Raw genomic sequence first — 115,343 nt, 5'->3', positions numbered from 1 at the left:
CGTACTGGTCACGCACTGCTGCACACCCTGTATCAAGCCAACCTGAAAGCCAACACCGTATTCCTCAACGAGTGGTACGCGGTTGATCTGGTGAAGAATCAGGATGGCGTCTTCGTTGGCATCATCGCCATCTGCATTGAGACTGGTGAAACCTCCTTTATTCGCTCCAAGGCCACTGTTTTGGCCACCGGTGGTGCGGGTCGCATCTACTCGTCAACTACCAACGCCTTGATTAACACCGGCGACGGTATTGGCATGGCCTTGCGCGCTGGCGTGCCGGTGCAAGACATCGAAATGTGGCAGTTCCACCCAACCGGCATCGCCGGGGCTGGCGTGCTGGTTACTGAAGGTTGCCGCGGTGAAGGCGGCTATCTGATCAACAAGCACGGCGAGCGTTTTATGGAGCGTTACGCGCCAAACGCCAAAGACTTGGCCGGTCGCGATGTGGTTGCTCGTTCGATGGTCAAAGAAATCATCGCCGGTAACGGCTGTGGCCCAGACGGCGACCATGTGCTGTTGAAGCTCGATCACTTGGGCGAAGACGTGCTGCACAGCCGCCTGCCAGGTATCTGCGAGCTGTCGAAGACCTTCGCCCACGTCGACCCAGTGACCGCGCCGGTACCTGTAGTGCCGACTTGCCACTATATGATGGGCGGCGTGCCGACCAACATTCATGGTCAGGCCATCACTCAAGATGCTAACGGCAACGATAAAATCATCGACGGTCTGTTTGCCGTTGGCGAAGTGGCTTGCGTGTCGGTCCACGGCGCTAACCGTCTGGGCGGCAACTCGTTGCTCGACTTGGTGGTATTCGGCCGTGCGGCGGGTCTGCACTTGGAAAAATCCCTGCGCGAAGGCGTTGATCAGCGTGCTGCCAGCACCACCGATATCGACGAAGCCATGGCTCGTTTGAACGGTCTGAACACCCGTACCACCGGTGAAGACGTGGCATCGCTGCGTAAAGAACTGCAAAGCTGCATGCAGAACTACTTCGGCGTGTTCCGCACCGGCGAATACATGCAAAAAGGTATCGCCCAGTTGGCGGGTCTGCGTGAACGCATCGCTAACGTCAAAATCAACGACAAGAGCCAGGCATTCAACACCGCGCGGATCGAAGCGCTGGAGTTGCAAAACCTGCTGGAAGTGGCTGAAGCCACAGCCATTGCTGCCGAGGTTCGTAAAGAATCCCGCGGTGCCCACGCTCGTGAAGACTTCGAAGATCGCGATGACGAAAACTGGCTCTGCCACTCGCTGTACTTCCCTGGCGAGAAGCGCGTGAGCAAACGTGCGGTCAACTTCGCACCGAAGACCGTGCCGGTGTTTGAACCGATGATTCGGACTTATTAAGGGTGGCCGCAATGTTGTTAGTTAGTGTTTATCGCTACAACCCGGATCAAGACGCCGCACCCTTTATGCAGGATTTTCAAGTCGATACCGGTGGTAAAGACCTGATGGTGCTGGACGTGCTGGCGCTGGTTAAGGAACAAGACGAAGGTTTCTCCTATCGTCGCTCCTGCCGTGAGGGTGTTTGTGGCTCCGACGGCATGAATATCAACGGTAAAAATGCGCTGGCTTGCGTCACGCCATTGTCGGCCGTGGTTAAAGGCAACAAATTAGTCGTGCGTCCGCTGCCGGGTTTGCCGGTTATTCGTGACCTCGCAGTTGATATGAGCATCTTCTACAAGCAATACGAGAAGGTGCAGCCGTTCTTGCAGAACGATACGCCGGCGCCCGGCATTGAACGTCTGCAATCGCCCGAAGAGCGGGAAAAGATCGATGGTCTGTACGAGTGCATTCTGTGCGCGTGCTGTTCGACTTCTTGCCCGTCCTTCTGGTGGAATCCGGACAAGTTCCTCGGTCCAGCGGCGTTGCTGCAGGCTTATCGCTTTTTGGCCGACAGTCGCGACACCAAAACTGCCGAGCGTCTGGCTGCTTTAGACGATCCGTTTAGTGTGTTTCGTTGCCGCGGCATCATGAACTGCGTCAGCGTTTGCCCTAAAGGTCTTAATCCGACCAAGGCAATCGGCCACATTCGCAACATGTTGCTGCAGTCGGCTACCTGATTATTGTTTGGTTTTAACCGCAACACACCACGGCTCTGGGGTTACTTTCAGACCGTGGTTTAAAGAGAGCGCAGCTCACAAAGCCGCGCTTTTATATGTCGAAAATATGACGACCAGCAGGGGCATCCGGGCTGGTACCCGGACTATCTGCAGGATCCGTGGTGGCTCTTACCTAGTCGCTACTCTAGGCCTAAGTTTGTGCCGTGCTGCGTATCTACGCCGATGGTGTCCCCTTACCGAGGGTGACCGAGCATGCAAGAAAGCGTGATGCAGCGCATGTGGGACAGTGCCCACCTATCCGGTGGTAATGCTGCCTACGTGGAAGAGCTCTATGAGCTTTACCTGCACGATCCTAACGCTGTGCCAGATGAATGGCGCACCTATTTCCAGAAGTTGCCGGCTGACGGCAGTTCTGTCACCGACGTTTCGCACTCAACCGTGCGCGATCACTTCGTTCTATTGGCCAAAAACCAGCGCCGCGCCCAACCGGTGTCTGCTGGCAGCGTAAGCTCTGAGCATGAAAAGAAGCAGGTAGAAGTCCTGCGGCTGATTCAGGCTTACCGCATGCGCGGGCACCAAGCCGCAACGCTTGACCCTTTAGGCTTATGGCACCGCACCGCACCCGATGATTTGTCGATTAATCATTACGGTCTGACCGCCGCCGATCTGGATACCACCTTCCATACTGGCGGGCTGTGTATCGGTAAAGAAGAAGCGAGCTTGCGCGAGATTCACGATGCGTTACGGCAAACCTATTGCCAAACCATCGGCGCTGAATTTACCCATATCGTCGACTCCGAGCAGCGTAAGTGGTTTCAGCAGCGCCTCGAAAGCGTGCGCGGCCGACCACAGATTTCCGCTGAGGTGCAGAGCCATTTACTTGAGCGCTTAACGGCTGCTGAAGGTTTGGAAAAATACCTCGGCACCAAGTACCCGGGCACCAAACGCTTTGGTTTGGAAGGCGCCGAGAGCTTGATCCCGATGCTCGATGAAGTGATCCAGCGTTCGGGCTCCTACGGCACTAAAGAGATCATCATCGGCATGGCCCACCGTGGCCGTTTAAACGTGCTGGTGAACACCTTCGGCAAGAATCCGCGGGATTTATTTGACGAGTTTGAAGGCAAGAAGAAAGCCGAGCTTGGCTCCGGCGACGTCAAATATCACCAGGGTTTCTCCTCCAATGTGATGACCAGTGGCGGCGAAGTCCACTTGGCGATGGCGTTTAACCCATCCCACTTGGAAATTGTCTCACCCGTGGTTGAGGGCTCGGTACGCGCTCGACAGGATCGCCGTCTGGATGCCACCGGTGACATGGTACTGCCGGTATCGCTGCACGGTGACGCGGCGTTTGCCGGTCAAGGCGTGGTGATGGAAACCTTCCAGATGTCGCAGACCCGTGGTTTTAAAACGGGCGGCACCATCCATATCGTCATCAACAACCAAGTCGGCTTCACCATCAGCAACCCGGAAGACTCGCGCTCCACCGAGTACTGCACGGACGTTGCCAAGATGATTCAAGCGCCGATTTTGCATGTTAATGGTGATGATCCGGAAGCCGTGTTGTTTGTCACGCAACTGGCAGTCGATTACCGCATGCAGTTCAAGCGTGACGTGGTGCTTGACCTGGTTTGCTACCGCCGCCGCGGGCATAACGAGGCTGATGAGCCGAATGGCACCCAGCCAATCATGTATCAGCAGATCGTTAAGCAGCGGACCACGCGCGAGTTGTATGCCGAAACATTGGTTCAGTTTGGCAGCCTCGATAACGAGAGCGTACAGGCCAAGGTGGATGAATACCGCAACGCGCTGGATAACGGCTTGCACGTGGTTAAAAGCCTGGTTAAAGAGCCCAATAGCGAGCTGTTCGTCGATTGGCGCCCGTACCTGGGTCACGCCTGGAATGCCCGGCATGACACCCGCTTTGAGCTGAAAACCCTGCAGGAACTGGCGGCTAAGCTGCTGGAAATTCCGGACGGTTTTATCGTTCAGCGACAGGTCTCGAAGATCCTCGAAGACCGGCAAAAAATGACCGCCGGCGCCTTGCCGATCAACTGGGGTTACGCCGAAACTTTGGCCTACGCGACCCTGTTGTTCGAAGGCCATTCAATCCGCTTAACCGGTCAGGATGTTGGCCGTGGCACCTTCTCGCACCGTCACGCGGCGCTGCACAACCAGAAGGATGGCTCGACCCATATCGCCTTGCAGCACCTGTTCAAAGATCAACCCCGCTTCGATCTGTATGACTCGCTGCTGTCGGAGGAGGCCGTGCTGGCCTTTGAGTACGGTTACTCAACCACCACGCCGAATGCCTTGGTGATTTGGGAGGCGCAGTTCGGCGACTTTGCCAACGGTGCCCAGGTGGTGGTCGATCAGTTCATCACCAGTGGTGAGCACAAGTGGGGCCGTTTGTGCGGTCTGACCATGTTGCTGCCACACGGTTATGAAGGGCAGGGGCCAGAGCACTCATCGGCACGCCTTGAGCGTTACTTGCAGCTATGCGCCGAGCACAACATTCAGGTGTGTGTGCCAACCACCCCGGCGCAGGTCTACCATATGCTGCGTCGCCAGGTGATTCGCCCGCTGCGTAAGCCTTTGGTCGCATTGACGCCTAAATCGTTGCTGCGGCATAAGATGGCTATCTCGACACTGGAGGAGTTGGCCGAAGGTTCGTTCCAGACAGTAATAGGTGAGACTGATCCGCATGACGCGAAGAAGGTCGAGCGGGTCGTGCTGTGCAGCGGCAAGGTCTATTACGACTTGCTGGAAAAACGCCGCAACGAAGGCCGCGAAGACATCGCTATCGTCCGTTTGGAGCAGCTGTATCCGTTCCCGGAAGAGGATTTGGCGGAAGTCTTAGCGCCCTACAAAAACCTCAAGCACATTGTTTGGTGTCAGGAAGAGCCAATGAACCAGGGCGCTTGGTATTGCAGTCAGCATCACATGCGGCGGATCGCCACTGCGCACAAGAAAACCTTGTTTCTTGAGTACGCCGGCCGTGAGGGCTCGGCAGCACCGGCCTGTGGTTATGCCTCGATGCACGCGGAGCAGCAGGCCAAACTGTTGCAAGACGCTTTTACTGTTTAACGCCCTCGTCCAGAACGAACCGAATTTAAGGAATTACACACAATGGCTATCGAAATTAAAGCCCCCACTTTCCCCGAGTCGATTGCCGACGGCACCGTAGCCACTTGGCACAAGCAGCCGGGCGATGTTGTTAAGCGCGATGAGCTGCTGGTTGATATCGAAACCGATAAAGTGGTTTTGGAAGTGGTTGCGCCGGCGGACGGTGTGTTGGTTAAAGTGCTGAAAAATGAAGGCGACACCGTGCTCTCCGCAGAGCTGATTGCTTTGGTTGAAGCCGGTGCCGTTGGCTCAACTTCGGTCGCCGCGCCGCTGGTTGCCGCGCAAGCCGCAGCCCCGAGCACTTCGGCTGAGCTGCTGGCAGCACCTGCTGCACGTAAATTGGCCGAAGAAAACGGCATCGACATGAGCCTTATCGCCACCACCGGCAAAGATGGCCGGGTGACCAAAGAAGACGTGGTTGCCGCCATTGCCGCGAAAAAAGCCGCCCCTGTTGCGGTGGCTAAACCAGTTGCTGCAACCGTTGCCGTGGTGCAAACGGCGGCCGGTGAACGGGTCGAAAAACGCGTTCCCATGACCCGCGTGCGGGCTACCGTTGCCAAGCGTCTGGTTGAAGCTCAATCGAACATGGCGATGCTGACCACCTTTAACGAAGTCGACATGACCGAAGTCATGGCCCTGCGTTCGAAGTACAAGGACCTGTTCGAGAAATCCCATAACGGCGTACGCCTGGGCTTTATGTCGTTCTTCGTGAAGGCGACCACCGAAGCGCTGAAACGCTTCCCGGCGGTCAACGCTTCGATCGACGGTACCGACATCGTTTACCACGGTTACGCCGACGTGGGTGTTGCCGTGTCCAGCGACCGTGGCCTGGTGGTTCCGGTGCTGCGTAACGCAGAACTCATGAGCCTGGCTGAAATCGAAGGCGGCATCGCCACCTTCGGCAAGAAGGCCCGCGACGGTAAGCTGTCGATGGACGACATGACTGGCGGCACCTTCACCATCACCAACGGTGGTACTTTCGGCTCGATGATGTCGACGCCGATTGTTAACCCGCCGCAAGCAGCGATCTTGGGCATGCACAACATTCTGCAGCGGCCAATGGCGATCAATGGTCAGGTGGTTATCCGGCCAATGATGTACCTGGCGCTGTCCTACGATCACCGTTTGATTGATGGCAAGGAAGCCGTGACCTTCCTGGTCACCATCAAGAACTTGCTGGAAGATCCGGCGCGTTTGCTGCTGGATATCTAAGCCAGTTCTTTGTCGGCGGCCTCCACCAGAGACCGCCTGGTTTTACCCGAGAAGGAAAGAGTTATGACGCAGAAATTCGACGTGGTAGTGATAGGTGCCGGTCCCGGCGGCTATGTGGCTGCCATCAAGGCCGCGCAACTGGGTCTCAAAACCGCCTGTATCGAACGTTATCAAGACAAAGACGGCAAAGTTGCCCTCGGTGGTACCTGCCTGAACGTCGGTTGTATTCCATCGAAGGCATTGTTGGATAGCTCGTATAAGTATCACGAAGCCCACGTTGGTTTTGCCATTCACGGCATCGAGGCCACCGGCGTGACTATGGATGTGCCCGCCATGGTTGCGCGCAAAAATAGCATCGTGAAAAACCTCACCGGTGGTGTAAGCACCCTGTTGAAAGCCAATGGCGTGACCCTGCTGGAAGGTCACGGCAAGCTGTTGGCGGGCAAACAAGTTGAAATTACCGGTTCCGATGGCAAAACCCAAGTAGTTGAAGCCGCCAACATCATCATCGCCTCGGGCTCGCGGCCTATCGATATTCCACCGGCGCCGGTTAACCACGACACCGTGGTCGACTCCACTGGTGCGTTGGATTTCCAGTCAGTACCGAAGAAACTCGGGGTAATTGGTGCCGGCGTTATTGGCCTGGAGTTGGGTTCGGTGTGGGCCCGTTTGGGCGCTGAAGTGGTGGTGCTGGAGGCGCAAGACAAGTTCCTGCCATCGGCCGATGATCAGATCGCCAAAGAAGCCTTGAAGATTCTGACCAAGCAAGGCTTGAACATTCGCTTGGGCGCCCGGGTTACCGGCTCGGAAGTGAAGAAGAAGCAAGTCATCGTTAGCTTTATCGACGCTGAAGGCGAGCAAAAGCTGACCTTTGATAAGCTGATTGTGGCGGTTGGCCGTCGTCCAGTGACGCAAGACTTGCTCGCCAGCGACAGCGGCGTAACTCTGGATGAGCGTGGTTTCATCTTTGTTGATGATTACTGCGCCACCAGCGTTCCAGGCGTATATGCAATCGGCGACGTGGTGCGTGGGCCAATGTTGGCGCACAAGGCTTCAGAAGAAGGCGTAATGGTTGCCGAGCGTATCGCCGGGCACAAAGCGCAGATGAACTACGACCTGATTCCTGGCGTGATCTACACCCATCCGGAGATCGCGTGGGTAGGCAAAACCGAACAAGCCCTGAAGGCTGAAGGCGTTGAAATCAACGTCGGCACCTTCCCATTCGCGGCCAGTGGCCGGGCAATGGCGGCCAACGATACTGCCGGTTTTGTCAAAGTAATTGCCGACGCCAAAACCGACCGCGTTTTGGGTGTGCACGTGATTGGCCCGAGCGCTGCCGAACTGGTGCAGCAGGGTGCAATTGGTATGGAGTTTGGTACCAGCGCCGAAGACTTAGGCATGATGGTTTTCTCCCATCCAACCTTGTCGGAAGCCTTGCACGAAGCTGCTCTGGCGGTGAATGGCCACGCCATTCATATGGCCAACCGTAAAAAACGTTAATTGAAAAAGCGTAAAAATAATAATAAACGCGGCTAGCGGACTGCGGTGAGTCTTGAGTTCAAGATTCACCGTGGAATGATTGTCGTACTGTTCTGATCACGCAAAGTAGTCCCAGGTGGCGCCGCGTCACAAGCGCAGCGCCGTATGCGCAATACTTAAACGAAGACGGTAGATAAGCATGAATCTCCACGAGTATCAGGGTAAGCAGCTGTTTGCTGAATATGGTTTGCCGGTGTCTATTGGTTTCGCGGTAGACACCCCGGAAGCGGCCGCCGAGGCCTGCGATAAAATTGGTGGCACCGAGTGGGTGGTTAAAGCCCAGGTGCATGCCGGTGGTCGCGGCAAGGCGGGTGGCGTTAAGCTGGTTCGCAATAAGGACGAGGCCAAGGCCTTTGCCCAGCAATGGTTGGGTAAGCGTCTGGTGACTTATCAGACTGATGCTGCGGGTCAGCCGGTAACCAAGATTCTGGTTGAGTCCTGCACCGACATCGCCAAAGAACTGTATCTGGGCGCTGTGGTTGATCGCTCTAGCCGCCGTATTGTGTTTATGGCCTCCACCGAAGGTGGCGTGGACATCGAGAAAATCGCCCACGACACCCCGGAAAAAATCCTTAAAGCCACGATTGATCCGCTGGTTGGCGCGCAACCTTACCAAGGTCGTGAGCTGGCATTTCAGCTGGGTCTGAAGGGCGATCAAGTTAAGCAGTTCACCCATATTTTTATCGGCTTGGCGAAGTTGTTCCAAGACTACGATCTGGCCCTGCTGGAAGTGAATCCGCTGGTAATCAAGGCGGACGGCAATCTGCATTGCCTGGACGCCAAGATCAACATCGACGCCAACGCCATGTACCGCCAGCCAAAACTGCGCGCCATGCACGATCCATCGCAAGATGATCCGCGTGAGGCTCACGCCGCCAAGTTCGAACTCAACTACGTGGCTTTGGATGGCAACATCGGCTGCATGGTTAACGGTGCAGGCCTGGCCATGGGCACCATGGATATCGTCAATCTGCACGGTGGTAAGCCAGCCAACTTCCTCGATGTGGGCGGCGGCGCAACCAAAGAGCGGGTTACCGAAGCGTTCAAGATCATCCTGTCCGACAGCAATGTTGCGGCCGTATTGGTCAATATCTTCGGCGGCATCGTACGTTGCGACATGATTGCCGAAGGCATCATCGGCGCAGTCAAAGAAGTCGGCGTGAAGATTCCGGTGGTCGTGCGTCTGGAAGGTAACAATGCAGAACTCGGCGCTAAAGTGCTGGCTGAAAGCGGTTTGAATATTATCGCGGCCACTAGCCTGACCGATGCCGCTCAACAAGTTGTCAAAGCTGCGGAGGGCAAATAATGAGCGTCCTGATCAATAAAGACACCAAAGTTATCTGCCAGGGTATTACCGGTTCGCAAGGTAGTTTCCACACCCAGCAAGCCATCGAATACGGCACCCAGATGGTTGGCGGCGTGACACCAGGCAAGGGCGGCACCACGCACCTGGACCTGCCGGTGTTCAACACAGTGAAAGACGCGGTAGCTGCCACTGGCGCCACTGCCAGCGTGATCTACGTACCGGCACCGTTTTGCAAGGACTCGATCCTGGAAGCGGCGTTCGGCGGCATCAAGCTGATCGTCTGCATCACCGAAGGCATCGCGACGCTCGATATGCTGGAAGCCAAGGTTAAGTGCGACGAGCTGGGTGTGGTGCTGATCGGCCCTAACTGCCCAGGCGTTATCACTCCAGGCGAATGCAAGATCGGCATCATGCCAGGTCACATTCACTTGCCAGGCAAGGTCGGGATCGTTTCGCGTTCCGGCACCCTGACCTATGAAGCGGTCAAGCAGACCACTGACGCAGGTTTCGGTCAGTCCACGTGCGTGGGCATCGGTGGTGACCCGATTCCGGGTTCCAACTTCATCGACATCCTGAAATTGTTCCAGGCCGACCCAAAGACCGAGGCGATCGTGATGATCGGTGAGATCGGCGGTTCCGCTGAAGAAGAAGCGGCGGCCTACATCAAGGCTCACGTGACCAAGCCGGTGGTGTCCTATATCGCCGGTGTAACTGCTCCGGCAGGCAAGCGTATGGGCCACGCCGGCGCGATCATCTCCGGCGGCAAAGGCACAGCGGATGAGAAGTTCGCCGCCCTGCAAGACGCCGGGGTGAAAACCGTGCGTTCGCTAGCTGACATCGGCAAAGCCTTGGCCGAGCTGACCGGTTGGGCGATTAAGTAAAACCTCGCGGTCGCACACATTAGGCCACCTTCGGGTGGCCTTTTTGTTTACTAGACTACCGCTATGCCATTTTGCCAGTACCGCCAAAATCGGCTTTACCGGCTGGCCCTTAGGGGGCGTTGTTTTACTAACTACTGGGGTAATCAGCCTATGCAATGGTTTACTGATCTGCGCATCGCTTACAAAACCGCCATAGTGCCGCTGGTGTTATGCATCTTACTGGTGGTGCTGGGGCTGGTCTCGACCTCGTCGTTGCGCAGTGTCGCCAGTGGTGTCGATGTAGTGACGCAAGACCTCGGCCCGAGCATGGACAACCTGGCGCAGATAACCGATGCCATGGCGCGCTTGCAACTCAGCGTGCGCCATTACGCGCGCAGCGCCGACCAAGGTTCCGAGCAGCAATTCAGCGAGCTTGATCAACGCCTGAACCTGGCGCTGCAGCAGGCGGATAAACGCATCCAGGATCCTCAGCGGCGGCAGTTGTTGGCTGAGATAGGGCGCCTGCACGGCGAGTACAGCCGCTTGTTTCGTGAGCAACTGGTGCCTATCAGTCAGCAGCGCCAGCAACTGATGGTCAGCCAGTTGGATGTGCATGGGCCGGCAGTCGAAAAAATTCTCTCCTCGGTACTGGAAAACGCGCAACAAGACTTCAACCTCGACGCGGTGTTTTATGCCAGTGCCGGCATGCGAAACCTGCTGCTGGGCAGTCAGTACCTTTACCAGTTTCTGCAAGAGAACCAGCCAGAGCAGGTCAAGGCGTTTCAGCGCGAGTTAGGCAATGCGCAAAATGTCATTACGGTACTGCGTGATCGCACCAGCAGTGACAGCAGCAAAGCCAAACTCAACCAAGCCTTGCAGACGCTCGATCTGTACAAGGCCGCCGCCAGTAAGTTGGTGTTGCTGGTGCAGGCCCGCAATGATGCCGTTTCGGCAATGGATAAGCTTGATCCGCAGATTGCCGATTTAGCCCAGCAATTACAGCAACATATTATGCAAGCCATGCAGGACGCCGCCCGTGCGGCAAACGCGACTGTGATCTCGGTGAGCCAGCTGTTTTGGGGCTTGGTGCTGGCCGCGATCTTGTTCGGTGGTTTGCTGGCCTATGGGGTTGGCAGCGCCTTGGTCCGCGCTTTGGGGCAAATCAATCGAATGCTGCAGGACATGGCGCAGGGCGAGGGCGACCTGACCAAACGTTTGCCGGTGCACGGCAAGGATGATTTGGGCCGCTTGGCCCTCAGTTTTAATACCTTTGTAGAAAAAATCCGTCGCACCGTGGCGTCGGTCGCGCAGGCGTCACACACTTTGGAGAGCGCCGCGCAGGTGTTGCAACTGAACGCCAAAGCGGCCGCCGCGGATGTTGAGCAACAACGCCATGAGAGTGCGCAAATTGCCGTGGCGATGTCCCAGGTGGCGGCCAGCGCCGCGCAGGTGGCCGACACCGCGCAGTTAGCCGCAAAGCTGTCTCTTGATGCGCGCCAATCCGCCGACCTTGGTCTGAGTCGGGTGCAGTCCAATAATGCGTCGATGCTCAGCCTGACTGAAAAAGTCAACAAACTGGCTGGAGTGATTGAGTCATTACGCAGCGACAGCAGTCGGATTGATTCGGTGCTTGAAGTGATTCGCTCGATTGCCGAACAAACCAATTTGCTCGCCCTAAATGCCGCTATTGAAGCCGCGCGCGCGGGTGATCAAGGCCGTGGCTTTGCGGTGGTGGCCGATGAGGTGCGCTCATTAGCGCAGCGCACGCAGCACTCGACCAAAGAAATCCATCAAATCATTCAAGCTTTGCAGCAGCGCACGCTGGCTGCGATCGAGATGATGGCCGACAGCCAAACAGCAGTCAGTCACGCCAGTGCCAGCACCGAGCAAACCAGTGAGTCGTTGCAGGCGATTACCTCGGCGGTGGATGCCATCGACAGCAATATTCAGTCGATGGCCCGCGCCGCCAGTGAGCAAGCACGGGTCGCGACAGCGGTTGGTGTCGGGCTGGCGCGGGCTAACAGCATCAGTGAGCACACCGTCAGCACGGTTGCGCAAACCCGTGCGGCGGCCAGTAGCATCCTCGAGCTGGACAGCCAGTTAAGTCGCTTGATTGAGCAGTTTCAGACCTGAACTTAGTGTGTCCAAAGTGTTTGGACGGCTGCAGGGCAAACCCTGAGCAATGTTTTTTAGTCGGGCTGAACAGCCCGCACGCTATATAGTGGACGCCTGTTTACGCCTGGAGGTTGCATGCAGTTACCGGATTACTTTGCCGACTTATTGGCCGTCTGTTGGTTTGCCCTGTGTTGGTGGGGTTACACCCGTTATGCCCACTGGCAAGGCCTGCGCACGCCGTGTTTGTCGAGTGTGTTGCACCTGTACCGGGAGGATTGGATGCAGCGCTTATTGCTGCGTGACAATCGGATTGCCGACGCCAGTGTGATCGGTAATCTTGAGCGCAACGCCTCGTTTTTCGCCTCCAGCACGCTGGTTATTCTCGCCGGCGTGCTCACCGTACTGGGCTCCTCTGATCGCGCGGTGTCTTTGCTGGCGGATTTACCTTTGGTGGCGCCGGTCAGTCAGAGCGTTTCCGAGTTGAAGCTATTGTGCTTGGCGATTGTATTTGTCTACGCCTTCTTTACCTTCAGTTGGTGCATGCGCCAGTACAATTTTGCCGCCGTGTTAGTCGGTTCGGCGCCGATGGCGGGCGAGCGCAATGTGTCTGAACTGGAGCGTAAGGCGTTTGCCCAGCGTGCCGCCCGCGTTATCTCAATGGCCGCCAATACCTTCAACTTTGGCCTGCGCGCCTATTACTTTGGGATGGCGACTCTGGCGTGGTTCGTTAATCCTTGGTTTTTTATCTTGGTGACTGCAGGGGTGGTGCTGATTTTGTATCAGCGCGAGTTTCATTCCGATGTGTTGCAGGTGATGGGTTCGACCCAAGCGCCGGCGCTTGAGCCTCGCACAGACAAAAACGATTGATTTTTCCAGTACTTAGCGGTGCTTTGTCGGCGCAGGCAGTGACGAGCAGTTATGATGCGCGCCTGTTTTTTACCGCGAGATTTGATCCATGAGCGATAGCTCTATCCTTGGCCGTGCGCAGCAGTTTCTGACGGCCTTGCGCCATTGTCAGGTGCTTGGCATGCAAATCCATAGCGCCGTGCCCAGCGGGTTGACGCTGCGCCTGCCCTATAGCGCGCACATTGTCGGCAATCCCGAAACGGGCGTGATTCATGGTGGCGCCATTACCACGCTGATGGACACTACCTGCGGCATTGCTACCGTCTGTGTGCTGGCGGAGTTCGAGATTTGCCCAACCATCGACCTGCGCATTGACTACATGCGCGCCGCCAAACCCAACCAAGACGTGTTTGGTTTCGCCGAGTGTCATCGCGTCACCCCCGATATCATTTTCGTCCGTGGCTATGCCTATCAGGATGATGAGAGCGAGCCCATCGCCCATGTGGTCGGCACCTTTATGCGCATGGGAAAAACCAATAAATCGATGAAACTTGAGCAGCCGGGTGCTACGCAATGAGCGGTTTGAATCTCAATGAGTTGGTCCGCCAAGCCCAGGAAAAGAACGACTTCGATTCGCTGCTCAGTTTGATTCCTTACGCCAAGTTGATTGGCGTTGAGTGTCTGCGCCTGGGCGATGACCTGGTGTTTAGGCTGCCCGCCAACCGGGACAATATTGGCAACCCGACGCTGCCGGCGATTCATGGCGGCGTTATCGCCGGCTTTATGGAGCATGCGGCGATGTTGCATTTGCTGATGTTTATGGGCATCCCACATTTGCCTAAAATCATCGACTTCTCGATAGATTACCTGCGCGCCGGCCATTATCGTGACACCTACGCCCAGTGCCGTGTTTGGCGCCAGGGTCGGCGAGTGGCGAACGTTGCCATCACCGCTTGGCAAACCACACAAACCGAACCTATTGCCACCGCCCGTGCACACTTTAAGGTCGATGAGCCTTATGTCGCCCCGATGGATGCAAGCTAGCCCAGGTTTAAGGACAGGAATTTTCGATGGATGCGCTGCTGATTCTCAGTGGGTTACTGCTGATGCTGTTTGGCTTGGTCTGGTTGATCATGCTGGCGTTTGGCAGCAGCCTATTTTGGGGGCTTGGCAGTTTGTTTCCACCGCTGACGCTGGTTTACGTGGTGCGCCATTGGCGCATTGCCCGTAAGGCCGTGCTACTCAGTGCCCTGGGTGGCATCCCGTTGGTGGTGGGCTTTGTGTTGTTGGCCAGTAATGATCCGGCCCGCTTTGAGGCCATTGCCAGTCTGCGTTGGTTAACGCCTGCGCCAATCAAACCCAATGAGCTGGCGATTGAGTTGCGCGGGCAGTTGAATGGCGAGCCCTTTGCGCCGCAACAAGGCGAGCTAATCGATGGCGTGCTGAGCCTGCGCGAAGGTCAGGAGTTCTTTGCGCAGCGCGCGGTCAATATCCATTTGCCGACTATGATCAATGGCGCTGTGCATCTGAACGTATTACCGACCGATGCCCAGCCATTGCCCGACGTTGAGATCAGCTGGTTATTGCCTGAGCATGATTTGCCGGAAGCACGCCGTTTGAACCACGGCTACACGCTGTATCTCGATTTAAAACCCTTGGCGCCAAACAAAATGGTGGGTGATTTCCACTTGGTGTTGCCTGCGCAATTTAACACCACCCTCAGCGGTAAAATTGAGCTGTTTACCAATCGGTTGCGCTATATCGATGGCCAAGTGGATGCTCACTTTGATTCGCGCGACACCCTGAGTTACGTGCTGGAGGACTATTTACAACGCCGTTACGCCAGCCGCGCGGTACGGCTAGGCAAGCTGCCAGCGCTGAGTTTTCCGGCCAGCAGCTTGGAGCTTGAGGTCGAGGCGCTGGTCGATGGTCAGCCGCAATCGCTAACTCTGCTGTTAAGCAAAACCGAGGCCTATGGTTGGGCGGTGCAAGGTGATCAATATGCTCGTGTTGCTGAGCCTGCAGTGCTTACCCCCGCGCCCAGTGTCAGCAGTACAACCACGACGCCGTCGGTGCGCAGCACGGTTGATCGCCGGCTGCGGTTTTCCCTCGAGCGTCTGCAGCGCACCCCAGAGCAATACAGCAACCTGCTCATCCGGGTTACGACCGCACAGGGCAGTACCGCGCAAGGGCGTTTTGCCGGGATTAATGCCAATGGGCGGATTGTTATTCGTCGTGAAATTACTGGGCCAGGGGAGGCCAGCTATATTTTGCGTCCTGACGACATCAGCCAAATCGAGCTGCTTGAGCCCTAACGCTGCTCAGGGTTGTGCCTTTAACTGACAGGCGCTTGAAATCCAGGGCCAAGCCCCCATCTTGATGACATCCGTCGCCGTTGCGGCTTATGCCATTAGTGTGGAGTTCAAAGCGTATGAGTGTCGAAACTCAAAAAGAAACCCTTGGCTTTCAGACCGAAGTTAAACAGCTGCTGCAGCTGATGATTCACTCCTTGTATTCCAACAAGGAGATTTTTCTGCGCGAGCTGATTTCCAATGCCTCGGACGCCGCCGATAAGCTGCGCTTCGAAGCCTTGGCCAAGCCTGACTTGCTCGAAGGCGGCGACCCGCTAAAAATTCGGATTAGCTTCGACAAAGCCACCAAGACCGTCACCCTTGAAGACAATGGCATCGGCATGAGCCGCGAGGATGTGATTGCGCATCTGGGTACCATTGCCAAGTCGGGCACTGCCGACTTTATGAAAAACCTGTCCGGCGACCAGAAGAAAGACTCAACCCTGATCGGTCAGTTCGGTGTGGGCTTTTACTCGGCCTTTATCGTCGCCGACTTGGTTGAAGTCTTCACTCGTCGCGCCGGCTTGCCGGCCAGCGCGGGCGTGCATTGGAGCTCCAAAGGCGAGGGCGATTTCGAAGTGGCTACCGTTGAGCAAGCCGCTCGTGGCACGCGCATCGTCATGCACCTGAAATCCGGGGAAGAAGAATTCGCCGATGGTTGGCGTCTGCGCAACATCATCAAAAAGTATTCCGATCACATCGCCTTGCCCATCGAGTTGCCAAAAGAGCAGCACGGTGAAGAGCCCGCCAGCGAAGTCGAGTGGGAAACCGTCAACCGCGCCAGCGCCCTGTGGACCCGTCCACGGACTGAAATCGGCGACGAGGAATATCAAGAGTTCTACAAGCACGTCTCCCATGACTTTGAGAACCCGCTGGCCTGGAGCCATAACAAGGTCGAGGGCAAGCTGGAATACAGCTCCTTGCTCTATGTGCCGGGTCGCGCGCCATTTGACCTGTATCAGCGCGAAGCGCCGCGTGGCTTGAAACTCTATGTGCAGCGCGTGTTCATCATGGATCAAGCCGATGAATTTTTGCCGCTGTACCTGCGCTTTATCAAAGGAGTAGTGGACTCCAACGACCTGTCGCTGAACATCTCGCGGGAGATTCTGCAGAAAGATCCGGTGATCGATTCGATGAAGTCAGCGCTGACCAAGCGCGTACTGGACATGCTGGAGAAACTGGCGAAAAACGAGCCTGAGAAATATCAGGGCTTCTGGAAAAACTTTGGCCAGGTGATCAAAGAAGGTCCGGCCGAAGACTTTGCCAACAAAGAGAAAATCGCCGGCCTGCTGCGCTTCTCCGCCACCAGCGATACCAGCGGCGAGCAAAGTGTCGCCTTGGCCGATTACCTGGCGCGGGCTAAAGAGGGCCAGGACAAGATTTACTTTCTGTCTGGCGAGAGCTTCGCCCAGGTTAAAAACAGCCCGCACCTTGAGGTCTTCCGCAAGAAAGGCATTGAAGTGCTGCTGTTGACCGATCGCATCGATGAGTGGCTGATGAGCTATCTCACCGAGTTCGACGGCAAGAGCTTTGTCGATGTAACCCGCGGTGATCTGGATCTGGGCAAACTCGACTCCGATGAAGAGAAGCAAGCCCAGGAAGAAGTCGCCAAGAGCAAAGAAGGCTTGCTCGAGCGTTTGAAAGCCACCTTGGCGGATGCCGTGAGCGAAGTGCGGGTTTCCCATCGCCTGACCGATTCGCCGGCCATTCTGGCCATTGGCGAGCAGGACATGGGCATGCAAATGCGCCAAATCCTCGAAGCCAGCGGGCAGAAAGTCCCGGAGTCGAAGCCGATCTTTGAGATCAACCCGGCGCACCCGCTAATCGAAAAACTGGATGCCGAGCAGAGTGAAGATCGCTTCGCCGACCTCACGCATATCCTCTTCGATCAGGCCGCCTTGGCCGCCGGCGACAGCTTGAAAGATCCGGCGACTTACGTACGCCGCTTGAACAAGCTGCTGGTTGAATTGACCGTCTAACGACTAAGTCTAATCAACCTGCAAACGGGGCCTTTTTGGCTCCGTTTGCATTTATGCAGAGCCAAAATTTGCGTGCTGTTTGCTACTTGATGTGGCCCCAACTGTCATATGGCTGTCATGTCAGTGTCATACGCTGGGTCATCCTCAATCCACTTTAAAACGGGAAGCAAGCATGCACTCTATTCGTCTGATAACCCTGGCCGGAAGCCTCTTGTTGTCTGGTTTTGCTAGTGCGCAAGTGCGTGTAGAAGGGCCGGTTGAATACGGCATTTTCAACAGCGAGTATCAGGATTTTCAGCCCGGCGAACGGGTGCTGACCCACACCAATCAGACGATTGAAACCACTACCAATATTCCGGCCAAGCTTGGCATGAAGTTCGGTATGCGCTATAGCCTGACGGGCAAAATCGCTAAGGATCAACCGCTGACCTTGCTTTACCTCACGCCTGGGGTGACGACCCCGGATGGCTTGCGGCACGACAAGTTCGTCGTCGAGCAAACCCTGCTAGCGAATTCACCGCAAGATTTGATGGCGTTTGAGTTCACCGAAAATTACGAAATGGTGCCTGGCGAATGGCATTTTATGGTGTTTCAGGGTGATCGACTGTTGGCTGAACAACGCTTTAACGTTCGCTAATTATCAGCCATAAAAAACGGCGCTCCTCACGGGCGCCGTTTTTTATGCGGGTAATTATTTATTCTTCCATCTGGCCCATGGCGGTGGTGTTGAAACCGCCATCGACGTAGAGGATTTCACCGCTGATGCCGGAGGCCAGGTCCGAGCAGAGGAAGGCGCCGGCGTTGCCGACTTCTTCGATGGTGACGTTGCGGCGCAGCGGGGTTTGCTTCTGGTTGGCCGCCAGCATTTTGCGGAAGTTTTTGATGCCAGAGGCGGCGAGGGTGCGGATCGGGCCGGCCGATACTGCGTTGACTCGGGTGCCCTCAGGGCCGAGGCTGCCAGCCAGATAGCGCACGCCGGCTTCCAGGCTGGCTTTGGCCATGCCCATCACGTTGTAGTTAGGCATGGTGCGTTCGGCGCCCAGGTACGACAGGGTCAGGATGCTGCCATTACGGCCCTGCATCATCGGCCGGCCGGCCTTGGCCAGGGCGACCAGGCTGTAGGCGCTGATGTCGTGGGCAATGCGGAAACCTTCACGGGTGGTGACTTCGGTGAAGTCGCCATCCAGTTGATCGCCCGGGGCGAAGCCTACCGAGTGGACGATGATGTCCAGCGCATCCCATTTTTTACTAAGCGACTCGAATACCGCGGCGATGTCGGCGTCGTTGGCCACGTCGCAGGGAAAGCACAGTTCGGCATTGGAGCCCCAGCCGGCGGCGTATTCTTCTACCCGGCCTTTGAGCTTGTCGTTCTGATAGGTGAAGGCCAGTTCGGCACCTTCGCGGTGCATGGCTTCGGCGATGCCTGAGGCAATCGACAGTTTGCTGGCGACGCCAACTATTAGTACGCGTTTACCGGCGAGAAAACCCATGGTGCTATCCCTCTTGCTGTTTTCAGGTTGTTGTTTACAAGAATCAGGCGGTTGTCTGCGGCGCCATCAAGGCCGCCTCGAGTAACTGCTGGGTGTAAAGATGTTGCGGTGCGGCAAAAATAGTGGCTGCCGGACCTTGTTCAACGACCTGGCCTTGCTTGATCACCAGCAACTGGTGACTGAGCGCCCGGACCACCGCCAGGTCATGGCTGATAAACAGATACGTCAGGTTGTACTTACTCTGCAAACTGCGCAGTAACTCGACCACTTGGCGCTGCACTGTACGGTCCAGCGCGGAAGTTGGCTCATCCAGCAGGATCAGCTCCGGCTTGAGTACCAAGGCCCGGGCAATTGCAATGCGCTGGCGTTGTCCGCCAGAAAACTCATGGGGATAACGGTGGCGCGTCTCGGGGTCCAGGCCGACTTCGAGCATGGCGGCAATGATCGCCTGCTGTTGTTCTGCCTCGCTGCCCATCTGATGAATCTCTAATCCCTCACCAATAATCTGGCTCACCGACATGCGTGGACTGAGGCTGCCATAGGGGTCTTGAAACACCACCTGCATTTGCCGGCGAAACGGCCGGATGGCACTTTGCGACAAGCCTTGCAGCGATTCACCGCGGTAGCGGATCGCGCCTTGGCTGTTGAGCAAACGCAAAATTGCCAAGCCCAGGGTCGACTTCCCCGAACCACTCTCGCCAACAATGCCCAGGGTTTGTCCCTGCGACAGACTAAAACTAACCCCGTCGAGGGCCTTTACATGATCTACCGTACGGCGCAGCAAGCCTTTTTTGATCGGAAACCAGACCCGTAAATCTTCAACTTCCAGCTGTGTACTGCCAGGCACATTGGCCACCGGCTCACCGCGCGGCTCGGCGCCGAGCAGTTCCTGGGTATAAGGATGCTGCGGGGCGCGGAACAGTTCGGCGCAATCTGCCTGTTCGACGACGCGACCGTGCTGCATGACACATACCCGCTGGGCAATTCTGCGCACCAGGTTGAGATCATGGCTAATCAGCAGCATCGACATGCCTAAACGCGCCTGTAAATCCTTGAGCAATTGCAGGATTTTCAGCTGCACGGTGACGTCCAGGGCGGTGGTCGGCTCATCGGCAATCAGTAGTTCTGGCTCGTTGGCCAGCGCCATGGCGATCATCACCCGCTGGCGTTGCCCGCCCGATAACTCATGGGGATAAGCCTTCAGGCGTTTCGCTGGCTCATTGATGCCGACCAGCTCCAGCAGCTCCAGGGTGCGGCGGCTGGCGGCTTTGCCGGTCAGGCCTTTGTGCAGGCGCAGCACTTCATTAATTTGTTTCTCGATGCTGTGCAGCGGATTGAGCGAGGTCATCGGCTCTTGGAACACCATGGCGATTTTATTACCACGGATGCCGCGCAGCTTGGCCTCGCTGATTTTCAGTAAATTTTGCCCGGCATAGGTGATGCTGCCCGCCGGATGACGTGCCAAGGGGTAGGGCAGCAGGCGCAGGATCGAGTGGGCGGTGACCGATTTGCCCGAGCCGCTTTCGCCGACTATGGCCAGGGTTTCCCCGCGGCGGATATCGAAACTGACGCCCTCAACCACCCGCTGAAGCTGATCGCCACTGACAAACTCGACCGCCAGGTCGCGCACTTCGATCAAGTTGTCGCTGCTCGGGCTCTGGTTGCTATGGGGCTTAAAACTAAACTGCTCGCTCATATTATTTCCTAGGATCAAATGCATCGCGGGCAGCTTCGCCAATAAATACCAGCAAGCTCAACATCAGGCCAAGCACCGCAAAGGCGCTGATGCCCAGCCAAGGTGCCTGCAGGTTGGACTTGGCTTGCGCCATCAATTCGCCCAGGGACGGCGCGCCTGCCGGCAGGCCAAACCCGAGAAAGTCCAAGGCGGTCAGGGTGCCAATGGCGCCGGTCAGAATGAACGGCATAAAGGTCATGGTGGAGATCATCGCGTTGGGCAAAATATGCCGGTACATGATGGCGCCATTGCGCATGCCCAGTGCGCGGGCGGCGCGCACATACTCCAGGTTGCGGCCACGGAGGAACTCGGCGCGTACCACATCGACCAAACTCATCCAGGAAAACAGCAGCATGATGCCCAGCAGCCACCAGAAATTGGGCTGCACGAAACTGGCCAGAATAATCAGCAAATACAGCACCGGCAGCCCCGACCAGACCTCTAAGAAGCGCTGACCGAGCAAGTCTACCCAGCCGCCGTAAAAGCCCTGTAGCGCGCCGGCAAATACGCCAATGATTGAGCTGAACAGGGTCAGCGTCAGGGCAAACAATACGGTGATGCGAAACCCGTAGATCAGCCGCGCCAACACGTCACGAGCCTGGTCATCACTGCCCAGCCAGTTGGCAGCTGAGGGCGGGGCCGGGGCCGGGACCCTGAGGTCGTAGTTGATGCTGTTGTAGCTGAACGGGATGACCGGCCAGAGCATCCAGCCGTCTTTGGCGCTGATCAGTTCGCGTACATAGGGGCTCTTGTAGTTGGCTTCCAGGGGGAACTCGCCGCCAAACACGGTTTCTGGATAGCGCTTGGCAATGGGAAAGTACCAGTCGCCCTGATACTCCAGCAGCAGCGGTTTATCGTTGGCGATTAACTCGGCGCCCAGGCTCAGGGTGAATAGAGCCATAAACAGCCAGAGCGACCACCAGCCGCGTTTATTGGCTTTAAAGCGGGTAAAACGCCGGCGATTGAGGGGAGACAGGGCCATCTCAATTCTCCCGGCTGCTGAAGTCGATGCGCGGATCGACCAGGGTATAGGTGATGTCGCTGATCAGTTTCATGATTAAGCCGAACAGGGAGAAGATAAACAAAGTGCCAAACACCACCGGATAGTCGCGGTTGACGATCGACTCGAAACCCAGCAGGCCGAGGCCGTCGAGGGAAAAGATCACCTCGATCAGCATCGAGCCGGTAAAGAAAATCCCCAGCATCGCCGCCGGCAATCCGGCGATCACCAGCAGCATCGCATTGCGGAAAATATGCCCGTACAGCACGGCGTTTTCGGTCAGGCCTTTGGCGCGGGCGGTGACCACGTATTGCTTGTTGATCTCATCGAGAAAGCTGTTTTTGGTCAGGAAGGTCAGGGTCGCGAAGTTGCCAATTACCAGGGCGGTGACCGGCAGCGCCAGGTGCCAAAAGTAGTCGCCAATTTTGCCCAGCAGGCTCAGTTCATCGAAGTTGTTGGAGGTCAGGCCGCGCAGCGGGAACCAGTCAAAGTAACTGCCGCCGGCAAACACCACGATCAACAAGATGGCGAACAGAAAACCGGGAATCGCGTAGCCGATGATGATCGCCGAGCTGGTCCAGATATCGAAAGTGCTGTTGTGGCGGGTGGCCTTGGCAATCCCCAGGGGGATGGAAATCAGGTAGGTGATTAACGCGCTCCACAGTCCCAGGGAGATCGACACCGGCATCTTCTCGATTATCAGGTCGGTGACCTTAGCATCGCGGAAAAAGCTTTCGCCAAAGTCCAGGTGCAGGTAGTTCACCAGCATCAGCCAGAAGCGCTCGGTGGCCGGTTTATCGAAGCCGTACATGTGCTCGATTTCGCTGATCAGCTCAGGGTCCAGGCCCTGTGCGCCGCGGTAGTTGGAACCGCCCACGGCGACCTCGGAGCCGCCGCCGGAGATGCGCCCAGTGGCACCACCGGCCGCAGCTTCAAAGCCTTCGAGCTTGGCGATCATCTGCTCGACCGGGCCGCCGGGTGCGGCTTGGACGATCAGAAAATTGATCAGCAAAATGCCAAATAGAGTGGGGATGATCAGCAGCAAACGACGAACAATATAGGTCAGCATCTTATTGCTCCGTGCTTGCAGATTGAGCCGCTGGCGCCGGCTCGGCAGTCGGCTTCGCCCACCAGGTCATCAGGCCAAGGTCATACAGGGGCGTTACCTTGGGGTGCTCAAAGTGGCTCCAGTAAGCCACTCGCCAGGTTTTGATATGCCAGTTGGGGATCACGTAGTAACCCCACTGCAGGGCGCGGTCGAGGGCTTTGCTGTGGTCAATCAGGTTTTGCCGGGAGTCGGCATTAATCAGGCCCTCGACCAGGCTGTCGATGGCCTGATCTTGCAGGCCAATAAAATTGCGGCTGCCGGGTTTGTCGGCGCTGGAGGAGTGCCAATACTCGCGCTGCTCATTGCCGGGGGAGTTGGACTGGCCGAAGCCGCCGACTATCAGGTCGTAGTCGCGCGAACGCAGGCGGGTGATGTACTGCGACACATCGACCCGGCGAATTTCCAGCTCGATGCCGAGGTCGGCCAGGTTGCGTTTGAACGGCAGCAGCACTCGTTCGAAATCGATCTGGGCGAGCAAGAATTCAAACTTCACCGGTTTGCCGCTGGCGTCGACCATATGGTCATCGACAATTTTCCAGCCGGCTTCTTGCAGCAATTGGTAAGCGCGCCGCTGCTGGTCGCGAATGATGCCGCTGGCATCGCTGGTCGGCAGGCTAAAGGCTTGGGTGAATAATTGCGGATTGAGTTTGTCGCGCAATGGCTCGAGGATTTTCAGTTCATCGCCAGTCGGCAGACCATTGGCGGCCAGCTCGGAGTTTTCGAAGTAGCTGCGGGTACGGGTGTAGGCGCCGTTAAACAGTTGCTTGTTGGTCCATTCGAAGTCCAGTAGCAGACTCAGCGCCTCGCGCACGCGGCGGTCTTGAAAAATCGGCCGACGAATATTGAAGACAAAGCCCTGCATGCCGGTGGGATTAAGGTTGAGGATTTGCTCCTTGAGCAGGCGACCGTCATTCACCGCCGGGGTGTTATAGGCCGTGGCCCAGTTCTTGGCACTGATCTCCAACCAAAAATCAAACTGCCCAGCCTTCAGGGCTTCCAGGGCCACGCTGCTGTCGCGGTAGTAGTCGATGACCAGGTTGTCGAAGTTGTAAAAGCCGCGGTTGACCGGCAGGTCTTTGCCCCACCAGTCCTTAACCCGCTCATAACTGATGCTGCGCCCAGGCTCCACTTTGGCCACCCGATAGGGGCCGCTGCCCACCGGGATCTCCAGATTGCCTTTGGTGAAGTCGCGGTTGGCCCACCAGTGCTTGGGCAGCACGGCCAATTGGCCGAGGATCAACGGCAGTTCGCGGTTGTTGCTGCGTTTGAAATCAAAGCGCACCCGCAGTGGGTCTTCGGCGGTGGCTTTGGCGACATCGGCGTAGTAGCCCTTGTACTGCGGTGCGCCATCTTTCATCAGGGTTTCAAAGCTAAACACCACGTCGGCGGCGGTAACTGGTTGGCCGTCACTGAACCGCGCCTCTGGGCGCAGATAAAAACGCACCCAGGTTTTGTCCGGCGCCACCTCGATTTTACCGGCCAGCAGGCCGTACTCGGTAAAGGGCTCATCCAGACTATGGCGAGTCAGGGTGTCGTAAATCAGGCCGATGTCGTCGGCGGCCACGCCTTTGTTGATAAAGGGATTAAGGCTGTCAAACCCCCCCAGGCCGGATTGGCGCAAAGTGCCGCCCTTGGGCGCATCCGGGTTTACAAACTCGAAGTGGTTAAAGTTGCTCGGGTATTTGGGCGGCTCGCCGTAGAGGGTGATGGCATGCTGGCCGGCAGCCTGGGCCAAGCAACTGACCATGGCCAGCAGGCTGGCGGTGCGCACTAGCAACGTGCGTAGAGGAAGCGTCATAACCGGTTCTCCGAAGGCGTTAGCCACCAGGCACGCAGCCCTAAGGTGTAGGGCGGCGTGGATAAAAAACTAAAACGCTTGCGGTAGGCAAGCCGGTGCTTATTCAGGTACCAATTGGGAATGCTGTAATGCTGCCACAGCAGCACCCGGTCGAGGGCACGGGTGCTGGCGACTTGTTCATCGCGGCTGTGAGCGACCAGTAGTTTGTCGAGCAGTGCATCGACCACTGGGTTGTTGATGCCCGCATAATTTTTGCCACCCTTGATGTTGACCTGGCTTGAGTGAAAGTACAGCCGCTGCTCAAGACCAGGGCTAAGGCTTTGCGGCAGGGTGGTTAGAATCATATCGAAGTCATATTGATCCAGGCGTTGTTTGTACTGGGCCGGGTCAACCGTGCGCAGGTTGACCTCGATACCAATGCGCGCAAGGTTCTCGGCATAGGGTTGAAAGATCCGCTCCAGATTGGGATTAACCAGCAAAATCTCAAAACGCAGCGGCTCGCCACGGGCGTTTAGCAGGCGTTGGCCGGAAAGCGTCCATCCGGCGGCTTTAAATAGACGCAGAGCGCTGCGCAAAGTTTCCCGTGGAATGCCATTGCCGCTGGTTTGCGGCATGCTAAAGGGATGGGTAAACAGCGCCTTGGGTAATCGTTCACGATAGGGGGCCAGCAGCAACCACTCGCGCCCTTCGGGTTTGCCGGTGGCGGCAAAGTCACTGTTGGGGTAGTAGCTGCTGGCGCGCAGATAGGCATCGTTAAACAGCGTGCGATTGGTCCACTCAAAGTCAAATAACAAGCCCAGCGCTTGGCGCACGTGACGCTGGGCAAAGGCGGGGCGGCGCTGGTTCATCATCAACGCTTGGGTTTGTGCCGGGATTTGGTGGGGGATTTCGGCGCGGATAATGTCCCCCCGGGCTACCGCCGGAAACTGATAACCACTGCTCCAGTTTTTCGCCTGATGTTCGATATAAAAATCGAATTCACCGGCTTTAAAGGCCTCGAAGGCGACATTGCTGTCGCGATAAAACTCGACCTCGACTCGCGCAAAGTTGTACTTGCCACGGTTGACCGGCAGGTTTGCGCCCCACCAGTTTTTCACGTGGGTAAATACCAGGCGCTGCCCAGGAATTACCTGGGTGATGCGATACGGGCCGCTGCCCAGCGGTGGCTCGAAGGTGGTGGCTTTAAAATCGCGATTCTTCCAGTAGTGCTGCGGCAAAACCGGCAACTCACCAAGGTGCAGAATCAGCAGCGGATTGTTGGCTTGCTTGAAGACGAAGCGAATGCGCTGGCGGTCGAGAATGTCGACGCGTTTGACCTCTTGCAGATTGGTCCGGTATCGCGGATGCCCCTGCTTGATCAGCAGCCGATAAGAGAAGGCCACGTCATAGGCGGTGATGGGCACACCGTCATGAAACACCGCTTCCGGGCGCAGGTTAAACACCACCCAGCTACGGTCTGGGCCGTATTCCAGCGACTGGGCAATCAGGCCATAGCTGGAGGAGGGCTCATCTCCAGAGGGGTCATATTGGCCAGTCCCCACCATCAGCGGCTCATTGAATTCACTCACCCCGTATTGCCAGTAGCCCGGTGTTGAGATGGGGCTGCTGCCTTTAAAGGTATAGGGGTTGAGGGTATCGAAGGTGCCGGACGCCATCAGCCGCACAGTGCCGCCTTTTGGGGCGCTGGGATTGACCCAGTCAAAGTGAGTAAAGGATTCGGGGTATTTGAGTTCGCCAAATTGCGCATAGCCATGATTTTGGCTGATGCTGGCCTGCGCGCTGCCGCTCATCAATAAGACAGTTAGCAGCAGGCAGTTGATCGCGCGCCTGGCTGCGCGGTTGTGCGCGACGCAACAATTGCTCAGCAAGCTGGTTAACAGGAGGGGGCGCATTAGGCGCAAATGGCGATCCATGGCAGGTTTTTGAGCTTCTTGAACCTTACAGTAACAGCTTGTATCAACAGGAAAAAGACTGGCTGTTTGGCTGGCGGTGCCATCATTTTGACTACACTGAGCAAAACAACTGAGGGTTCTCTGGTGGAGCAAGGAAGTTATGGTTTACAGGCATGGCTGGAGCGTTTAAACGACTCCGATTTGCCGGCGCTGGCGGCGGTGGTAGTGGATTTACAGCGCATGGCCGAAAACGACAGCGCCTCGGTGCAGCAATTGGCCGATGTGTTGCTGCGCGATGCCTCCCTGACTTCCAAGGTGCTGCGGGTGGCCAATAGCGTTTATTACAATCCGGCCAAAGAAAACATTCGGACCATTTCGCGGGCCATAGTGCTGACCGGTTTTGAGAGTATTCGTCTGATCAGTCTGTCGGTCAGTTTGATTGATGGTTTGCTTAGCCGCGCACCGCGTTATCAGCTGCCAGAATTATTGGCCCGCTCTTTTCACGCCGCCGTGCAGGCGCGCAATGTCGCCGGTTACCTGATGTCGAAAAATCAGGAAGAGGTGTTTATCGCAGCCCTCTTGCATCATCTGGGCGAGTTGGCGTTTTGGGGTTGCGGTGGTGCTCAGGCGGATGAGTTAGGTGATGCCTTGGCTGAGCCTGGCGTGGATGTCAGCGCGGCGGTGCTGAAAGTCTTAGGCACCAGTTTTAGTCAGTTGACCCAAGGTTTGGTCAAAAGCTGGAATCTTGGCTCGGTGGCTAATCTGGCCCATGAGCCTGGCAGCGCCAAGACCCCCGCCGCGCTGGCGGTGCATCTGGGGGTGCGGATTAGCGAAGTGGCCTTGGACGGTTGGGACTCGCCAGAAATGGAAGACCTGGTGCAGCAATTTGCCGTATTGACCGATATTTCCACTGAGGATGCCATGCAGCAAGTGCTGGCCAGCGCCGAGGAAACGGTCAAGGTCGCGGCCACCTTTGGTGCCAGCAAGCTGTGTCAGTTGATTCCCAATACCGATCCTGAGCAAATCCGCATCCAGCGCGAGCAGCGCAAAGCGCGCTTGCTGCAACCTAACCTACAGACGATGCAGCAAGCCTTACAGGATCTTGGCTTGATGATTTCCGCCCGCGCCGATGTTGGGCTGATACTCGATACTTTGCTCAAAGGCCTGCATCAGGGGGCGGGGCTGGAGCGGGTGATGTTGGCGGTGCTGGCCGATGGTCAAACCCGTTTTCGGGTAAAACGCGCGGCGGGCGAGGGCACTCAAGCCTGGCTGAGCGACTTTCAGTTGCCGGTTGAGCCGCACGCCGAGCCGCATATCTTCAGTTATGTGTTGCGCAATAAAGAGGCGATTTGGATGGGGGTGCCGGCCAGCTATAACTTTAACGACCTGGTGTCCTTGCCGATGCGGCAAAGTCTCGGTTCAGGCATGTTTTTTATCGCGCCGTTGCTGGCCGGTAAACGTGAAATCGGCGTGCTTTATGCCGATTGCCGGCTATCCGGGCGCGCCCTTAAACATGAACAGTTCGTGGCCTTTAAGCGCTTTACCGAGCTGACTGGCCGCTGCCTCGAGGCGCTGAGCCAGCGCAAATAGTTATTTGTCGGTATACAGGGTCAGGGTCTGGCCGAGCTTAAGGGCGTGGGTGGTGCTGGGGTTCCAGTTTTGCAGTTGCTGCAAATCGACCTTAAAACGCTTGGCGATCTGGTACAGCGAATCGCCCTGTTGCACCTTGTAATAAGTCACCATTTGCCGGTTGGCAGCTTTGCTCGAGAGGTTGGTTTTACTCGCGCTCTTGCTGCTGGCAAGGCTCTTGAGTGCGGCGGTCACCGGGCTCTTGCTCTCCTGCAAAACCAAGACTTGCCCCAGTTTTAGGCGGCTGTTAGACAACTTATTCCAGCGCTGCAGTTCCTGGATTTTAACCTTCTGCTGTTTGGCAATACTGTCCAGGCTGTCGCCTTTGCGCACCACATAGCGCTGTGGGGTTTTGTTTATGAGTGGTTCGCGAGGCTCTGGCTGCGGGCTAAAGGTTTGCCCTGGCGCAACGGCAATGCTCAGTACTTGCCCAGGTTTTAGATGATTGCTGGCCAACTGGTTGAGGTCTTTGATGCTGTCAGTTGAGGTTTTGTAGCGATTGGCAATGCTGGCCAGGTTTTCACCTTTGCGAACCCGGTGCTGACGCCAGTCAAGTTGCTCCTGGGGCTTCATCAGCAATAAGTTCGCGGCAAGCAATTCGGCTTTTTCACTGGGCACCAATACGTGCTGTGGGCCGTCAATGGTTACGCCTTTTTTGAAGGCCGGATTGAGCTGAATGATTTCCGCTTCTTCAACCTGGGCCATTTCGGCAACGCTGGACAACTGCAGGCGTTGCTTGAACTCCACCACTTCAAAGTAAGGCTGATTGGCAATCGGGTTGAGGTCGATGCCATAGGCTTGCGGGCTGTTGATCACTTGCGACAGGGCCAACAACTTTGGCACGTAGTCTTGGGTTTCTTTGGGCAGCGACAGGTTCCAGTAATCGGTCGGCAAACCGAGCTTCTGGTTGCGCTCAATGGCCCGGCTGACAGTGCCTTCGCCGGAGTTATACGCGGCCAAGGCGAGCAGCCAATCGCCGTTGAACATGTCATGCAGGCGGGTGAGGTAACTCATCGCAGCATGGGTTGAGGCCATGATGTCGCGACGGCCGTCATACCAGTTGGTCTGGCGCAAATTAAAGCTGCGTCCGGTCGCCGGGATAAACTGCCAGATACCAGCGGCGTTAGCGGGCGAATAGGCCAGTGGGTTGTAGGCGCTTTCAATTATTGGCAGCAGCGCCAACTCCATGGGCATGTTGCGTTCATCGAGTTGCTCGACCACATAATGAATATAGGGACTGCCGCGTTGGCTCGACCTTTCAACCGACACTGGATTGCTGGCAAACCACAGGCGCTGGCGCTCAATGCGTGGGTTGATGCCGATTTCGTCCTGTAACTGGTAACCGCTGCGAATGCGCTCCCAAACATCGGTCGGCTCTTGCGGTTTAGCGGTTTCGCTCCAGTTGATGGGCTGTTCAAGCGCCTGATGGTCGCTGTCAACTTGCGGACTGGGAGGGCGGTTGCCTTGCACCTGGCAGCCGGCCAAGGTCAGTGCGATGCACACACAGAGTGTCCGCCCGCTACGTGCAAATGCCTTTGGGTCGATGGTTTTGCGAGTCGAACTGGGCATTAGTAGGAGGGTGGTCCACGCGGAAAGTGTGGCGATTCTAGGAATCGCCTCCGGGGTGGTCAAGCTATCCTGGTTGGCGCGGCTTGAGCTGGGCTGGCTCAAAAGTGGTTTTTCCACGCCCGCAAGCTGGCAAATACGGCCTCTGCGTTGGCGTGCTGGCAATTGTCCCGCTGGTCGATTTGTTGTTTCACGGTGTTTTCATGGCAGCGTAAAAAAGGGTTGGTGGCATGCTCCAACGCCAGGGTGGAGGGCAGCGTAGTGTGTCCTTCGGCCCGCAAGGCGGTGACGCTGGCTAAACGTTGGGCAATCTCGGGGTTGTGCGGCTCAACGGCCTGGGCAAAGCGCAGGTTGCTCAGGGTGTATTCATGGGTGCAGTAAATCAGGGTGTTGCTCGGCAGTTGCGCCAGGCGCTGCAGGGAGTGGTGCATTTGCGCCGGTGTGCCTTCAAACAACCGGCCACAACCGCCGGCAAATAAGGTGTCGCCACAAAACAGCAGTGGCTCCTCGGCCGCATGGTAATAGGCGATATGGCCGAGGGTATGGCCGGGGACTTCGAGCACTTTAAAGTCGAGGCCGAGCACCTCAATGCAATCGCCTTCAAGCAGCGCCAGATCGCGCCCTGGAATACTTTCTTTGGCCGGGCCAAGCACGCGGGCGCCAGAGTGGGCTTTTAATTGCAGCACGCCGCCAATGTGGTCGGGGTGGTGGTGAGTGATTAAAATGTCAGTTAATTGCCAGTCGGGATGCGCCGCCAGCCAAGCCAAAACCGGCGCAGCATCACCCGGATCAACTACGGCGCAGCGTTTGCTCAGTGGCTCTTGCAGCAGCCACAGGTAGTTGTCGGTAAAGGCGGGCAGAGCATCAATTACGATCATGGCCAGGTTCGCTAAGCTTAAGTGATGGCGCATCTTAGCAGTCCGTTGAAAAATGTAGCGAGCGACGGCTAGGCAAGGCGAAACCAGCCGAAAAAGCGCAGTGTACGAGCTGTACATGAGCATTTTGAGGCTGATTTCAACGCTGCATAGCCGAGCGCAGTAGTTTTTCAACGGACTGCTAGGCCTATAGCATGATGTCGGGCTATGCCTTGCACGCTGCAACCAAGGTTGAGGAGAGGAGCATGTTCGAGCAACCGTTCGCCCAAGCAGATATTGACTGGTTAGAGTTGCAGGACCAAGCGCGGCACTGGCTGGCCGGCCCACTGGGGCAATTGCTGTTGGCCGATCAGCAACGTTTGCTGGAAACCGAATTGGCGCGGTTCTTTGGCGGTTATCTGGTGCATTACGGGCCCGAGATCGCCGCCTTACCCAGTGCCACGCAGATCCAGCGCAGTGTGCGGCTTGGCGCGCCGTTTAGCGGGGTCGAGATTGCCTGCGAAGAGCAAGCTTGGCCATTGAGTGAGCATGCAGCGGATGTGGTGGTGCTGCAACACGGGCTGGACTTCAGTCTTTCCCCCCATGGCCTGTTGCGCGAGGCGGCCCGCAGTGTGCGTCCCGGCGGACACTTGCTGATCGTCGGAATTAACCCGTGGAGCAGTTGGGGTTTGCGCCATTTAATCGCCCGCGATGGCCTGCGCCAAGCCCGTTGCATTGCCCCGGCACGGGTTACCGACTGGTTGCGCTTGTTGGGGTTTGCGCTGGAGAAACGCCGCTTCGGGTGCTATCGTCCGCCGCTTTCTGGGTCCGGCTGGCAAGCGCGCTTGGCCGGTTTGGAGCGTTTCGGCGGTGCCGGGCAAATACCCGGTGGCGGCTTCTATTTATTAGTGGCGCGAAAATTAGTGGTTGGCTTGCGGCCCTTGCGTCAGCCCCGGCGGGCGGCAATGGGCAAGCTGCTGCCGATGCCGGTGGCCAAGGTCAGTCGACGTGATTCTGAGAAGTAAAACTAAACATGAGTGAACAAATCGAGATTTTCACCGACGGTGCCTGCAAAGGTAATCCGGGACCGGGCGGCTGGGGTGCCTTGCTGATTTTCAAGGGTGTCGAAAAAGAGCTGTGGGGCGGCGAAGCGGCCACCACCAATAATCGCATGGAGTTGATGGCGGCCATTTGTGCCTTGGCCGAACTCAAGCGCGAATGCCAAGTGCGCTTGGTGACTGACTCGCAATATGTCATGCAAGGCATCCAGGAATGGATGCCGAACTGGAAAAAACGCGGTTGGAAGACCGCCGCCAAGCAACCAGTCAAGAACGTTGACTTGTGGCAGCGCCTCGATGAGCAAGTCCAGCGTCATCAGATCACCTGGCAATGGGTGCGTGGTCATACCGGCCATCCGGGTAACGAGCGGGCCGATCAACTGGCCAATCGTGGCGTGGATGAACTGAAATTGCGTTAGCAGATCGTTGAAAAACTACTGCGCTAGGCTATGCGGCGTTGAAATCAGCCTCGGAGTGCTCATTTACAACCCGTAAACTGCGCCTCCTCGGCTGACTTCGCCTTGCCTAGCCGTCGCTCGCTACCTTTTTCAACAAACTGCCAGGAGTTTTTTTATGCGTAGCGTCGTCCTCGATACAGAAACCACCGGCATGCCGGTCACCGATGGTCATCGCATCATCGAAATCGGCTGTGTTGAACTACAGGGCCGCAAGCTGACGGGCCGGCACTTTCATGTCTACCTGCAGCCGGATCGGGACATCGATGAGGGTGCTCTTGCGGTGCACGGCATTACCTCCGAATTTCTGACCGGTAAACCGCGTTTTCGTGAGGTCGCCGATGAGTTTTTTGAGTTCGTCAAAGGCGCGCAGTTAATCATCCATAACGCCGCTTTCGACCTGGGCTTTCTTAACAACGAGTTTGCCTTGCTCGGTCAGCAAGAGCGTAGCGATCTCAGCGAGCACTGCACGGTACTGGATACCTTGATGCTGGCCCGTGGTCGCCATCCGGGCCAGCGCAACAATCTCGATGCTCTGTGCAAACGCTATGGCGTGGATAACTCCGGGCGCGATCTGCACGGCGCCTTGCTGGATGCCGAGATTCTCGCCGACGTTTATTTAGCCATGACCGGCGGCCAGACCAGTTTGTTATTGGCCGGCAACGCCAGTGATGGCGAAGACTCGGGTAACAGTCAGCAGGCCAGTGAAATTCGTCGCTTGCCGGCAGAGCGTAAACTCACCCAGGTGATTCGCGCCAGCGAAGCCGAATTGGCTGAACATGCCGCACGCTTGGCGATCATTGCCAAAGCTGCGGGTGCACCGGCGTTGTGGGCGCAACTCGAGGCACCCGCGAGCGAGGGTTAAGCGGCGCAGAGTTATCGCCTCGCGACTTTTTCGTACAGTCTGACGCTTGTGGGGTTTCGCCGTTTGGGGCCAGCCTCTAACCTGAGGCGATAGGCAGCATCTGACTGCCCGCCTCAGGACGCCACAATGTATAAAGACTTAAAATTCCCCGTCCTTATCGTGCACCGCGACATCAAGGCCGACACCGTTGCCGGTGATCGGGTGCGCGCCATAGCCCGCGAACTTGAGCAGGACGGTTTCAGCATTCTCTCCAGCGCCACCTCGGCGGAAGGCCGTATCGTCGCCTCGACCCACCATGGTTTGGCCTGCATTTTAGTGGCCGCCGAAGGTGCCGGGGAAAATCGGCACTTGCTCGAAGACATGGTCGAGCTGATTCGAGTGGCACGTTTGCGGGCCCCGCACTTGCCGATTTTTGCCTTGGGCGAGCAGGTAACCATCGAGAACGCCCCGGCCGAGGCCATGGCCGACCTCAATCAGTTGCGCGGCATTCTGTATCTGTATGAGGACACGGTGTCGTTCCTGGCGCGGCAAGTCGCTAGGGCTGCGCGCAATTACCTTGAACGACTGTTGCCGCCCTTTTTCAAGGCGCTGGTGCGCCATACCTCGGAGTCCAATTACTCCTGGCACACCCCTGGCCACGGCGGTGGCGTGGCCTATCGCAAGAGCCCGGTGGGCCAAGCCTTTCACCAGTTTTTCGGCGAGAACACGCTGCGCTCGGACCTTTCTGTGTCGGTGCCCGAACTCGGCTCCTTGCTCGATCACACCGGTCCCCTGGCCGAGGCCGAGGCCCGGGCTGCGCGCAATTTTGGCGCCGACCACACTTTCTTCGTGATTAACGGCACCTCGACGGCGAACAAGATCGTTTGGCACTCGATGGTGGCCCGCGATGATTTGGTCTTGGTGGATCGCAACTGCCACAAGTCGATTTTGCATTCGATTATCATGACCGGCGCCATCCCGCTGTACCTGTGCCCGACGCGCAACGAACTGGGCATCATCGGCCCCATTCCGTTATCTGAATTTAGCCGTGAAGCGATCCAGGCCAAGATCGACGCCAGCCCGCTGGCCCGTGGCCGCGAGCCCAAGGTTAAGTTGGCGGTGATCACCAACTCGACTTACGACGGCCTCTGTTACAACGCCGAGCTGATCAAGCAAACCCTGGCCGGTAGCGTCGAAGTGCTGCACTTTGACGAGGCCTGGTATGCCCATGCAGCCTTTCACGAGTTCTATGCCGGCCGTTATGGCATGGGCACCAGCCGTGAGGAAAACGCCCCGCTGGTGTTTACCACCCACTCGACCCACAAAATGTTAGCGGCGTTTAGCCAGGCGTCGATGATTCATGTGCAAGACGGCGGCGCGCGCCAGCTCGACCGCGACCGCTTTAATGACGCCTTTATGATGCACATCTCCACCTCGCCGCAGTACAGCATCATCGCCTCTTTGGATGTGGCTTCGGCAATGATGGAAGGCCCGGCTGGGCGCTCGCTGATCCAGGAAACTTTCGATGAGGCGCAAAGCTTTCGCCGCGCTCTGGCCAATCTCAGTCAAAATCTGCCGCCGAATGATTGGTGGTTCAGCATTTGGCAGCCAACCATGCCCGAGGGTGTGGAGCCGACCGCCACCGCCGATTGGTTGCTGACACCGGGCGCAGACTGGCATGGCTTTGACGAGGTGGCCGATGATTATGTGTTGCTCGATCCAATCAAGGTCACGCTGGTCACGCCGGGCTTGACCGCCGGCGGCGCGCTGAGTGATTGCGGGATTCCGGCGGCGGTGGTCAGCAAGTTCCTCTGGGAGCGGGGCTTGGTGGTGGAAAAAACCGGGTTGTATTCCTTCTTGGTGTTGTTCTCCATGGGCATCACCAAGGGTAAGTGGAGCACGCTGCTGACCGAGTTGCTCGAGTTCAAGCGGCGCTACGACAGCAATGCCGCGTTGCTTGACGTTCTACCCTCAATCGCTACTGCCGGCGGCGGGCGCTACAACGGCATGGGCTTGCGCGATCTGTGTGATCAGTTGCACAGCTGCTACCGCGAAAACGCCACCGCTAAGGCGCTCAAACGCATGTACACGGTGCTGCCGGAAATCGCCCTCAAGCCGGCTGACGCCTATGACAAGTTAGTCCGTCGCGAGATCGAGGCGGTGCCGGTTGATCAACTCGAAGGACGCATCGCGGCGGTGATGTTAGTGCCCTATCCGCCGGGTATTCCGTTGATTATGCCGGGTGAGCGTTTCACCCAAGCGACGCGCTCAATTATTGATTATCTGGAGTTTGCCAAGACTTTTGATCGCAGCTTCCCAGGCTTTGATTCGGACGTGCATGGCTTACAGCATCAAGACACTGCGCAGGGTCGTAGCTATAGCGTCGACTGTATTAAGGAGTAAATCAGCCTGGCTGTTCAGGCGCATTTGCATGCGGCTGAACAGCCAGATAGAAAACCGCAAATACAATTCGCAGCCCTTGCCTGACTTGTGCAGGATCAAGGAGTTAAGGCTAGTATTGAAAAAACGACTCGAAGTGTGAGTGCGTGTCCTAGATCACAGTGGCCAGCATCGACATTTAGCTCATGCTTGTTATAGTTGGACGATTATTTCGATAACAAGATCTGTGCGCGTTTGCGTGTTTTTTGCTGAGGAAGCCTGCTGTGTCCGACTACAAAGCCTTCTCGGGTAAGTGCCCAGACAGCCGCTTTCTGCTGTGCAGCACTGCTGCTGGCAGAAGCGCCGCGCAATTGCCGCCCCATCTAATCGCTATAAATGTGCCAATAGACGCAGGCAGCGCCCAGTCGCAACAGTATTTCGCGCGGGAGGCGCACTAGCCAATGGTTACTGGAGTGACTTCCTTAAGCGTGGTTCGTGATGAGTTATTCACCACCATCGATGAAGCGGAACTGAGTCTTGAACAGTTTATTGCTGAGCGTGATAACGGCAGCCTGTTGCAACAAGCAGTGGAAAACCTGCAGCAGGTGCGTGGCACGCTCAAGTTAATCGAGCTGGCCGGTGCCGAAATGCTCGCCCAAGAGGTGCTGCAGCAGGCCACCGACATTCCCGCCGGCGCAGGCGAGGAGCGTGACGGTCAGTTGTCGGCATTAAGCAACGCTTTGCATGTGCTGCGCCGCTATCTTGAAATAGTCGATGCGCACCGTCAGGAAGTGCCGGAGTTGTTGTTGCCGGCCATCAATGAATTGCGCCAAGCCGGTGCTCAGCCGGTGTTGCCAGAAAGCTTCTTTTTCAGCGTGCGCCTCGATCATGGGCGCCCCGCGAGCAATCCACCGGCGGTGGCCTTCGATCCGCGCAGTGTTGAGGTCAAGCGCCTGCGGCATATGTATCAGATTGGCCTGCTGGGCTTCTTGCGTGAGGAAAATTCCACCGCCAGTTTGAAACTAATGCTGCGCGCCATGGCGCGGCTCGACAGTTTGCTGGCCAATGACGAGCGCGGTCGGTTGTGTTGGATCGCCGCCGCGGCGCTTGAGGCGCAAGTCGATGGGCAGTTATTGCCGCGTAAAACCCGCAAGGTTTTGTTTTCCCGGCTTGATCGCGAGCTTAAGCAGCTGTTGCTTTCGGCCAGCTATGAAGCGCCGCGCAATCTGCTTAAAGAGTTGCTGTACCTGGTGGTGCTGGCCGACAGTCGCGGTGCGCGCGCCACGCAAGTGCGCGAAATCTTTAGCTTGTTGCCGCTGCCCTTTACCGATCACTTGCTGGAGGAGTCCTATCAGCGCTTGGCCGGCCCTGGACAGGCGGTCATGCGCTCGTTGTCCTCGGCCATTCGCGATGAGCTCAGCGGCCTGAAAGACCAGTTGGACCTGATTGAACGCGGCACGGTAAGTGCCGATGGCCTCAGTCATTTGCATGCGGTGCTGGGCAAAATGGCCAAAACCTTAGGCATGGTCGGTTTGTCTTCGGCGGGTAATGCCTTGCAAGCACAGTTGCCGGTAGTCACCGGCTGGATCGATCAAGCGCCGATTGAGCCCGGGCAACTACTGAAACTGGCGGATGCGGTGCTCTATGTCGAAAGCATGGTCGCTAGCCTCGATCACGACGCGCGTTACGACAGCCGTTCGAGCGAGGCCAAGCCCGGTGATGAGGCCACTTCGTTCGCCAATCACCAGCTAAACGAGGCGCGCATTGTCGTTATCGATGAGGCGCTGGGCGGTTTGGCGCTGGCTAAACGTTCGATTACCGCCTATCTCGAATCAAACGGTGAAAAGCTCAACCTGGCCAATGTGCCTTTTAGCCTGCAAGCCGTGCGCGGCGGGTTGTGGTTCCTTGATCAACCACGGGCCGCCGTGCTGGTTGGGGCTTGCGCCGATTACATCGAAAAACAGATGCTGGAAACCCAGCAGATGCCGTCCGAGCAAATGTTGGAAACCCTGGCCGATGCGTTGACCAGCTTGGAGTATTACCTGGAAGGCGGCGCGGTGTTGCGCCCTGAAACCAGCCCAAGTGTGCTCGATCTGGCGGCAGAAAGCGTCCGCGCCTTAGGTTTATCGGTGGCGGCCTGATGCCGGCGCGCTGGCAACCGGCGGTACTCGACAGCCGCGAGCCGGGCGGTTGGGTGCTGGCTCATTGTCAGCAGGATTTTCTGGCCGACAGCAATGGCGTGCTGTTTCCCCGTGAGTGGCTAAAGCGTCAGGATTTGCCGATCCTCGCCGAGCACGGCTTGGGCTATTTTGCCGGTGATCCGATCTATCTGCTCGAACTGCAGCAACCGGTCGAATTAGCCGGTTGTAGCTGGCAGGGCTTGCGCCAGTTGATGCTGCAAGGCGACGCCAGCACCTTCAAGATGCTGGGTTTTGCCAGTCAAATTGGTACTTGGGCCCGGCAACATCGCTTTTGCGGCAGTTGCGCCGGAGCCATGCAGCCGGTGGCCGGCGAGCGGGCGATGCACTGCCCAGCTTGCGCAATCCAGCATTATCCACGGCTGTCGCCGAGCATGATTGTGCTGGTGACCCGCGGCGATGAAGTTCTGCTGGCTCGCTCGCCGCGGTTTAACCAGGGCGTGTACAGCACCCTGGCCGGTTTTGTTGAGGCGGGGGAGTCGGTTGAAGACTGTGTCGCCCGTGAGGTGTTCGAGGAGGTCGGCCTGCAGGTGCAGAACCTGCAATATATGGCGAGCCAGGGCTGGCCGTTTCCGCACTCGCTGATGCTGGGTTTTCATGCCGAGTATGCGGCTGGCGAAATCGTTATGCAGGCTGAGGAAATTGAGGATGCGCGCTGGTTTGCCCTCGACGATTTACCGCTGCTGCCACCGCCGAGTTCAATTTCCCGTTACCTGATCGATTTGTATCTGGCGCGCCGCTCAGGCCAGCCCGAACCAGTGCTGCCAGGCTAGGCGCGCGGTTAAACCCAGAACTACCAGAATAAACACCGGGCGGATAAACCTATTACCGCCTTTGATCGCCGTGTGTGCGCCAATAAAGGCGCCGGCCATCAGCGCCAAGCCCATGCAGATGCCGAGCAGCCAAGCCACCTGGCCGCTGACAATAAACACCCCCAAGGCCACGGCATTGCTGACAAAGTTCATGCTGCGTGCCACGCCACTGGCGCGCAGCAGGTCGAGCGGATAGAGCAGCAGGCTGCTGACGGTCCAAAATGCACCGGTGCCCGGCCCGGCAACGCCATCATAAAAGCCCAAACTCAAACCTTGCGGCCACTGCCGGCCGGTGGCGATAACCTGTTGTTCTGAATGCTCGGTTGGCGTTGGCTGACTAAACAGCAGGTACAGGCCGCAGGCGAAGACGATCACAGGCAGCATCTGGTTAAGCCACTCGGCCGGCAACCAGTGGGCGAGCACGGCGCCCAACAGCGCGCCGATGGCCGTCGCCAACAAGGCATTGCGCCAACGCCTGGGTTCGAACAGCTTGCGTCGATAGAAGGTGTAGCTGGCGGTTGCCGAACCGAAGGTGGCGCAGAGCTTGTTGGTGCCCAGCACTAGATGCGGCGGCAAGCCGGCCGTCAGCAAGGCGGGAATCGTTAACAGGCCGCCGCCGCCGGCGATGGCATCAATAAAACCGGCCGTGAAGGCCACGCCGACCAGCAGCAATAGGGTAATGGGTTCTAGCGTCAGCTCGGGTGCAAACAGCATAAAAGGTCGACCTGTGTGTGTTTGTGCGTTCACGCCCTTGGCCGGGTGCCGGGTAGTTGCGCATAATGCCGGCTTAATTACCCAGAAGGAATTGAACCTATGCAGTATGACGGCCTGGCCTTGGGTGTTGCGCTGTTGGCATTACTGGCGCTGCTGATCGCGGCGCGGATCTTGTTCAATCCTAATTGGTTTATGGGCTGGCTGCGTGGCTGTTGTGGTTTGGCCTTTATTGGCGTGGCGGTTTTTATCGGTTTAATTGCCAATGACGTGCGCAGTTACCAGGCGTTGCCCCAGGACAAGCCGGTGCTTACCGTAAGTTTCCAGGCGCAGGGCCCGCAGAGTTACCAAGTTAACCTGCAAGAAGGCGCCAATGAGCGGCAGGTCAGCCTGGACGGTGATCTTTGGCAGCTGGATGCGCGCTTGTTGCAATGGAAAGGCTTGGCTGGCTTGATCGGTTTGCAGCCAGGCTACCGACTGGAGAAATTATCTGGGCGCTTTTTGGCCATCGAGCAACAAGACATGGCCCAGCATACAGTCGCCAATTTGGCGCAAAGCCCCTATGGCATCGACCTGTGGCGCTGGTTACGCGTCGGTCAGCATGATCTGTTTTTGCTGGATGCCAAAGCGCGGCGGGTGACCTATCTGCCCATGGCCGATCAGGCGGTGTATTCGGTGAGCCTGACGCCGACTGGGCTGTTGGCGCAGCCACTCAACCAGGTCGCAACTCAGGCGTTGAAAGACTGGCAATAAATCATTAGCAAATTCAGCAAATAAAAAAGGCGACCCGAGGGTCGCCTTTTTGCTCCGCGTGAGTTAGACCGAGATAATCCCAAGGGGAAACGTGAGATAAACCGGGATACGCTGGCATGGCGTGGGATTCGTCGCAGGCGGATTTGCAAAACTCTTGCAGCTAACACAATTCGAGCGCGGCGATTTTCTAGGCCGGATTTCCCACCTGCCGACAGCGGCGACTGGGTAGTTTTAATGCGGTTTAAATTACTTTAGGAAACCGCCGCGCAACACTGGCTCCGTGTTCAAAAGCACAACCAACCACGGAGCAAAACATGCACAAGTATAACCTCAAATACCCCTACACCATGCCCGGTGGCGCGCGTCTCGAAACCGTCGAGATTCGCCGCCTGACTCGTGGCGATATCCGCAAGGCTCACCACTACGCCAAAGACGATGACGTTGGCCAGGAAAGCTTCCTGCTGGCTGCGATGGTTGGCGTTGTGCCTGAAGATCTCGACCCAATGGACATTGCCGACTCTAAAGCACTGGTCGAGTTTTTTCGCAATATGGTGGAGTCTAAGGGCGACGCTACCAGCGACTGATGAAGCCCTTCTGTATTGGCTGCGCATGCAGCCATCAGAGATAGACCGGCTGGATATGGAGGACTACATGGATTGGGCTGACTTCGCCTTGCGGATATGGAAGGCCAATACCACTGAGTAAGCGCAGCACTCCAGCGCATCAGCGGCAATATCCAGCCACTCAACTGCCGCCGTCTGGCGGCAGTTGTCCTTCTGCCCTTCCGTAGACCTTCCCTGACCAGCTCAAGCCGCGCAGAGCGCGTCATTGAACAGGGAACTACCACATGGCAAACACCGTAATCGCCGGCCTCCGAATCGCCGCCTCTGCCACCGGCATGGGCGTGTTCGGCAGCGTCAAGAAAAGCATCCTAGGGCTTGAAAGCGTTACCAAAGATCTGCGCCTCAAACACGAAGAACTGGGCGCATCCATCAAACGCAACATGGGCACGCTCGCCCCACAAACCCTCGCCGCGCTGAACACCGAATACGTTCGCCTGGGGCAAAGTATCGACCGCGTGCGAGGCAAGCAGGAAAGGCTCCAGGAGCGTCTCGCCCGTCGTGACCAGTTGCGCAGCCAACGCGCCGATCTTCGCTCCGGCGTGATGGAAACACTGGCGGTTGGTGCCACGGCTGCGCTGCCGGTCAAACTGGCCATCGACTATGAGTCGGCGATGGCCGACGTGAAGAAGGTCGTTAACTTCAGCTCGCCGGATGGCTTCGGCAAGCTGAGCGGTGAGCTGCTGGAGCTGACCCGCACGCTACCCCTCGCCGGCACCGAGCTGGCCAAAATTGCCGCGAGCGGTGGGCAATTGGGCGTTGCCGAGCAGAATATCAAGCCGTTCACCGTGACCGTGGCGAAGATGGCCACCGCCTTCGACATGTCGGCCGAACTGGCCGGCGACTCCATGGCCAAGCTGGCCAACGTCTACCGCATCCCGATTAATCAAATCGACCGTTTGGGCGATGCCATCAATGAGCTGTCCAACAGCTCGCCCGCCAAGGCCAGCGATATCGTCAATGCCCTCGGGCGGGTCGGCGGCGTGGCCAAGGCGTTCGGCCTCACCGAGACGCAAGCGGCAGCGCTGAGCAATACCTTTGTCAGCCTGGGCAAGACGCCCGAGGTCGCGGGCACCGCCATCAACGGCATGCTGATCAAGCTGCAAACGGCAGACAAACAGGGCCTGGGCTTCCAAGACGCTCTGTGGTCTATGGGCATGAACGCCACCAGCCTCAAGCAGTCCATAGGTCGGGATGCCCAAGGCGCGCTCACCGGCTTTCTCAACACCGTTGCCAAGGTGCCGAAAGCAGATCGCATGGGCATCCTGGTTGACCTCTTCGGTCTGGAGTACGCCGACGACGTAGCCGTGCTGGCCGGTTCGATGGATACCTATGCCAGCTCGCTCTCCCTGGTGAAGGACGCCAGCAACTACAAGGGTTCGATGGAGAAAGAGTTCCAGGCCCGCGCCGCCACCACGGCCAACAACCTGCAACTGCTCAAGAACGGCCTTACTGAACTGGGCATCAACATCGGCTCCGCCGTGCTGCCGGGCCTCAATGAGCTGGTGGCAACCATTCGCCCAGTTATCACCCGCTTCGCCACCTGGTCGAAGGAAAACGCCGCCCTGGTCAGCGGCGTGATCAAGCTGGTGACCGGCGCGGTCGCGCTCAAACTCGGCTTTGTCGGCCTGTCCTATGGTCTCAGTCTGGGCGCTTCGGCGCTCAATGGTGTTGGCATTGCTATGGCGCTGGTATCCGGCAAAGCCACCTTGCTCAATCATGCCCTGGTCGGCACACGCCTAGCGCCGTTCATCTCCGGCATCGGCAGCCTGACCGCCATGCTGCCCAGTCTGTCCGGTGCCATGGCTGTGCTCGGTGGCGTAATCGCCGCAACGCCCATCGGCTGGTTGATTGCCGGTGTGGCGGGTGTCGCGGCGGCGGCGCTGCTGATCTACAAATACTGGGAGCCGATCAAGGCTTGGACGGGCGGCTTCTTCACTGGGCTGATGGAAGGCCTGAAGCCGATTGGCGATGCCTTCTCGACGGCTTTCGCACCCTTGATGCCGCTGCTCTCCAGCCTCGGTACCCTGATCCGCCCCGTGATTCAGTGGTTCGGCGAACTGTTCACCCCGGTGCAAATGACCGGCGATGCCCTCGGCCGCGCGGGTTCGTCGGGCATGCAGTTTGGCAGGACGGTGGGGGCTGTGCTGTCCGGCCTGATGGCACCGCTGCGCTGGGTACTAGAAGGCATCGGCGAAATCCCGAAAGCGTTCAACGGTGGGCTGGGCAGCATGGCGGCGCTGATCGTCAACTTCTCCCCGCTGGGCCTGTTCTACCGCGCCTTCTCCGGCGTCATGAGCTACTTCGGCGTAGAGCTGCCGGCCAAGTTCACCGACTTTGGCGGCATGCTGGTCACCGGCCTTATCAGCGGTATTTCAAACATGTCCACGTCACTGAAAGACAGCGTGGTTGGCATGGGAGACTCGATCAAAGGCTGGTTCACGGGCGAGGTGCAAATCAAGTCGCCCAGCCGTGTCTTCATGGGCTACGGTGCCAACATCAGCGAGGGCGCCGCCATCGGCATTACCTCGAAGGCTGCGCAGGTGCGCAAGGCGGCGCTGGGCATGGCAGCCGCCACGGCGGTGACCATGGGCATGCCGCAGTTTGCCGCCGCCGACTTGGCCGCTAGCACCCGTCCAGCGGCCTTGGCAGCGCCTGGGGCTGGTGGCGGCATGACCATTAACCTGACGCAGAACTTCACCCTAGGCGGCGCGTCCGGTGGCAACCTAGAGGCCCAAGCCAAGCAGGCCGCGCAAATCAGTTACGACGAGTTTCGGCGGCTGCTGGATCGCGCAGAGCGGGATCGGCGGCGCACTGCTTACTGACCAAATCGTGCGACGGCGCACGATTTTAAATGTTGCGTCAACGCAACATTTGGCTGAAAGCCCTCAGGTTAAATGTCCCGACGTCGAGACATTTGGAATGTTGCCGTCAACGGCAACTATGACTGAAATCAGCGTTCTGGTCATATGGTGCGACGGCCCACCATTTAAAATGCGGCGTCAACGCCGCATATGACTGAAGTCGTATTTCTGGTCATACCCGACATCGATGTCGGGTTTGCCGAATCTGAAAACCCCAACCCGTTTGGGGTTTTCTGCTTTCTGGGGGATGGGTTTCGGGGCTTGCGGGTGGGTTTGAGGCCAAACGGTTTGGGATTTTTCCGCACTGGTGCGGAAAAACTAGAAACGTTTCGACTTTTTCTATCGCGACAGGCCAGTAAACATGCGGTATTGCGGGGAGTGAGTCAGAAACGGTTTCTGAAAAAACTCCGCACCGTGCGGAGTGCTCACCGTGACTAAAATTGCCGACGTCGGCAGTGCAGAAAACAAGAGGTCTTGATTTTACTGGGCTGTAGCCATGTCGTCGGGGTGAAAACTCCTTACGTCGGCAGTTTTCGGCCTGCCAGTTCACTGAAGACAGTCTTCAGTCTCCGAAGAATAAAAATCCCGGACGGTAGGGGAAAGTTGGAAACAGGCTCAGTAGCCACAGCCCAGTAAATTCAGCGCCTACAGCGCGTTTCAATCTTCTTGGGACATTGTAAAAACTCCTGACAGTCAGGACTTTTCCAGTTTCGCCACACCGTCAGCACTGAAGACTGTCTTCAGTGCTGACGGTCAGCGGTTTGCTCAGCCTAGGAAAGTGCTAACCGTTAGCAGGTGTAGCCGACTGTCGGCTACACAAAATGACCTAACACGTTGAATATTAAGGCCCAGCAGTAGGTTATTAGCCGACCGTCGGCCATCAGAACTGCTAACAGTTAGCAGTTTTTCACCGCTTCAAAGTGCTGATGGTCAGCGGTGAGAACCGCGCCCGTCGCGGTGGCGAGCATACCCGACGGTCGGGTATTTTTCCGAACGTGTTCGGAGTCAACTGGCTAGTTAAGGCCTTAATCCATGGGCCTTTCAGCCTTATTTCACTCCGAAAGGTTCGGAGTTTTACCCCCGACCCTCAGGTATGCGCGGACGCTGCAAGCCGCGATGCTCGAGGTGAGACCAAAAGCGCCGACGTCAGGAGTTCACCGGAGCTACAACTATGTAAATCAAAGGCTTATGGCGATAAAAGTGCCGACGTCGGGATTTTTGGAACACCTGAGTAATGCATCGGCTATTGCCTTCCAAAAGCAGGGGTAATTTGGAACAGGTCGGCCAAGGGGCATTTAGGGGGTTCCAAGCTAAAACGGCAATCGATTGCCGTTTTAGCTTGCAGGCTCTGTGAGCCAGTGCTAGCCTCAGCTTCGTCACGGTAAATCCCGTGACCGGGTGTGGAAGCCCGAGCAAGCAAAAGGCGCACAAGCGCCACCGAAGAAATTGCAGGCGCTTTTTTTACGCCTACAAAAAACCTTATGGTGGCTGCGTGCGGGAGGGCTTCGGCCCTGCCGGGTCCCTTTTGCCCCGGTCTTCCACACCCGCACGTAGCCGCCACCCATCATGTGGAAGTGATGTTGGCGGTTCCTCAGCAAAAGGAGCCGATTCAATGAAACATGCCCAAAATCTGTTCACGCTTTCCAGCCGCATCGCCGCACACAAGAAAATGGCCTGCGCGGCCCTCTTCGCCGAGTCCAGCGCCCGCATCCGCCTTAAACGCTATCGCCACCATATGCACCGTGCCCGCTCCCTGGAGCTATTGGCCGACCTTGTGCTCATGCTACGCAAAGGCGGTGCTCAATGAACGCCGCGCAACTGCTGTTCACGTCCATCGTCTGCGGCGTCACTCTGCGCGTGCTGGGCTTCGCCGATAGAGCCTGGTTGGCTGCCGATGACTTGGCCAAGGTGCTGGAGTATCGCTCTTCCGACTCTGTTCGAGTCGCCTTTAGCCGCCACAAGGACGCTTTGGCAGCACATAGCGTGTTAGCTAAGATCGACAGCGAAGGCCACGAGGTGCGTTTGTTTGATTACGTCGCTGTGCGTTATTTTTGCGAGCATGCCAAACGCCCCGGCGCTGTTGCCCTATGGCGCTGGCTGAATGATGGAGGCATGGGCCGCACTATCGATTTAAGCGCATTCGAAGAGTACGCCAAGGGGCTAAAAGCGCCGATCACTCCAGCCACCGTAGATAACGTGGTGGCCTTCAAGGCACCAGACGCCACGTCGCCAGCAGGTCGCACCGAACGCCAGAAAGCCTACTGCCGCGAGCTGCTGAAAACCTTGCTGCGTTATGCCACCAAGGAAGAGACCGAGGAATTGGTGCACACCATCGAAACCGAGGTTATCGACCTGCTCAACCATCGCCACTGCCCCGGCCTGAACGATGCGCGATACGAGCTGTTCCGCCGTTTCTGGCTGCAAGGGGGTGACGTATGAGCGCCGTCCTGCTGGCTTTCCGCAGCCCGTTGACGCTGGCCAGGCGCGAGCCGGCCCTGGTTACGGTGGAGTATGTGAGCGCCACCGAGGATAGTAAAAAGCTGCTGCTGATCGACCGGGCATTGGGCACAGCCCTGGGCTACGCCGACCCGCTGGCAGCTATGGACGCCCTTTACTCCGCGCATGAAGAAGAGTTTGTCGGCCACTCGGGCATGATCCAGCCTCACCAGCCTGAACCCTCGGGCCGAGACGTCGTGCGAGTGTTCGACCTGGAGGGCGCTATGCGCATGTGCCGGCTTGCGCTCACACCTTTGTCCGGCGTGGTGTTTGGCAATATCAAGGGTACTGAGACAGGCTGTGCGGTGCGCGCCTTCGAATCGGCCAGCATGCTATCGGCGCAGATACTGCCGTTTCCGCTTGGCGGCAAGCCTGGAAGGGAGGAGCCGCAATGACTGCCTGCGTGATTCCCTTCCCCGCGAGCCGGGCAAAGCGACCGCCGTCCACTGACCCGCTGGACGCTCTGGCGGATCGACTCACCCGGAGCATCGCCGAGCTACCACCCGCCGATGCTGACGCCAGCACCCTCAAGCTGCTGCGCGCCATCGACACTAAGCTAGGGCGGTTAGTCAAAGCCCTTGAACCGCCACGCTAAGCCCATCATCCCTCCAAGCGCCCGCACTCCGGGCGCTTTTCGTTTGCAGTCTTTAAAGCCCATTAAGTATCCGGGGCTAGGCACTCTCGCCGATCATTTCCCCGCGGTTTTCCCTGTTTCGGCGCGGCGCGCTGAGCGGCCCTGAGAGCGCGTTCCGCGATTTGCGGTAGCGCATGGGCAAGCAACCGCCAGAACGCCGCCGTAAACGCTTTATAAAGCCGGCGTGCGGTGCTCGATGCAAAGGGGAGACGAAAAAAAGCGCGCCACTAAGGCGCGCCAAAAGAACCACACACGGAATGCGCCACCTGCACAGCAACGCAAGGCCACACGGTAAGGCTGGGTGTGGCAGGCGGCTCGTAATCCGGTTTATCAGGCCAATCAAGGGCAGGGGACATCCATGCGACCAAACGAGTTTGTAGATATGAGCCGATCCGGAGCGGTAAAGGGCTCCGAGCTGGCGGCGAGCATGGCAGCGGTCATTGGTGACCGGCTACGCAAGTGTGGGGTAGATGAGCACCGGGCTGACCGGATCGCCCTGGAGGTATTGGATGAAGTTCGCAGCCAATACGGCGGCCAAAACGTCTATTTTGCACGCGACACTCAGTCAAAAAGCTCAGCGCGGGACAACGAAATTTTCGACCGTTTCGACCGCAACGAACTGACCATTCCGGGAATCGTTGAGCAATATGGCATCAGCCTGCAATGGGCCTATCAAATCATTCGTAAGATTCGGGCTGCTCGGCGAGAAGAGCGAGAAGCCATCGCTGCCAAGGCTCGCGAACTCAGCCAGGAGCGCTGGAAACGTGAGGGAGGTATCGGCCATGACCTCTGATCTCAAAGTTTTCCAGATATTCAAGGCGGGCAGTCATACCACCATGGGTGGCGTGACTCTGGAGTTCACCGAGCACGATCTGGCCACAACTGTGGCGGTTTACCAGCCGACCAGAAACAAGGCACCTCTGTGCCTAGGGCATCCTGCCGACGATAGCCCAGCCTTTGGCGAGGTGGTTGGTATGTTCGTGAAGGATCGTGTGCTGTATGCGCAGGCCCGCGTCGGAGCGAAGCTAACCGACCTGGTGCGCGAGGGTAGCTATCGCCAAGTTTCGGCAGCCTTTCACCATCCTCTGCATCCTAACAATCCCCAGCCAGGCAGCTATTACCTACGCCATGTCGGCTTTCTGGGTGCGGTGCCACCAGCCGTCAAGGGGTTGGCCCGCCCTCAGTTCGCTGAGCCTGACGATGCCATTTGCTTTGCCGAGGGGTATGAGCAGAAGACCGCACTTGTCTCGGCTAAGAGCTTCTTGCGCGCAGGAGGATCGCTTGACGATGACCGGGCCACTCTTCACCGCCTCGCCCTTGACCATCAAGGGGCGAATCCAGAGCTGACCTATGGGGAAGCCATTCAACAAATACGCTATCTCGAAACCACCCTGCCAGTGAGTGCATCGCTTGATGAAGGCCGGATGGCTCTCCATGACCTTGCCCTCAATCACCAATTTGCATGCCCAGGGCTGAGCTATGGCGAAGCCATCCAGCACGCCGGGCACGTACTGACCTTCAACTGACAATCAAGGAATCACCACATGGATATTTCACAGAGCCTCACTGCCCTTAAATCCGCAATGGCGGACATCGACAGCAAGCTGGATGGTCTCAATGAAGAGCTGAGCGGCGTCGAGCACCAAGTCAGCGACCTACGCAAGGCCAAGGCCGATCTGTACGCCGCTCCGCTCCGGCTGAGCGACCACAGCCAGTATCTGAAAGAGGCTATTCAGCAGCATGGCAAGGGCGTCGCCAGCGTGTGGGCACGTGAGCGCTTCGGATGGTCGGCGTGCTATGGCACTCCGTATGCCGAAAAACCATGGGAAAGTTTTGAGGGCGTAGATGGCGTCTTCAAAGATATAGGCCAGATGGTATCTGCCGCCGGCGAAGCGACTAACACGTTCAAAATGCTGTGCTTCTTCACGCCGGATGCGGTGCATGAGAAGTTGATGGCGCGCCTTCACGAAGTGGTCGGTGAGAATATGTGGGGGAACCTGGAGCATCCGACCATTGCTGAACGCCGCAAGCTGATAGCCGAGATCGATGCCAAGGTGGAAGATCTAGGAGAACGGCGCGGGGAGTTGAAAACCGAGATTCAGGAAATCACTTCAGCCTTCAGTCGCTGACCAAAAACAACAAGCGGCACCTAGGTGCCGTTTGTTTTGTACTGCGCAATTCCTTTGCTCATTCTGCAATACTCGCGAAATCGATTCATCTCACCGAAAGCCGCGAATTTTTCGCGCGCGGCGTCATCCGCGCGCTTACGAGAGGAAGCCGCCATCGACGTTCAGCGACACGCCGGTGGTGTAGCTGGAGGCGGAGCTTGCCAGATACAGCACCGCACCGGCCATTTCGCTTGGGTCGGCGACGCGCTTGAGTGGAATGCGCTGCAGGGCGATGTTCAGGATGCTGTCGTTCTTGGTCAGGGCCGCGGCAAATTTGGTATCGGTCAGACCCGGCAGCAGGGCGTTGCAGCGGATATTGAACTGCGCGCACTCCTTGGCGAAGACCTTGGTCATGCTGATCACGGCCGCTTTGCTGACCGAGTAAATGCCTTGGAATTCGCCCGGCGTGACGCCGTTGATCGAGGCCACGTTGATGATGCTGCCGCCGCCGCTTTCGCGCATCAGCTTGCCGCCTTCAATCGACATAAAGTAGTAGCCGCGAATATTAACGTCGACCGTCTTCTGGAAAGCCGACAGGTCGGTATCCAGCACATTGCAAAACTGTGGGTTGGTGGCGGCGTTATTGACCAGGATATCCAGGCGGCCAAACTTCTCCCGAATTTGCGCAAATACGCTCTGAATCTGCTCCATTTCGCCGATGTGGCAGGCGATGGCGGTGGCTTGACCACCCTCGGCGATGATGGCATCAGCCACACCCTGGCAGCCGTCGATCTTGCGGCTCGAGACGATCACATGGGCGCCTTGCTGGGCCAGCAGTTTGGCGATGGCTTCACCAATGCCACGGCTGGCACCGGAAACGAAAGCGATCTTGCCATCAAGGTCGAACAAGTTGGTTTTGGACATGCGCTGCTCCTGATTGAGTGGGCTTAACGGTGTGCGTCTTACAGGCGCGATTGCTTGATGACCTGCAGGCTCATCTGTTCGAGCAGTTTGTTCATGTGCACGAACTGCGCGAAGCGTTTGTCCTGGGTCTGGCCATGATAGAAGCGGTAGTAAATCTGCTGGACGATGCCGGCCAGGCGGAACAGACCGTAGCAGTAGTAAAAGTCGATGCAGTCGATTTTTATCCCGGCCCGTTGTGCGTAGTAATCGGCAAATTCTTGGCGGGTCAGCATGCCCGGCGCGTTGCTCGGCTGGCGGCGCATCAGCTGTACCGGGGCAGGGTCGCTGGCCTCGATCCAGTAAGCCAGGCTGTTGCCCAGGTCCATCAGCGGGTCGCCCAGGGTGGTCAGCTCCCAGTCCAGCACGCCGATGATCTGCTGTGGATTGTTGGGGTCGAGCAGCACGTTATCGAAGCGGTAGTCGTTGTGTACGATGCTTGCGCGCGGATGATCGGCCGGCATCTTGGCGTTCAGCCAGGCCTTAACCTCGGTCCAGAGTGGCGCATCCGGGGTCAGGGCTTTTTCGTATCTGTCGCTCCAGCCACTGATTTGCCGCTGCACATAGCCTTGCGGCTTGCCCAAATCGCCAAGGCCGCAGGCGTTGTAATCAACCTGGTGCAACTCCACCAGCTTGTCGATAAAGCTTTCGCACAGTTGGCGGGTTTGTTTGGCGTCGAAATTCAATTCGCTGGGCAAGTCGGCGCGCAAGATGATGCCGTTAACCCGCTGCATCACATAAAACTCGGAGCCAATCAGCGACTCATCGGTGCAGTGCACATAGGCCTTTGGGCAGTAGGGGAAGCCGGTATTGAGCTGGTTGAGAATGCGGTACTCGCGACCCATGTCGTGGGCCGATTTGGCCTTGTGACCAAAGGGCGGTCGGCGCAGTACCAACTCGCGCTCGGGATATTGCAGCAGGTAGGTCAGGTTCGAGGCGCCGCCTGGGAACTGACTAATGACTGGCGTACCGCTCAAGCCATCAATATGCGCTTTGAGGTAGGCGTCAATAATGCCAACGTCGAGTTCTTCGCCTGCGCGGATAGGTGTGGATTGATCAGTAAGCGCCATGCTTATCCCTTTTGCTTATGATGGGGGCTTGAGATTATTGGTTAATCTAATGCTGCTCAGCCTAGCTCACAAGCTGCGGTTGCTGTTATTGGTGAGCGTGTTGCAGCGTAATCAGTCGGCTGGATTGATGGATTAAGGTTTTCCAGGCGAAAAAAAACCGGAACCCAAGGGCTCCGGTTTTTCAGCGGCCAGTAACAGTCAGAAGCTTAAACTGGGAAGAGTTCGCCCAGTTTCATAGCCAACATCATGTCGCCTTCAGCGCGCAGTTTGCCGCCCATGAATGCTTGCATGCCGTCGGTTTCGCCGGTGGTGATGCCGCTCAGGGTTTCGGTGCTCATGATCAGGGTAACGTTGGCAGCAGCCGACTCACCTTGGCTCATTTCGCAAGCGCCATCTTTAACGGTCAGGAAGAAGTTTTCGCCGTCTTCGATGTTGAAGCCAAATACCAGGTCCAGGCCAGCAGCAGCGGCAGCGTTGAACTTGGATTGCATGGTTTGTGCGATATCAGCAACTGAGGTCATGGTTCTATCCTTTGGTTTCAGGTTTTGTTGGCGACCTTGCGGGTCACAGTGAGCTGGAGCTCATCGAAAGGTGATGAGCTCCGGCGCCTTTAACAGCTGTAAATGCACCTGGCTGTTAAAGGAAGCTAGGGCCACTTCAGTCGCGCGAAACTTCAAGCGGCTGAGTGAGGTATTGACGATTTGCCAGTTAAGCTCGAAAGCCTTCTCGGCCGGTACCGCCGTAATCAGGCGCAGCATGGCCGTAATAGTACCGCCGGAGGTGAACACCGCGATGTTATCTTTGCTTTGCGCTTGTATCAGTATGCGTTGCAACCCGTCGGCAACCCGCTCAACAAAGCTGGTCCAGCTTTCCAGGCCGTCGGCCGGGTAATCGCCACTGACCCAGCGCTGAATGATTCGCGCAAACAGGCGCTGAAATTCCGCCCGATTTTGTGGGCCGTTGCGCAAAATCGCCAGTGCCTGTGGCTCTTCTGGCAGCAGTCCCGGCAGCAAACTGCGAACTACCGCATCGGCATCGAACTCATTAAAAGCACTGTCGATTTCAAGGCTTGGGGCCATCCAGCCGCTCGCGCTGAGTTGGTGCAGTGTGTGTTTGGCGGTGTCTTGCTGGCGGCGTAAATCGCCGCTCAAGCAACGGTCAAAACGGATCTCCAAATCGCTCAGGTGCTTGCCCAATACTTCGGCCTGGCGAATCCCGATGGGCGAAAGCACATCGTAGTCGTCGGCGCCGAATGAGGCCTGGCCATGTCGAATTAGATAAATACTGCCCACGTTTTGGATTGTCCGTTGGGGGTAAAGTGAGCCGAGGTTATGGGGATAGAAACAGCCTGTCAACGTAAAAACATACGCTTGTTTGAATTGCTCGAGCAGAGACTTGCTGAATAGGTTTGCGGCTGGTCGACGGCCGGTAGCGCCGGTATGCTGAGTGTCTAGTGTCGTCGCCGCTAAACGCGCTGATATGGATAAAACGAAAGGGGATATGTGTGGAGTTTTTTGCTGAATATGCAGGTTTTTTGGCCCGCACCGTCACAGTGGTGGTTGCTGTGGTGTTGGTGCTGCTAGTGATTGCCGCGTTGCGCGGCAAAGGCCGCCAGGGTGGTCGCGGTCATTTACAGGTGCTAAAGCTCAATGATTTTTACCGCAGCCTGCGTGAGCGTCTGGAGCAGACGGTGCTCGACAAGCAGGAGCTGAAGGCACTGCGCAAGCTTGAAGGCAAGCAAGCCAAACTGAAAAAACGCGCTGGCGATAAAAAAGCCCGTGTCTTTGTGCTGGATTTTGATGGCGACATCAAGGCCTCGGCCACCGAGCATTTGCGCCATGAGATCACCGCGTTACTGGCCATCGCCACCGCCCAGGATGAAGTGGTATTGCGCCTGGAGAGCGGCGGCGGCATGGTCCATAGTTACGGGCTGGCATCTTCGCAGCTGGCGCGGATTCGCCAAGCCGGTGTGCCGCTGACAGTCTGCGTCGACAAGGTGGCGGCCAGTGGCGGTTATATGATGGCCTGCATCGGTGAGAAAATTCTCAGTGCACCCTTTGCCATACTCGGCTCGATTGGCGTGGTGGCACAGGTGCCGAACGTGCACCGCTTGTTGAAAAAACACGAGATCGATTTTGAAGTGCTGACAGCCGGCACCTATAAGCGCACCTTGACGGTGTTTGGCGAAAACACCGAAAAAGGTCGGGAGAAATTCCAGGAAGACCTGGAAACCACTCATACCTTGTTTAAAGGTTTTGTCTCGCGCTACCGGCCGCAATTAACGATAGATGAAATCGCCACCGGCGAGGTGTGGCTCGGGCTGGCGGCATTGGACAACAAGTTGGTCGATGAACTGAAAACCAGCGATGAATACCTCGGTGAACGCGCCCGCGAAGCCGAGTTGTTCCACCTGCATTACGCCGAGAAAAAGACCCTGCAGGAGCGTTTCGGTATGGCGGCCAGCGTGGCCATTGACCGGGTGTTACTCAATTGGTGGAGCCGACTTAGCCAGCAACGCTTTTGGCAATAAAGCCGTGTTGAGCATTAGCACCACTGAATAAAAGAAGGAGAACCGCATGACTAGTTTTCAAGCACTGGTGGTGAGTGAACAAGCCGATGGCCACTTTGTTTCGCAGGTGCAGACCCGCGAAGTGGCTGACTTGCCCGCCGGCGAAGTATTGATCCGCGTGCAGTACTCCTCCTTGAACTACAAGGATGCGCTGTCGGCCAGTGGCAATCGCGGGGTGACCAAGCGCTATCCACATACTCCAGGCATCGATGCGGCGGGGATTGTTGAGCAGTCCAGTGCTAGCGAGTTTGTTGCCGGCGATGAGGTGATAGTCACGGGTTACGATCTGGGCATGAACACCTCCGGTGGTTTTGCCCAGTACATTCGGGTGCCGGCGGCCTGGCTACTGAAGCGCCCGCAAGGCTTGTCACTGCGTGAGGCGATGCTCTTGGGCACCGCCGGGCTGACGGCGGCGCTCTGCGTGGCCAAGCTGGAGCAGGCCGGGCTCACTCCGGACGCGGGCCCGGTCTTGGTCACCGGTGCTACTGGCGGTGTTGGCAGTATTACCGTGGCCTTGCTGGCCAGCCTGGGCTATCAGGTGGCGGCGGCGACCGGCAAGCCTGAACAGGCTGAGTATCTAAAGAGCCTCGGCGCTACGCAGATAGTCAGCCGCAGCAGTCTGCTGGAGGGTACCGACAAGGCCATGCTCAAACCGCAATGGGCGGGGGCGGTGGATACCGTCGGCGGCGATATCTTGTTTAATGTGGTTAAAGCGCTGCACTACGGCGGCAGCCTGGCCTGTTGCGGGCTGACTGCTGGCATTGGCTTTAACGCCAGCGTGTTGCCGTTTATCTTGCGCGGGGTCAACCTGCTCGGGGTTGATTCGGTCGAGCTGCCCTTGGTGGTCAAGGCCTCGATGTGGGACAAGCTGTCGTTGCAGTGGAAACTCAGCAACCTGGAAAGCTTGGCTCATGAGGTGACGCTGGCGCAGGTACCTGCGGCGATTGAGCAAATGTTGGCGGCTAAGAGCAGCGGCCGAATCTTGGTTAATTTGACCTGAAGCTGGGTGCGGCTGGTTGTTTTAATTAAGCCACCACGCAGAAAAAAGCCCTGAACTTCAGGGCTTTTTTGCAACTAGCGGGTTGCTACACAGGCATTAACAGGTCGTTGAAAAATGTAGCGAGCGACGGCTAGGCAAGGCGAAGTCAGCCGCTACGCAGCGAAGCGGAGTAACAGCCGCAGGCTGGCCTGCAGGGCGAACGTAGTGAGTCAAAAGCGCAGTGTACGAGTAGTACATGAGCATTTTGAGGCTGATTTCAACGCCGCATAGCCGAGCGCAGTAGTTTTTCAGCGGTCTGTTAAGCGCGGCGGCGAAACAGCGGCAGTGGCTGGTCGCTTGAGGCCTGGTAAACGTGGGTGAATTCGCTAAAGGCTAGCAAGGCGTCTTCAACGTTCATGTCCGCGCGCAAGGCGAAGGCATCGAAGCCGCAACGCTTGAGCGCAAACAATTGATCGCGCAACACGTCGCCAATGGCGCGTACTTCACCCTGGTAGCCGTAGCGCTGGCGCAACAGGCAGGCGGTGGAGCAGTGGCGGCCATCGGTGAAGCTGGGGAAATTCAGGGCGATGACCTGGAAGTTACGCAAATCCTCGGCGATTTCCTCGATTTCCTCACCGGCTTCCAGCCATACACCCAAGCCACCATCACGGGCTTTCAGCGCATTCGAGTGCTCGACCCACAGCGCCAGCGGCACAATGATGTCGTCGCAATTGGAGATGCCGTCGAGGCTCGCGTCCTTGGGTAGCAGGTGCCAGGTCTCGTCGATGATCTGGCCGCTTTTAATGATTCGCTGCATATACGCGCTCCTTGAATGGGTCGATACCGATACGGCGGAAAGTATCGAGAAAGCTTTCTTCGGGGCTGCGTTGCTCGATGTAGACATTGATGATTTTCTCGATCACATCGGCCATATCCTCTTCGGCGAAGGATGGGCCGAGGATTTTAGCCAGGCTGGCGTCGCGGCCCGAGCTGCCCCCTAGGGAGACCTGATAGAACTCTTGGCCTTTTTTGTCGACGCCGAGAATGCCGATGTGACCGACGTGGTGGTGACCACAGGCGTTCATGCAGCCGGAGATATTCAGCTCCAGCTCACCGATGTCAAACAGGTAATCCAGGTTGTCGAAGCGCCGTTGAATGGCTTCGGCCACCGGGATCGACTTGGCATTGGCCAGCGAGCAGAAGTCGCCACCCGGGCAGCAGATCAAGTCGGTCAAGAGACCAACGTTAGGCGTGGCAAAACCCAGTTCGCGCAGCTCACCCCATAGGGTAAACAACTGGGTTTGTTCAATGTCGGCAAGGATGATGTTCTGGTTGTGGCTGTTGCGCACCTCGCCAAAGCTGTAACGCTCGGCCAGGTCGGCAATCGCATCCAGTTGCTTGTCGGTGACATCGCCGGGCGCGGTGCCGGTGGGTTTTAGCGACAGTGTCACCGCCACATAGCCGGGTTTTTTGTGGGCGAAGGTGTTGCGCTGACGCCAGCGGGCAAAGCCTGGGTGCTCGGCGTCCAGGGCGCTCAACGCGGCCTGTTGGTCTACCAGTGGTAGATACGCCGGATCGACGAAGTATTGGGCGACGCGCTGTACTTCGGTGTTGTCCAGGGTGGTTGGACCATCTTTAATGTGCGCCCACTCGGCGTTGACGCGCTCGGCAAACACCTCAGGGGTCAGCGCCTTAACCAGAATCTTGATCCGTGCCTTGTACTTGTTGTCGCGCCGGCCATAACGGTTGTAGACCCGCAAGATGGCCTCAAGGTAGCTGAGCAGGTGCTGCCACGGCAGAAACTCATTGATAAAGCTGCCGACTATCGGCGTGCGGCCCAAACCGCCACCGACCGACACGCGGAAACCCAGTTCGCCGGCGGCGTTGTGCACGGCCTCCAAACCGATGTCATGCACCTCGATTGCGGCGCGGTCGCTGATCGAGCCGTTGACGGCGATCTTGAATTTGCGCGGCAAGTGGGTGAATTCGGGGTGGAAAGTCGACCACTGACGGATGATCTCGCACCAAGGGCGCGGATCAATCAGCTCATCCGCGGCCACACCGGCAAACTGGTCGGTGGTGGTGTTGCGGATGCAGTTGCCGCTGGTTTGGATCGCGTGCATTTGCACGGTCGCCAACTCGCCAAGAATAGCCGGCACGTCTTCCAGCTCGGGCCAGTTGAACTGTACGTTCTGGCGGGTACTGATGTGCGCATAGCCCTTGTCGTAGTCGCGGGCGATCTTGGCCAGCATACGTACTTGGTTTGAGCTGAGCAGGCCGTAAGGCACGGCAACCCGCAACATCGGCGCGTAACGCTGAATATAAAGGCCATTCTGCAGGCGCAGTGGGCGGAAATCTTCGCCTGACAGCTCGCCAGCCAAGAAGCGCCGGGTTTGATCGGCGAACTGCTTAACGCGGTCCTCGACGATCTGTTGGTCGTACTGGTCGTATACGTACATGAAATGTCCTGTTTTCAGGCTGCTACAGCTGATCTGCGCGCACGGCCGCGCACTCCCTAAATTGGAGCGGGGGCACGATACCAGCTCAGGGTTATGCGCAAAAGTGATGTTTTAGTATATGGCCCGAACTTCGAGTGCTAACCAATCAGCGGCCGGGCTTGAGCAAGCGGCTGCCGTGGTCTTAACTGCAAGGGCAAGTGGTCGACAGCGGCCACTATCACAAGAATAACTACCTCCAAGGGGACGCCATGACTGATCACTCTGAGCCCGATAATCGCGATAGCGTGGTCGATGCCCGCGCTATTTTTGTTTTGATCCTGTTAGTGGTAGTCACCGCGGTTTACTGGGTCAGCCATCAATAAACGTCGCTTGTAAGCCTTTAAACGCCGCCCTTGGTCAGCTGCCAACGGCGGCGTTGTTGTTTTACCGTACTATGTGGCGATGGTTGCATAAGGCCACTAGTAAGGCCGCGACTTTTACCAACTTGTTCATGGGTGCTGAAATTGAAATGCGTTGTACGCTGGGGCTTTGCCTTGTGCTTGATGCTGGCGGGCGGTTTTGCCGGCGCGGCCAATGTGGTGTTTCTTAACCCCGGCAAATCCAATGAAGCTTACTGGGTCAGCTACACCCAGTTTATGCAGGCTGCCGCCGCTGATCTGGGCATCAACTTGCAGGTGCTGTATGCCGAGCGCGATCCGCCCAAGATGCTTGAACAAGCGCGGGCCGTGCTGCAGGGGCCACAGCCCCCGGATTACCTGGTCTTCGTCAATGAGCAATATGCCGGGCCGGAAATTTTGCGGCTGTCCAAAGGCACCCAGGTCAAGCTGTTTGCGGTTAACAGCACCTTGACCCCAGACCAGCAAAGCCTGATCGGCCAGAGCCGAGAAAAATACCCCAACTGGATTGGCAGCCTGGTGCCCAATGACGAGGAGGCCGGCTACATCATGGCCAAGGGTTTGATCACACAGGCGCAGCGCGTCAACTCCCAGGCGGCGCTGCAGATGCTGGCGTTCTCCGGGGTCAAGCAAACGCCGGCAGCGCAGCTGCGTGAGCGTGGCTTGCAGCGCGCCTTGGCCGAACACCCGCAAGTACGGCTACAGCAACTGGTGAACAGTGAGTGGAATCGTCAGCGCGCCTATGAGCAAGCGCAAGTGTTGCTGCCGCGCCATCCGGGGGTCAGTTTGATTTGGTCGGCCAACGACGAAATGGCTTTCGGGGTTATGCGCGCGGCGCAAGAGCTGGGCAAAACGCCGGGGCGGGAGCTGCTGTTTTCAGCCTTGAACAACTCGGTTGAGGTGCTGCAAGCGCGTCTCGATGAGCGCGTCAGCGTACTGGTCGGTGGGCACTTTACCGCGGGTGGCTGGGCGCTGGTGCTGTTGCACGACTACGACGCCGGGCTGGATTTTGCCCAGCGCGGCGGTAAAGACCGGCAAGACCCACTGTTTATGCGTTTGGACAAACCCCAGGCGGCGCAGCTGCTCAAACGCATTAAAGAGCAGGGCTATGGGCTGGATTTTCGCCGTTTTAGTGCCGTTACTCAGCCCCAGATGCGCGACTACCACTTCTCACTGCAAGCCTTGCTCGACTAGCGGCCAGGGGCCTAGAGCAAGTCCACGCCAAAGCGTTTAACCAGCAGCGCAAACAAACCGAAGCAAACGCTGCTGATAACTGCGCAGGCCAGCAAGGTGGGCCAAAACCCCCAGCGCGGTAGCAACAGTGGAAAGGCCAGAAACATCGGCAGCGTTGGCACTACATACCAGAAGGTGTACCAGGCGTGGTTGGCGATTTTTTCGGCTGATTGGTTTTCCAGGTACAGCCAGATCAGGCTCAATATGGTGATCAAGGGCAGCGCGGCAACCAGACCGCCGAGTTTGTCGCTGCGCTTGGCCAGCTCGGAAACCAGCACCACCACCAGCGCGGTGAGCGCGTATTTGCTGATGATCCACGCCATTGGCAGCTCCCGTTACGCTTGAGTGACTGAACGTTGTTGAGCCTTGTTGCATCAAACCTGTTCGTGCGACATCGCCCAGACGGCAGCCTCTACCCGTGAGCGCAGGCCGAGTTTGTGCAGCAGGTTTTTCACATGCACCTTGACCGTGCCCTCGGTGATGCCCAGTTTGCGGCCGATCATTTTGTTGCTGTTACCGCCGGCGATCATGCGCAGTACTTGCTGCTCACGTTCGGTCAGTTCGACCTGATTGGCTGCTTGTGGGTCGCGCAGGGCTTGGGCCAATACGCGGGTCAATCCTGGGCTGATCACCAGTTCACCGTGCAGGGCTTCGCGCACCTGCTGGATGAGTTTTTCCGGCTCCATGTCTTTCAGTAGGTAGCCGTCGGCGCCAAAGCGCAGGGCGTCGCGCACGTCTTTCTCGGCATCGGACACGGTAAACAACAAGACCTTGCCGCTGTAGCCAATCTGCCGCAGGCGCTTGAGGGTTTCGATGCCGTTGAGTAGCGGCATGTTGTTGTCGAGCAAAATCAACTGCGGTTGCAGGGCCTCCAACAACGCTAAAGCTTCTTCGCCGTTATTGGCCTCGCCGACTATTCGAAAGTCGTCCTCTAGCTCCAGTAATTGGCGAATGCCACGGCGCATCATCGGATGGTCATCGACCAACATCAGGCGAAAGCGTGGGTCGGTGTCGGGGCTGTTCATAGGGGGGATTCCTCTGCATGGCGACCGAGAAATCCCGGTTGAAATCTTAAATGGATGCGGGTGCCGTGAGGCTCGCAGGCGCTAACCTGGAGTTGCCCCTGCAGGCTGCGCGCCCGTTCTTGCATGATGGTAAAGCCGTGGTGTTGGCGCGGGTCGCTGCTTGGACCTATGCCGCAGCCGTCGTCCTCGATCAGCAGTTCGATGTGCTCGCCCTGTTGGCGCAAATGCACCCGCACCTGCTTGGCGTGGGCGTGGCGGGCGCAGTTGGACAGCGCTTCGCGGGCGATTTGCAGCAGGTGAATCTGTTCACTGGCATCCAGGGTAAAGGCCAGGGGTTCGACCTGCAGTAGCACCTCAAAATTGCCCCGTTCGGCAAATTCGCGCACCGTATCGTCCAGCGCCTGATCCAGCCCGCTGCCCTGAATTTGCAGGCGAAAGGTGGTCAGCAGTTCGCGTAGTTGGCGGTAAGCGTTGTTGATGCCCTCGCGGATTTCCTCGCTGACGGCAAATAATTGCTCGGCGGACTCGCCCCGGCGCATCAGGGTTTGCAGGCGGCTGACTTGCAGTTTCATATACGACAGGGCCTGGGCCAGGGAGTCATGCAGCTCGCGGGCGATGATGGTGCGCTCTTCTAGCAGCAGCAAGCGGTGGTCCTGCTCACGCTGACGTTCCAGGGACAGGGCGGTGCCGACCAAATCGGCGAGCGCCTGGATCAGTTCGGTTTCCCAACTCAACGGCCGATGACCATCGTCAAAGTTGGCGCGCAGCTCGCCGAGGCTGTTGCCCTGGTTGTTGATCGGGTAGGTCTGCAGGTTTGGCTGTTGCAAGCGCTCGCAGGTGGCGCAGTCATTGCGCGAGCAGATTTCCCGTAGCTCGCTGCCGTGCAGGGCGATCAGCTGTTCGGCGGGGGTGTTAGGGCTGCCGTGCAAGCACAGGGTCAGGCGCAGGCCGGGGATCAGGGTCTGGAAATTGTCGATCAGCAGGTCCAGCTGCTCGGCACTGCTCAGCGTGCTGGCCAGGTGCCGGCTGCTGAGAAACAGCAACTGCAGGGCGGCATTGGCCTGGGCCAGGTTGGCGGTTTTCTGTTCGACACGGCTTTCCAGGGTGCGATGGGATTCTTCGATGGTATCGGCCATGGCGTTAAAACTCATGGCCATCTGCCCCAGCTCGTCCTCGGACTGAAACTCGACCCGTGCCGAGTGATCGCCTGCGCGAAAGCGCTCGGCGGCGGTGCTCAGATACTGCAATGGATTGATCACGTTGGTCTGCAGTTCATACATGCCAATCAGCAGAATCAACACCGTGATAAACAGCGCCGCGCCCTGAATGTTTTGTTGCCAACCCTGTTTGCGTTCGCTGCTTTGTTGCAGCAACAACACGAAGCGGCTCAGTTGTTCGACGAAGTTATCGGCCTGGCTGAGAAACAGTTGCGGGTTGCCGGCGGCCAAGGCCGGCCGTAGTTCCTGCTGCCAGCGCTGTTGCAGTTGCAGGTAAGCGCTGCGTAATGGCGCCTGCGGATCGCTTTCTAGCACCTTGTGCAGGTCTTGGCTGTTGAGTCGCTGTTCGAGGTTGGCCACCTGCGCCTTGATCTGCTCGGCCGGCGCCTGGGCCTGGAGTTTCCAGCTCAAGCTATAAGTCGCCATGCGCAAGGAGCCGGCGGTATTGATGGCGGCGGCGTCGTCCTCGCTGAGCCAGGCGATCAAGCCGGCGCTCATGGCGCTGGATAACGCCAGTACGGCAATCAGCAACACCGCGAGGCCGGCCCGGGCTGGCAGTGAGCTGCGCAACCATTTCAGTACCAGCATGGGTTTACTACCTCTAATGATTTGGACTTGGCGAAAGGGCTGCCAAGGGTTCTTCTTTGTTTGTCTAACATATTGTTTATAAAGCATTTTTTGTTAAATGTCGGAGCTATCACTTAAGAGGTAGAGCGGCTAAGGGTAGGACATGGCGGCGGAGCTTTACTTGATCCAGGTCAGTTTTAGTCGGCGCTTGACTGCCTAATGTCGCAGTCATGTTAACCGTAGAAGGGCTCTGTCATGGCGAGTGTAAAGGTACAACAGGGGTTGGTGTTGGGGATGAGCACCCTGGCGTTTACCGTCTGTTTTATGGTCTGGATGATGTTCGCCATCCTCGGCGTGCCGGTCAAAGAACTGCTGCAACTGAACGAAACCCAGTTTGGCTTACTGGCGGCCACGCCGGTGCTAACCGGCTCTTTGGTGCGCTTGCCGCTGGGCTTGCTGACCGACAAGTTTGGCGGTCGGATCGTCTTCTTTATCTTAATGCTGGTGTGCGTACTGCCGATCTACCTGATCAGCCTGGCCACCGAGTATTGGCACTTCCTGGTGTTGGGGCTGTTCGTCGGTCTGGCCGGCGGCTCCTTCTCGGTGGGCATCGCCTACGTGGCCAAGTGGTTTGATAAGTCCACTCAAGGCACCGCCATGGGCATCTTCGGCGCCGGTAACGCCGGCGCTGCGGTGACCAAGTTCGTCGCCCCGGCGATCATCGCCGCCGCCAGTTGGCAGATGGTGCCCAAGGTCTACTCGGCCATTATGTTTATCACCGCGTTGCTGTTCTGGTTTCTCACCTACGAGAAGAAAGAGCACCTGGTACCCAGTTCGGTGTCGCTGAAAGAGCAACTGCTGACCCTGAAAGACCCGAAGGTCTGGCGCTACTGCCAGTACTACTCGATCGTCTTCGGTGGTTATGTGGCCCTGGCGTTGTGGATGACCAAGTACTACGTGCAGGAGTACGGCTTCACTCTGCAGACTGCAGCCTTGCTGGCCGCTTGTTTCTCCTTGCCGGGCGGCGTGTTGCGCGCCATCGGTGGCTGGATGTCGGACAAGTGGGGCGCCCAGAGTGTGACCTGGTGGGTGATGTGGGTGAGCTGGATCTGCCTGTTCCTGCTGTCCTATCCGCAGACCGACCTGGTGGTGCAAACCGTCAATGGCCCGCAAAGCTTCCATATCGGCCTGAACGCCACGCTGTTCACCGTGCTGCTGTTTGTCATGGGCATCGCCTTCGCCTTCGGCAAGGCCTCGGTGTTCAAGTACATCTCCAATGACTACCCGGACAACATGGGCGCCATCTCCGGCATCGTCGGCCTGGCCGGCGGCCTCGGTGGCTTCGTGTTGCCGATCATGTTCGGCGCCCTGGTGGACCTCACCGGCGTGCGCTCTTCCTGCTTCATGTTGATGTACGGGGTGGTCTGGATCTCCTTGATCTGGATGTACCTCAGCGAAGTACGCAAAACCCCAATTATGGGTACGAAAATGACGGGCTCCGGTGCGCTAAGCCCGTTGCCTAGCGACGCTTGATTCGTTCACGGTTTTTGATTAGTTCTAGGAGCACGACCATGTCAGCCACAAACAAAGCGGTGACGGGCCAAGCGCCCAAACAGGGGCCGGTGATTACCGACTGGCGTCCGGAAGACAGTCATTTTTGGGCGACCACCGGCAAGGCTATCGCCACCCGTAACCTGTGGATCTCGATCCCAGCGTTGCTGCTGGCCTTTGCGGTGTGGATGGTCTGGAGCACGGTGATCGTCCGTCTCAACAGCATCGGCTTCACCTTTACCACCGATCAGCTGTTTTGGCTGGCGGCCTTGCCGGGCTTGTCTGGTGCCACGCTGAGGATCTTCTACTCCTTTATGGTGCCGATCTTCGGTGGCCGCCGTTGGACCGCCCTGAGCACCGCGTCATTGCTGATCCCGGCGCTGTGGATGGGGTTTGCCGTGCAAGATGCCAGCACGCCCTACAACGTCTTCGTGCTGATCGCGTTGCTCTGTGGTTTTGGCGGCGGCAACTTCGCCTCGAGCATGTCCAATATCAGCTTCTTCTACCCCAAAGCCCAGCAGGGCACTGCACTGGGGATGAATGCTGGCCTGGGTAACCTGGGCGTGTCGGTGATGCAGTTCGGCGTGCCGTTGGTGATTTCCCTCGGCATCTTCGGCGCCCTGGGTGGCGCCCCGCAGTCCCTGCCAGATGGTAGCCAGCTGTGGTTGCAGAACGCCGGCTTCATCTGGGTGCCGTTTATCCTCGCGGTAACCATCGCTGCCTGGTTTGGCATGCATGACCTGTCCAGCGCCAAGGCCTCGTTCAGCGAGCAAGCGGTGATTTTCAAGCGCAAACATAACTGGTTGATGTGCTGGTTGTATCTGGCCACCTTCGGCTCCTTTATCGGCTTTGCCGCCGGCTTCCCGATGCTGATCAAGACTCAGTTCCCGGGTGTTGATCCGCTTAAATTCGCCTTTCTCGGGCCGTTGGTGGGTGCGCTGATTCGCCCCGTCGGCGGCTGGTTGGCGGACAAAATGGGCGGCGCTCAGGTCACCCTGTGGAACTTCGTGCTGATGATCGCGGCGGTCTTCGGTGTGCTGCACTTTCTGCCAGTGGGCGGTGAGGGCGGTAACTTCTACGGCTTCTTGGCCATGTTTATGCTGCTGTTCGTTACCACCGGGATCGGCAACGGTTCGACCTTTCGCATGATCCCAGTGATCTTCCGCACCCTGCACGAGCGGCTCAGCGCCGGCAAGAGCAAGGACGTGCAAGAGCAGGCCAGCAAGAGCGCCGGCAAAGAAGCCGCCGCAGTACTGGGCTTCAGCTCGGCCATCGCCGCTTACGGTGCCTTCTTCATTCCGAAGTCTTTCGGCACCTCGATGGCCCTCACCGGCGGCCCGCAAATGGCGCTGTATGTGTTTATCGGCTTTTACGTCAGCTGCATTTTGCTGACCTGGTGGAGCTATGCACGCAAAGGCGCAGAGATGCCTTGCTGAAACTCGTTCAAGAGCTGCTGCGCTCGGTCAGGCGGCGTTAAAAGTGTTTTCGGAATGCTCATTTACAGAACGTAAATTCCGCTTCCTCAACCACTTTTGCCTAGCCTGACCTTCGCTCGCGACGCTCTAGAACGAGTTTTATACACAGATTGAAACCGTTATTGACTGTGCCAGCTGCGACTAACCCGCAGCTGGTCTGAGAGGAAAGAAGATGAGCCATTTACTCGACCAACTGCGTTTTTTTAACCGCAAGCAAGGTGAGTTCTCCGAAGGCCACGGCGAGGCCCGTATCGAGTCGCGCGACTGGGAGAACGTTTACCGCTCACGCTGGCAGTACGACAAGATCGTGCGCTCCACCCACGGGGTGAACTGCACCGGGTCTTGCTCCTGGAAGATTTACGTCAAGAACGGCCTGATCACCTGGGAAACCCAGCAGACCGACTACCCGCGTACCCGTAACGACCTGCCCAACCACGAACCGCGCGGCTGTCCCCGTGGTGCCAGTTACAGCTGGTACATCTACAGCGCCAATCGGTTGAAGTACCCGAAAATCCGCAAACCCTTGCTGAAACTGTGGCGCGAAGCCCGGCTGACCATGGCGCCGGTGGAAGCCTGGGCCAGCATCGTTTCCGACCCGGTCAAGGCCGAGTCGTATAAGAGCAAACGCGGCATGGGCGGCTTTATCCGCTCCAACTGGGAGGAGGCGAATGAAATCATCGCCGCCGCCAACGTTTACACCGTTAAAGAGCACGGCCCGGACCGGGTAGTGGGCTTCTCGCCGATCCCGGCCATGTCGATGGTCAGCTACGCCGCCGGTAGCCGCTATCTGTCGTTGATCGGTGGCGTGTGTCTGTCTTTCTACGACTGGTACTGCGACTTGCCGCCGTCGTCGCCGCAGGTCTGGGGCGAGCAAACCGACGTGCCGGAATCGGCCGACTGGTACAACTCCAACTACATCATCGCCTGGGGCTCTAACGTGCCGCAGACGCGCACGCCGGATGCGCACTTCTTCACCGAAGTGCGTTACAAGGGCACCAAAACCGTGGCCATCACTCCCGATTACTCGGAAGTGGCCAAGCTTACCGATCTGTGGCTGAACCCTAAGCAAGGCACCGATGCGGCGCTGGCCCAGGCGTTCAATCATGTGATCTTCAAAGAGTTCCACCTCGACAAGCCGAGCGCTTATTTCAAGGATTACGCCAAGCGCTACACCGACTTGCCGATTCTGGTGCTGCTCAAAGAACACGCAGGCGCCACCCCAGAGCTGAGCGGCTATCAGCCGGATCGCTTCCTGCGCGCCTCGGACTTGACCGACAACCTCGGCCAGGAAAACAACCCGGAATGGAAAACCATCGCCCTGGATGCCAACAGCAATCAGCTGGTCTCGCCCCTGGGTTCGATTGGTTATCGCTGGGGCCAGAAGGGCAAGTGGAACATTCAGGCCATCGAAGGCGGCGAAGGCCGTGAGATCGACCTGCAGCTGAGCTTGCTCGGTGAAGGCGTGGCCGAAGTGGCGTTCCCGTATTTCGGTGGTCAGACCCACGAACACTTCCAGCACGTGGCCGGTGAAGCCGTGCAACTGCGTCGGGTGCCGGTACGCACCATCACCCTGGCCGATGGTAGCCAGGCGAAAGTCGCCACCGTATTCGACCTGTCGGCGGCTAACCTGGCCATCGACCGTGGTCTGGGTGGCAGCAACGTCGCCAAGGACTACAACGACGCCAGCGTTCCGGGCACTCCGGCCTGGCAAGAGCTGATTACCGGCGTTAGCCGTGAGAAAGCCATCCAGATCGCCCGTGAGTTTGCCGACAACGCCGACAAAACCAAGGGTCGTTCGATGATCATCGTCGGCGCGGCGATGAACCACTGGTACCACATGGACATGAACTACCGTGGCCTGATCAACATGCTGATGTTGTGTGGCTGCGTGGGGCAAACCGGCGGTGGCTGGGCGCACTATGTGGGCCAAGAGAAACTGCGTCCGCAGTGCGGTTGGTTGCCATTGGCCTTCGGTCTGGACTGGAGCCCGGCGCCACGGCAGATGAACGGCACCAGCTTCTTCTACAACCACTCATCCCAGTGGCGGCATGAAAAAATGAGCATGCACGAAGTGCTCTCGCCATTGGCCGACAAGTCGCAGTTCCCCGAGCACGCCCTCGATTACAACATCCGCGCCGAACGTGGCGGCTGGTTGCCAAGCGCGCCGCAGCTGAACCGTAACCCGTTGCAGATCACCCGTGACGCCGCTGCTGCGGGCATGTCGCCGGTGGATTACGTCACCAAGTCATTGCAAGACGGCAGCCTGCGCTTTGCCTGTGAACAGCCGGACAACCCGGTGAACTTCCCGCGCAATATGTTTATCTGGCGTTCCAACTTGTTGGGCAGCTCGGGCAAGGGCCACGAGTACATGCTCAAGTACCTGCTGGGCACCAAAAACGGCGTGATGAACGAAGACCTCGGCAAACGTGGCGGCGTTAAGCCCAGCGATGTCGAGTGGGTAGACGAAGGCGCGATCGGCAAGCTCGATCTGGTCACTACCCTGGATTTCCGCATGTCTTCGACCTGCGTTTACTCGGACATAGTGTTGCCAACGGCAACCTGGTACGAGAAAGACGACATGAACACCTCGGACATGCACCCGTTCATTCACCCACTGTCGGCGGCGATTGACCCAGCGTGGGAATCGCGTTCCGACTGGGAAATCTACAAAGGCATTGCCAAACGCTTCTCGGAAATGGCGGTGGGTCATCTGGGCGTCGAGCAAGACTTGGTCACCACCCCCTTGCTGCACGATACCCCGGGCGAATTGGCCCAGCCGTTTGGTGGCACCGATTGGAAAACCCAAGGCGTGGCGCCGGTACCGGGCAAAAACTGCCCGAACATGCGCGTGGTCGAGCGCGACTACCCGAACGTGTACAAGAAGTTCAGCTCGCTCGGGCCATTGCTGGATAAAAACGGCAACGGTGGCAAGGGCATCAACTGGAACACCCAGCATGAGGTCGATTTCCTCGGCGAGCTCAACTACAAGGTCCGTGAAGAGGGCGTGAGCCTTGGCCGGCCGAAGATCGACAGCGCCATCGATGCCTGTGAAGTGATTCTGTCCCTGGCCCCGGAAACCAACGGCCATGTGGCGGTTAAAGCCTGGGCGGCACTGTCGGAATTTACCGGTCTGGATCACAGCCACCTGGCCGTGCCGAAAGAGCACGAAGCCATACGTTTTCGTGACATTCAGGCGCAGCCGCGCAAGATCATCTCCAGCCCGACTTGGTCTGGTTTGGAAGACGACAAAGTCAGCTACAACGCCGGCTACACCAACGTCCATGAGTTCATCCCGTGGCGCACCATCACCGGTCGTCAGCAGTTCTTCCAGGATCACCCGTGGATGCAGGCCTTCGGTGAGGAGCTGATGAGCTACCGGCCGCCGATCAACACCCGCACCATCGATTACGTGAAGGGCAAGCGGCCGAACGGCAACACCGAGATCGTGCTGAACTGGATCACCCCGCACCAGAAGTGGGGCATCCACAGCACCTACAGCGACAACCTGATCATGCTCACCCTGAGCCGTGGCGGGCCGATTGTCTGGCTGTCGGAAACCGACGCTAAACGTGCCGGTATCGAAGACAACGATTGGGTCGAATGCTTCAACGCCAACGGCGCCCTCACTGCCCGTGCGGTGGTCAGCCAGCGGGTCAAGGACGGCATGGTGATGATGTATCACGCCCAAGAAAGGATCGTGAACGTACCGGGCTCGGAAACCACCAAGACCCGTGGCGGTCACCACAACTCGGTTACCCGTGTGGTGTTGAAACCGACCCATATGATCGGCGGCTACGCGCAGCAGTCTTATGGCTTCAACTACTACGGCACCGTGGGCTGTAACCGCGATGAGTTTGTGGTGGTGCGCAAGATGGACAAAGTTGATTGGCTGGATGGCACCGATGGCGATGCCTTACCGCAACCCCTGCCGACCACTATTGACTGAGGATTGATGCCATGAAAATTCGTTCACAAGTCGGCATGGTCTTGAACCTCGACAAATGTATCGGCTGCCACACCTGCTCGATCACCTGCAAAAACGTCTGGACCAGCCGTGAAGGCATGGAATACGCCTGGTTCAATAACGTGGAAACCAAGCCCGGGATTGGCTACCCCAAAGAGTGGGAAAACCAGGACAAATGGCGCGGCGGTTGGGTGCGCAACAAAGACGGTTCGATCAATCCGAAGATCGGCGGCAAGTTCCGGGTGTTGGCGAACATCTTCGCCAACCCCGATCTGCCGACCATCGACGACTACTACGAGCCGTTTGATTTCGACTACCAGCACCTGCACACCGCACCACTGGGTGAGCACCAGCCAGTGGCCCGGCCACGCTCGGTGATTACCGGCAAGCGCATGCAGAAGATCGAATGGGGCCCTAACTGGGAGGAAATCCTCGGCACCGAGTTCGCCAAACGCCGTAAGGATAAGAACTTCGACAAGATCCAGGCCGACATTTATGGCGAGTATGAAAATACTTTCATGATGTACCTGCCGCGTCTGTGCGAGCACTGCTTGAACCCAGCCTGCGCGGCGTCTTGCCCGAGCGGGGCGATCTACAAGCGCGAAGAAGACGGCATCGTCCTCATCGATCAAGAGAAATGCCGCGGCTGGCGCATGTGCATCAGCGGCTGCCCGTACAAGAAGATCTACTTCAACTGGAAGAGCGGCAAATCCGAGAAGTGCATCTTCTGCTACCCACGGATCGAAGCCGGTATGCCGACCGTCTGTTCGGAAACCTGTGTCGGCCGTATCCGTTATCTGGGCGTGCTGCTGTACGACGCCGACCGGATTCTGGAAGTGGCCAGCACCCCGAACGAGCAGGACCTGTACCAGAAGCAATTGGATATCTTCCTCGACCCGTTCGACCCAGTGGTAATCAAGCAAGCCTTGCTCGATGGCGTACCGCAGTCGGTACTGGACGCCGCGCAAAAATCCCCCGTCTACAAGTTGGCGGTGGACTGGAAGCTGGCGCTGCCGCTGCACCCGGAATACCGCACCTTGCCGATGGTCTGGTACGTGCCGCCACTGTCGCCGATTCAGAACGCCGCCACCGCCGGTACCGTGGGCATGAACGGGGTGATCCCGGATGTCGACAGCCTGCGCATTCCGCTGCGTTATCTGGCTAACCTGCTGACCGCAGGCGATGTAGCGCCGGTGAAACTGGCCCTGAAGCGCCTGCTGGCGATGCGTGCCTACAAACGCTCCGAGCAAGTGGATGGCGTGCAAGACCTGAAAGTGCTGGCCGATGTTGGCCTGAGCGTGGCCCAGGTGGAAGACATGTACCGCTACTTGGCGATTGCCAACTATGAAGACCGTTTCGTGGTGCCCAGTGCGCACCGCGAATCGGCCTCCAGCGATGCCTTTGCCGAGCGCTCCGGTTGTGGCTTCACCTTCGGCAGCGGTTGCAGCGGCAGCTCGGACACCAACATGTTTGGCGCCAAGAAGGCTAACAAACGCGACATCCTGAAAACCGTACAGTTGTGGGAGGACTGAGCATGCAAATCCTCAAGGTAATTTCCCTGCTGCTGGATTACCCCACCGAGCAATTGGTGGCCGGGCGCGACGAGTTGGACCAAGCCATCACCAGTTGCCGGGATATCAGCCCGGAGCAACGCAGTGCGCTGCACGAGTTGCTGGCGCTGATCTGCGACCACGACCTGATGGACGGCCAGGAGCACTACGGTGCCCTGTTCGGCCGCGGTCGCTCGCTGTCGCTGTTGTTGTTTGAACACGTGCATGGTGAGTCCCGTGACCGTGGTCAGGCGATGGTGGACATGCTGGCGCAGTACGAAGAGGCCGGTTTTGCCATCGGCGTCAAAGAGCTGCCCGACTACATCCCGTTGTACCTGGAGTACCTCTCCACCTGTGCAGATCTTGAGGCCCGCGAGGGCCTGGCGGATGTGGCGCATTTGCTGGCGATCTTGGCGGCGCGTTTGGATGAGCGCGAAAGCGCTTATGCCGGCTGCTTTCGGGCGCTGCTGCAAATTGCCGGCGTCGAGCCGCAGGTGGCGGTGGCCGAGGTGCGCGAGCAAGTGGCGGCCGAGGTGCGCGACGACTCGCTGGAAGCCCTGGACAAAATCTGGGAGGAGGAGGCCGTGGACTTTATGCAGGCCGAGCAACAGGACCGCTGCCCAAGCATGGCCAGCGCCCCCGGCAAGGCCCGCGAAGAGTCGGCAATTCCGCTGCATTGGGTCGATTTCCAACAGGACGGGGTAGCCATTGAACTGCCCCTGGAGGCACGTCATGTCTAGCTTCAACTTAATGGTGTTCGGGGTTTACCCCTATATCGCGCTGGCCATCTGCCTGATCGGCAGCTGGGCGCGCTTCGATCTGTCGCAATACTCCTGGAAGGCCGGTTCCAGCCAGGTGTTCAACCGCAATGCGGCCGAGCAGCGTTATATGCGCATCGCCAGCAACCTGTTCCACGTCGGCGTGCTGTTCGTGCTGGCCGGACACTTTGTCGGCCTGCTGATGCCGGAGTCGCTCTACCACTATGTGATCAGCACCGAGAACAAGCAGTTGCTGGCGATGGTGTCCGGTGGCTTCTTCGGCACCCTGTGCCTGATCGGCTTGCTGATGCTGGTCAAGCGCCGCCTGACCGACCCGCGCGTGCGGGCCTCGTCGAGCACCTCCGACATCATGATCCTGCTGGTGTTGTTGGCGCAGCTGGTGCTGGGCCTGCTGACCATCTTCGCCTCGACCAAACACATGGACGGTTCGGTGATGGTGCTGCTGGCCAACTGGGCGCAAAGCACCGTGACTTTGCAGCCGGTGCAAGCCGCTGAAGCGATCGCCTCGGTGGGCTTGGTGTACAAGCTGCACGTGTTCCTCGGCCTGACTCTGTTTGTGCTGTTCCCGTTCACCCGTCTGGTACACATCGTTAGCGCACCGGTTTGGTATCTGGGCCGGCGTTACCAGATCGTCCGTCAAAAGGCTTAAGAGAGATCGGCTGCGCGTCGGCCATGTGTAGGGTGGGCAACCGCGAAGCGTTGCCCACCACGAACATCCGGTGGATAAGGCTTCGCCGTTATCCACCCTACGTCTCACATACAAATCAAGTTCGTAGGGCGGGTGCAACCCGCGCGGGTTTCATCCGCCCTACGTGATTTTCGGAGGTTGTCATGGCTTGTGGATGTGGTGGTACTAACGGCGGTACGGGTGGTTGCGGCGGTGCTGATAAGCCGCCAGCAGCGCCAGTCGTCGAAGCGACTTTGGCACAAGAGCTGGCCCATGAGTTGCCGCCGGTAACAACTGCGGCGAGTGGCGTGGTGGAGTTCACGCCGCCAGCTCTGGCTTCAATCGGTGAGCCCGAGCCGTTGCTGATTGCCAGCAGCGAGCAGGACTGGCCACGCATTCGCGTCAATGGCGTGGCCATCGAGCCCGATGCCATGGCGCAAGAACTGCAATATCACCCGGCCGACGAGCAGAGCGAGGCGATGTTTCTCGCCGTGCAAGCGCTGGTGATTCGCGAGCTGCTCGAGCAGCGTTGCCAGACACTGGGTCTGCAGGTTGAGGCCGGTGCCGGCGAGAGCCAGGAGGAGGCGGCGATCCGCAGCCTGATCGAGCTGGAAGTGCCGGTGGCCGAGGCGGATGAAGCGGCCTGCGAGCATTTCTATGCCAGCAACCTGCCGCGTTTTGTCAGCGCGCCCTTGTTGGCGGCGCGGCATATTTTGCTCGCCTGCACCCCGGAAGATGCCGAGGCCCGCAGCGTTGCCCGCGAGCAAGGCCAAGCCTTGTTGCTGGAGCTGCAGCAAAACCCGGCGCGCTTTACCGAGCTGGCTTTGGCCCATTCGGCGTGTCCATCGAAAGAGCAGGGCGGCGCGCTGGGGCAGCTGAGCAAGGGCCAGACAGTGCCGGAGTTCGAGCGGCAGTTATTCCGTCAACCGCAAGGTTTGGTCAGCCAGCCGTTGGAAAGCCGTTATGGCTTCCACCTGGTGTTTGTCGATCAGCGTCTGGACGGTGTGCAATTGCCCTACACGGCGGTGGCCAGCAGCATTCGCAGCGAGCTGTATCAACGGGTTTGGCAAAAAGCCGTGGCGCAATACTTGCAGACTCTGGTTGAAGCTGCCGACATTGAAGGCATTCATTTAGCCGGCGCGGCATTGATGCCTGGGCAATAAACCGTTGGAGTAGTGGCAATGGGCAGCATGTTGCAGGACGGCTTTGGCCGCGAGATCGATTATGTGCGCATGTCGGTCACCGATAGATGCGATTTTCGCTGCGTGTATTGCATGGCCGAGGACATGACCTTCCTGCCGCGCCAGCAGGTGCTGGGGCTCGAAGAGCTGTACCTGCTGGCCGAGCAGTTTGTTCTACTTGGGGTGAAGAAAATCCGCCTCACTGGCGGCGAGCCGCTGGTGCGCAAAGGCATCGTTGGCCTGTGCGAGCGCATCGCCGGGTTGCCGGGCTTGCGTGAGTTGGTGCTGACCACTAATGGCTCACAACTGCAGCGTTATGCCCAAGGATTGCACAGCGCCGGGGTCAAACGCCTGAACATCAGCCTCGATAGCCTCGACCCCGAGAAGTTTTTGGCCATCACCCGTAATGGCGATCTTAACCAGGTGCTGGCCGGCATTCAGGCCGCGCAGGACGCGGGCTTCAAGCACATCAAACTCAACGTGGTGGTGATGAAAGGCCGCAACGACAGCGAAGTGCCGGCCCTGGTCGATTACGCCGTGGCCAACCAACTGGACATCTGCTTTATCGAGGAAATGCCCCTGGGCACCATCAGCGAGCACAGCCGCGCCGAGGCGTTCTGTTCCAGCGCCGAGGTGCGGGGACTGATCGAGCAGCGCTACAGCTTGGTGGAATCGGCCGAATCGACCCAGGGGCCGTCGCGTTACTGGCGCATTCCTGGGGTGGAAAACACCCGCATCGGTTTTATCTCACCCCACAGCCATAATTTTTGTGGCAGCTGCAATCGGGTACGGCTCACCGCCGAAGGGCGTTTGTTGCTATGCCTGGGGAATGAGGACGGGTTGGACTTGAAAGCCATCTTGCGCCGTTATCCCGGTGAACCGGCGCGCATTCGCGACGCGCTGCTGGGCGCTATCGCCCGCAAACCCTGGGGCCACGAGTTTCGTCTGAATGACGAAGTGCAGGTGCTGCGCTTTATGAATATGACCGGCGGCTAAACCGCTGATGTGTAGGGCGTTACTCGCCCGCAGGGCAGTACGGCGCGTTTAGGTGACAAAATAAGGCTATATCCCAGTTATGCGTTGCGAGGGAGCGAAAATTTTCGCGAGAGGAAATTAGCCTTGATACCCGTGCTGTCTGCACCGGCCAATCGCGGATAAATCCGCTCCTACAGGGTTGGCCAGCCGATGAAGTTATTGCAGGTGCCGGGCTTGTGTAGGAGCGGCTTTTGGTAACAAAGGGCACCGCGAAGCGAGCGCGAGCACACTGGCAATCCTGCAGGGCCACAACCGCTCTTTGTCCCACCTTCATCTGGGTCACGAACCAGAGACTACGAGACTTGCGCGCTACAACACGTAACTGGGGCATAGCCAAAATAAAGCGTCCCCATTATTAGATGGACACCCGCACCTGATCCGCCTCGACCCGGTTGCGGCCGGCGGCCTTGGCGCGATAGAGCGCCCGATCGGCGTCCTGCAACAGGTCCTGGGCCGAGCTGTCGGCAGTGGGAATCAGGGTGGCGATGCCCAGGCTCAGAGTCAGGTAGTGGGCGGTTGTCGAGTCGCTATGCTCGAGCTGTAGTTCATACACCGCGTTACGCATGGCCTCGGCCTCGGCCATGGCGTAGGCACCTGCGGCCGTGGTGTCCGGCAGGATGATCACGAATTCCTCGCCGCCGTAGCGGGCCAGCAGATCCGGTGGGCGCCGTATCTGGGCCTGGAGCTGCGCGGCGACCCGTTGCAGGCAGTGATCGCCGGCCGGGTGGCCGTAGCGATCATTGTAGGCCTTGAAATTATCGATATCGGCCATGATCAGGCTGAGTGGGCTGCCCTGGCGTTGTGCGCGCCGCCACTCCAGGCTCAGGGCGCGCTCGAAGCCGCGGCGGTTGGCGATTTTGGTCAGCGGGTCCTGGGTCGCCAGCAGTTCGAGCCGGTCGTTGGCCGAACGCAGGTCGACTTCCACCTGCTGGCGCTCGAGCATTTCTCGTTCCAGGCTCCGGTTGATCAGGCTCATCTCCTGACTGAGACTTTGGGCTTGCTCCCGGGCGCGGTGCAGGCGGCCGACCACCAGGGCCAGAAGGGTGGAGAACAGCGCCAGGATGCTCAGGCTGACGATGGCGGTTTCGATCTGCAGGGGGCGGGCGCTGAGCCCGGCGCTGTCGAGTGGTTGCTCGACCTCGAGGATGCCGCGCACATCGCCGACCTTCCAGTCACGCCGGGGCGAGTCGGCGTGGTTATTGTGGCAATCGACGCAGGCCTCGCGCAGCCGGTCGGCGGTGGCATAGCGCAGCACCAGCTGATCGCCCCGGCGCTCGAAACGGTAGAACGGCTGCTCGGGAGCGGCTTGCAGGGCTTGCCAAGCCTGTTGGCCGAAGTCGTCCTTGAGACCACCCTCCTGCGCGCGCCAGGGGAAAGGGTAGGGGCTGTACAGCCTGGTGCTGGCGCCGGAACTCTGCTGGCCTAGGCGGTTGCCGAGCAGCATGCTCAGGGTCGCGGGCAAAGGGATGGCCTGGGGGTTGCCCTGGTAATCGTGGGTGACGGTCATGCCGTGGGCACTGGCGCGGGCAACCACCTCGGAGGTGTAAAGGCTGCGGAACTCGCTGAGGATGGTCGTATACAGCTGGGCGTTCTTGAGGGCGGCGTTTTGCAGTTGCTGGTTAAACGCCTGGTGCAGGCCCCAACTCAGGCCGCTCAGACTGAGCAGCAGGATCAGCGCCATGCCGAGCACAGCATGACGCTGGAACAGGTCGAGGGCTCGATCCAGCCAAGAGCGTGGGAAAGGCATCGTTCGTACGGCGTCCAGGATAGGGGGAGCGGCATGCTCAGAGTATAGGCACAGCCCTCTTTATATCACTCGCGATCTTGGCCTACGAATCGATTGAAGATGGTTGCGCGTGCGGCGCAGTACGCCGCAGGCACTGAATGGTGCCTGCGGCATCTGTAGTAACGGCAACGGCTGACCACGGCCCTGTCGGCACGCTGTTATCCGCGATTGGTCGTGTAGACAACCCAGACTTCAAGGCCCCTGCAGTAATCAGCCTGCGGCTGCTAGAGGCTTCCAGCTCAGCAGTTACAGCAAACGGCGCCGGTCCTCGCGGCTGATGATTACCGTGGCCGAACGTGGGCGCTTACCTGGGCCGTCTGGCCAGGTGCTCAGTAGGTTGGTGGCGGTGGAACCTTCACCGGGATGCTGGATGTTGATAAACAGCGTGCGCATGTCCGGAGTGGCGGTGATGCCGGTGATTTCCGCGCCGAGCGGGCCGACTAGAAAGCGTTTCATCTCGCCGGTTTTCGGGTCGGCCACCAGCATCTGGTTGTTGCCGAACGGGCCGCTGGCCAACTGGCTGCCGCTCATGTCGGTCTGAATCCATAACCGCCCTTCGGGGTCGAACCACAGGCCGTCCGGGCTGGCGAGCATATTGCTGGCGTCCAGTGGCTGGCCTGTGGGGCTGCGACTGTCGGCTGGCGGGCCGGCCAGCAGGAACAGGCTCCAGGCGAAATTTGTGCCCGCATGGTCGCGGGACTCTTCGCGCCAGCGAATGATGTGGCCATGGGCATTGGCCACCCGTGGGTTGGCCGCATCGGCGGTGGTGCGGGCGGTGTTGTTGGTCAGGGTGAAGTAGATCTCGCCGGTGTCGGGATGCACCGCGCCCCATTCCGGGCGGTCCATTTTGGTCGCGCCCACCACGTCGGCGGCCAGGCGGGTGTTGATTAGCACGTCGCCCTGATCGGCAAAGGTTACCCCGGCAGTCGTACAGGCGGCTTGGAAGGCTGGGTCGTTAACGTCCAGCGCCAGCCACTGACCGCTGTTGTCGGCATTGAAGCGGCCGACGTAGAGGGCGCCGTTATCCAGCAGTTGGCTGTTGCTGCGGCCGGGACGGTATTTGTCGCGGCTGACGTATTTGTAGATGTACTCGTTCTGCGAGTCGTCGCCGGAGTAGCAGACCACCCGTTTGCCGGCACGCACTGGGGCGAATACCAGGCCTTCGTGGGCGAAGCGGCCCAGAGCGGTGTGCTTGACTGGCACCGAGTCGGGGTTGAAGGGATCGATTTCAACAATCCAGCCGAATTGGTTGGGCTCGTTGCGGTAGTCGCCGCTGGCGTTTTCGGCCTTGCGGGTGGCGTCGAAACGTTCGAATTCATCACCGGGCAAGGTGTCCCAGCCGAAGCGGCTGGTGCTGCGCAGGCCATAGCGTTTTTGCTCGCGGGGCAGTGTGGTGTCGCGATTGGCGAAATAGCCGGCCCAGTTTTCTTCACAGGTCAGGTAGGTGCCCCAGGGCGTATGGCCGTTGGCGCAGTTGTTCTGGGTGCCGCGCGCTGCGGTGCCATCGGGGCTGTGGCGGGTGCGCAGCAGCGCGTGGCCACGGGCCGGGCCCTGGATCTGCATCGGCGTGGCGGCGGTGATGCGGCGGTTGCGGGCGCTGGGCATTACCTCCCAGTCGCCGCGTACGTTGCGGCGGATTTCCACCACCGAGACGCCATGGGCGTTGATCTCTTTGCGTACTTCCTCGGCGCTGCTGCGTTTGCCGGCCACCACCGTTGGGCCGTTGGGGTGCAGCAGAGGCGCGTCGATGTATTCGTGGTTGAGCACCAGTAAGCCGTGGTTGCTGTTGTGACCGTGGCCATGGCCGCGCTGGGCGTCGATGGGGAAGAAGTGCATGCCGTCGTGGTGCATGCCGATCTGTTCGGCTTGGTCTTGGGCACTGTTGCTGGCGTCATCGAGAAACGCCGGGTAGCGGCCGGTGATCGGCGTACCCCAAGGAATAAAGGGCGTGGCCTTATAGCCCGCCGGCACGCTGATGCTGTCGGTGCGACCAATGGCCACCGGGCTGAAGGGCAGGCGCGAGCGCGGCGCAAAGGGGAAACCCAAGGTCTGCGCGGCAGGTTCGGCGGCCTCGCTGCTGCCCGGCAAGCTGACGCCGAAAAACGCCAGCGCGCCCAAGGCCGCACCGCCCGCCAGCACTTGGCGGCGGTTCAGTTCGCCGATCAATTCATTCATATGGGGGTTGCTGGAGTGGTTGCTGGGCAACTCATCGCCGCTGCCAAACAGTGCATTGTCTTTGTTGTGAGTGGTCAAGGTCGGGTTCCTCAAGGCTAATAGACGGAGCCTTGACGCTACTGAGCAAAAGCGACCGGGTAATGACAGTTTTTATTTGCTTGGCTAAAGAGTGCGACCTGCTTGGCAAGTTGACCGATGAGTTAGGGGTTAATGCCCAAACGCTGCGCCACTTGGCTGTCGAGCCCGGCCAGAAAAGCTTCAACCGCTTGGGTGTAGTCGTTGGCGAGTCCCAGGTCCTGATTGATGGCCTGGTGGCTGCGATCCTCAGGCCGCAACTGCGCGCGGATGCCTAGGCGTTGGGCTTGCTCGACAAAAGCTCGGGCTGGCGGGCAGGAATCGTTGCGTTGGCTGGAGCAAATCAGTAATAAGGGCGTGGCAGTTTTCTTGAGTTGCTTGAGCGGGGAGGCCGTGGCCCAGTAGTCGGGCGCGGCGCCGAAGGCCTTGTCGTAAAACCGCGCATGGGGCCGTTGCATGATCTGCTCGACGTCCAACGCTGCGCTGTCCAGGGCGACAGTGCCGAGCCAGGTTTGGGCACCGAGGGCTTTGGCTCGTGCGGGATCGGCGGCCAGCAGGCTGACCAGATGGGCGCCGGCCGAATGGCCGAGCAGAATAAATTTGCTCGAGTCGCCGCCCCAGCTGGCCGCCTGCCGCTGGGCAAAAGCCAGGGCGCGGGCGACGTCTTCGGCTTGTTGCACCGGCGTGGTGTCCGGCAGCAGCCGGTAGTTGAGCGAGACGAAGATAAAGCCCTTGGGCAACCAGCGTTTGATCTTGTTGTCGACCACCGCAGCGGCGCCTTTGTCGCCAATGCGCCAGGCGCCGCCATGCACCATCAGTAGCACCGGGGCATGCTCGCGATTGTCCGGCAGGTAAACATCCAGCTGCTGCAGCGGATCGCTGCCGTAGGCGAGATTACGCAAGACTTTCGGCGCGTCGGCGCTGGGGTTGGTGGTGCTTTGTCGTTGCGTGCGGTGCTCCTGCCATTTATCCAGCAGCGGGCCGGCGACGGTGATTTGTGTGCTTGTCAGCAGCAGGGCCGCGAGCAACGGATTGAACACTTTATGGTCCATAGGCCGGTCACCTCCATGGGTTGTTTGCAACCTTCAGGTGACCGTGACAGCTGCAAACGGCGGCAGCCGCTGCCAGCCTGCGTGCAGCCGCGAGTATCAGGGCTTTTCCGCCCGAATGACCATGGCGGTGGTGATGCGGATGATCACCAAACTGCCCACCGCGGCTTCGTTTAGGGTCACATCCGGACGCACGGCGATGATGCGGCTGCGACCGTCGGGGTATTGCAGGGTGGCGCTGTGCTGGGCCAGGTCAACGCTCTGCACCCGCACGGTGACTTGTTCGCTTTCGCTCAGGGCCAGCCCCGGTTGGTCCCCTTGGGCGTCTTTGAGCAGGCGCTGGATAATCCCATCATCGGCGCTGGCGCCTTGACCTTGAAGGAATACCTGGGTTTCTTCGGCGGCGCTGGCATGCACGCGATCACCGACTTTCACTTGCTCAAGATGCATCACCCGTGGTCCGGCGTGCAGGCTGCGTTGGTTGCCTTGGTCGTCTTTGAGGGTCACCTTGCGGGTTTTGTAGTCGATGGCGCTGACCGTCGCGGTGATCTTCTCCAGGTTGGTGCGCACCCCACCGGGTACGCCTTCAACATGGATGCTGCTGCTTTTGCTGCTGCTATTAAGACTGGCGTCGGTTGGCGCGGGGCTGGCGCAGGCCACCAGCAAGGTGGTTGCCAGTGCCAGCAGGCAGAGCTTGGCGGGTTGCTGTGGGGTGAGCTGCATGGGGAAGCCTCTTGGCGCGATGATTGATCAGTTCAGCATTTGCCCGCGCAGCGCGCTTCTAAGCTGCACGATGCATTAGTCGGCAGTTTCACCGCAGTAACCTGGCCGCGTCTAGCCAAGGACGAGGTTTAGTTGTTGCGATTCTTTGCTTTGATCCATTGCGCCATGTACTGGGTGCTCTTGTGCTGCTGATGACTTTATACACACGCGGGTTTTTGTTGGCTGCATGGTTAAAAGATAAATGGGAGAATCCGGTAGCGCACCTCGCTCATATATTCATGGTATAGCGGGTCAAGCGCGAGGTGTCGTTCTTCTTGGAATATTCGCGCGCAAAGAAGCCCGATTGTTATTAGGTAAATTGCCAGGTTTATGCTTGTTGTGTTTGATAGTATGTATCCGGTATATATCAGGCAGTAGCTGGCGTAAATCGGATGGCGAACAATACGATACATCCAGCCTGTTTTTATTTCTCGTTTTGCTGCAACAATTGCAAAGCTGCGATTGAGGGAAATCAATCCGAGTATTTGCATGCCAGTGCCGACGGAGATGGCAATGCTGGCCATTGGTAGCAAACCCCATGAGTGTGGGCGTAAAAATAACGGTGCGATAGTTCCGGCTATGGCAATCAGCCAATCGAGGGGCAGGATTGAAACGGTTCTTGGCTCGCTGCGGAAAATATAAAGTGCAGCGGTCAGTGTTTCAGACAAGCAAAACATTAACAGGGATATTTCGCCAGTTCGAAAAAACGCCAATATGTGTGTATAAGCGAAAACTCCCAAGAGGCTCGCCAAGAAAATACCGCTATAAAAGCTGGTTCGGCCCGACTGCAGTACTGCTGATAATGAGCTCATGGAGGCATGCTCTTCGGTTGAGTTTTTTATTTTGAAACTTTATAAAGTATTGCTGTTGCAGTATTAATGTTCTCTGGGGGGGGTGTCAGGACTCCAGTCTTGCCAATCCCTACAAGGTTCAGTTTGAATAGACGGTCCCAAGTTTGTCGTTTCACCAGTCAATCAGTGAGGTGAGCGGTGAAACGGCAAGAGCTATCTCAGACCCTGGTTAAATGTAGCGAGCCAGCCCTGCTGGGTTAGTAGCCTCGAAACTTGCGGCGCTGATGACGAGTCGAGAGGCTGCGTCTCTTGCCGAAAATCACTGGGGCTGCAACCGAAATATTGCTTGAAGGCGCGGGGAAATAGGACGGATCCTGAAACCCTACGGCATAGGCGATGCTGGTAACCGGCATCTGGCTGTTGCACAGCAGCTCTTCGGCCTTCTCCATGCGTTTACACAGGACGAACTCAAGGAAGCCAACGCCGTAGGTCTGTTTGAACAGTCGGCTAAAACGGAAAGGCGTCATGCCACAACGCTGGGCCATCTCCTTTTGCTCAAGGTGCTCCTGAAAGTGTTCTTCGATGTAGTAGACCGCGCCTTGCAGGGGTTGCTGGTGCTGATATTGGGTGGTGAGGCGCACGCATTCGGGTAATGCGTTGCTGCGTGATAACGGTTGTTTCCTGGCTGACGCTTGCGGGTTACGGCGCAACTGGCAGAGTTCACGCAAGGCCCGCAGGTAGCAACTTAGCTCCGGTTGCAGCACCGGCAAGAGCAAGTATTCCCACACCCCCGAACGGAAGGCCCAGACCGCCAACTCCTCTGAGTGCTGCACCGTCAGCATGGTGATCGGGATGGAGGGTGCGGAGCGTTTTACTTGCTGCAACAGATCGAGGCCTAAGGCATCGGGGCGGTCGTAGTGCATGCAGATCATGTCTGGTGGCTGCCTGGATTCAGCCTGCAACGCGCAGGTACTCAGATCCTGTACCTGATGGATTTGGCATGCGTTCGCGAACGCAGGCATGCAGCTTGCGGCCGATTGGTCATGTGTGAGGTCGAACCACAACAACCGCGGCACTGTTACAGCGTATGAGTTCATATGCACCACTAGCACTTATGTGTTGAATTCAGGGCAAATGATCCATTTTCTTACATCAAGTGACACTTCCTTCTTACACCTAAGAGGTAAAAAGCTGCCAGCGCAAAGAACAACTCTTCATAAGGTTAATAACCAAGTGTGCAGTTGCTGTTTGCCCAGGTTTTCAGCTGCCTGGCGAGCCAAGTACGGCCTTTCTGCCTTGGGTTGCCTTCGCGCGTTGCACCCGTGGCCCGTTTTTAATCGTCCGTCGCTGCGCCGTCCGTCGCCTAGCAACGGTCTTAGTCTCCCTTATGGGCGCTTGAAAGTGGCTGTAGTGGCCATCCGCCAGTTTTTCGCGGGTCGGTGCGCAAAAAAATGCTGGTGATAGGCAAAAAACTCCTAACCCATCGATTATCGGGTAACTAACGTTGAGGCAGGCGGAGCAGATAGCGACGCTTTCTCAAAATGCGTAGTTGAGCGAGGTGGACGAAATGACTTTGCAAACAATCAAAACGTCGGTGCTGAAGTTCGTCAACGACGAAGAGGGTCTAACGGCCGTGGAATATGCGGTGGCTGGTGGGCTGGTGTCTTTGGGGGTGGTTGCTGCATTTACCAACCTCGGCGCTGCAATTAGTACTGTGATTGCTAACTTGATAGCTGCAATGTAGGGCTGCAATTACTTCTGCCGCGTAAGGCTGGCAGTTTCCGGCCTTGTATTACGTGCTAAAACGGAGGTGGCTTGTATGGATATTATATTGAGCACCTCCGTTTTTATTTTTCTCGGAATTGCAGTGCTCACCGATTTAAGCGCTCACCGTATCTCTAATGTTCTGGTCCTGGCAGGTTTGGCCAGCGCGATTGTGATTCAAAGCTGGGTTTCCGGTTTCTCTGGAGTGACGGTTTGGCTGACAGGGTTGATAGTTGGATTTTTAATTTTTCTGCCGTTTTATGCCTTTGCCGGGATGGCTGCCGGGGACGTTAAGTTAATGGCCATGGTGGGCAGTTTTCTTGGCCCCGCTAGTGTTCTTTGGGCCGCCGCTTTTAGTCTGATGGCGGGCTCTGTGTTGGGTGTTCTGGTTTTGCTCTACAAGAAACAGTTATTCCGTTTTTTGCAGCGCTGCTGGGCGATGGCAAGTTTAAGAGCCTATATCGATCCGGCTGCCGATGATGCCGCGCGGCAACGATTCCCCTATGCCATTGCCATTCTGTTCGGCAGCCTGATCAGTGTTTATTTTAATCTTGCAAGTGTGGGGGGCTAACCCATGCCAGCGCTGAATTCGGTAAGCATCTATCAACAACAAGAGCAAACCGAGGCACTGCAGTTACTTGCACCGCAGCCGTGCAGTGTCGCGGGCACCGGCCTAGCAGAAAATCTGTTGGGTGATCTGCTCTGCAAACATTTGCATGACGCGGGCGTATTAGATATGCCGCAACTGGTGACGCGCTTGGCGCTAACGGGTTCTGTGCTGGAGGAGTTGCTGGCGTTTTTGCGTAAAGATGGCCGTATTGAGGTGCTCGGTCAGACGACGGGCCAGGGCCTGCGTTATGCCTTGACCGAGCGTGGTCGCAGTGCGGCCAAGGATGCCTTGGCGCGTAGCTGCTATATAGGTCCAGCACCCTATCCAGTGGAGCGTTATCGGCAGTTGTTGCAGGCGCAAACGGTGCACCAGAGCCGGATCAATGCTCAGGCTATGCGCGAGACTTTTGCCGGCATCGTCATGCGCGACGAGCTGCTCGATCAGCTTGGCCCGGCAATGAACTCCGGGCGGGCCATCATGATTTACGGACCGCCCGGCACCGGTAAAACCTATATTAGCCAGCGGCTGATCCGGCTGTTCAGCGATGCAGTGTGGATACCCTATGCCATCGCCATCAATGAGGCGGTGCTGGAGATTTTCGATCCGCAGGTGCACAAGCCGCTGTCGGTCGAGCTCAAAAAAACCAATCTGCGCCTCGATCAAGGTGTCGACCGGCGTTTGGTGCAGTGTCAACGGCCGATCATTATTACCGGTGGCGAGTTGACCATGGACATGCTGGACGTGCGCTTTGACCCTTACAGCCGTCAGTACCAGGCGCCGCTGCAACTCAAGGCAAGCAACGGCATTTTTATTATCGACGACCTCGGTCGACAGCGGATGGCTCCAATCGAGCTGTTTAATCGCTGGATAGTGCCTATGGAAGAGAAGAAAGATTTTCTTAATTTGGGTGGCGGACGTCACTGCGAAATCCCCTTCGATCTGGTGTTGGTGTTCTCAACCAACCTCAATCCATTGGAATTGGCCGATGAGGCCTTCCTACGGCGTATCGGTTACAAAGTGCATTTCGATCATCTGCAACCCAGTGAATATGCACGCATCTGGCAACAGGAATGCGCGAAATGGGTTGTGCCTTACGACCCTGCGCTGGTGACGTATGTAATCGAACAGCTGCATCTGCCCACGCAGACGCCACTCTTGCCTTGCCATCCGCGCGACCTGTTGGGTATGGCGCTGGACCGCCAGCGTTACCTGGGCCTGGAAGTAACGGCGAGCCTCACGCCTGAGGTATTGCTGTGGGCTTGGCGGAACTATTTTGTCGCGCTCGAAGCTGGTTAACTCAAGGAGATATCGACATGAACTCACGCACCCTTACATTGATCGGTCTGTCGCTGATTCTCGGATTGGGCGCAGCCTTTCTGGCCAATAATTGGCTGATTGCACGGCTGGATGCCAGCCCCGATGACAACTTGCAAAGCGTGGTGGTGGCCACGGTAGAAATTGCCTTCGGACAGATGATTGAAGCTCAGCAGATCGGCGTAGTGCGCATGCCCAAGGGTACGGTGCCGGACGATGCCTTCGACGCCAGTGACAAGGTGGTCGGCAAAATCGCCACTTTCGACATCTTGCGTGGCGATATCGTTCGCGGCGCACGCTTGGCCGAGCACCTTGGCGGCAGCACCTTGGCTTCGTTGATTGCACCGCAAATGCGCGCCATCTCGGTGCGGGTGGATGATGTGGTCGGCGTCGGTGGTTTTCTGCTGCCGGGCAATAGGGTCGATGTACTGGCGACCAAGAAAATCGGTAACACCAGCGATGCCGAGTCGGAAACCATTCTTGAGGATTTACGCGTACTGGCGGTGGATCAGACGGCCGGCACCGATAAAACTCAACCGGTGGTGGTGCGCGCCGTAACCCTGGAAATGACCAGCGCCGAGGCAGAGATTTTGGTCAAGGCGCAAACCGAAGGCAAGCTGCAACTGGCCCTGCGCAACCCTCTGGATAACCAAAAAAAGCCACTGCCTGCCCCGTTAGCAACCGCAGTCGCGGCAGTGGAACAACCAGCCCCCGCGCCTATAGTCGTCAAGCCAGTAGTGCGCCGCAAAGCGGGTGGCGGCGGTGTGACCATTATCCGCGGCACCAAAATTGAACAGGCAAAAGCACAACTGTAGGCCGGTGTCAGGCAGGCGCAGGAAGGCAGTGAACCGCCGGTCAATTTTTGAAGTGCCGCGATTGATTGGCGCAGGGCGCTAGCGCGATTGCGCTTATGGGGCCGGTTGTATTCGGGCCATCGCGCAATAGTTAACTAGGCTGTGAGCAAGTAACTCGCGATAGCAACCAAGGAGTAACGCATGACTATCATCGAAAAGCTCAGTATCTATTCGCTGCAATTTTTAGCTGTAGGTTTGCTACTCAGCAGCAGTGCGCAAGCGGCGCAACTGCAGCCGCCGGTGAGTGCTATGCCAGCAGCCAATATCAGCACTATCCAAGTGCCCATTTATAAATCGCGCGTGCTGAGTACCCGTGCGCCGGTGAAAAAAGTCTCGGTGGGCAACCCGGAAATCGCCGATATTTTAATCACCAGCCCGACTCAGTTGTACTTGCTTGGGCGCACGCTGGGCAGTACTAACGTGCTGCTGTGGGACGGCAGTAATCGGCTGATCGACAGCCTTGATGTTGAGGTCGGCCATGATCTGAGCAGCCTCAAGGACAAACTGCATCAATTAATGCCCAACGAGAAAATTGAAGTGTTCAGCGCTCAGGGTGCGCTGGTATTGCGTGGCCAGGTTACCAGCGCGGTTGCCATGGACACGGCAATCAAATTAGCCAAGACCTACACCGCACAAACTTCCAGCGTGGTTCAGGGGGAGGGTGAGGCTGCGGTGGCGACACCGACCCAGGCACTGGACGTGATCAACTTGATGACCATCGGCGGCAGCCAGCAGGTGATGCTGGAGGTCAAAGTGGCGGAAGTGCAGCGCAGCTTGCTGAAGAGCATGAATATCAACTTCCTCGCCTCAGGCACCGGTGCGGGCAACTGGACCTTGGGTGGCGTCAATACCGGCATCTCACCGGGCAGCGGTAAAGCCCTGCTGGCTAACTTTCTTTCCGATAGCTTTAAATTCAATCTGGTGCTGGACGCCGCTAAAAACAATGGTTCAGCCAAGGTTTTGGCCGAGCCGACCCTGACCACCCTTAGTGGGCAGCAGGCGGAGTTTATTTCCGGCGGCGAGTTTCCAATTCCGGTCAGTGACGGTGATGACGGCACCACCATCGAATACAAAGAGTTCGGCGTCGGCCTTAAATTTATTCCAGTGGCGCTGGATTCCGGGCGCATCAACCTCAATTTGAATGTTTCAGTCAGTGAAATTGCCGATAGCAACACCTTGTTGCTGGATACCGGCGCAGGGGCAATTGGCGGCGCAATTGGCGGGGTGACCCAGATAGTGCCCTCGTTAACCAAGCGCAGCGCGCAATCCACCCTCGAGTTGGGCGACGGTCAGACCATCGCTATCGCCGGGCTGATCAGTGAGAACAGCCGTGATCTGGTCAATCGCTTCCCAGGCTTGGGTGATATCCCGGTGCTTGGTTATCTGTTTCGTAGCCAGGAGTACCGCAGTGGACAAACCGAACTGGTGATTTTGGTTACCCCGCACTTGGCCAAACCGGTTGATGCGAAAACAGTGCTGCTGCCCACGCAGAATTTCGTCGAGCCGAGTGACCTCGACTTTTATCTAATGGGTAAAACCAAGGCACCGGGAACGGGGCGCGCTGTGCCCGTCAGCCTTGGGGTATCCGGCGGCCATTTTGGCCATGACCTTAACTAATTGGAGGCCGCAATCATGAACCGCATGATTAGCTTGTTGGCTTTGTCGCTGTCCCTTCTAACTGGTTGCATGATTTACGAAGAGGGTCGGGTCGGACCATTCGGCTCCAGTGTTAACCAAACGCTCTATCAGCAGATCGCCAATAAAGAAGTTGCCGCCAAGCCTGGCACCGATATTTCTCCGGTTGGCACTGATGGTCCGTTGACTGAGAAAGTATTGGACAGCTACCGCGGCGTGACCGGCGAAGCGGAGCAGGTTGCCCAACCGATTCAGATCAATATCGGCAGCAGCAACTGAGGCTTACCGCCATGAACCTCTGGATGCAGCAACCGTTGAACATGCCCCCAGAGCAGCAGCGGGGGGCTGTGTTGGTGATGGTGGTGATTGCCATGGCGGCCATGCTGCTGATGGCCGCGCTGGCGCTGGATGGTGGCCATGTGCTGGTCAATAAAACCCGCCTGCAAAACACTGTGGATGCCGCCGCTTTAAGTGGCGCGAAAACCTTGACTCAGGTATTCGGCACGGCTAATGCCGCGACCTCCACGCGCAGTGCCGCGTTAGCAACCTTGAGCTTAAACGCCAATGCCAGTGGTAATAGTGAACTGGCGGCCGCGATGGCCGCTGCTGGGGGAGCCGGTGCTTTTGCTGTGGTGGAGTTGGCCAATAACGTCTCAGGACCATTTTCTTTCCCCGGACCTGCCGATGCCAGTTTTGTTCGGGTAACGGTGCCGACCTACTCGTTAACCGGGTTTTTCTGGAACTTTGCGCAGAGCTTTGGCAATGGCACTGTGCCGGCCAAGGCCATCGCAGCCTTGGCCACGGCTGGGGCGAGTTCGAGCAGTGCCTGCGAGCTGGCTCCGCTGATGGTCTGTGGTGACCCGGCCCTGCCCGACACCAATTGGGGTTTCGGCATGGGCCAGCTAACAGTATTGAAAACGGCGAAAAACAACACCTCGGGCATCGGCCCCGGTAATTTTCAGTTACTCGACTTTGGTGCCGGTGGCCAGACGGTTAGAGAGTTACTGGCCGGTGGTGGCATGCTCTGCCCGGAAGTCGGTGACAACGTGGCGACTAAACCCGGTAATACCGTAGGGCCGTCCGTGCAGGGCTTTAATACCCGGTTCGGCGAGTATTTGGGCCCTATGAGCGGCACTGAGGCCCTTTACCCGCCGGATTTGGTGACAACGTATGACCAGCTCAATAATGGCAAGGCGGCACTGACTGTCGACTTGAGCAATGACAGTGTCAGCTATCTCGGCGCTGGTGGTGGCCAGGTGAGCTCCGACCCGGACGGCAATATGAGCAGCTCTGGCAATGCTGGACTGTTTGATCTCAACGACTGGAAGAGTGGCTCGGCATCTTGTGTGGCGACTCCAGGCAGCAGCGGTTGCCAGACTAGCGGTGCTTACGGACGACGCATGCTGACGGTTGTTATCGGTCAGTGCAGCGGTACCGACGGTGGTACGGCCTCGGTGCCGGTGCTGGGCTTCGGTTGCTTTTTTACCCTGCAACCTATGGATCAAAGCGGTGGTCAGGCCTGGCTGCTCGGGCAGTTTGACAGCCTATGCGATGGCGGCGGCCAGCCCGTGCCGGTGAACACCGCAGGGTCGAAAATCATTCAGTTGTACAAAAGCTATATCACCAGCTCGACGCTGAGTCCTGATTCGTAGGAGGCGCTATGGAGCTTCAAGGTTTTAAGCCGCAGCGTGGCGTAGCCATGGTGGAGTTCGCGATCACCTTGCCGTTGTTGCTGTTGTTGCTGCTGGCCATCGGCGAGATCGCGCGCATGCTCTATCAGTACAACAGTCTATTGCAGGCCAGTCGTGATGCCGCGCGGTTTGTCGCCATCGGCGCTTGGAATTCTACGCAGGGAAAGATCGACCTTACGAGTGATCCGCAGCTTGTGCTACAGACCAAGAATCTTGCCGTTTATGGTGTGCCGGGTAACACCGCAACCCCGTTGGTATCAGGGCTCACCAGCGCCAATGTGCAGGTCAGCGCCCAGGGCGCTGAGCATGTAAGCGTGACCATCAGCTATACCTTTGTCCCGGTCATAGGTAACGGTATTCCGGCATTTATCGGCAGTGGCACGGCGCTGAATTTTCCGCTGGTCGCCACTACCGTGATGAGGGCACTGTGATGAACAGAAAACGCATGCAGGGAGTTTATGTGGTGGAGTTCGCCATCATCGGCTTGGTGCTGTTCACCCTGCTGTTCGGCGTACTGGAAATGGCTCGTTTGTATTTTACCGTCGAAGCGCTGAATGAGGTGGTCCGCCGAGGCGCCCGCTTGGCAGTGGTATGTGAGATCAGTAGGCCAGAGATCTTACGTCGGGCGATTTTCAACGCGGCGACCGACAGCGGGGCGAGTAGCCTGATCAATAACCTCGACACCGCCGACTTGAACTTAACGTATCTGGATCAAAACGGCGCAGTGGTGGCCACTCCGAATGATGGCGGTGCGGGGTTTGACTCTATCCGCTACGTGCAGATCAGCATCCCAAATTTCAGTTTCAATTTGTTGATTCCAGGGTTCGGTGCGGGGATCACCTTGCCGCCATTCAGGGCGACCTTGCCAAGAGAGAGTCTTGGCTATGATGGCGCCAGCGGGGTCACCCAATGTTAAATTCCAAAGAACTCACGCTACCCCACGGCACGGCAAGCAAGCAGCTCTTGCGCCTATTGATTAGCAGTCGCGATGCTAAAGCTTTGCAGCATTTAGAGAACATCTGTCAGCACGCTACCAGCGTGCAGGTCAGCACACGTTTGGTGAGTAATGGCCATACCGATCCACTCTATGGACTGACACAACTTCCGGATTTTTTGTTACTGCGGGTCAGTCACCTGTGGCGTGAAGAGTTAGCCGCGCTGTTGCAGCGTCCAGTGCATGAGCGCCCACCGTTGCTGATCTGTGGCCCGTTGGATGAGCGTGAGGGGATTCGTCTGGCGATGCAGGCGGGCGCTCGCGACTTTCTCCCAGAGCCGGTGGCTGCCGAGGAGTTGTTGGGAGCCTTGAATCGGATGGTCAAGGAGGCGCACGGCAACAGTGCTGGCAACGGAAAATTGCTGGCGGTAATCAATGCCAAAGGTGGTTCGGGGGCCACTTTATTGGCCTGTAATCTGGCTCACCAACTCAGTGTCAAAGGCGGTAGCACTTTGTTGCTGGACCTCGATTTGCAATTTGGCAGCGTGGCCCATTACCTCGATGTGCAACCCAGCCATAGTCATGTCGAGGTACTGCAACAGATCGAGGGCATGGACAACGTGGCCTTGCGCGGTTTCTGCAGTCACTTTAGCCCGACACTGCATGTGCTGGGCGGGCGCGAAAATGAATTGTGCCTGCCAATGGATATCCGTCACGAACAACTCGAAGCCTTGCTGCATTTGGCTCGCAGCAGTTATGACTGGGTGGTGGTGGATTTGCCACGGCAGATTGATCACCTCACCGGCATCACTTTAGAGCAGGCCGACCAGGTGCTTATCGTGGTGCAGCAGAGTATCAGCCACCTTAAAGATGCCAGTCGCCTCGCACGCATATTGCGCGATGACCTCGGCGTGCATAAAAGCCACATGCAAGTGGTGGTCAACCGCTACAACAAAGCCTCACCTATTACGTTGCACGATATCGCTGCGGCGCTGCAGTGCAACGAATTGCAAAAGCTGCCCAATGACTTTGCGGTGGTCAGCGAGAGTCAGAACTCCGGTGTGCCGCTGGACTTGCAGGCGCCGCGTGCGCCTATCACGGTGGCCCTGCATGAAATGACGGTGGGGTTGTTGGGCAATACAGTGGTCCGTGAGCAAGGTTTGTTAACGCGCGCTTTCAGTCGTTTGTTCCGGGAGTGAAGCATGCTTAGTGACTTTCGTAATCGCTTGCGTCAGCAAGACAGCAAGACGGGGGCCGTGCTGGCATCCGAACCAAGTGTTAATGGGGGCGCTGATGCCCTGTTGGCTTGGGAGCACATTACCCCCGAATCGCTGTACGAAACCAAAACCCAGCTTTCGCCGGTGGAAAGCGAGTGGCGGGAAAGAATCTATCAGCAGTTACTTAAAGTGATGGATCTGTCCCTGCTCGACTCGTTGGAACCGGCCGATGCGGTGCGGCAAATTCGTGATATCAGCACCCGCCTACTGGACGAACATAGCGCTCCGGTGAGCACCGCCAGCCGGCAATTAATTATCAAGCAAATTGGCGACGAGGTACTCGGCCTAGGGCCATTGGAGCCGCTACTGGCTGACCATAGCGTGTCCGACATCCTGGTCAATGGTCATGCCTCGGTGTATGTCGAGCGCTTTGGCAAGCTACAGCGCACCGATGTGCGTTTTCGTGATGACCAGCATCTGCTGAATATTATCGACCGTATCGTTTCCAGTCTGGGCCGGCGTATCGATGAGTCTTCACCGTTGGTGGATGCTCGGCTCAAGGACGGCTCACGGGTCAATGCGATCATCCCGCCGCTGGCCATTGACGGGCCGAGCATGTCGATTCGCCGGTTCTCCGTGGACCTCCTCAATACCGAGAGTTTGGTGCAGTCCGGAACCCTGACCCCAGCCATTGCGTTGCTGCTCAAGGCCATTGTCCGTGGGCGCTTGAACGTGCTGATTTCCGGCGGCACCGGTAGCGGTAAAACCACCATGCTCAATGTGTTGTCCAGTTTCATCCCGCTAAACGAACGGATAGTCACTATCGAGGATTCGGCTGAACTGCAGTTGCAGCAACCCCATGTGGTGCGTCTGGAAACCCGGCCGGCAAATATCGAGGGCCGTGGTGAGGTGAGCCAGCGCGAACTGGTGCGCAACAGCCTGCGCATGCGCCCCGACCGCATTGTTATTGGCGAGGTGCGCGGTGCGGAGGCGTTGGACATGCTCACGGCGATGAACACCGGCCACGATGGCTCGCTGACGACCATTCATGCCAATACCGCGCGCGATGCCTTGGGCCGGGTTGAGAATATGGTCTCGATGACCGGTGCGACCTTTCCAATCAAAGCCCTGCGCCAGCAGATCGCCTCGGCCATCGATGTGGTGATCCAGTTGGAGCGTCAGGAAGATGGCAAGCGGCGGTTGATCAGCGTGCAGGAGATCAACGGCATGGAGGGTGACATCATCACCATGACCGAAATATTTGGCTTTGTTCGTCGCGGTATGGGCGAGCAGGGGGAAGTGCTCGGCGAGTTCAGGCCTACGGGCATGGTGCCGGCTTTCCGTGATGTGCTGGCCAAGCGCGGAATTGAATTACCGCTTAATTTGTTCCGTCCTGAGTGGATGGAGGCGCAGTCATGAATCAGATCCCCAGTGAGTACATCCTGGCTTTTCTAGGCATGGTGTTTGCCGCCGTTTTTCTCCTGACTCAGAGCTTGGTAGTGCCGGTATTCGGTGAGGCCAGTAAGGTGCGCAAGCGCATTCGCAACCGCCTAGGGGTGCTGGAACGGGCTGGCACCCAGCCGAACATGCAAATAATGCTGCGCCAGAAATACCTAAAGCGTTTAACCCCAATGGCGGCACGGCTGGAACAATTACCTGCGATGGAGGGCTTGGGGCAGCTGATTGAACAGGCAGGGCATCACTACCGTGCTTACCGAGTGGTGCTGCTCGGTTTGATTCTGGCGGTGCTTGCGGGTGTTGCGCTGTGGGGGCTTACGCTGCTTTGGTGGGTGGCCTTGCCTGTGGCTGTCGTGGCCTTTTGGCTGCCGTTGTTAAAAATAGCCAGTGACCGCAACAAACGTTTCGCACTCTTCGAAGAAGGCCTGCCGGATGCCCTGGATGCGATGTGCCGAGCCTTGCGCGCAGGGCATCCGTTCAACGAGACCTTGCAGCTGGTGGCGGAAGAACATAAAGGCCCGGTTGCCCATGAGTTCGGCCTGACCTTTGCCGACATCAACTACGGTAACGATGTACGCCGGGCCATGCTCGGTTTGCTGGAGCGGATGCCGAGTATGACGGTGATGATGTTGGTGACCTCGGTACTGATTCATCGCGACACCGGCGGTAACCTGACCGAGGTGTTGGAACGCTTGAGTAGTTTGATTCGTGGCCGTTTTCGCTTTCAACGCACGGTTAAAACGCTCTCGGCCGAGGGGCGCATGTCGGGCTGGATACTCGTCAGCATCCCTTTTCTGTTAGCCGCAGGCATTGTATTCACCAGCCCCAATTATCTGCCGATGTTAATCAAAGAACCCCTGGGACAGAAACTGATAGTGGCGGCTTTTGTTGGCATGCTGGTGGGGATTCTGTGGATCCGCAAAGTCATCCGCATAGAGGTTTAACTGCTCGATAACCGAGTGAGGTCAAAGACCATGGAGTATCTACTGAGTCTGCTCAATGGGGTGGTGGGTAATGAAATCTTGGCGCGCTTGCTGTTTATCACTGCCATTGGCCTGAGCACTGCACTGGCAGTGGCGACAGTGACGCTGTTGGTGCTGGCCCTGCGCGATCCGTTTCGACGTCGACTTGGCCTGATCACGCATGCACGGGATGGCAGCAGTTATGGTCAGGAGACACCGAGTAACTTGCAGTTAATGCTGGAGCAGTTGGGCCAGCGGTTTACCTCCGCAGAACAACACAATACTTCGGCCACCCGTGCGCTGCTGACCCATGCGGGATATCGCACGTCTGCGGCGGTGCAAGTGTACTGGTCGGTGCGTTTGTTGTTACCGTTATTGCTCTTGGGCGTGATGTTGCTGGCCTTGCCGTTTGTGCCCAAGTTGTCGATGGGTGTAGGTATTTGGCTGGTGGCTGCCGCCGTTGGGGTGGGCTGGTTGGCCCCATCAATTTATGTCAATAACCGCAAACAAGGACGCATGACTCGTCTGCTGGTGGCCTTTCCCGATGCCTTGGATTTGATGGTGGTCTGCGTGGAGTCGGGCCTGGCCCTGCCGCAAGCCATCGAACGGGTCGCCGACGAGATGGCGGTCAGCCAACCCGAGTTGGCTTTGGAGCTGGCCCTGGTAAATGCGCAAATACGCGCCGGTATTCCCAGTACCGAAGCGCTGAAACAGTTAGCCGAGCGCACAGGGCTGGAAGATATTCGTGGGCTGGTCAGCCTGCTGGCGCAAAGCATACGGTTTGGTACCAGTGTGGGTGCCACTTTGCGCATTTATGCCGAAGAGTTCCGCGACCGGCGGACTCAGCTTGCCGAGGAAAAAGCGGCGAAAATCGGCACCAAGTTGATATTCCCACTAATCTTCTGCTTGTGGCCGAGCTTTTTCCTGGTGGCCATTGGTCCTGCAATTATTGGCGTGCTTAAAGTCTTCGGGAAGCTATGACATGAATAAAGTCAGTTTGCTGTTGGTCGCTATTGCCGTGTTATCCGGCTGCAAGAGCATGAGTCCGGAGCAGGCAAGCGCTGACCACTCGATCTACAACGGCAACAATTCGGTGCTTTACCAGGCAAAACAGGAAATAGGTTCAGCCGATGAGGCCATGCTAATTGCTGCGCAGGCATACCGCGCAGGTGATCTAGACCAGTCGTTGTTCCAGTATTTACGCGCGCTGGAACTAGACCCGAAACGCTATGAGGCGTTGGTTTGGGTGGGACGTATCCACCGTGAACGGGGTAATACTCAGCTGGCAGAACTGGCTTTAAACGAGGTGCTAAGCAACGCGCCGGGGAACCTTGACGGGCTGACTGAGATGGGCCTGCTGAGCTTGGCAGGGCGTGATCATGCGCGTGCGCAAGAGATGTTGTTCAAAGCGGTGGCGGTGGATCAGCAGCGTCTTGCTAATAGCAAAGGCAGTAATCCAGCAAATGTGGCTGAGCTTAAGGTCGACAGTCGCTCGCCGGTCAAGGTTTACAACGGCCTTGGGGTGCTGGCGGATCTGCGCAATAACTTCGTAGAAGCTGAGGCTTATTACCGGCTGGCCATACAGATCGAACCCCGTTCGGCGTTGGTGCAAAATAGCCTCGGCTATTCCTTCTACCTCAATGGGCGCTGGGAAGAGGCCGCCCGGGCCTACCAGCAGGGTATTACTTACGATCCCAGCTACAAACCCTTGTGGCGCAACTACGGGTTGTTGCTGGCGCGTAATGGCCGATATGAAGAAGCCCTCTCGGCGTTCGAACGGGTTGAGAGCCGTGCCGAAGCCAGCAATGATGTGGGCTATGTTTGCTTGATTGAAGGCCAACTAGATCAAGCTGAACAGTTTTTGCGCAGTGCTATCGAACAGTCACCGTCGTATTACAACATTGCCTGGGACAACCTCAATCGCGTGCAGCAAATCAGAAAACTTCGCCAGTCGGCGGCTACTACCCACGGCGCTGCAGCAGTGGCCGTGGCGCGGTGAAGTTGTCCGGCAGACTGCTGCTGCCGGCGTCAGTGGGTAGTGGAGCACAGGCTTAACCCGCTGACGCTGACCAATCGGGCGCCATTAGTGGCGATTCTTGGCCTCGATCCATTGCGCCATGTACTGAGTGCTCTTGTGCAGATGATGGCGCAGCATGCTGCCGGTAAAATTGTTGCGCCGCTGCTCAGCCAGATTAGCCCGGCACTGGGCGATTCGCGCCAGTAGCAGGGCGGCAAAGTGCGTGCACTCGTAACGGGCAGCCAGCAGCGTCCAACCGTGGTTTTGCGCTTGTTGCCAGACGGCTTCATCGCGGTACAGCCGCACCGCCGCGTCGGCGATGGCCTGGGCGTTGCTGGCGATTTGGCCGGGCCAGGGTAGCTCGCCGTGCATGCCCTCGCTGCCAATCGGGGTGGTGACATTGGGGGTGCCGCAGAGCAGGGCGTCGGCAATCTTGCCCTTGATCCCGGCGCCGAAGCGCAGCGGCGCCAGGCAGACACGGGCGTTGCGCATTACCTCCAGGGCGTCCGGTGCCCAGTTCAGAATATGAAAACCTTGGGCGGCGTTGTGCAGGGCGGTGGCCTTGGGCGGCGTGTAAGAGCCATAAATATGCAGCTGGGCCTTGGGCAGTTGCTGGCGAATCAGCGGCCAGATGCTGTTTTTCAGCCACAGCACCGCGTCCCAATTGGGCGCATGGCGAAAGTTGCCGATGCTGATGAAGTGCTCGCGTTGGTCGAAGCTGGGTACCGGCTGCGGGGTGCTATCCAATAGCAATGGGCAGTGCAGCAACAAGGCCGGCGGCAGTTTGAATTGTTCGGTGAGCAGTTCGATCTCAGCATCGGAAATCATCAGGCTCAGGTCGCAGCGGTAGATCGCGGCTATCTCCCGCTGCGCAATATCGCTGGCGGCCATGCGCTGGAACAGCTCGGTTTGGTTGAGGCTCAGCAGTTCAGTGAAATCGTCGTTGTTACCGGCGGCTAGCTGCTCTTTCAGCGCCTGCTGACGGGCGTCACGTAGGCTTTGCAGGTCCGAGGTTTCCAGCATCCGCAGGGCATTTGGGCAATGTTTCTCGACCCGCCAGCCGAATTGCTCCTCCATCATAAAACGGTCGAACAGCACCACATCTGGCTGCAGCTCGGCCACGAAGCGGTCGAAGCTGCTGTTGTTCAGTTCAATGCTTTGCTCGGCAATGCCGAGGCTGGCCAAGTCGGCCTTGTGTTCGCCCTCGCTGGCCGGGCTGGTGAAAGTGATCTGCCAGCCGCTTTCCAAAAAGCATTCGAGCAATTGCAGCATATGGCCGCCGGCGGCCGATGAGCGCGGCTCCGGCCAGACATAACCGATGACCAGCAGTTTGCCGGGGGCGGGTGCAGTGGTGTGGTTCAACAGCAAAATTCCTTCCGAGGTGACTGACTCAAACGCCTGTGGGCGCGGTGTGGCTGGGCGCAATTATGCGCGATAGCGCAACGGCTGGCGCCTGGATTGGCGCGGCTGCAGCGGGTATTGATGCAAGGCGTTGCGTCGCGGTGTCGATACCAGGGCAGGCGGGCTATGGTTATAACTGGACCAACCGCCCAGGTTGTTATCCGGCAGACAGGAGCAACGCAATGCAAATCGGCATGATTGGACTCGGGCGCATGGGCGCCAGCATGACCACCCGGTTGCTGCGCGGCGGCCATGACTGCGTTATCCATGGTCGCCACCCGGAGGTGGTTGCGCGGCTGGTGGCCCTCGGCGCGCAAGCCAGTGACTCGCTGCCACAACTGGTCGCGGATTTAACCGCACCGCGGGTGATCTGGCTGATGGTGCCGGCGGCGGCGGTCGATGACTTAGTCAGCGAATTGCTGCCGCATTTGGCCGCCGGTGACATTTTGATCGACGGTGGCAACTCCCACTATCAGGATGATTTGCGCCGCGCCGCAAGCCTGCAAAAAGCCGGTATTGAGCATGTGGATGTCGGTACCAGTGGCGGGGTGGCCGGGCTGGAGCGTGGCTATTGCCTGATGATCGGCGGTGCGGAGGCGACTGTGCAGCATCTGGCGCCGTTGTTCACCACCCTGGCTCCAGGGGCGGGCACTGCTGCGCCGACTCCCGGCCGCCGCGCCGATGCCGGCACGGCCGAGCAAGGCTGGCTGCATTGCGGGCCCCACGGCGCCGGGCACTTTGTGAAGATGGTGCATAACGGCATCGAGTACGGGCTGATGGCGGCCTATGCCGAGGGGCTGAATATTTTGCGCAACGCCAATATCGGCAAACGCAGCCATGCGCTGGATGCCGAGACCACCCCGCTGCGCCAGCCCGAGCTGTACCAATACGAAATGAACCTGCCGGAGATCACCGAGCTGTGGCGGCGCGGCAGTGTGGTGGGTTCCTGGCTGCTCGATCTGACCGCCGCCGCCCTGGTAGCCGACCCGCAGTTGGACAGCTTTGCCGGGCGGGTGTCGGACTCCGGCGAAGGCCGTTGGACCCTGCAAGCTGCCATCGACGAGGCCGTGCCGACCCCGGTGCTGAGTGCGGCCTTGTATGCGCGCTTCAGTTCGCGCGGTGAGGCCGACTTTGCCAACCGTGTGCAATCGGCCATGCGCCATCAGTTTGGCGGCCATGTCGAAGTCCCCGTCAGCCCTGTCAGCGGTAAGGTGTGAGATGACTTACGACAGCCCAATCACACCGATAGCCGCCGATGCCCTGGTGGTCTTTGGCGCCACCGGCGACCTGGCCCGCAAGAAGATTTTCCCGGCGCTCTATGCCTTGTGTAAACGCGGCGCCCTGACGGTGCCGGTGATCGGCGTGGCCTCATCGGTCATGAGCAGTGAGGAGTTTCGCACGCGCGCCAAACACAGCATTGAGTCTGATTCGGCGGACTGCGATCCGCAGGTGTTGGATCAGTTGCTGTCGTTGTTGCAGTACGTCAGCGGCGATTACCAAGCGGCGACCACCTTTGCCGGGCTCAAGCGCGCGCTCGGTGGAGCGTTGCGCCCGGCGCATTATTTGGCCATTCCGCCGGTGTTGTTTGCCACGGTGATTCGCGGTCTGGGCGCCGCCGGGTTGGCTAAGGGCGCGCGGGTGATAGTGGAAAAACCCTTTGGTCGCGACCTGGCCTCGGCCCGTGAACTGAACGGCATTGCGCTGGAAGTCTTCCCTGAAGAGGCGATTTTTCGCATCGATCACTTCCTCGGCAAGGAAGCGATCATGAATATTCTGTATTTTCGCTTCGCCAATTCATTTCTCGAACCGATCTGGAACCGCAGCCATGTGGCCAGCGTGCAGATCACCCTGGCCGAACGCTTTGGCGTGCAGGGCCGTGGCGGTTTTTACGAGAGCGCCGGCTGCCTGCGTGACGTGCTGCAAAACCATCTGTTCCAGATTGTCGCACTGCTGGCCATGGAGCCGCCCGGCAACCGCCATTTCGCCGCGGTGAATGCGGAAAAGCTCAAGGTGTTTGAGGCCATGCGCCCGTTGCAGCAGGCCGATCTGGTCCGTGGCCAATACCTGGGTTATCGCGACGAGCCGCAGGTTGACCCGCACTCGGAGGTGGAAACCTACTGCGCCATGCGCTTGCACATCGACTCCTGGCGCTGGGACGGAGTGCCCTGGTACCTGCGTTCGGGCAAGTGCCTACCCGAGACCGCCTGCGAGGTGCTGGTGCGCTTGAAGCCGCCGCCTTTGCGCCTGTTTGCCGATGCGATTGCCAGTGACGCCCAGGCCAACTACCTGCGGTTTCGCCTGTCGCCGCACTCTATGATTGGCCTGGCGGCCCGGGTGAAGCGCGCCGGCAAAGCCTTTGTCGGCGAGCAACACGAGCTGGTCCTGAGCGAAGACGGCGCCAGCGAGCAAGCCCCCTACGAGCGCTTGCTGGCCGATGCACTGGCGGGTGATCCGGCTTTGTTCACCCGCGAAGATGCGGTGGAGGCGGCTTGGCGGGTGGTCGAGCCGGTGCTCAGCCAGCCTACACCGGTGATCCTTTACCCGCAGGGCAGTTGGGGGCCGTTAGCCGCTGAGCGGTTGATTGCCGACGATGGCGGCTGGCAAAACCCCGCTGCCGCGCCTTGAGCGATTGAACTGCCGCCAGCACAACCACTAGCCCGCGCACCTACAACGCTGTTGGTAACCGCTGGCAGGCATTTATTGCGTACCGAACATGGCCGTCCAGTAGATTCCCGCATCACTCTTGGGATCAACCGCATAGGCGGCGCCCAGCTCGCGAAACTCCGGGTTCATCAGGTTGGCGCAGTGGCTGGGGCTGGCCAGCCAGCCATCGACCACTTTGCGCGCGCTGTCGTGCCCGGCGGCGATGTTCTCGCCGATCTGCTGGCCGACGTAGCCGGCCAATTCAGCGCGATCCCCCGGCGTGCGGCCATCGCGGTCTTTGTGATCGAAGAAATTATTATTGGCCATGGCCCGCGCATGGTTTTCGGCGGCAGTGGCCAATGTGGCGTTCCAGGTCAGCGGGGTGGTGGCGGCAAAGGCTTGGGCGCCGCATTGGCGCGATTGCGCGCGGGCACTGTTGAGCGTTTCGAGGAGTTTCTGGCCCTCCGCTTGCCAGTCAGCCAGGCGTGCCGAGAGCAGCTGACGCGCCAGTACGATGCGCCACTCGCGGTCTTCGCGGCGCACGCCGATATCGACGAATTGTGGGTCCAGCAGCACCCGGCAGAAGCTCTCTTGCAGCGCTGTCATGGCCGACTGCGCATTACGCGGCCCGGATAAGCTGATCGCCTGCACGCTGGACATTGGGTAACTGGCGCGTGCCAGCGCTTGCTGCAGGTCCCCGAGGGTATTCAGAGGCAGCACCAGGCGCGGATCGGCGGCCAGCGGTGGCAGCTCCTGGGACGCCTGACCCGCGCAGCGTTGTACCTGGCTGCGGTAGGCGTTGATCGACTCGATCAGCTGCGTCTCTTCGGTGGCCATGGCCGTGGCGGCGAACAGCAACGCCAGAGGCAGCGCGGCAAGACGCATAACGGAGGATAGAACGCGCATGGAGGTCTCCCTTGAGTTGACTGCGTCCATGATGCGCGATTTCGCCCCGGCCCGCGCAAGACCTTTTTAGTCTCGCCCGCACTGCGGCCGCTTGCCTAAAACCCTCGAATAGTTCTCACGGGCTTTCTCTTCGACTTGACGCCAGTCAAGTTCAGTACGGCGCTTGCGGCGTAGATTCACTGCATCTTGTGTTTCTTAGCTGCATTTAATCAACATATTGTGTTGGAGCCGAATATGCCGAGCTTGCCCTATAGCAGTCGTCCGGTGTCGTTGCGCAAGCGTGACGGCCGTTTAGTCGCCTTTGAACTGGGCAAGATCCAGACGGCGATTGCCGCCGCCGGTATCGCCAGCGGCGAGTTTGCCGGTATCCAGGCCGGCCCCTTGGCCGAGCTGGTACTGGCGCGCTTGCTGGCCCACGAGACTCTGGATGTCGAGCAGATCCAGGATCAGGTCGAGCGGATTCTGATGGAGGCGTACTACTACGCCAGTGCGCGCGCCTACATTGTGTACCGCGAGCAGCATGGTCGGCTGCGCCGCGACCGCAAGGCGATTGTCGAGGTGGCGGCCTCGATGAATGAATACCTGTCCCGCGAAGACTGGCGCGTGCAAGCCAACGCCAACCAAGGTTATTCCCTGGGCGGCCTGGTGCTGAATGTGGCGGGCAAGGTCACCGCCAATTACTGGCTGGATGAGGTCTACAGCGCCGTGATCGGCGAGGCCCATCGCGCCGCCGATTTGCACATCCATGATCTGGACATGCTAGCCGGTTATTGCGCCGGCTGGTCGCTACGCACCTTGCTCAATGAGGGCTTGAATGGTGTGCCGGGGCGGGTCGAGGCCGGGCCGCCCAAGCACCTGACCAGCGCCCTGGGGCAGATGGTGAACTTTCTCGGTACCCTGCAAAACGAGTGGGCCGGCGCCCAGGCGTTCAGCTCCTTCGACACCTATCTGGCGCCCTATGTGCGCAAAGACCAACTGGGTTTCGAGGAGGTCCGTCAGGCCATTCAGGAATTTATCTACAACCTTAATGTGCCGTCCCGTTGGGGCACGCAAACGCCCTTCACCAATCTGACCTTCGACTGGGTGTGCCCGGAAGATTTGCGCGAGCAGATCCCCTATATCGGTGGCGTTGAGATGCCCTTTGCCTATGGCGATTTGCAGGCTGAGATGGAGTTGATCAACCGTGCCTATATCGAGGTGATGCAGGCCGGCGACGCCAAGGGCCGGGTGTTTACCTTCCCGATTCCGACCTACAACATCACCCATGACTTCCCCTGGGACAGTGAAAACGCCGAGCGGTTATTTGAAATGACGGCGCGCTACGGCCTGCCGTATTTTCAGAACTTTTTGAATTCCGACCTGCAGCCCAATCAGGTGCGCTCCATGTGCTGCCGTCTGCAGCTGGACGTGCGCGAGTTGCTCAAGCGCGGCGGCGGTCTGTTTGGTTCGGCCGAGCAGACCGGCTCCCTGGGCGTGGTGACCATCAACTGTGCGCGCCTGGGTTATCTGTACCAGGGCGACACTGCCGGCTTGCTGCGCCGTATCGATCAGCTGATGGAGCTGGCGATGCAAAGCCTGGAGGTCAAGCGCAAGGTGATTCAGCACCATATGGACGCGGGCTTGTATCCCTATACCAAGCGCTACCTGGGCACCTTGCGTAACCACTTCTCGACCATTGGCCTGAATGGCATGCACGAGATGCTGCGCAATTTCAGTGGCGATCAAGAGGGCATGCACACCGAGGTCGGCCGCGACTTCGCCCTGCACCTGCTCGACCATGTGCGGGCCAGCCTGGTGCGTTTCCAGGAAGAAACCGGGCACCTGTACAACCTCGAAGCCACGCCCGCCGAGGGCACCACGTACCGTTTCGCCAAGGAAGACCGCAAGCGTTATCCCGACATTCTGCAGGCCGGCGGTAGCGATGCGCCGTACTACACCAACTCCTCGCAATTGCCGGTGGGCTTCACCGATGACCCTTTCGAGGCGCTGGAGTTGCAAGACGCCCTGCAGTGCAAATACACCGGCGGCACCGTGTTGCACCTGTATATGGCCGAGCGGATCAGCTCGACCGAGGCCTGCAAAAACCTGGTGCGTAATGCCCTGAGCCGCTTTCGACTGCCGTATTTGACCATTACCCCGACGTTCTCGATTTGCCCGCAGCACGGCTATCTGGACGGCGAACACGAGTTTTGCCCGCACTGCGACGATGCCTTGTTGCAGCGCCAGCAAGCCCGCGCCGCTATCTGCGCCTGACGCATCGGCAACGCCCGCACCACCTATGTTCATCCACGCAAGGAGCAACACCATGCACACAACTGTTCAACAATTGCCTCAAGAGCTGCGTCAGCGCTGCGAAGTCTGGACCCGGGTCATGGGTTATCACCGTCCGGTAGCGGCTTTTAACCCCGGCAAGCAGGCTGAGCACCGTGAGCGTCAGCACTTTATCGAAGCTTCCGCGCAATGCCAGCGGGGGTGAGTCAAACGCTGCGAGTCGGGGGCTTCGTGCCCCTGACTACCCTGGATTATCCGGGGCGCTTGGCCTGTGTGCTGTTTTGTCAGGGCTGCGCCTGGCGTTGTCGTTATTGCCATAATCCGGAGCTGATAGTGCCGCGCGGCGCCCAGGAGAAACCCTGGGCCGAGGTGTTGGCGTTTCTAAAACGTCGGCAAGGCTTGCTGGAAGCGGTGGTCTTCAGCGGCGGTGAGGCAACCCTGCAGGCCAGTTTGCCGAGTGCGATGAGCCAGGTCCGCGAGCTGGGTTTTCTGGTTGGTTTGCACACCGCCGGGATTCGCCCGCACGTGCTGGCCAAGGTCTTGCCGCTGGTGGATTGGGTCGGTTTCGATGTGAAAGCCCTGAGTGAGGACACCGCGCTGATCACCGGGGTAAGGGGCAGCGGGGCGGCCAACTGGCGCAGCCTGGAATTACTGTTGGAAAGTGGCGTGGACTATGAATGCCGCACCACTGTGCATTGGCATTTGATCGATTGCGCCAAACTCTGGACGCTGGCCCAGCGGTTACGCGCCGCCGGAGTGGAGCGCTACGTGATCCAGACGGTACGCACCGCCACCATGTGGGACCCCAAGCTGCCGTCGATCCCCGCACCTCTGCATCAAGAGCAACTCTGGCAGCGTCTTGAGCAATTATTTCCGCACTTCAGCCGACGTGGGCAATAGAAAACTACTGCGCTCGGTTATGCGGCGTTGCGCCTTGTGACCCACATGGATGTGGGAAATGCAGCTAGCCCGAAGGAGCGGGCGTCGCACTAACCTTCGCTCGCTACGTTTTCATATGGCTTGAAGCAGCGGCTATTTCACACGGCCTGCAGCAGCGGCTCTTGGTTAAATTCGCCAAGCAAGCGCGCCACGCTGGGGATAATGATGTGCCGGCCATGGCTCTCGATCAGTCCGGCTTGGCGTAAACGCGCCATGGTTCGCGAGAGGGTTTCCGGTTGCATCGACAGCCGCGCCGCAATCAAACGTTTGGGCAGTTGCAGGTCGATCTCGGCGCTGTCGACGGCGCGATTTTCTAATTGCTGAATCAGATACAGGGCAAAACGCTGGGTGGCATTTTGCAGTGTCAGGGTCTCGATCTCGCCCAGGCGCTGATGCAGGCGAATGCTCAAGTGCCCGAGCAGGTGCAGGCAGGTGCCTGGGTGTTCGGCCAACAGTTGCAGCATCAGGCGATTGGGAAAGCTGATTAACTCCACCGCATCCAGGGTCTCGGCGCACACCGGGTATACCGAGTGCTGCATAAACATCACCGCCTCGGCGAAGGTCTGTCCGGGGTGAATGATCTCGACGACTTTCTCCTGGCCATCGGCCGAGATGCGGAACAACTTGACCCGGCCACTGAGCACCAGAAAAAACCGTTCGGCCGCCTGGCCCTGTTGCAGCAGCAAGCTGTGCACCGGCCAGGCGCGCTGTTGTGCCTCGGCCAGCAGGCGGTTTTGCGCATCGGCGGCAAACAGGTTGAACAGCGGGTGCTGCAGAACCAACTGACGCACGTCGAGGGTCTGGATCATTGGCTGTTCCTTTGAAGGGTAATGGGCCGGTTAAATCCACACCAAGCAGGCCGAGGTAGGGTGGGTTAGTGGCGCAGAGCAGGGGCAGGGCATCAACTGCGCAATATGTGCGCCACGTAACCCACCATGGCGTTCGACCGGTAAACCGCATGGTGGGTTACGCGGCGCCCGGCTTGCACGGTGATGCAAACAACCACCGCCCGCGACGCTAACCCACCCTACGAATTACTGCGCCTCAGGCATCACCAACCGACCCACAGGTTCAACACATAACTGGGACAGAGCCAAAAAAAGCCCCGGCATTACCCTGGGGTAACTGCCAGGGGCAAGTTGTTTCTACCGTGCTGATGCGCTGCAGTAAGGCTCGGCGGCGGAGCCCACTCTGCGACTAAGCCTTGCTGCAGTGCTGACAGATTAGGTGGGATGGGCCGTGGCGACTATTGCTCGCAAGAGGTACACCGGCGGACGCTGGGCATACCTCTTGCGTTTGGCGCAGGCCATTGGCGGCAATCAGGGCTGGCGTAAATCGATGGCGGTGTCGCCTTGGCCGTCGAACAACTGGCCCGGTGCGCGCGGCAAGGCGTTGGGGATTTTATCCGCGCCTTGGTCGCCGAGAATGCGGATGTCGCTGTACTTCTTGCCAGAAATGGCAGCCATGCCGGCGCTGTCGCGAACGATAGTCGGCCGTAGGAACACCATCAGATTACGTTTGGTGTGCACATCTTTGCTGGAGCGAAACAACGCGCCGAGCCAAGGAATATCGCCCAGCAATGGCACCTTGGATTCGCTCTGGGTGACGTCGTCCTGAATCAAACCGCCGAGCACAATGATCTGCCCATCGTCGGCCTGCACCGTGCTTTTGATTGAGCGTTTGTTGGTGATCAGATCGCTGGCGCCGGAGGCGGTGGTGGTGACTGGGGCGAGGGAGGAGATCTCCTGGTCGATCTCCAGACGCAAGGTGGCCCCATCATTGATATGCGGGGTGACCTTAAGTTTGACCCCGACATCCTGCCGCTCGATGGTGGTGAAAGGATTGCCGGCGCCGGCCGCATCGGTGGTGTAGGAGCCGGTTTGAAAGGGCACGTTTTGCCCGACCAGAATCTCGGCTTTCTGGTTATCCAGGGTCAGCAAGCTCGGGGTGGACAGCAGGTTAATGTTGCTGTTGGCCGACAGGGCGGTGATCAGCACACCAAAATCACTGCCACCTAAACCGACAATGGCACCATCGGGCAGGCTGGTCGGCAGTTTCTTGTCCTTGAGGGCCGTCAGCGCCGTGCCAATCGAGATGCCGGCATTGTTGAAGTTGCTGCCGCCGATGGCGCTACCGCCGCTGCCATCGCGGGTGTCGACCGCCCACTGCACACCGACGGCCTGACTGATGTCGCCGGAAATCTCGACGATGGCCGCTTCCACCATTACCTGGGCGCGGGGCACATCCAGCTGGCGGACGATCTCCTCCAGGGTGGTGACGATTTCCGGTTCGGCGTAAAGCACCAAGGCATTCAGGCTTTCATCGGCGCGAATCAGGATGTCTTGCGGCTTGCTGCCCGCCGTGTCGCTGCCCGGGGTTTTCAGCCCTTCGGAGATTTTGCCGAGGGTTTCCGCCAGGGTTTTTGCATCGTTATGGCGCAGGCGAATCACCCGGGTATTGGCCGACCGGGCGGTGGGAGTGTCCATCAATTGCGCCATGGCCACCAGTTTGGCCCGCGCTGCCGGTGGGCCAAGCAGAATCAGCCGGTTGGTGCGCGCATCGGCAATCACCTGGCTGCTGCCGGTGCCTTTGGCTTGGCCGCGAAGCATGGCGTTGTTGAGCATTTCGGCGGCGTCCATGACCCAGGCGTGCTGCAGATTCACCACGCTGTAATCATTGCTGCTCTTTTGGTCGAGCTGCTTCACCAGGGTTTCGATTCGGTCGATATTGCCGCTGCGGTCGCTGATGATCAGCGCATTGGCCGAGGTGACTGCGGCTAGGTGGCCGTATTGCGGCACCAGTGGGCGGATCAGCGGGATCAACTCGGCCACCGAACCTTGCTGTACCTGAATCACCCGGGTTTCCAGTTTGTCGGGTGAGGCTTGGCCATTATTGGCTTCGGCTTTGGCCTCGGCATTGGGGATTATTCGCGACTGACCGCCTTCGGTGACCACGCTAAAACCGTGGGTGGCCATTACCGAGAGAAACAGCGCATAGACCTCAGACAGGCTCAGGGCCGTTTTCGACAAAACCGTGACCTGGCCTTTAACTCGGGGGTCGACGACAAAAGTCTCGCCGGTGATCTCGGCCACCTGATCGGTAAACTCGCGGATGTCGGCTTCTTTTAAATTGATGGTCCAGCGTTCTTCTTGTTGCGTGCTGCTGGGGGCCACGGCGGTGATTTCCGCCATCAGCGGCAGCGGCACTAACAGCAAACCGGCGGTCAAAAAGGCAAAGCGCAAGCGAGACGGGAGGGTAGGCATAAACTCAGTCATTTTCCGTAGGCTGTTCGGTGGGGGCGTCGACCGGTGTCTCCACCGCCTGCATCTGTTGTTGCAACGCTTGCATGCGCTCACGCAGCTGGTTGCCGCTTTCTTCTTCGAGTTGTTGCAGTTGTTCAAGGTTGTTGTCGGCCGCAGGTTCTGTTTGATTTTGGCTGCTGGCCAGCGCTGAGCGCTGCTTAAACGCCAGGGTTTCCAGGCGTCCGTTGCGTTTGAGTTCGACCCGGTCGCGATAGACCGCGTGCAACACGACACCTTCACTGAGTTGACTGCCGATCAGGTAGCGTTTGGCCTTGCTGCCTTCCAGCGCAATGATGGCGCTGGAGCGGGCGGGATCGGCATGTACAAAGCTGCCCAGCAGGGTCAGGCGCAGATTGGTGTTTGGGGCGGCGGCGCTTTCGAGGGGCGCGGCGCTGCCAAATAGCGGCAACAGTGAGACTTGCGCAGGGCCGGCGGCTGACTGATTTTGGCTGCTGACAGCGGCGGCGGGGGCTTGCAACAGGCGCCGCCAGCCAAGGCTTTGCCAGGCCAGACTGGCGCTCATAAGCACAATGATCAGTACGGCGAGAAGACTGGGAACACGAGGTAGAAGCCAACGTTGGACGCCGAGAAAAGGCAATTGAATGCTCCGCTAGGTTATTTTTATTAGGCTAAAGGGCGGCCAGATCATAGCAGCAAGGCACCGGCGGGCGGCAAGCCTTGGCGGCAAAGTTTGTCGATTAGCCCGCGGATAGCCGCTTCAGCCCAGGTGTTAGCGTCGTAATCCAGCCACTAAGGCCTAAGCCAGGGTGCCAATCTTGGCCAATTCCTGTTGCAGTTGTTGCGGTGTGAATTGCTCGCGAGGCAAATCGATAAATACCTGCAGCCGCCGCTGGATCTGCGCCAGGGTGTGGGCGAAGGCGGCGCTGATTTGCCTGGCGTCGCCGCTTACCTCCGAGGGATCCTCCAGCCCCCAATGCAGCCGCGTGGCGTTGCCGAAATAGGTCGGACATTCTTGTTTAGCGGCATTGCCGCAGACGCTGATAACGAAGTCCGGGGCCAGCTCGCGGTGTGCATCGCAGGCTTTGCTGGCCAAACCCTGGGTATCGATGCCGGCGTTAGCCAGCACCTGCAGGCTCAAGGGATTGACCACGCCACTGGGCTGGCTGCCGGCGCTGTAAGCGCGCATGCCGGGTGGCGCCAGATGATTAAACATCGCCTCGCTGAGGATGCTACGGCAGCTGTTGGCGGTGCACAGAAATAGAACTTTCATGGCTGAGTCTCACAAGGCAGTGGCGCAGAGCGTTGAATAGTTATTAGCAGCAGGCTGCAGGCTGACCTGCGCCAGGCGACTGGTCGTAGGGCAGCACCGAACCGCAGCCTTGGAAAATCCCAAAGTGCTGGCTGAAGTCACCAATAAACGTGAAATATGGCGCAAAGCGGCTGCCGTGCAGCATGCGCCAAGTGTTGCCGCACACTGGAAATACCCGGCCGGTTTCGATGTGGTGATGCTTGTCGAGGACAAAACGGTGTTCGGCATTGGCAATGCCGCCGTTATAGATCACCGCCTGGCCGTGGTCTTCGCAGGCCGGCTCCAGGTCGTCGAGCTTGAATAGCCGGTAGGTGGCCGAATAGAAGCGGGCGTTGCCCAGTTTGGCGGCGATCCGCGGGTCGCTGATGCTGATCGGCAGGTCTTCCACCAGGCGCGGGTCGGCAAAGCCGTGGCGTTTGGCCAGGTTGTGAAAGTCGTTCCAATACAGCGCGCCGCCCAGGCATTCGCCGTATAGCACTTCGTCTTCGCGCAGTGCGGCCGGCAGGCGGCGGTCGGCGTAGACGTCGGAGAAGTACAGCTCGCCGCCTTTTTTCAGCAGTCGATAGGCCTCACGCAGCACGCTGTCTTTGTCTGGTGACAGATTAATCACGCAGTTGGAAATGATCACATCGAAGCTTTCATCGGCAAAACCCAGGGCATCCAGGTTTTCGATATAACCCTGATGGAACTCGACATTGGCATAGCCAAATTGCTCGGCGTGGTAAGCCAGATAGGCGCGGGCCACCTCCAGTTGCTCGACGGTCATATCGACCCCGACCACCCGGCCTTTGGCACCGACCAATTGCGCCAACAAGTAGCAGTCGCGCCCCGAGCCGCTGCCTAAATCCAGCACCCGCGCGCCCTCAAGCAGTGCTGGGGCCACCAGGCCGCAGCCGTAATAACGGGCGCTGACTTGCTCATGCACCTTGCTCAGCAGGGGCTTGAGCCATTGCGGCATGTTGGAGGCGTCGCAGCAGGCGCTGGTTTTCAGGTCGTCGCTGTGCTGGAGGATTTTGCCGTAGTAGTTCTGCACGGATTCAAGCATGGGGCGCCTCACTTAAAAAACTTGGACAGGTTGCGATTGGGACAAGATTAGATGTTGCCATGGCGGCGCATAAAGCTTTGATCAAGGTGATCTTTCCAGCGGCCAAGCAACTGGCCCTCAAAGGTTAACCCGGCCCAACTGGCCAGCGCGCCGCCATCGCCGGTGGCCAATAGGGCCAGAGCGCGGCGCTGCGGCTGGTAAGTGCGCAGCGCGCGTTGTTCGCTCAGCGCCGCCAGGTTATGGGCTAACACCGGCCCTTGGCGCACGGCATAGACGCCATTGTGCGGCGTATGGGCGAGGCTTGCGCAGTCGCCGACCGCGAATACAGTGGGATGGGAGCTGCTTTGCAGGCTGGCCGTGATGCTGACAAAACCTTGGTTGTCGCAGGCTAAACCGCAGGCTTGCAGCCAGGGCAGGGCGCTGGCACCACTGGCAATGACCGCCCGATTGCCGCGCCACACCACTCGGGCAGCACTCAGCAGGTGTTGCCCCTGCGCCTCATCGACGCGGCAGTGCTCCTGCACCACGACTTGAGCTTTGCCCAAATAGGCCAAGGCGCGTTTGCGCAAGGCCGGCGGATGGCCGTCGAGGAGGTTGCCGGCAGTCAGCAAAGATAGCGCCGGCAATTGCGGCGCCAAGGCCAGTGCCAACTCCACCCCAGCGGCGCCACCACCGAGAATCGCCAGTGGCTGGGGCTGCTGTTGCCAGCGCTGCCAACGGGCAATAAAAGCGCTGAAGGGTTTCACCGGCAGCAGTTCCAGACCGCTGCCGTACTGCGTGGGCGCCAAGGGCTGCGAGCCAAGATTGAGCGACAAGTAGCGATACTGCAGTTGCCGGCCATCGCTCACTTGCAGTTGCTGGGCTGCTGGTTCGAGCCCGCAGGCCTGACCCAGCAGCAGCTCAACCCCGGCCGCGGTGCAGAGTTCGGTCAAGCCAATGCGGCATTGCTCCAGGGCATAACGCCCGCGCAGTAGCCCCGGCAACATGCCGGAATACCAGGCATGGGCATCGGCACTCAGTAGGCCAATGTGCCCGGCGGGGCGAGTCTTCGGGTTAACGGCCCACTGACGCAACACACCCAAGTGCGCGTGACCGGCGCCGGCCAGCAGCAGGTCGAAATGCTCACCCATGGGCTGTGGGCTCAACGCAGCCGCCACAGATGCAACCGGCGCACCCAGCGCAGCAGCCCTTGCGGGGCATGGGCGCGTTTCCAGTTGCCGGCGGCGTATTTATTCGCCTCGGCCAGGGTTGGGTAGGTGTGGATGGTGCCGAGTAGTTTGTTCATGCCCAGGTTGTGCTTCATCGCCAGTACGTATTCGGTCAGCAAGTCGGCGGCGTGCTCGCCGACTATGCAGGCGCCGAGGATCTGGTCTTTACCCGGCACGGTCAGCACTTTGACAAAGCCATGGGCGGCCTCGTCGGCGATGGCCCGGTCGAGATCATCAATGCCGTAGCAGGTCACTTCATAGGCAATGTTCTGCGCTTGGGCGTCTTGCTCGTTGAGGCCGACGCGGGCGACTTCCGGGTCGGTAAAAGTCGCCCAGGGAATGACCCGGTAATCGACCTTGAAGCGTTTGAAGTCGCCAAACAGCGCATTGACCGCCGCGTACCAGGCCTGATGGGCCGCCACATGGGTGAACTGATAGGGCCCGGTGACATCGCCGCAGGCATAAATATTCGGGAAGCGGGTGGCCAGATACTGGTCGGTTTCCAGCGTGCCATTGGCCCGCAGCTTGAGGTCGAGGTTTTCCAGGCCCAGGCCGCTGGTGTTGGCGACGCGGCCCAGCGCCAGCAGCAGTTGATCAAATACCAGGCACACTTCAGCGTCATCGGCCAGGTTCAGACAGATCAGCCGCCGTTCGCCATCCACCACCTCAACCCGCAGGGCGCGGTGTTGCAGGCGCAGATCGACGCCATCGGCGCGTAGGCTGTCCATCACCAAGCTGCTGGCATCCAGGTCTTCGCGGATCAGTAGGCGCTCGGTCATCTCCACTTGGGTGACTTGGCAACCGAGGCGCTGGAAGGCCTGACTCAACTCACAACCGATAGGCCCGCCGCCGAGCACCAGCAAGCGTTCGGGGCGTTCGCGCAAGGCCCAGACGTTATCGGAGGTCAGCGGGGTAATTAGCTCCAATCCTGGAATATTCGGCACCAACGGGCGAGCACCACTGGCAATAATAATGGCGCGGCTGCGCAGGGTTTGGCCGTTCACTTCAACCGTCCAGGGTGAGGTGATTTGCGCGGCGCCGGCAATCACCTGCACGCCCAGCGCGGTGTAGCGCTCGGCCGAGTCATGGGGCTCGATAGTGCTGATGACCCGCTGCACCCGCTGCATCACCGCGGCGAAATCCACTTCTGTATGGACCGGCTGAAAACCAAGCTGCTCGGCTTTTTTCAGCTCATGGGCAAATTTGGCCGAGCGAATCAGCGCTTTTGAGGGCACGCAACCGGTGTTCAGGCAGTCGCCACCCAGTTGGTGTTTTTCAATCAGACTGACTTCGGCTTTGACTGCCGCAGCAATGTAGGCGCTGACCAAGCCGGCGCTGCCGCCGCCAATCACCAGCAGATTGCGGTCGAATTGCTGCGGTTTGTTCCAGCCTTGATAAACCCGACGGGCCTGCAAACGCTCCAGCAGCTTGCGCGCCAGCAGCGGAAACACTCCAAGCAGGGCAAAGGCGCCGAGCAGGCTGGGCGAGAGAATCCCGCTTAACGAATCCAGTTGGCCCAGTTCTCGCCCGGCATTCACATACACCAGGGTGCCCGGCAGCATGCCGATCTGGCTAACCCACCAAAATGTGCGCGCCGGCAGCTTGGTCAAGCCCATGGCCAGGTTGATCAAGAAAAACGGAAAGGCCGGCACCAGGCGCAGGGCAAACAGGTAAAACGCGCCGTCGCGTGCCAGCCCGGCTTCGATGCCGGCCAGGCGTTGGCCGAAACGTTGCTGCACCCAGTCCTGTAATAGAAAACGGCTGCTGAACATCGCCAGCACGGCGCCCAGGGTCGAGGCGAAGGAGACAATCAACAAACCCTGCCACAGACCGAACAGTGCGCCGGCCACCAGGGTCATCAAGCTGGCGCCGGGCAGTGACAGACCTGTAACCGCCACATACAGCGCAAAGAAGGCCGCCGCCGCCAGCAGCGGGTCGGCGACCACCTGGGCCTGCAATGCCGCTTGCTGGGCCTTGAGGCTTGCCAGTGTCAGGTATTGGCTGAGGTCGAAGGCAAAAAAGCCGGCGATCAGTAGCACGATGAGGCCCAGCAGCAGGCTTTTACGCAGAGTCATAGGGTGGTGCTTCCTGATTGAGTCGATGCAGTTTGGGGCGGCTGGATGCGGTTGGTTTATTCGTAGGGTGGGAAACGGCGGAGCCTTTCCCACCAAATCCGGTGATAGTGGTGCCCACGGCATCGGTGGCCAAGCAAAGGGTTGTCCACACATTTGTGGCCAAGCAAGCGTTGTCCACCCTACGCCAAGGCTCCCGAGCAACTGGAACCCTGGCCTGCGGTGCAGGCGTAGCAGTGGTCGCGGGTGATTATTGGGTTGCCGTCAATACTGCGCTTGAGCAAGTCGCTCAGGTGCGCACGGTCGCGGGCCAGCACATTGGGCGCGGCAAGCTCGAGGTTAAGTTCGAGCATCTGATTGAAGTCGCAGTCGTATAAATAGCCTTGCCAGTCGACGCTGACCAGCGAGCGGCACATCACGGTCTTGAGGTTCTCGGCGCGGTAACTGCTGCGCAGCAACTGCATGTAGTCGTTGAATTGGCCTTTGCTGACCAAGGTGCTGCCAAAACGCGCAATTGGCTGATTGGTGACGGTCAGTAAGTGGTTAAACAGAATGCCGAAATCCTCGAATAAATGGGTTTTGAAGTCGCTTTCCAGTGCCGCCTGGGGCGGTGGCAGGCTCGGCCCTTGGGGGTTGTAGACCAGGTTCAACACCAGTCCCGAACCCTCTACCCCATAACCCAGGGCATTGAGCTGGCGCAGCCCGGCAATGCTGGCCTCGAACACCCCGTCGCCGCGCTGACGATCCACCAGTTCGCGCGAATAGCAGGGCATCGAGGCGCTGATTTCAACCCCTTGCGTGGCCAAGAACTCGGCCAGATCCTCCTGGCCCGGCTCGCTTAAAATCGTCAGGTTGCAGCGATCAATCACCCGTATGCCTGCGCCGCGCGCATGCTCCACCAGCTCGCGAAAACGCGGGTGCAGCTCCGGCGCGCCACCGGTTAAGTCCAGGGTCTGTACCGTGTGGCTGTCGAGCACTTGCACGAGCTGCGCCAGGCTCTCATCGGTCATCGCCTCGGTGCGGGTGGGCCCGGCATTCACATGGCAATGCAGGCAGCGCTGGTTGCAGCGATAGGTCAGGTTGACCTGCAAGGCCTCCAATGCGCCACGGCGCAGGCTGGGGAAGTGCAAGGCATTCAGGAGCGGCAGGGTGGGGTGCATGGGTGGTTCTCCGGCAATCTGCCTATTGGATGCCAAACGGCGCGGGGCGTTACAACAGCCGGGCAAATTTAACTGAAAAGCCTAACAGCGCCAGTGATTTAGCTCGCTGCCGTGGTGCGGGCTATTCAATCCGGGGCTTTTCCTCTAGCGTGGGGTTTTTGCAGGCAGGCGTGAATTTACCATGAGCGATAACCCCAGCGATCATCCGGCCACGCGCCTGGCCCACAGCGGTCGCGCCGATAAGTCCTGCTATGGGCCGGTCAATGTGCCGGTAGTGCGCGCCTCAACCTTGCTGTTTGCCAACACCGCCGAGCTGAAAGCCGCCGCCGGCAGCCGCCGTACCTATGGCCGGCATGGCACGGCCACCACCCAGGCGCTGGAAGATGCGCTGTGCGCCATCGAAGGGGCGGCGGCGTGCATGCTCACTCCTTCGGGTTTGTCGGCGATTACCACGACTTTACTGAGCCTGCTAAAAGCCGGCGACCACCTGCTGATGACCGACAGTTGCTACCAGCCGACCCGCGACTTTTGCGATGGCTTGCTGGCGCGCATGGGCATTCACACCAGCTATTACGACCCGCTGCTGGGCGCCGGCATTCAGGCGCTGATGCAGGCCAATACCCGCGTGGTGTTTGCCGAATCTGCCGGTTCCCTGACCTTTGAGATGCAGGACTTACCGGCCTTGGCGGCCGTCGCCCATGAGCACGGCGCGCTGCTGGTGGCCGACTGCACCTGGGCCACACCCCTGGGTTGGCAGGTGTTTGAATTGGGGGTGGACGTGTCGGTGCACGCCGCAACCAAATACATAGTCGGGCATTCCGATGTACTGCTCGGGGCGATCATGTGTGGTCAGCCGCTGGCGGCGCGGTTACATCAGGGCCATCGCGATCTGGGTATGTCGATCAGCGCCGATGATGCTTATTTAGCGTTGCGCGGCCTGCGCACCTTGGCAGCACGCTTGACCGTGCACCAACAAAATGCCGCGCAAGTGGCGCAGTGGCTGAGTGCCAGGCCCGAAGTGGCGCAGGTGCTCTATCCGCCGTTACCCGGTACCGAGGGCCACGGGCTGTGGTTGCGCGATTGCAATCCGCGCTACGCCAACGGCCTGATGGGCCTGGTGTTTGCGCCGGGCATCAGCGCCGCGCAGGTCGATCGACTGATCGATGCCACTCGCTTGTTCGGTATCGGCTTTAGCTGGGGTGGTTATGAAAGCCTGATTATTCCGGTCAAACCCGCCAAGTTGCGCAGCGTGACCGCCGCGCGCTGGCAGGACAAAGTGATGGCCCGTCTGCATATTGGCCTGGAAGACCCGGCCGATTTGCTCGCCGATTTGCAACAGGCCTTCGCGGCCATGCATAGGGTCTAGCGGCGGTAGGGAGTAGGGAGTGGGCAACCACTCCGGCTTGATGGTGTTATTTGATTTTTGAGGTTGGTTTATGGGTTCGTTTCGCTCACTGGCTTGCGCCTTGGCGCTGCTGTCTACCGCCACTCTTGCCCCGGCGGCGGGCCTGGATAATGCCCAATGGGATGGCCTGTTGCAGCGCCATGTGCGGGTGCTGGACGGCGGCAATGCCACGCAGGTCGACTATGCCGGCATGTTGGCCGAACGGGCGCAGCTGCGTGAGTATTTGGCCGCCACTGCGGCGGTTAAGCCCAAGCTGTTCGCCAGTTGGTCGAAAGCCGATCAGCTGGCCTTGTTGATCAATGCCTACAACGCCTGGACAGTCGAATTGGTGCTCAGTGGCGACCCGCAGATCGACTCGATTAAAAACCTCGGTAGCCTGTTTCAGTCGCCCTGGAAGCAGCCATTTATCAATCTGCTGGGCAAGACCCGCAGCCTCGATGAGCTCGAGCATGAGCTGATTCGCGGTGAGCACGGCTATCAGGAACTGCGCGTCCATTTCGCCCTCAACTGCGCCAGCATTGGTTGCCCGGCGCTACGGGCCGAAGCTTACAGCGGTGCAAAGCTTGAGCAGCAGCTGAACGATGCCCAGCAGCATTTTTTGGCCGACCGTAGCCGCAATCGCTTAAGTGGCGACAGCTTGCAGGTGTCGAGCATCTTCAAATGGTATCGCGAGGACTTTGAACTCAATGGCCAAGGTCTGGCCGATTACCTGGCCGCCCAGGCCAACGCCTTGGGCCTGACTCAAACTCAGCGCCAGCAGCTGCTTGATGGGCAGATAGAAATCGAGTTTCTCGACTACGACTGGCGCTTGAACCGCACGCCATGAAGTCCAGACCATGAACATCAGCATCATCATCCCTGCGCTCAACGAGGCGGCCAACTTGCCGGCGTTATTGGCCCAGCTAGCGCCCCTGCGCGAGCGCGGCGCGCAACTGCTAGTGGCCGATGGCGGTAGCACCGACGGTTCCCCTGAACTGCTGGCCGATCTTGCCCAGTGGCTGCCGGCGCCCCGTGGCCGCGCCCGGCAAATGAACGCCGGCGCGGCGCAGGCAACGAGGGAGGTGCTGTGGTTTGTGCACGCCGATAGCCAGTTGCCGGAGCAGGCCGATGCGCTGATTAGCGCCGCTTTGGCTGGCGGTCAACATTGCTGGGGTCGCTTCGATCTGCGTATCAGTGGCCGGCCCTGGCTACTGAAGGTGGTGGCGCAGCTGATCAACTGGCGCTCCCGGCTGACCGGCATTGCCACCGGCGATCAGGGCATTTTTGTCTTGCGCAGTACCTTTGAATCCATGGGCGGTTTTGCCGATTTGCCGCTGATGGAAGATGTCGAGTTGACCGCGCGCCTGCGCCACATCAGTAAACCGGCCTGCATCCGCGAGCGCCTGACCACCTCGGGGCGGCGCTGGGAAACCCGTGGCCTGTGGCGGACTATTTTCCTCATGTGGCGGTTGCGCTGGGCCTACTGGCGCGGCGTGCCTATTGAGCAAATCGCCGAGGCCTATTTATGACGGCCGTACGGATGAAGGCGGTGCGGATCATCATTTTTGCCAAGG

At 58.5% G+C, this 115,343-nt stretch carries 99 protein-coding genes and 2 pseudogenes (2 of these 101 cut by a window edge); 67 read left to right on the top strand and 34 right to left on the bottom strand.

The window, feature by feature from the left end; genetic code table 11:
• The 15 genes and pseudogenes from sdhA to Q8R10_RS17070 all read left to right on the top strand — a co-directional run.
• Positions 1-1,347, top strand: partial view of a succinate dehydrogenase flavoprotein subunit gene (gene sdhA, locus Q8R10_RS17135; protein WP_305655059.1) — the 3' portion only. 426 nt of this gene lie to the left of the window's left edge; the window shows 1,347 of its 1,773 coding nt (coding positions 427-1,773); its start codon lies off the left edge, out of view; it ends in the stop codon at positions 1,345-1,347.
• Positions 1,348-1,358: 11 nt separating this feature from the next.
• Positions 1,359-2,063, top strand: a complete 705-nt coding sequence (locus tag Q8R10_RS17130) for a succinate dehydrogenase iron-sulfur subunit (RefSeq protein ID WP_305655058.1) — start codon at positions 1,359-1,361, stop codon at positions 2,061-2,063.
• A gap of 252 nt (positions 2,064-2,315) precedes the next feature.
• Entirely contained in the window at positions 2,316-5,147 is a 2,832-nt protein-coding gene (locus tag Q8R10_RS17125) for a 2-oxoglutarate dehydrogenase E1 component (RefSeq protein ID WP_305655057.1), read from the top strand.
• 42 nt (positions 5,148-5,189) lie between these two features.
• Positions 5,190-6,398 (top strand): 2-oxoglutarate dehydrogenase complex dihydrolipoyllysine-residue succinyltransferase, encoded by a 1,209-nt coding sequence (gene odhB / locus Q8R10_RS17120; protein ID WP_305655056.1) that lies wholly within the window; start codon positions 5,190-5,192, stop codon positions 6,396-6,398.
• Positions 6,399-6,461: 63 nt separating this feature from the next.
• Entirely contained in the window at positions 6,462-7,898 is a 1,437-nt protein-coding gene (gene lpdA, locus Q8R10_RS17115; protein WP_305655055.1) for a dihydrolipoyl dehydrogenase, read from the top strand.
• Positions 7,899-8,076: 178 nt separating this feature from the next.
• Positions 8,077-9,243 carry an ADP-forming succinate--CoA ligase subunit beta gene (gene sucC, locus Q8R10_RS17110; RefSeq protein ID WP_305655054.1) on the top strand — a complete coding sequence of 389 codons (1,167 nt, stop codon included), beginning with the start codon at positions 8,077-8,079 and terminating at the stop codon, positions 9,241-9,243.
• Positions 9,243-10,124, top strand: coding sequence for a succinate--CoA ligase subunit alpha (gene sucD, locus Q8R10_RS17105; RefSeq protein WP_305655053.1), 882 nt, complete (start codon positions 9,243-9,245; stop codon positions 10,122-10,124). The genes sucC and sucD overlap by 1 nt, the downstream gene beginning before the upstream one ends.
• 63 nt (positions 10,125-10,187) lie before the next feature.
• A pseudogene (locus tag Q8R10_RS20945) lies at positions 10,188-11,378 on the top strand (HAMP domain-containing protein); the annotation flags it as partial.
• Positions 11,379-11,720: 342 nt separating this feature from the next.
• A pseudogene (locus tag Q8R10_RS20940) lies at positions 11,721-12,236 on the top strand (methyl-accepting chemotaxis protein); the annotation flags it as partial.
• Positions 12,237-12,353: 117 nt separating this feature from the next.
• Positions 12,354-13,085 carry a DUF599 domain-containing protein gene (locus tag Q8R10_RS17095; protein ID WP_305655051.1) on the top strand — a complete coding sequence of 244 codons (732 nt, stop codon included), beginning with the start codon at positions 12,354-12,356 and terminating at the stop codon, positions 13,083-13,085.
• A gap of 88 nt (positions 13,086-13,173) precedes the next feature.
• Positions 13,174-13,641, top strand: coding sequence for a PaaI family thioesterase (locus tag Q8R10_RS17090; protein WP_305655050.1), 468 nt, complete (start codon positions 13,174-13,176; stop codon positions 13,639-13,641).
• The gene (locus Q8R10_RS17085) at positions 13,638-14,108 is read left to right on the top strand and encodes a PaaI family thioesterase (protein WP_305655049.1); all 471 of its coding nucleotides are present in this window, start codon (positions 13,638-13,640) and stop codon (positions 14,106-14,108) included. Before Q8R10_RS17090 ends, Q8R10_RS17085 begins: the two co-directional genes overlap by 4 nt.
• Positions 14,109-14,134: 26 nt before the next feature.
• The gene (locus Q8R10_RS17080; protein WP_305655048.1) at positions 14,135-15,379 is read left to right on the top strand and encodes an MFS transporter; all 1,245 of its coding nucleotides are present in this window, start codon (positions 14,135-14,137) and stop codon (positions 15,377-15,379) included.
• Between the two features lie 116 nt (positions 15,380-15,495).
• Positions 15,496-17,394 (top strand): molecular chaperone HtpG, encoded by a 1,899-nt coding sequence (gene htpG, locus Q8R10_RS17075; protein ID WP_305655047.1) that lies wholly within the window; start codon positions 15,496-15,498, stop codon positions 17,392-17,394.
• A 172-nt stretch (positions 17,395-17,566) separates the two neighbouring features.
• The gene (locus Q8R10_RS17070) at positions 17,567-18,031 is read left to right on the top strand and encodes a DUF3859 domain-containing protein (protein ID WP_305655046.1); all 465 of its coding nucleotides are present in this window, start codon (positions 17,567-17,569) and stop codon (positions 18,029-18,031) included.
• Positions 18,032-18,089: 58 nt separating this feature from the next.
• On the opposite strand, the gene fabI is transcribed toward Q8R10_RS17070, so the two are convergent.
• Genes fabI through Q8R10_RS17040 form a run of 6 tightly spaced genes read right to left on the bottom strand, consistent with a single transcriptional unit; the run spans position 18,090 to position 26,315 of the window.
• Positions 18,090-18,884: an enoyl-ACP reductase FabI gene (gene fabI, locus Q8R10_RS17065; RefSeq protein WP_305655045.1), complete on the bottom strand. Its 795-nt coding sequence runs from the start codon at positions 18,882-18,884 to the stop codon at positions 18,090-18,092.
• A gap of 43 nt (positions 18,885-18,927) precedes the next feature.
• Positions 18,928-20,580 carry an ABC transporter ATP-binding protein gene (locus tag Q8R10_RS17060; protein ID WP_305655044.1) on the bottom strand — a complete coding sequence of 551 codons (1,653 nt, stop codon included), beginning with the start codon at positions 20,578-20,580 and terminating at the stop codon, positions 18,928-18,930.
• Between the two features lies 1 nt (position 20,581).
• Complete coding sequence (locus tag Q8R10_RS17055) at positions 20,582-21,601, bottom strand: ABC transporter permease (RefSeq protein WP_305655043.1); 1,020 nt, start codon at positions 21,599-21,601, stop codon at positions 20,582-20,584.
• A gap of 1 nt (position 21,602) precedes the next feature.
• Positions 21,603-22,688, bottom strand: a complete 1,086-nt coding sequence (locus Q8R10_RS17050) for a microcin C ABC transporter permease YejB (RefSeq protein WP_305655042.1) — start codon at positions 22,686-22,688, stop codon at positions 21,603-21,605.
• 1 nt (position 22,689) lies between these two features.
• On the bottom strand, positions 22,690-24,525 hold the full coding sequence (locus Q8R10_RS17045; protein WP_305655041.1) for an extracellular solute-binding protein: 1,836 nt from the start codon (positions 24,523-24,525) through the stop codon (positions 22,690-22,692).
• Positions 24,522-26,315: an extracellular solute-binding protein gene (locus Q8R10_RS17040; protein ID WP_305655040.1), complete on the bottom strand. Its 1,794-nt coding sequence runs from the start codon at positions 26,313-26,315 to the stop codon at positions 24,522-24,524. Before Q8R10_RS17040 ends, Q8R10_RS17045 begins: the two co-directional genes overlap by 4 nt.
• 246 nt (positions 26,316-26,561) lie before the next feature.
• On the opposite strand from Q8R10_RS17040, the gene Q8R10_RS17035 reads away from it, so the two are divergent.
• Positions 26,562-28,007 (top strand): HDOD domain-containing protein, encoded by a 1,446-nt coding sequence (locus Q8R10_RS17035; RefSeq protein ID WP_305655039.1) that lies wholly within the window; start codon positions 26,562-26,564, stop codon positions 28,005-28,007.
• Here Q8R10_RS17035 and Q8R10_RS17030 read toward each other — a convergent pair whose 3' ends face one another.
• Positions 28,008-29,615, bottom strand: coding sequence for a lytic transglycosylase domain-containing protein (locus Q8R10_RS17030; protein ID WP_305655038.1), 1,608 nt, complete (start codon positions 29,613-29,615; stop codon positions 28,008-28,010).
• Positions 29,616-29,713: 98 nt separating this feature from the next.
• Positions 29,714-30,490 (bottom strand): hydroxyacylglutathione hydrolase, encoded by a 777-nt coding sequence (gene gloB, locus Q8R10_RS17025; RefSeq protein ID WP_305655037.1) that lies wholly within the window; start codon positions 30,488-30,490, stop codon positions 29,714-29,716.
• Positions 30,491-30,732: 242 nt separating this feature from the next.
• Here gloB and Q8R10_RS17020 point away from each other — a divergent pair, with 242 nt between their 5' ends.
• From Q8R10_RS17020 to nudC, 6 genes are all read left to right on the top strand, one after another.
• Positions 30,733-31,491, top strand: a complete 759-nt coding sequence (locus tag Q8R10_RS17020) for a class I SAM-dependent methyltransferase (protein WP_305655036.1) — start codon at positions 30,733-30,735, stop codon at positions 31,489-31,491.
• Between the two features lie 8 nt (positions 31,492-31,499).
• Positions 31,500-31,943 carry a ribonuclease HI gene (gene rnhA / locus Q8R10_RS17015; protein WP_305655035.1) on the top strand — a complete coding sequence of 148 codons (444 nt, stop codon included), beginning with the start codon at positions 31,500-31,502 and terminating at the stop codon, positions 31,941-31,943.
• Between the two features lie 154 nt (positions 31,944-32,097).
• Positions 32,098-32,844: a DNA polymerase III subunit epsilon gene (dnaQ, locus tag Q8R10_RS17010; RefSeq protein ID WP_305655034.1), complete on the top strand. Its 747-nt coding sequence runs from the start codon at positions 32,098-32,100 to the stop codon at positions 32,842-32,844.
• 126 nt (positions 32,845-32,970) lie between these two features.
• Entirely contained in the window at positions 32,971-35,226 is a 2,256-nt protein-coding gene (locus Q8R10_RS17005) for an arginine/lysine/ornithine decarboxylase (RefSeq protein ID WP_305655033.1), read from the top strand.
• A gap of 437 nt (positions 35,227-35,663) precedes the next feature.
• The gene (locus Q8R10_RS17000) at positions 35,664-37,343 is read left to right on the top strand and encodes a ferrous iron transporter B (protein WP_305655032.1); all 1,680 of its coding nucleotides are present in this window, start codon (positions 35,664-35,666) and stop codon (positions 37,341-37,343) included.
• The gene (gene nudC, locus Q8R10_RS16995) at positions 37,343-38,173 is read left to right on the top strand and encodes an NAD(+) diphosphatase (RefSeq protein WP_305655031.1); all 831 of its coding nucleotides are present in this window, start codon (positions 37,343-37,345) and stop codon (positions 38,171-38,173) included. The genes Q8R10_RS17000 and nudC overlap by 1 nt, the downstream gene beginning before the upstream one ends.
• On the opposite strand, the gene Q8R10_RS16990 is transcribed toward nudC, so the two are convergent.
• Positions 38,141-38,926 carry a TSUP family transporter gene (locus Q8R10_RS16990; RefSeq protein ID WP_305655030.1) on the bottom strand — a complete coding sequence of 262 codons (786 nt, stop codon included), beginning with the start codon at positions 38,924-38,926 and terminating at the stop codon, positions 38,141-38,143. The genes nudC and Q8R10_RS16990 overlap by 33 nt on opposite strands.
• Positions 38,927-39,025: 99 nt before the next feature.
• Between Q8R10_RS16990 and Q8R10_RS16985 the strand changes: the two genes are divergently transcribed.
• The 11 genes from Q8R10_RS16985 to Q8R10_RS16935 all read left to right on the top strand — a co-directional run bounded on the left by Q8R10_RS16985 (position 39,026) and on the right by Q8R10_RS16935 (position 48,419).
• Positions 39,026-39,676, top strand: a complete 651-nt coding sequence (locus Q8R10_RS16985) for a hypothetical protein (RefSeq protein ID WP_305655029.1) — start codon at positions 39,026-39,028, stop codon at positions 39,674-39,676.
• 314 nt (positions 39,677-39,990) lie between these two features.
• Positions 39,991-40,260, top strand: a complete 270-nt coding sequence (locus Q8R10_RS16980; RefSeq protein WP_305655028.1) for a phage tail assembly protein — start codon at positions 39,991-39,993, stop codon at positions 40,258-40,260.
• Between the two features lie 263 nt (positions 40,261-40,523).
• Complete coding sequence (locus Q8R10_RS16975) at positions 40,524-43,121, top strand: phage tail tape measure protein (protein WP_305655027.1); 2,598 nt, start codon at positions 40,524-40,526, stop codon at positions 43,119-43,121.
• Positions 43,122-43,310: 189 nt separating this feature from the next.
• Positions 43,311-43,598, top strand: a complete 288-nt coding sequence (locus Q8R10_RS16970; protein WP_305655026.1) for a hypothetical protein — start codon at positions 43,311-43,313, stop codon at positions 43,596-43,598.
• Positions 43,599-44,772: 1,174 nt separating this feature from the next.
• Positions 44,773-44,967, top strand: coding sequence for a hypothetical protein (locus Q8R10_RS16965; protein ID WP_305655025.1), 195 nt, complete (start codon positions 44,773-44,775; stop codon positions 44,965-44,967).
• Positions 44,964-45,599, top strand: coding sequence for a hypothetical protein (locus Q8R10_RS16960; RefSeq protein WP_305655024.1), 636 nt, complete (start codon positions 44,964-44,966; stop codon positions 45,597-45,599). The genes Q8R10_RS16965 and Q8R10_RS16960 overlap by 4 nt, the downstream gene beginning before the upstream one ends.
• Positions 45,596-46,051 carry a hypothetical protein gene (locus Q8R10_RS16955; protein WP_305655023.1) on the top strand — a complete coding sequence of 152 codons (456 nt, stop codon included), beginning with the start codon at positions 45,596-45,598 and terminating at the stop codon, positions 46,049-46,051. The genes Q8R10_RS16960 and Q8R10_RS16955 overlap by 4 nt, the downstream gene beginning before the upstream one ends.
• Complete coding sequence (locus Q8R10_RS16950) at positions 46,048-46,251, top strand: hypothetical protein (protein WP_305655022.1); 204 nt, start codon at positions 46,048-46,050, stop codon at positions 46,249-46,251. Before Q8R10_RS16955 ends, Q8R10_RS16950 begins: the two co-directional genes overlap by 4 nt.
• Positions 46,252-46,672: 421 nt before the next feature.
• On the top strand, positions 46,673-47,083 hold the full coding sequence (locus Q8R10_RS16945) for a Mor transcription activator family protein (RefSeq protein ID WP_305655021.1): 411 nt from the start codon (positions 46,673-46,675) through the stop codon (positions 47,081-47,083).
• A complete protein-coding gene (locus tag Q8R10_RS16940) occupies positions 47,073-47,816 on the top strand; it encodes a hypothetical protein (RefSeq protein ID WP_305655020.1) in 744 nt (247 codons plus the stop codon). The genes Q8R10_RS16945 and Q8R10_RS16940 overlap by 11 nt, the downstream gene beginning before the upstream one ends.
• Positions 47,817-47,834: 18 nt before the next feature.
• Entirely contained in the window at positions 47,835-48,419 is a 585-nt protein-coding gene (locus Q8R10_RS16935) for a hypothetical protein (protein WP_305655019.1), read from the top strand.
• A gap of 135 nt (positions 48,420-48,554) precedes the next feature.
• Here the strand turns inward: Q8R10_RS16935 and Q8R10_RS16930 are convergent, their stop codons facing one another.
• The 4 genes from Q8R10_RS16930 to Q8R10_RS16915 all read right to left on the bottom strand — a co-directional run bounded on the left by Q8R10_RS16930 (position 48,555) and on the right by Q8R10_RS16915 (position 51,720).
• Positions 48,555-49,322 (bottom strand): SDR family oxidoreductase, encoded by a 768-nt coding sequence (locus Q8R10_RS16930; RefSeq protein ID WP_305655018.1) that lies wholly within the window; start codon positions 49,320-49,322, stop codon positions 48,555-48,557.
• Between the two features lie 38 nt (positions 49,323-49,360).
• Positions 49,361-50,428, bottom strand: a complete 1,068-nt coding sequence (locus Q8R10_RS16925; RefSeq protein ID WP_305655017.1) for a phosphotransferase family protein — start codon at positions 50,426-50,428, stop codon at positions 49,361-49,363.
• 206 nt (positions 50,429-50,634) lie between these two features.
• Positions 50,635-50,949 (bottom strand): SCP2 sterol-binding domain-containing protein, encoded by a 315-nt coding sequence (locus Q8R10_RS16920; RefSeq protein WP_305655016.1) that lies wholly within the window; start codon positions 50,947-50,949, stop codon positions 50,635-50,637.
• Positions 50,950-51,009: 60 nt separating this feature from the next.
• Positions 51,010-51,720, bottom strand: coding sequence for a histidine phosphatase family protein (locus Q8R10_RS16915; RefSeq protein ID WP_305655015.1), 711 nt, complete (start codon positions 51,718-51,720; stop codon positions 51,010-51,012).
• Positions 51,721-51,932: 212 nt separating this feature from the next.
• On the opposite strand from Q8R10_RS16915, the gene sohB reads away from it, so the two are divergent.
• Together sohB and Q8R10_RS16905 are read left to right on the top strand one after the other, a co-directional pair.
• On the top strand, positions 51,933-52,958 hold the full coding sequence (gene sohB, locus Q8R10_RS16910) for a protease SohB (RefSeq protein WP_305655014.1): 1,026 nt from the start codon (positions 51,933-51,935) through the stop codon (positions 52,956-52,958).
• Positions 52,959-53,004: 46 nt separating this feature from the next.
• Positions 53,005-53,997 (top strand): YhdH/YhfP family quinone oxidoreductase, encoded by a 993-nt coding sequence (locus Q8R10_RS16905; RefSeq protein WP_305655013.1) that lies wholly within the window; start codon positions 53,005-53,007, stop codon positions 53,995-53,997.
• A 298-nt stretch (positions 53,998-54,295) separates the two neighbouring features.
• Here Q8R10_RS16905 and Q8R10_RS16900 read toward each other — a convergent pair whose 3' ends face one another.
• Together Q8R10_RS16900 and Q8R10_RS16895 are read right to left on the bottom strand one after the other, a co-directional pair.
• The gene (locus Q8R10_RS16900) at positions 54,296-54,793 is read right to left on the bottom strand and encodes a DUF934 domain-containing protein (protein WP_305655012.1); all 498 of its coding nucleotides are present in this window, start codon (positions 54,791-54,793) and stop codon (positions 54,296-54,298) included.
• The gene (locus Q8R10_RS16895) at positions 54,777-56,435 is read right to left on the bottom strand and encodes a nitrite/sulfite reductase (RefSeq protein ID WP_305655011.1); all 1,659 of its coding nucleotides are present in this window, start codon (positions 56,433-56,435) and stop codon (positions 54,777-54,779) included. The genes Q8R10_RS16900 and Q8R10_RS16895 overlap by 17 nt, the downstream gene beginning before the upstream one ends.
• Positions 56,436-56,929: 494 nt before the next feature.
• On the opposite strand from Q8R10_RS16895, the gene Q8R10_RS16890 reads away from it, so the two are divergent.
• Positions 56,930-58,024 carry an ABC transporter substrate-binding protein gene (locus Q8R10_RS16890; RefSeq protein ID WP_371133364.1) on the top strand — a complete coding sequence of 365 codons (1,095 nt, stop codon included), beginning with the start codon at positions 56,930-56,932 and terminating at the stop codon, positions 58,022-58,024.
• Between the two features lie 11 nt (positions 58,025-58,035).
• On the opposite strand, the gene Q8R10_RS16885 is transcribed toward Q8R10_RS16890, so the two are convergent.
• The 3 genes from Q8R10_RS16885 to Q8R10_RS16875 are packed head-to-tail and all read right to left on the bottom strand — an operon-like array spanning position 58,036 to position 60,893.
• A complete protein-coding gene (locus tag Q8R10_RS16885) occupies positions 58,036-58,386 on the bottom strand; it encodes a DUF3147 family protein (RefSeq protein WP_305655010.1) in 351 nt (116 codons plus the stop codon).
• 51 nt (positions 58,387-58,437) lie between these two features.
• On the bottom strand, positions 58,438-59,088 hold the full coding sequence (gene narL, locus Q8R10_RS16880) for a two-component system response regulator NarL (protein ID WP_305655009.1): 651 nt from the start codon (positions 59,086-59,088) through the stop codon (positions 58,438-58,440).
• On the bottom strand, positions 59,085-60,893 hold the full coding sequence (locus tag Q8R10_RS16875; RefSeq protein WP_305655008.1) for a histidine kinase: 1,809 nt from the start codon (positions 60,891-60,893) through the stop codon (positions 59,085-59,087). Before Q8R10_RS16875 ends, narL begins: the two co-directional genes overlap by 4 nt.
• Before the next feature lie 234 nt (positions 60,894-61,127).
• Between Q8R10_RS16875 and Q8R10_RS16870 the strand changes: the two genes are divergently transcribed.
• The 8 genes from Q8R10_RS16870 to moaA all read left to right on the top strand — a co-directional run bounded on the left by Q8R10_RS16870 (position 61,128) and on the right by moaA (position 73,035).
• Entirely contained in the window at positions 61,128-62,405 is a 1,278-nt protein-coding gene (locus Q8R10_RS16870) for a nitrate/nitrite transporter (RefSeq protein ID WP_305655007.1), read from the top strand.
• A gap of 38 nt (positions 62,406-62,443) precedes the next feature.
• Complete coding sequence (locus Q8R10_RS16865; RefSeq protein ID WP_305655006.1) at positions 62,444-63,859, top strand: NarK family nitrate/nitrite MFS transporter; 1,416 nt, start codon at positions 62,444-62,446, stop codon at positions 63,857-63,859.
• Positions 63,860-64,070: 211 nt separating this feature from the next.
• On the top strand, positions 64,071-67,844 hold the full coding sequence (locus tag Q8R10_RS16860) for a nitrate reductase subunit alpha (RefSeq protein WP_305655005.1): 3,774 nt from the start codon (positions 64,071-64,073) through the stop codon (positions 67,842-67,844).
• 11 nt (positions 67,845-67,855) lie between these two features.
• Positions 67,856-69,394, top strand: a complete 1,539-nt coding sequence (gene narH, locus Q8R10_RS16855) for a nitrate reductase subunit beta (RefSeq protein WP_305655004.1) — start codon at positions 67,856-67,858, stop codon at positions 69,392-69,394.
• A gap of 2 nt (positions 69,395-69,396) precedes the next feature.
• On the top strand, positions 69,397-70,152 hold the full coding sequence (gene narJ, locus Q8R10_RS16850; protein WP_305655003.1) for a nitrate reductase molybdenum cofactor assembly chaperone: 756 nt from the start codon (positions 69,397-69,399) through the stop codon (positions 70,150-70,152).
• The gene (gene narI / locus Q8R10_RS16845) at positions 70,145-70,840 is read left to right on the top strand and encodes a respiratory nitrate reductase subunit gamma (protein WP_305655002.1); all 696 of its coding nucleotides are present in this window, start codon (positions 70,145-70,147) and stop codon (positions 70,838-70,840) included. The genes narJ and narI overlap by 8 nt, the downstream gene beginning before the upstream one ends.
• Positions 70,841-71,022: 182 nt before the next feature.
• Positions 71,023-72,021 (top strand): peptidylprolyl isomerase, encoded by a 999-nt coding sequence (locus Q8R10_RS16840; RefSeq protein WP_305655001.1) that lies wholly within the window; start codon positions 71,023-71,025, stop codon positions 72,019-72,021.
• A gap of 18 nt (positions 72,022-72,039) precedes the next feature.
• Complete coding sequence (moaA, locus tag Q8R10_RS16835; RefSeq protein ID WP_305655000.1) at positions 72,040-73,035, top strand: GTP 3',8-cyclase MoaA; 996 nt, start codon at positions 72,040-72,042, stop codon at positions 73,033-73,035.
• A gap of 394 nt (positions 73,036-73,429) precedes the next feature.
• On the opposite strand, the gene Q8R10_RS16830 is transcribed toward moaA, so the two are convergent.
• The 6 genes from Q8R10_RS16830 to Q8R10_RS16805 form a co-directional block, all read right to left on the bottom strand.
• Entirely contained in the window at positions 73,430-74,821 is a 1,392-nt protein-coding gene (locus tag Q8R10_RS16830; protein WP_305654999.1) for a diguanylate cyclase domain-containing protein, read from the bottom strand.
• Between the two features lie 285 nt (positions 74,822-75,106).
• A complete protein-coding gene (locus Q8R10_RS16825; protein WP_305654998.1) occupies positions 75,107-77,113 on the bottom strand; it encodes a PhoX family phosphatase in 2,007 nt (668 codons plus the stop codon).
• Between the two features lie 122 nt (positions 77,114-77,235).
• Positions 77,236-78,162 carry an alpha/beta hydrolase gene (locus Q8R10_RS16820; RefSeq protein ID WP_305654997.1) on the bottom strand — a complete coding sequence of 309 codons (927 nt, stop codon included), beginning with the start codon at positions 78,160-78,162 and terminating at the stop codon, positions 77,236-77,238.
• Between the two features lie 96 nt (positions 78,163-78,258).
• The gene (locus tag Q8R10_RS16815; RefSeq protein WP_305654996.1) at positions 78,259-78,882 is read right to left on the bottom strand and encodes a hypothetical protein; all 624 of its coding nucleotides are present in this window, start codon (positions 78,880-78,882) and stop codon (positions 78,259-78,261) included.
• Positions 78,883-79,112: 230 nt separating this feature from the next.
• Positions 79,113-79,733, bottom strand: a complete 621-nt coding sequence (locus Q8R10_RS16810) for an isoprenylcysteine carboxylmethyltransferase family protein (RefSeq protein WP_305654995.1) — start codon at positions 79,731-79,733, stop codon at positions 79,113-79,115.
• A 236-nt stretch (positions 79,734-79,969) separates the two neighbouring features.
• On the bottom strand, positions 79,970-80,734 hold the full coding sequence (locus Q8R10_RS16805; protein WP_371133363.1) for a helix-turn-helix domain-containing protein: 765 nt from the start codon (positions 80,732-80,734) through the stop codon (positions 79,970-79,972).
• A 545-nt stretch (positions 80,735-81,279) separates the two neighbouring features.
• Between Q8R10_RS16805 and Q8R10_RS16800 the strand changes: the two genes are divergently transcribed.
• From Q8R10_RS16800 to Q8R10_RS16735, 14 genes are all read left to right on the top strand, one after another.
• Positions 81,280-81,456 (top strand): Flp family type IVb pilin, encoded by a 177-nt coding sequence (locus tag Q8R10_RS16800; protein ID WP_305654993.1) that lies wholly within the window; start codon positions 81,280-81,282, stop codon positions 81,454-81,456.
• Positions 81,457-81,531: 75 nt separating this feature from the next.
• A complete protein-coding gene (locus tag Q8R10_RS16795) occupies positions 81,532-82,047 on the top strand; it encodes a prepilin peptidase (RefSeq protein ID WP_305654992.1) in 516 nt (171 codons plus the stop codon).
• A gap of 3 nt (positions 82,048-82,050) precedes the next feature.
• Positions 82,051-83,382, top strand: a complete 1,332-nt coding sequence (locus Q8R10_RS16790; protein WP_305654991.1) for an ATP-binding protein — start codon at positions 82,051-82,053, stop codon at positions 83,380-83,382.
• 17 nt (positions 83,383-83,399) lie between these two features.
• Positions 83,400-84,215, top strand: a complete 816-nt coding sequence (gene cpaB / locus Q8R10_RS16785; RefSeq protein ID WP_305654990.1) for a Flp pilus assembly protein CpaB — start codon at positions 83,400-83,402, stop codon at positions 84,213-84,215.
• Positions 84,216-84,395: 180 nt separating this feature from the next.
• The gene (locus Q8R10_RS16780) at positions 84,396-85,871 is read left to right on the top strand and encodes a type II and III secretion system protein family protein (RefSeq protein ID WP_305654989.1); all 1,476 of its coding nucleotides are present in this window, start codon (positions 84,396-84,398) and stop codon (positions 85,869-85,871) included.
• A 15-nt stretch (positions 85,872-85,886) separates the two neighbouring features.
• Positions 85,887-86,168: a hypothetical protein gene (locus Q8R10_RS16775; protein WP_305654988.1), complete on the top strand. Its 282-nt coding sequence runs from the start codon at positions 85,887-85,889 to the stop codon at positions 86,166-86,168.
• 11 nt (positions 86,169-86,179) lie between these two features.
• Positions 86,180-87,541, top strand: coding sequence for a pilus assembly protein TadG-related protein (locus Q8R10_RS16770; RefSeq protein ID WP_305654987.1), 1,362 nt, complete (start codon positions 86,180-86,182; stop codon positions 87,539-87,541).
• 8 nt (positions 87,542-87,549) lie between these two features.
• Entirely contained in the window at positions 87,550-88,011 is a 462-nt protein-coding gene (locus Q8R10_RS16765; RefSeq protein WP_305654986.1) for a TadE family protein, read from the top strand.
• Positions 88,011-88,496: a TadE/TadG family type IV pilus assembly protein gene (locus Q8R10_RS16760; RefSeq protein WP_305654985.1), complete on the top strand. Its 486-nt coding sequence runs from the start codon at positions 88,011-88,013 to the stop codon at positions 88,494-88,496. Before Q8R10_RS16765 ends, Q8R10_RS16760 begins: the two co-directional genes overlap by 1 nt.
• Positions 88,490-89,713 carry an AAA family ATPase gene (locus tag Q8R10_RS16755; RefSeq protein ID WP_305654984.1) on the top strand — a complete coding sequence of 408 codons (1,224 nt, stop codon included), beginning with the start codon at positions 88,490-88,492 and terminating at the stop codon, positions 89,711-89,713. The genes Q8R10_RS16760 and Q8R10_RS16755 overlap by 7 nt, the downstream gene beginning before the upstream one ends.
• 3 nt (positions 89,714-89,716) lie before the next feature.
• Positions 89,717-91,150 carry a CpaF family protein gene (locus tag Q8R10_RS16750; RefSeq protein ID WP_305654983.1) on the top strand — a complete coding sequence of 478 codons (1,434 nt, stop codon included), beginning with the start codon at positions 89,717-89,719 and terminating at the stop codon, positions 91,148-91,150.
• Positions 91,147-92,133 carry a type II secretion system F family protein gene (locus Q8R10_RS16745; protein ID WP_305654982.1) on the top strand — a complete coding sequence of 329 codons (987 nt, stop codon included), beginning with the start codon at positions 91,147-91,149 and terminating at the stop codon, positions 92,131-92,133. The genes Q8R10_RS16750 and Q8R10_RS16745 overlap by 4 nt, the downstream gene beginning before the upstream one ends.
• 30 nt (positions 92,134-92,163) lie before the next feature.
• The gene (locus Q8R10_RS16740; RefSeq protein ID WP_305654981.1) at positions 92,164-93,132 is read left to right on the top strand and encodes a type II secretion system F family protein; all 969 of its coding nucleotides are present in this window, start codon (positions 92,164-92,166) and stop codon (positions 93,130-93,132) included.
• Position 93,133: 1 nt separating this feature from the next.
• Positions 93,134-94,150 (top strand): lipopolysaccharide assembly protein LapB, encoded by a 1,017-nt coding sequence (locus Q8R10_RS16735; protein ID WP_305654980.1) that lies wholly within the window; start codon positions 93,134-93,136, stop codon positions 94,148-94,150.
• 84 nt (positions 94,151-94,234) lie between these two features.
• On the opposite strand, the gene Q8R10_RS16730 is transcribed toward Q8R10_RS16735, so the two are convergent.
• A complete protein-coding gene (locus Q8R10_RS16730) occupies positions 94,235-95,530 on the bottom strand; it encodes a glycosyltransferase family 4 protein (protein WP_305654979.1) in 1,296 nt (431 codons plus the stop codon).
• 221 nt (positions 95,531-95,751) lie between these two features.
• Here Q8R10_RS16730 and gnd point away from each other — a divergent pair, with 221 nt between their 5' ends.
• Entirely contained in the window at positions 95,752-96,786 is a 1,035-nt protein-coding gene (gnd, locus tag Q8R10_RS16725; protein ID WP_305654978.1) for a phosphogluconate dehydrogenase (NAD(+)-dependent, decarboxylating), read from the top strand.
• A gap of 1 nt (position 96,787) precedes the next feature.
• Entirely contained in the window at positions 96,788-98,194 is a 1,407-nt protein-coding gene (gene zwf, locus Q8R10_RS16720) for a glucose-6-phosphate dehydrogenase (protein ID WP_305654977.1), read from the top strand.
• A 72-nt stretch (positions 98,195-98,266) separates the two neighbouring features.
• Here the strand turns inward: zwf and Q8R10_RS16715 are convergent, their stop codons facing one another.
• Positions 98,267-99,118 carry a CAP domain-containing protein gene (locus Q8R10_RS16715; protein WP_305654976.1) on the bottom strand — a complete coding sequence of 284 codons (852 nt, stop codon included), beginning with the start codon at positions 99,116-99,118 and terminating at the stop codon, positions 98,267-98,269.
• Between the two features lie 234 nt (positions 99,119-99,352).
• Between Q8R10_RS16715 and Q8R10_RS16710 the strand changes: the two genes are divergently transcribed.
• Genes Q8R10_RS16710 through Q8R10_RS16700 form a run of 3 tightly spaced genes read left to right on the top strand, consistent with a single transcriptional unit; the run spans position 99,353 to position 102,289 of the window.
• On the top strand, positions 99,353-101,371 hold the full coding sequence (locus Q8R10_RS16710) for a ribonucleoside triphosphate reductase (protein WP_305654975.1): 2,019 nt from the start codon (positions 99,353-99,355) through the stop codon (positions 101,369-101,371).
• A 52-nt stretch (positions 101,372-101,423) separates the two neighbouring features.
• Positions 101,424-101,594, top strand: coding sequence for an anaerobic ribonucleoside-triphosphate reductase (nrdD, locus tag Q8R10_RS16705; RefSeq protein ID WP_305654974.1), 171 nt, complete (start codon positions 101,424-101,426; stop codon positions 101,592-101,594).
• A complete protein-coding gene (locus Q8R10_RS16700) occupies positions 101,591-102,289 on the top strand; it encodes an anaerobic ribonucleoside-triphosphate reductase activating protein (RefSeq protein WP_305654973.1) in 699 nt (232 codons plus the stop codon). Before nrdD ends, Q8R10_RS16700 begins: the two co-directional genes overlap by 4 nt.
• Positions 102,290-102,426: 137 nt before the next feature.
• Here Q8R10_RS16700 and Q8R10_RS16695 read toward each other — a convergent pair whose 3' ends face one another.
• The 8 genes from Q8R10_RS16695 to arsS form a co-directional block, all read right to left on the bottom strand.
• Positions 102,427-103,137: a Crp/Fnr family transcriptional regulator gene (locus Q8R10_RS16695; RefSeq protein WP_305654972.1), complete on the bottom strand. Its 711-nt coding sequence runs from the start codon at positions 103,135-103,137 to the stop codon at positions 102,427-102,429.
• A 510-nt stretch (positions 103,138-103,647) separates the two neighbouring features.
• The gene (gspD, locus tag Q8R10_RS16690) at positions 103,648-105,591 is read right to left on the bottom strand and encodes a type II secretion system secretin GspD (RefSeq protein WP_305654971.1); all 1,944 of its coding nucleotides are present in this window, start codon (positions 105,589-105,591) and stop codon (positions 103,648-103,650) included.
• A gap of 4 nt (positions 105,592-105,595) precedes the next feature.
• Positions 105,596-106,228, bottom strand: a complete 633-nt coding sequence (locus tag Q8R10_RS16685; protein ID WP_371133362.1) for a type II secretion system protein N — start codon at positions 106,226-106,228, stop codon at positions 105,596-105,598.
• A 159-nt stretch (positions 106,229-106,387) separates the two neighbouring features.
• Positions 106,388-106,861, bottom strand: a complete 474-nt coding sequence (locus Q8R10_RS16680; protein WP_305654969.1) for an arsenate reductase ArsC — start codon at positions 106,859-106,861, stop codon at positions 106,388-106,390.
• Positions 106,862-106,904: 43 nt separating this feature from the next.
• Positions 106,905-107,945, bottom strand: coding sequence for a methyltransferase domain-containing protein (locus tag Q8R10_RS16675; protein ID WP_305654968.1), 1,041 nt, complete (start codon positions 107,943-107,945; stop codon positions 106,905-106,907).
• Positions 107,946-107,992: 47 nt separating this feature from the next.
• Positions 107,993-109,075: an FAD-dependent oxidoreductase gene (locus Q8R10_RS16670; protein ID WP_305654967.1), complete on the bottom strand. Its 1,083-nt coding sequence runs from the start codon at positions 109,073-109,075 to the stop codon at positions 107,993-107,995.
• A gap of 11 nt (positions 109,076-109,086) precedes the next feature.
• Positions 109,087-111,228 (bottom strand): FAD-dependent oxidoreductase, encoded by a 2,142-nt coding sequence (locus Q8R10_RS16665; RefSeq protein ID WP_305654966.1) that lies wholly within the window; start codon positions 111,226-111,228, stop codon positions 109,087-109,089.
• Between the two features lie 179 nt (positions 111,229-111,407).
• Positions 111,408-112,385, bottom strand: coding sequence for an arsenosugar biosynthesis radical SAM (seleno)protein ArsS (gene arsS, locus Q8R10_RS16660; protein ID WP_305654965.1), 978 nt, complete (start codon positions 112,383-112,385; stop codon positions 111,408-111,410).
• Positions 112,386-112,566: 181 nt separating this feature from the next.
• On the opposite strand from arsS, the gene metC reads away from it, so the two are divergent.
• The 4 genes from metC to Q8R10_RS16640 all read left to right on the top strand — a co-directional run.
• Positions 112,567-113,751, top strand: a complete 1,185-nt coding sequence (gene metC / locus Q8R10_RS16655) for a cystathionine beta-lyase (protein WP_305654964.1) — start codon at positions 112,567-112,569, stop codon at positions 113,749-113,751.
• Positions 113,752-113,821: 70 nt separating this feature from the next.
• A complete protein-coding gene (locus tag Q8R10_RS16650; RefSeq protein ID WP_305654963.1) occupies positions 113,822-114,616 on the top strand; it encodes a DUF547 domain-containing protein in 795 nt (264 codons plus the stop codon).
• A 10-nt stretch (positions 114,617-114,626) separates the two neighbouring features.
• The gene (locus tag Q8R10_RS16645; RefSeq protein WP_305654962.1) at positions 114,627-115,298 is read left to right on the top strand and encodes a TIGR04283 family arsenosugar biosynthesis glycosyltransferase; all 672 of its coding nucleotides are present in this window, start codon (positions 114,627-114,629) and stop codon (positions 115,296-115,298) included.
• A protein-coding gene (locus Q8R10_RS16640; protein ID WP_305654961.1) for a TIGR04282 family arsenosugar biosynthesis glycosyltransferase crosses the window boundary here: on the top strand, positions 115,295-115,343 show its 5' portion. The gene runs 569 nt beyond the window's last position; the window shows 49 of its 618 coding nt (coding positions 1-49); it begins with the start codon at positions 115,295-115,297; its stop codon lies off the right edge, out of view. Before Q8R10_RS16645 ends, Q8R10_RS16640 begins: the two co-directional genes overlap by 4 nt.

The sequence above is a fragment of the Pseudomonas sp. genome (assembly GCF_030698175.1).
Classification (GTDB): Bacteria; Pseudomonadota; Gammaproteobacteria; order Pseudomonadales; family Pseudomonadaceae; genus Aquipseudomonas.
This window is presented reverse-complemented; position numbering and strand designations above follow the sequence as displayed.

Excerpts from the sequence above, each read along its gene's own strand:
- Q8R10_RS17130 (WP_305655058.1), top strand. The coding sequence starts at position 1,359 with ATGTTGTTAGTTAGTGTTTATCGCTACAACCCGGATCAAGACGCCGCA.
- Q8R10_RS17125 (WP_305655057.1), top strand. The coding sequence starts at position 2,316 with ATGCAAGAAAGCGTGATGCAGCGCATGTGGGACAGTGCCCACCTATCC.
- odhB (WP_305655056.1), top strand. The coding sequence starts at position 5,190 with ATGGCTATCGAAATTAAAGCCCCCACTTTCCCCGAGTCGATTGCCGAC.
- lpdA (WP_305655055.1), top strand. The coding sequence starts at position 6,462 with ATGACGCAGAAATTCGACGTGGTAGTGATAGGTGCCGGTCCCGGCGGC.
- sucC (WP_305655054.1), top strand. The coding sequence starts at position 8,077 with ATGAATCTCCACGAGTATCAGGGTAAGCAGCTGTTTGCTGAATATGGT.
- sucD (WP_305655053.1), top strand. The coding sequence starts at position 9,243 with ATGAGCGTCCTGATCAATAAAGACACCAAAGTTATCTGCCAGGGTATT.
- Q8R10_RS17095 (WP_305655051.1), top strand. The coding sequence starts at position 12,354 with ATGCAGTTACCGGATTACTTTGCCGACTTATTGGCCGTCTGTTGGTTT.
- Q8R10_RS17090 (WP_305655050.1), top strand. The coding sequence starts at position 13,174 with ATGAGCGATAGCTCTATCCTTGGCCGTGCGCAGCAGTTTCTGACGGCC.
- Q8R10_RS17085 (WP_305655049.1), top strand. The coding sequence starts at position 13,638 with ATGAGCGGTTTGAATCTCAATGAGTTGGTCCGCCAAGCCCAGGAAAAG.
- Q8R10_RS17080 (WP_305655048.1), top strand. The coding sequence starts at position 14,135 with ATGGATGCGCTGCTGATTCTCAGTGGGTTACTGCTGATGCTGTTTGGC.
- htpG (WP_305655047.1), top strand. The coding sequence starts at position 15,496 with ATGAGTGTCGAAACTCAAAAAGAAACCCTTGGCTTTCAGACCGAAGTT.
- Q8R10_RS17070 (WP_305655046.1), top strand. The coding sequence starts at position 17,567 with ATGCACTCTATTCGTCTGATAACCCTGGCCGGAAGCCTCTTGTTGTCT.
- fabI (WP_305655045.1), bottom strand. The coding sequence starts at position 18,884 with ATGGGTTTTCTCGCCGGTAAACGCGTACTAATAGTTGGCGTCGCCAGC.
- Q8R10_RS17060 (WP_305655044.1), bottom strand. The coding sequence starts at position 20,580 with ATGAGCGAGCAGTTTAGTTTTAAGCCCCATAGCAACCAGAGCCCGAGC.
- Q8R10_RS17055 (WP_305655043.1), bottom strand. The coding sequence starts at position 21,601 with ATGGCCCTGTCTCCCCTCAATCGCCGGCGTTTTACCCGCTTTAAAGCC.
- Q8R10_RS17050 (WP_305655042.1), bottom strand. The coding sequence starts at position 22,688 with ATGCTGACCTATATTGTTCGTCGTTTGCTGCTGATCATCCCCACTCTA.
- Q8R10_RS17045 (WP_305655041.1), bottom strand. The coding sequence starts at position 24,525 with ATGACGCTTCCTCTACGCACGTTGCTAGTGCGCACCGCCAGCCTGCTG.
- Q8R10_RS17040 (WP_305655040.1), bottom strand. The coding sequence starts at position 26,315 with ATGAGCGGCAGCGCGCAGGCCAGCATCAGCCAAAATCATGGCTATGCG.
- Q8R10_RS17030 (WP_305655038.1), bottom strand. The coding sequence starts at position 29,615 with ATGCCCAGTTCGACTCGCAAAACCATCGACCCAAAGGCATTTGCACGT.
- gloB (WP_305655037.1), bottom strand. The coding sequence starts at position 30,490 with ATGATCGTAATTGATGCTCTGCCCGCCTTTACCGACAACTACCTGTGG.
- Q8R10_RS17020 (WP_305655036.1), top strand. The coding sequence starts at position 30,733 with ATGTTCGAGCAACCGTTCGCCCAAGCAGATATTGACTGGTTAGAGTTG.
- rnhA (WP_305655035.1), top strand. The coding sequence starts at position 31,500 with ATGAGTGAACAAATCGAGATTTTCACCGACGGTGCCTGCAAAGGTAAT.
- dnaQ (WP_305655034.1), top strand. The coding sequence starts at position 32,098 with ATGCGTAGCGTCGTCCTCGATACAGAAACCACCGGCATGCCGGTCACC.
- Q8R10_RS17005 (WP_305655033.1), top strand. The coding sequence starts at position 32,971 with ATGTATAAAGACTTAAAATTCCCCGTCCTTATCGTGCACCGCGACATC.
- Q8R10_RS17000 (WP_305655032.1), top strand. The coding sequence starts at position 35,664 with ATGGTTACTGGAGTGACTTCCTTAAGCGTGGTTCGTGATGAGTTATTC.
- nudC (WP_305655031.1), top strand. The coding sequence starts at position 37,343 with ATGCCGGCGCGCTGGCAACCGGCGGTACTCGACAGCCGCGAGCCGGGC.
- Q8R10_RS16990 (WP_305655030.1), bottom strand. The coding sequence starts at position 38,926 with ATGCTGTTTGCACCCGAGCTGACGCTAGAACCCATTACCCTATTGCTG.
- Q8R10_RS16985 (WP_305655029.1), top strand. The coding sequence starts at position 39,026 with ATGCAGTATGACGGCCTGGCCTTGGGTGTTGCGCTGTTGGCATTACTG.
- Q8R10_RS16980 (WP_305655028.1), top strand. The coding sequence starts at position 39,991 with ATGCACAAGTATAACCTCAAATACCCCTACACCATGCCCGGTGGCGCG.
- Q8R10_RS16975 (WP_305655027.1), top strand. The coding sequence starts at position 40,524 with ATGGCAAACACCGTAATCGCCGGCCTCCGAATCGCCGCCTCTGCCACC.
- Q8R10_RS16970 (WP_305655026.1), top strand. The coding sequence starts at position 43,311 with ATGACTGAAGTCGTATTTCTGGTCATACCCGACATCGATGTCGGGTTT.
- Q8R10_RS16965 (WP_305655025.1), top strand. The coding sequence starts at position 44,773 with ATGAAACATGCCCAAAATCTGTTCACGCTTTCCAGCCGCATCGCCGCA.
- Q8R10_RS16960 (WP_305655024.1), top strand. The coding sequence starts at position 44,964 with ATGAACGCCGCGCAACTGCTGTTCACGTCCATCGTCTGCGGCGTCACT.
- Q8R10_RS16955 (WP_305655023.1), top strand. The coding sequence starts at position 45,596 with ATGAGCGCCGTCCTGCTGGCTTTCCGCAGCCCGTTGACGCTGGCCAGG.
- Q8R10_RS16950 (WP_305655022.1), top strand. The coding sequence starts at position 46,048 with ATGACTGCCTGCGTGATTCCCTTCCCCGCGAGCCGGGCAAAGCGACCG.
- Q8R10_RS16945 (WP_305655021.1), top strand. The coding sequence starts at position 46,673 with ATGAGCCGATCCGGAGCGGTAAAGGGCTCCGAGCTGGCGGCGAGCATG.
- Q8R10_RS16940 (WP_305655020.1), top strand. The coding sequence starts at position 47,073 with ATGACCTCTGATCTCAAAGTTTTCCAGATATTCAAGGCGGGCAGTCAT.
- Q8R10_RS16935 (WP_305655019.1), top strand. The coding sequence starts at position 47,835 with ATGGATATTTCACAGAGCCTCACTGCCCTTAAATCCGCAATGGCGGAC.
- Q8R10_RS16930 (WP_305655018.1), bottom strand. The coding sequence starts at position 49,322 with ATGTCCAAAACCAACTTGTTCGACCTTGATGGCAAGATCGCTTTCGTT.
- Q8R10_RS16925 (WP_305655017.1), bottom strand. The coding sequence starts at position 50,428 with ATGGCGCTTACTGATCAATCCACACCTATCCGCGCAGGCGAAGAACTC.
- Q8R10_RS16920 (WP_305655016.1), bottom strand. The coding sequence starts at position 50,949 with ATGACCTCAGTTGCTGATATCGCACAAACCATGCAATCCAAGTTCAAC.
- Q8R10_RS16905 (WP_305655013.1), top strand. The coding sequence starts at position 53,005 with ATGACTAGTTTTCAAGCACTGGTGGTGAGTGAACAAGCCGATGGCCAC.
- Q8R10_RS16900 (WP_305655012.1), bottom strand. The coding sequence starts at position 54,793 with ATGCAGCGAATCATTAAAAGCGGCCAGATCATCGACGAGACCTGGCAC.
- Q8R10_RS16895 (WP_305655011.1), bottom strand. The coding sequence starts at position 56,435 with ATGTACGTATACGACCAGTACGACCAACAGATCGTCGAGGACCGCGTT.
- Q8R10_RS16885 (WP_305655010.1), bottom strand. The coding sequence starts at position 58,386 with ATGGCGTGGATCATCAGCAAATACGCGCTCACCGCGCTGGTGGTGGTG.
- narL (WP_305655009.1), bottom strand. The coding sequence starts at position 59,088 with ATGAACAGCCCCGACACCGACCCACGCTTTCGCCTGATGTTGGTCGAT.
- Q8R10_RS16875 (WP_305655008.1), bottom strand. The coding sequence starts at position 60,893 with ATGCTGGTACTGAAATGGTTGCGCAGCTCACTGCCAGCCCGGGCCGGC.
- Q8R10_RS16870 (WP_305655007.1), top strand. The coding sequence starts at position 61,128 with ATGGCGAGTGTAAAGGTACAACAGGGGTTGGTGTTGGGGATGAGCACC.
- Q8R10_RS16865 (WP_305655006.1), top strand. The coding sequence starts at position 62,444 with ATGTCAGCCACAAACAAAGCGGTGACGGGCCAAGCGCCCAAACAGGGG.
- Q8R10_RS16860 (WP_305655005.1), top strand. The coding sequence starts at position 64,071 with ATGAGCCATTTACTCGACCAACTGCGTTTTTTTAACCGCAAGCAAGGT.
- narH (WP_305655004.1), top strand. The coding sequence starts at position 67,856 with ATGAAAATTCGTTCACAAGTCGGCATGGTCTTGAACCTCGACAAATGT.
- narJ (WP_305655003.1), top strand. The coding sequence starts at position 69,397 with ATGCAAATCCTCAAGGTAATTTCCCTGCTGCTGGATTACCCCACCGAG.
- narI (WP_305655002.1), top strand. The coding sequence starts at position 70,145 with ATGTCTAGCTTCAACTTAATGGTGTTCGGGGTTTACCCCTATATCGCG.
- Q8R10_RS16840 (WP_305655001.1), top strand. The coding sequence starts at position 71,023 with ATGGCTTGTGGATGTGGTGGTACTAACGGCGGTACGGGTGGTTGCGGC.
- moaA (WP_305655000.1), top strand. The coding sequence starts at position 72,040 with ATGGGCAGCATGTTGCAGGACGGCTTTGGCCGCGAGATCGATTATGTG.
- Q8R10_RS16830 (WP_305654999.1), bottom strand. The coding sequence starts at position 74,821 with ATGCCTTTCCCACGCTCTTGGCTGGATCGAGCCCTCGACCTGTTCCAG.
- Q8R10_RS16820 (WP_305654997.1), bottom strand. The coding sequence starts at position 78,162 with ATGGACCATAAAGTGTTCAATCCGTTGCTCGCGGCCCTGCTGCTGACA.
- Q8R10_RS16815 (WP_305654996.1), bottom strand. The coding sequence starts at position 78,882 with ATGCAGCTCACCCCACAGCAACCCGCCAAGCTCTGCCTGCTGGCACTG.
- Q8R10_RS16810 (WP_305654995.1), bottom strand. The coding sequence starts at position 79,733 with ATGAGCTCATTATCAGCAGTACTGCAGTCGGGCCGAACCAGCTTTTAT.
- Q8R10_RS16805 (WP_371133363.1), bottom strand. The coding sequence starts at position 80,734 with ATGCCTGCGTTCGCGAACGCATGCCAAATCCATCAGGTACAGGATCTG.
- Q8R10_RS16800 (WP_305654993.1), top strand. The coding sequence starts at position 81,280 with ATGACTTTGCAAACAATCAAAACGTCGGTGCTGAAGTTCGTCAACGAC.
- Q8R10_RS16795 (WP_305654992.1), top strand. The coding sequence starts at position 81,532 with ATGGATATTATATTGAGCACCTCCGTTTTTATTTTTCTCGGAATTGCA.
- Q8R10_RS16790 (WP_305654991.1), top strand. The coding sequence starts at position 82,051 with ATGCCAGCGCTGAATTCGGTAAGCATCTATCAACAACAAGAGCAAACC.
- cpaB (WP_305654990.1), top strand. The coding sequence starts at position 83,400 with ATGAACTCACGCACCCTTACATTGATCGGTCTGTCGCTGATTCTCGGA.
- Q8R10_RS16780 (WP_305654989.1), top strand. The coding sequence starts at position 84,396 with ATGACTATCATCGAAAAGCTCAGTATCTATTCGCTGCAATTTTTAGCT.
- Q8R10_RS16775 (WP_305654988.1), top strand. The coding sequence starts at position 85,887 with ATGAACCGCATGATTAGCTTGTTGGCTTTGTCGCTGTCCCTTCTAACT.
- Q8R10_RS16770 (WP_305654987.1), top strand. The coding sequence starts at position 86,180 with ATGAACCTCTGGATGCAGCAACCGTTGAACATGCCCCCAGAGCAGCAG.
- Q8R10_RS16765 (WP_305654986.1), top strand. The coding sequence starts at position 87,550 with ATGGAGCTTCAAGGTTTTAAGCCGCAGCGTGGCGTAGCCATGGTGGAG.
- Q8R10_RS16760 (WP_305654985.1), top strand. The coding sequence starts at position 88,011 with ATGAACAGAAAACGCATGCAGGGAGTTTATGTGGTGGAGTTCGCCATC.
- Q8R10_RS16755 (WP_305654984.1), top strand. The coding sequence starts at position 88,490 with ATGTTAAATTCCAAAGAACTCACGCTACCCCACGGCACGGCAAGCAAG.
- Q8R10_RS16750 (WP_305654983.1), top strand. The coding sequence starts at position 89,717 with ATGCTTAGTGACTTTCGTAATCGCTTGCGTCAGCAAGACAGCAAGACG.
- Q8R10_RS16745 (WP_305654982.1), top strand. The coding sequence starts at position 91,147 with ATGAATCAGATCCCCAGTGAGTACATCCTGGCTTTTCTAGGCATGGTG.
- Q8R10_RS16740 (WP_305654981.1), top strand. The coding sequence starts at position 92,164 with ATGGAGTATCTACTGAGTCTGCTCAATGGGGTGGTGGGTAATGAAATC.
- Q8R10_RS16735 (WP_305654980.1), top strand. The coding sequence starts at position 93,134 with ATGAATAAAGTCAGTTTGCTGTTGGTCGCTATTGCCGTGTTATCCGGC.
- gnd (WP_305654978.1), top strand. The coding sequence starts at position 95,752 with ATGCAAATCGGCATGATTGGACTCGGGCGCATGGGCGCCAGCATGACC.
- zwf (WP_305654977.1), top strand. The coding sequence starts at position 96,788 with ATGACTTACGACAGCCCAATCACACCGATAGCCGCCGATGCCCTGGTG.
- Q8R10_RS16715 (WP_305654976.1), bottom strand. The coding sequence starts at position 99,118 with ATGCGCGTTCTATCCTCCGTTATGCGTCTTGCCGCGCTGCCTCTGGCG.
- Q8R10_RS16710 (WP_305654975.1), top strand. The coding sequence starts at position 99,353 with ATGCCGAGCTTGCCCTATAGCAGTCGTCCGGTGTCGTTGCGCAAGCGT.
- nrdD (WP_305654974.1), top strand. The coding sequence starts at position 101,424 with ATGCACACAACTGTTCAACAATTGCCTCAAGAGCTGCGTCAGCGCTGC.
- Q8R10_RS16695 (WP_305654972.1), bottom strand. The coding sequence starts at position 103,137 with ATGATCCAGACCCTCGACGTGCGTCAGTTGGTTCTGCAGCACCCGCTG.
- gspD (WP_305654971.1), bottom strand. The coding sequence starts at position 105,591 with ATGCCTACCCTCCCGTCTCGCTTGCGCTTTGCCTTTTTGACCGCCGGT.
- Q8R10_RS16680 (WP_305654969.1), bottom strand. The coding sequence starts at position 106,861 with ATGAAAGTTCTATTTCTGTGCACCGCCAACAGCTGCCGTAGCATCCTC.
- Q8R10_RS16675 (WP_305654968.1), bottom strand. The coding sequence starts at position 107,945 with ATGCTTGAATCCGTGCAGAACTACTACGGCAAAATCCTCCAGCACAGC.
- Q8R10_RS16670 (WP_305654967.1), bottom strand. The coding sequence starts at position 109,075 with ATGGGTGAGCATTTCGACCTGCTGCTGGCCGGCGCCGGTCACGCGCAC.
- Q8R10_RS16665 (WP_305654966.1), bottom strand. The coding sequence starts at position 111,228 with ATGACTCTGCGTAAAAGCCTGCTGCTGGGCCTCATCGTGCTACTGATC.
- arsS (WP_305654965.1), bottom strand. The coding sequence starts at position 112,385 with ATGCACCCCACCCTGCCGCTCCTGAATGCCTTGCACTTCCCCAGCCTG.
- metC (WP_305654964.1), top strand. The coding sequence starts at position 112,567 with ATGAGCGATAACCCCAGCGATCATCCGGCCACGCGCCTGGCCCACAGC.
- Q8R10_RS16650 (WP_305654963.1), top strand. The coding sequence starts at position 113,822 with ATGGGTTCGTTTCGCTCACTGGCTTGCGCCTTGGCGCTGCTGTCTACC.
- Q8R10_RS16645 (WP_305654962.1), top strand. The coding sequence starts at position 114,627 with ATGAACATCAGCATCATCATCCCTGCGCTCAACGAGGCGGCCAACTTG.